The organism is Pseudoalteromonas sp. G5_S1_14_S5 (assembly GCF_054968605.1).
In genome coordinates this window covers 1-115343 of the sequence record NZ_JBQKUM010000002.1, presented here as the reverse complement: position 1 = coordinate 115343, position 115343 = coordinate 1, and the positions used below count along the sequence as shown (strand labels likewise).

92 protein-coding genes and 2 pseudogenes (1 of these 94 running past the window's edge) are annotated in these 115343 nt (G+C 43.2%); 51 read left to right on the top strand and 43 right to left on the bottom strand.

Annotated features, from left to right (window positions below; translation table 11 throughout):
- Positions 1 to 23 carry the final stretch of a hypothetical protein gene (locus ACTRWI_RS01150; RefSeq protein ID WP_499128683.1) on the top strand. The gene continues 181 nt to the left of window position 1, outside the view, so the window shows 23 of its 204 coding nt (coding positions 182-204); its start codon lies off the left edge, out of view; the stop codon is at positions 21 to 23.
- Between the two features lie 73 nt (positions 24 to 96).
- On the opposite strand, the gene ACTRWI_RS01145 is transcribed toward ACTRWI_RS01150, so the two are convergent.
- Positions 97 to 558 (bottom strand): hypothetical protein, encoded by a 462-nt coding sequence (locus ACTRWI_RS01145; RefSeq protein WP_499128680.1) that lies wholly within the window; start codon positions 556 to 558, stop codon positions 97 to 99.
- A 177-nt stretch (positions 559 to 735) separates the two neighbouring features.
- Positions 736 to 1494: a DeoR family transcriptional regulator gene (locus tag ACTRWI_RS01140; RefSeq protein ID WP_499128678.1), complete on the bottom strand. Its 759-nt coding sequence runs from the start codon at positions 1492 to 1494 to the stop codon at positions 736 to 738.
- 279 nt (positions 1495 to 1773) lie between these two features.
- On the opposite strand from ACTRWI_RS01140, the gene ltnD reads away from it, so the two are divergent.
- From ltnD to ACTRWI_RS01100, 8 genes are all read left to right on the top strand, one after another.
- The gene (ltnD, locus tag ACTRWI_RS01135) at positions 1774 to 2682 is read left to right on the top strand and encodes an L-threonate dehydrogenase (protein WP_499128676.1); all 909 of its coding nucleotides are present in this window, start codon (positions 1774 to 1776) and stop codon (positions 2680 to 2682) included.
- A gap of 25 nt (positions 2683 to 2707) precedes the next feature.
- Positions 2708 to 3964, top strand: a complete 1257-nt coding sequence (gene otnK / locus ACTRWI_RS01130; RefSeq protein WP_499128673.1) for a 3-oxo-tetronate kinase — start codon at positions 2708 to 2710, stop codon at positions 3962 to 3964.
- 11 nt (positions 3965 to 3975) lie between these two features.
- Positions 3976 to 4623: a 3-oxo-tetronate 4-phosphate decarboxylase gene (gene otnC, locus ACTRWI_RS01125; RefSeq protein ID WP_499128671.1), complete on the top strand. Its 648-nt coding sequence runs from the start codon at positions 3976 to 3978 to the stop codon at positions 4621 to 4623.
- On the top strand, positions 4623 to 5399 hold the full coding sequence (otnI, locus tag ACTRWI_RS01120) for a 2-oxo-tetronate isomerase (RefSeq protein WP_499128669.1): 777 nt from the start codon (positions 4623 to 4625) through the stop codon (positions 5397 to 5399). Before otnC ends, otnI begins: the two co-directional genes overlap by 1 nt.
- A 146-nt stretch (positions 5400 to 5545) precedes the next feature.
- A complete protein-coding gene (locus ACTRWI_RS01115) occupies positions 5546 to 7000 on the top strand; it encodes a GntP family permease (RefSeq protein WP_499128668.1) in 1455 nt (484 codons plus the stop codon).
- A gap of 80 nt (positions 7001 to 7080) precedes the next feature.
- Positions 7081 to 8250, top strand: a complete 1170-nt coding sequence (locus ACTRWI_RS01110) for a glycerate kinase (RefSeq protein ID WP_499128666.1) — start codon at positions 7081 to 7083, stop codon at positions 8248 to 8250.
- 199 nt (positions 8251 to 8449) lie between these two features.
- Positions 8450 to 9901 carry a catalase KatE2 gene (gene katE2, locus ACTRWI_RS01105; RefSeq protein WP_499128663.1) on the top strand — a complete coding sequence of 484 codons (1452 nt, stop codon included), beginning with the start codon at positions 8450 to 8452 and terminating at the stop codon, positions 9899 to 9901.
- 208 nt (positions 9902 to 10109) lie between these two features.
- Complete coding sequence (locus ACTRWI_RS01100) at positions 10110 to 10982, top strand: patatin-like phospholipase family protein (protein ID WP_499128662.1); 873 nt, start codon at positions 10110 to 10112, stop codon at positions 10980 to 10982.
- A 99-nt stretch (positions 10983 to 11081) separates the two neighbouring features.
- On the opposite strand, the gene ACTRWI_RS01095 is transcribed toward ACTRWI_RS01100, so the two are convergent.
- From ACTRWI_RS01095 to ACTRWI_RS01085, 3 genes are all read right to left on the bottom strand, one after another.
- On the bottom strand, positions 11082 to 12077 hold the full coding sequence (locus ACTRWI_RS01095; RefSeq protein ID WP_499128661.1) for a 2-hydroxyacid dehydrogenase: 996 nt from the start codon (positions 12075 to 12077) through the stop codon (positions 11082 to 11084).
- A gap of 222 nt (positions 12078 to 12299) precedes the next feature.
- Entirely contained in the window at positions 12300 to 12632 is a 333-nt protein-coding gene (locus ACTRWI_RS01090) for a TehB family protein (RefSeq protein ID WP_499128659.1), read from the bottom strand.
- A 67-nt stretch (positions 12633 to 12699) separates the two neighbouring features.
- A complete protein-coding gene (locus ACTRWI_RS01085; RefSeq protein WP_499128657.1) occupies positions 12700 to 13500 on the bottom strand; it encodes a ferredoxin--NADP reductase in 801 nt (266 codons plus the stop codon).
- A gap of 331 nt (positions 13501 to 13831) precedes the next feature.
- On the opposite strand from ACTRWI_RS01085, the gene yihG reads away from it, so the two are divergent.
- Entirely contained in the window at positions 13832 to 14776 is a 945-nt protein-coding gene (gene yihG / locus ACTRWI_RS01080) for a 1-acylglycerol-3-phosphate O-acyltransferase, YihG family (RefSeq protein WP_499128654.1), read from the top strand.
- A 103-nt stretch (positions 14777 to 14879) separates the two neighbouring features.
- On the opposite strand, the gene ACTRWI_RS01075 is transcribed toward yihG, so the two are convergent.
- The 3 genes from ACTRWI_RS01075 to glgX all read right to left on the bottom strand — a co-directional run bounded on the left by ACTRWI_RS01075 (position 14880) and on the right by glgX (position 18638).
- Positions 14880 to 15608 (bottom strand): tRNA (adenine(22)-N(1))-methyltransferase, encoded by a 729-nt coding sequence (locus ACTRWI_RS01075; protein WP_499128651.1) that lies wholly within the window; start codon positions 15606 to 15608, stop codon positions 14880 to 14882.
- Positions 15609 to 15750: 142 nt separating this feature from the next.
- The gene (locus ACTRWI_RS01070; RefSeq protein WP_499128645.1) at positions 15751 to 15918 is read right to left on the bottom strand and encodes a hypothetical protein; all 168 of its coding nucleotides are present in this window, start codon (positions 15916 to 15918) and stop codon (positions 15751 to 15753) included.
- A gap of 740 nt (positions 15919 to 16658) precedes the next feature.
- The gene (gene glgX / locus ACTRWI_RS01065; protein WP_499128640.1) at positions 16659 to 18638 is read right to left on the bottom strand and encodes a glycogen debranching protein GlgX; all 1980 of its coding nucleotides are present in this window, start codon (positions 18636 to 18638) and stop codon (positions 16659 to 16661) included.
- Between the two features lie 433 nt (positions 18639 to 19071).
- On the opposite strand from glgX, the gene ACTRWI_RS01060 reads away from it, so the two are divergent.
- Both ACTRWI_RS01060 and ACTRWI_RS01055 read left to right on the top strand, forming a co-directional pair.
- The gene (locus ACTRWI_RS01060) at positions 19072 to 20418 is read left to right on the top strand and encodes a carbohydrate porin (protein WP_499128638.1); all 1347 of its coding nucleotides are present in this window, start codon (positions 19072 to 19074) and stop codon (positions 20416 to 20418) included.
- 72 nt (positions 20419 to 20490) lie between these two features.
- Complete coding sequence (locus tag ACTRWI_RS01055) at positions 20491 to 21339, top strand: MalM family protein (protein ID WP_499128635.1); 849 nt, start codon at positions 20491 to 20493, stop codon at positions 21337 to 21339.
- Positions 21340 to 21836: 497 nt separating this feature from the next.
- On the opposite strand, the gene pulA is transcribed toward ACTRWI_RS01055, so the two are convergent.
- Together pulA and ACTRWI_RS01045 are read right to left on the bottom strand one after the other, a co-directional pair.
- Positions 21837 to 25535 carry a pullulanase-type alpha-1,6-glucosidase gene (pulA, locus tag ACTRWI_RS01050; protein WP_499128632.1) on the bottom strand — a complete coding sequence of 1233 codons (3699 nt, stop codon included), beginning with the start codon at positions 25533 to 25535 and terminating at the stop codon, positions 21837 to 21839.
- Between the two features lie 346 nt (positions 25536 to 25881).
- A complete protein-coding gene (locus ACTRWI_RS01045; protein ID WP_499128629.1) occupies positions 25882 to 27654 on the bottom strand; it encodes an alpha-amylase family glycosyl hydrolase in 1773 nt (590 codons plus the stop codon).
- A gap of 160 nt (positions 27655 to 27814) precedes the next feature.
- Between ACTRWI_RS01045 and ACTRWI_RS01040 the strand changes: the two genes are divergently transcribed.
- Positions 27815 to 28201 carry a DUF1294 domain-containing protein gene (locus tag ACTRWI_RS01040; RefSeq protein ID WP_499128626.1) on the top strand — a complete coding sequence of 129 codons (387 nt, stop codon included), beginning with the start codon at positions 27815 to 27817 and terminating at the stop codon, positions 28199 to 28201.
- A gap of 55 nt (positions 28202 to 28256) precedes the next feature.
- Here the strand turns inward: ACTRWI_RS01040 and ACTRWI_RS01035 are convergent, their stop codons facing one another.
- Complete coding sequence (locus tag ACTRWI_RS01035) at positions 28257 to 28841, bottom strand: LysE family translocator (protein WP_499128623.1); 585 nt, start codon at positions 28839 to 28841, stop codon at positions 28257 to 28259.
- Positions 28842 to 28982: 141 nt separating this feature from the next.
- On the opposite strand from ACTRWI_RS01035, the gene ACTRWI_RS01030 reads away from it, so the two are divergent.
- The 5 genes from ACTRWI_RS01030 (at position 28983) to ACTRWI_RS01010 (ending at position 32214) form a co-directional block, all read left to right on the top strand.
- Positions 28983 to 29423: an Lrp/AsnC family transcriptional regulator gene (locus ACTRWI_RS01030; RefSeq protein WP_137406201.1), complete on the top strand. Its 441-nt coding sequence runs from the start codon at positions 28983 to 28985 to the stop codon at positions 29421 to 29423.
- Positions 29424 to 29449: 26 nt separating this feature from the next.
- The gene (locus ACTRWI_RS01025) at positions 29450 to 30019 is read left to right on the top strand and encodes a LysR family transcriptional regulator (RefSeq protein WP_499128620.1); all 570 of its coding nucleotides are present in this window, start codon (positions 29450 to 29452) and stop codon (positions 30017 to 30019) included.
- Entirely contained in the window at positions 30001 to 30378 is a 378-nt protein-coding gene (locus ACTRWI_RS01020; protein ID WP_499128618.1) for a LysR substrate-binding domain-containing protein, read from the top strand. Before ACTRWI_RS01025 ends, ACTRWI_RS01020 begins: the two co-directional genes overlap by 19 nt.
- 165 nt (positions 30379 to 30543) lie before the next feature.
- A complete protein-coding gene (locus ACTRWI_RS01015) occupies positions 30544 to 30756 on the top strand; it encodes a hypothetical protein (protein ID WP_499128615.1) in 213 nt (70 codons plus the stop codon).
- 252 nt (positions 30757 to 31008) lie between these two features.
- On the top strand, positions 31009 to 32214 hold the full coding sequence (locus ACTRWI_RS01010; protein WP_499128612.1) for a tetratricopeptide repeat protein: 1206 nt from the start codon (positions 31009 to 31011) through the stop codon (positions 32212 to 32214).
- Positions 32215 to 32356: 142 nt separating this feature from the next.
- Here the strand turns inward: ACTRWI_RS01010 and sstT are convergent, their stop codons facing one another.
- The 6 genes from sstT to malT form a co-directional block, all read right to left on the bottom strand.
- Positions 32357 to 33571, bottom strand: coding sequence for a serine/threonine transporter SstT (gene sstT, locus ACTRWI_RS01005; protein WP_499128609.1), 1215 nt, complete (start codon positions 33569 to 33571; stop codon positions 32357 to 32359).
- 418 nt (positions 33572 to 33989) lie between these two features.
- On the bottom strand, positions 33990 to 34448 hold the full coding sequence (locus ACTRWI_RS01000) for a copper chaperone PCu(A)C (protein ID WP_102423303.1): 459 nt from the start codon (positions 34446 to 34448) through the stop codon (positions 33990 to 33992).
- A 112-nt stretch (positions 34449 to 34560) separates the two neighbouring features.
- Entirely contained in the window at positions 34561 to 35157 is a 597-nt protein-coding gene (locus ACTRWI_RS00995) for an SCO family protein (RefSeq protein WP_499128604.1), read from the bottom strand.
- Positions 35154 to 35594: a hypothetical protein gene (locus tag ACTRWI_RS00990; protein ID WP_499128601.1), complete on the bottom strand. Its 441-nt coding sequence runs from the start codon at positions 35592 to 35594 to the stop codon at positions 35154 to 35156. Before ACTRWI_RS00990 ends, ACTRWI_RS00995 begins: the two co-directional genes overlap by 4 nt.
- A 196-nt stretch (positions 35595 to 35790) precedes the next feature.
- Positions 35791 to 36711: a polyprenyl-phosphate transporter gene (locus tag ACTRWI_RS00985; RefSeq protein WP_499128738.1), complete on the bottom strand. Its 921-nt coding sequence runs from the start codon at positions 36709 to 36711 to the stop codon at positions 35791 to 35793.
- Positions 36712 to 37267: 556 nt separating this feature from the next.
- Positions 37268 to 39976 carry an HTH-type transcriptional regulator MalT gene (gene malT / locus ACTRWI_RS00980; protein WP_499128598.1) on the bottom strand — a complete coding sequence of 903 codons (2709 nt, stop codon included), beginning with the start codon at positions 39974 to 39976 and terminating at the stop codon, positions 37268 to 37270.
- A gap of 567 nt (positions 39977 to 40543) precedes the next feature.
- Here malT and ACTRWI_RS00975 point away from each other — a divergent pair.
- The 3 genes from ACTRWI_RS00975 to glgB all read left to right on the top strand — a co-directional run bounded on the left by ACTRWI_RS00975 (position 40544) and on the right by glgB (position 47712).
- A complete protein-coding gene (locus ACTRWI_RS00975; protein ID WP_499128595.1) occupies positions 40544 to 42997 on the top strand; it encodes a glycogen/starch/alpha-glucan phosphorylase in 2454 nt (817 codons plus the stop codon).
- A 175-nt stretch (positions 42998 to 43172) separates the two neighbouring features.
- Positions 43173 to 45353 carry a 4-alpha-glucanotransferase gene (malQ, locus tag ACTRWI_RS00970; RefSeq protein ID WP_499128591.1) on the top strand — a complete coding sequence of 727 codons (2181 nt, stop codon included), beginning with the start codon at positions 43173 to 43175 and terminating at the stop codon, positions 45351 to 45353.
- Between the two features lie 181 nt (positions 45354 to 45534).
- On the top strand, positions 45535 to 47712 hold the full coding sequence (gene glgB / locus ACTRWI_RS00965) for a 1,4-alpha-glucan branching protein GlgB (protein WP_499128588.1): 2178 nt from the start codon (positions 45535 to 45537) through the stop codon (positions 47710 to 47712).
- A gap of 44 nt (positions 47713 to 47756) precedes the next feature.
- Here glgB and ACTRWI_RS00960 read toward each other — a convergent pair whose 3' ends face one another.
- From ACTRWI_RS00960 to ACTRWI_RS00935, 6 genes are all read right to left on the bottom strand, one after another.
- Positions 47757 to 48260: a hypothetical protein gene (locus tag ACTRWI_RS00960; protein WP_499128585.1), complete on the bottom strand. Its 504-nt coding sequence runs from the start codon at positions 48258 to 48260 to the stop codon at positions 47757 to 47759.
- A gap of 215 nt (positions 48261 to 48475) precedes the next feature.
- Positions 48476 to 49315 (bottom strand): energy-coupling factor transporter transmembrane component T family protein, encoded by an 840-nt coding sequence (locus ACTRWI_RS00955; protein ID WP_499128582.1) that lies wholly within the window; start codon positions 49313 to 49315, stop codon positions 48476 to 48478.
- Complete coding sequence (locus ACTRWI_RS00950; protein ID WP_499128579.1) at positions 49312 to 51006, bottom strand: ABC transporter ATP-binding protein; 1695 nt, start codon at positions 51004 to 51006, stop codon at positions 49312 to 49314. Before ACTRWI_RS00950 ends, ACTRWI_RS00955 begins: the two co-directional genes overlap by 4 nt.
- A gap of 6 nt (positions 51007 to 51012) precedes the next feature.
- Positions 51013 to 51561 (bottom strand): ECF-type riboflavin transporter substrate-binding protein, encoded by a 549-nt coding sequence (locus ACTRWI_RS00945; protein WP_499128576.1) that lies wholly within the window; start codon positions 51559 to 51561, stop codon positions 51013 to 51015.
- Between the two features lie 302 nt (positions 51562 to 51863).
- Positions 51864 to 52994 carry an HlyD family secretion protein gene (locus ACTRWI_RS00940; RefSeq protein WP_499128573.1) on the bottom strand — a complete coding sequence of 377 codons (1131 nt, stop codon included), beginning with the start codon at positions 52992 to 52994 and terminating at the stop codon, positions 51864 to 51866.
- Positions 52994 to 53389, bottom strand: coding sequence for a DUF3302 domain-containing protein (locus ACTRWI_RS00935; protein ID WP_499128570.1), 396 nt, complete (start codon positions 53387 to 53389; stop codon positions 52994 to 52996). The genes ACTRWI_RS00940 and ACTRWI_RS00935 overlap by 1 nt, the downstream gene beginning before the upstream one ends.
- Positions 53390 to 53635: 246 nt before the next feature.
- On the opposite strand from ACTRWI_RS00935, the gene ACTRWI_RS00930 reads away from it, so the two are divergent.
- The gene (locus ACTRWI_RS00930) at positions 53636 to 54538 is read left to right on the top strand and encodes a DMT family transporter (protein ID WP_499128567.1); all 903 of its coding nucleotides are present in this window, start codon (positions 53636 to 53638) and stop codon (positions 54536 to 54538) included.
- A 95-nt stretch (positions 54539 to 54633) separates the two neighbouring features.
- On the opposite strand, the gene ACTRWI_RS00925 is transcribed toward ACTRWI_RS00930, so the two are convergent.
- From ACTRWI_RS00925 to deoD, 6 genes are all read right to left on the bottom strand, one after another.
- The gene (locus tag ACTRWI_RS00925; protein WP_499128564.1) at positions 54634 to 54843 is read right to left on the bottom strand and encodes a diguanylate cyclase domain-containing protein; all 210 of its coding nucleotides are present in this window, start codon (positions 54841 to 54843) and stop codon (positions 54634 to 54636) included.
- Positions 54806 to 55567, bottom strand: coding sequence for a hypothetical protein (locus ACTRWI_RS00920; RefSeq protein WP_499128562.1), 762 nt, complete (start codon positions 55565 to 55567; stop codon positions 54806 to 54808). The genes ACTRWI_RS00925 and ACTRWI_RS00920 overlap by 38 nt, the downstream gene beginning before the upstream one ends.
- Positions 55567 to 56400: a hypothetical protein gene (locus ACTRWI_RS00915; RefSeq protein WP_499128559.1), complete on the bottom strand. Its 834-nt coding sequence runs from the start codon at positions 56398 to 56400 to the stop codon at positions 55567 to 55569. The genes ACTRWI_RS00920 and ACTRWI_RS00915 overlap by 1 nt, the downstream gene beginning before the upstream one ends.
- Positions 56401 to 56442: 42 nt before the next feature.
- A complete protein-coding gene (locus ACTRWI_RS00910) occupies positions 56443 to 56934 on the bottom strand; it encodes a hypothetical protein (RefSeq protein WP_499128557.1) in 492 nt (163 codons plus the stop codon).
- A 185-nt stretch (positions 56935 to 57119) separates the two neighbouring features.
- Complete coding sequence (locus tag ACTRWI_RS00905; protein WP_499128554.1) at positions 57120 to 58589, bottom strand: transposase; 1470 nt, start codon at positions 58587 to 58589, stop codon at positions 57120 to 57122.
- A gap of 82 nt (positions 58590 to 58671) precedes the next feature.
- A complete protein-coding gene (gene deoD, locus ACTRWI_RS00900; protein ID WP_499128551.1) occupies positions 58672 to 59382 on the bottom strand; it encodes a purine-nucleoside phosphorylase in 711 nt (236 codons plus the stop codon).
- Positions 59383 to 59766: 384 nt separating this feature from the next.
- Between deoD and ACTRWI_RS00895 the strand changes: the two genes are divergently transcribed.
- Positions 59767 to 60726: a L,D-transpeptidase family protein gene (locus ACTRWI_RS00895; protein WP_499128548.1), complete on the top strand. Its 960-nt coding sequence runs from the start codon at positions 59767 to 59769 to the stop codon at positions 60724 to 60726.
- Positions 60727 to 60878: 152 nt separating this feature from the next.
- On the opposite strand, the gene ACTRWI_RS00890 is transcribed toward ACTRWI_RS00895, so the two are convergent.
- Positions 60879 to 61145: an Lpp/OprI family alanine-zipper lipoprotein gene (locus ACTRWI_RS00890; RefSeq protein ID WP_499128546.1), complete on the bottom strand. Its 267-nt coding sequence runs from the start codon at positions 61143 to 61145 to the stop codon at positions 60879 to 60881.
- 361 nt (positions 61146 to 61506) lie between these two features.
- On the opposite strand from ACTRWI_RS00890, the gene ACTRWI_RS00885 reads away from it, so the two are divergent.
- From ACTRWI_RS00885 to ACTRWI_RS00875, 3 genes are all read left to right on the top strand, one after another.
- On the top strand, positions 61507 to 62838 hold the full coding sequence (locus ACTRWI_RS00885) for a DEAD/DEAH box helicase (protein WP_004737728.1): 1332 nt from the start codon (positions 61507 to 61509) through the stop codon (positions 62836 to 62838).
- 530 nt (positions 62839 to 63368) lie between these two features.
- Complete coding sequence (locus ACTRWI_RS00880; RefSeq protein WP_499128542.1) at positions 63369 to 64310, top strand: lipase family alpha/beta hydrolase; 942 nt, start codon at positions 63369 to 63371, stop codon at positions 64308 to 64310.
- 38 nt (positions 64311 to 64348) lie between these two features.
- Positions 64349 to 65242, top strand: coding sequence for a lipase secretion chaperone (locus ACTRWI_RS00875; protein WP_499128540.1), 894 nt, complete (start codon positions 64349 to 64351; stop codon positions 65240 to 65242).
- Positions 65243 to 65354: 112 nt separating this feature from the next.
- Here ACTRWI_RS00875 and ACTRWI_RS00870 read toward each other — a convergent pair whose 3' ends face one another.
- A complete protein-coding gene (locus ACTRWI_RS00870) occupies positions 65355 to 66998 on the bottom strand; it encodes a methyl-accepting chemotaxis protein (RefSeq protein ID WP_499128539.1) in 1644 nt (547 codons plus the stop codon).
- A 471-nt stretch (positions 66999 to 67469) separates the two neighbouring features.
- Between ACTRWI_RS00870 and ACTRWI_RS00865 the strand changes: the two genes are divergently transcribed.
- From ACTRWI_RS00865 to ACTRWI_RS00845, 5 genes are all read left to right on the top strand, one after another.
- A complete protein-coding gene (locus ACTRWI_RS00865) occupies positions 67470 to 68291 on the top strand; it encodes a phosphate ABC transporter substrate-binding protein (RefSeq protein WP_499128536.1) in 822 nt (273 codons plus the stop codon).
- A gap of 112 nt (positions 68292 to 68403) precedes the next feature.
- Positions 68404 to 69333 carry a phosphate ABC transporter permease subunit PstC gene (gene pstC, locus ACTRWI_RS00860; protein WP_499128534.1) on the top strand — a complete coding sequence of 310 codons (930 nt, stop codon included), beginning with the start codon at positions 68404 to 68406 and terminating at the stop codon, positions 69331 to 69333.
- Positions 69334 to 69348: 15 nt separating this feature from the next.
- Positions 69349 to 70212, top strand: a complete 864-nt coding sequence (gene pstA / locus ACTRWI_RS00855; RefSeq protein ID WP_032498030.1) for a phosphate ABC transporter permease PstA — start codon at positions 69349 to 69351, stop codon at positions 70210 to 70212.
- Positions 70213 to 70304: 92 nt separating this feature from the next.
- On the top strand, positions 70305 to 71054 hold the full coding sequence (pstB, locus tag ACTRWI_RS00850) for a phosphate ABC transporter ATP-binding protein PstB (protein WP_004737715.1): 750 nt from the start codon (positions 70305 to 70307) through the stop codon (positions 71052 to 71054).
- Between the two features lie 336 nt (positions 71055 to 71390).
- A complete protein-coding gene (locus ACTRWI_RS00845) occupies positions 71391 to 73535 on the top strand; it encodes a sensor domain-containing diguanylate cyclase (RefSeq protein WP_499128526.1) in 2145 nt (714 codons plus the stop codon).
- 69 nt (positions 73536 to 73604) lie between these two features.
- On the opposite strand, the gene ACTRWI_RS00840 is transcribed toward ACTRWI_RS00845, so the two are convergent.
- The 6 genes from ACTRWI_RS00840 to ACTRWI_RS00815 are packed head-to-tail and all read right to left on the bottom strand — an operon-like array spanning position 73605 to position 80535.
- Positions 73605 to 75284, bottom strand: a complete 1680-nt coding sequence (locus tag ACTRWI_RS00840) for a BatD family protein (protein ID WP_499128523.1) — start codon at positions 75282 to 75284, stop codon at positions 73605 to 73607.
- A 2-nt stretch (positions 75285 to 75286) separates the two neighbouring features.
- On the bottom strand, positions 75287 to 77182 hold the full coding sequence (locus ACTRWI_RS00835; RefSeq protein ID WP_499128520.1) for a VWA domain-containing protein: 1896 nt from the start codon (positions 77180 to 77182) through the stop codon (positions 75287 to 75289).
- Positions 77175 to 78167: a vWA domain-containing protein gene (locus tag ACTRWI_RS00830; RefSeq protein ID WP_499128517.1), complete on the bottom strand. Its 993-nt coding sequence runs from the start codon at positions 78165 to 78167 to the stop codon at positions 77175 to 77177. The genes ACTRWI_RS00835 and ACTRWI_RS00830 overlap by 8 nt, the downstream gene beginning before the upstream one ends.
- Complete coding sequence (locus tag ACTRWI_RS00825; RefSeq protein WP_499128515.1) at positions 78160 to 78645, bottom strand: DUF4381 domain-containing protein; 486 nt, start codon at positions 78643 to 78645, stop codon at positions 78160 to 78162. Before ACTRWI_RS00825 ends, ACTRWI_RS00830 begins: the two co-directional genes overlap by 8 nt.
- Entirely contained in the window at positions 78642 to 79568 is a 927-nt protein-coding gene (locus tag ACTRWI_RS00820; protein WP_499128512.1) for a DUF58 domain-containing protein, read from the bottom strand. Before ACTRWI_RS00820 ends, ACTRWI_RS00825 begins: the two co-directional genes overlap by 4 nt.
- A 10-nt stretch (positions 79569 to 79578) precedes the next feature.
- Entirely contained in the window at positions 79579 to 80535 is a 957-nt protein-coding gene (locus ACTRWI_RS00815) for an AAA family ATPase (protein WP_499128509.1), read from the bottom strand.
- 463 nt (positions 80536 to 80998) lie between these two features.
- Here ACTRWI_RS00815 and ACTRWI_RS00810 point away from each other — a divergent pair, with 463 nt between their 5' ends.
- Both ACTRWI_RS00810 and ACTRWI_RS00805 read left to right on the top strand, forming a co-directional pair.
- The gene (locus ACTRWI_RS00810; protein ID WP_499128506.1) at positions 80999 to 82915 is read left to right on the top strand and encodes a methyl-accepting chemotaxis protein; all 1917 of its coding nucleotides are present in this window, start codon (positions 80999 to 81001) and stop codon (positions 82913 to 82915) included.
- Positions 82916 to 83123: 208 nt separating this feature from the next.
- The gene (locus tag ACTRWI_RS00805) at positions 83124 to 83324 is read left to right on the top strand and encodes a hypothetical protein (RefSeq protein ID WP_499128503.1); all 201 of its coding nucleotides are present in this window, start codon (positions 83124 to 83126) and stop codon (positions 83322 to 83324) included.
- 213 nt (positions 83325 to 83537) lie between these two features.
- Here ACTRWI_RS00805 and malK read toward each other — a convergent pair whose 3' ends face one another.
- A complete protein-coding gene (gene malK / locus ACTRWI_RS00800) occupies positions 83538 to 84650 on the bottom strand; it encodes a maltose/maltodextrin ABC transporter ATP-binding protein MalK (protein ID WP_499128500.1) in 1113 nt (370 codons plus the stop codon).
- Between the two features lie 664 nt (positions 84651 to 85314).
- On the opposite strand from malK, the gene malE reads away from it, so the two are divergent.
- The 3 genes from malE to malG all read left to right on the top strand — a co-directional run bounded on the left by malE (position 85315) and on the right by malG (position 89055).
- Entirely contained in the window at positions 85315 to 86499 is a 1185-nt protein-coding gene (gene malE / locus ACTRWI_RS00795) for a maltose/maltodextrin ABC transporter substrate-binding protein MalE (RefSeq protein WP_499128497.1), read from the top strand.
- Between the two features lie 82 nt (positions 86500 to 86581).
- A complete protein-coding gene (gene malF / locus ACTRWI_RS00790; protein ID WP_499128494.1) occupies positions 86582 to 88153 on the top strand; it encodes a maltose ABC transporter permease MalF in 1572 nt (523 codons plus the stop codon).
- 11 nt (positions 88154 to 88164) lie between these two features.
- Positions 88165 to 89055: a maltose ABC transporter permease MalG gene (gene malG, locus ACTRWI_RS00785; protein WP_499128492.1), complete on the top strand. Its 891-nt coding sequence runs from the start codon at positions 88165 to 88167 to the stop codon at positions 89053 to 89055.
- A 586-nt stretch (positions 89056 to 89641) separates the two neighbouring features.
- Here malG and ACTRWI_RS00780 read toward each other — a convergent pair.
- From ACTRWI_RS00780 to ACTRWI_RS00765, 4 genes and pseudogenes are all read right to left on the bottom strand, one after another.
- Entirely contained in the window at positions 89642 to 89887 is a 246-nt protein-coding gene (locus tag ACTRWI_RS00780; RefSeq protein WP_499128489.1) for a hypothetical protein, read from the bottom strand.
- A gap of 283 nt (positions 89888 to 90170) precedes the next feature.
- Positions 90171 to 90674 (bottom strand): acyl-CoA thioesterase, encoded by a 504-nt coding sequence (locus ACTRWI_RS00775; RefSeq protein WP_499128487.1) that lies wholly within the window; start codon positions 90672 to 90674, stop codon positions 90171 to 90173.
- A gap of 493 nt (positions 90675 to 91167) precedes the next feature.
- Positions 91168 to 91773 (bottom strand): annotated as a pseudogene (locus tag ACTRWI_RS00770) (ABC transporter substrate-binding protein).
- A 214-nt stretch (positions 91774 to 91987) separates the two neighbouring features.
- Complete coding sequence (locus tag ACTRWI_RS00765) at positions 91988 to 92881, bottom strand: DMT family transporter (RefSeq protein WP_499128484.1); 894 nt, start codon at positions 92879 to 92881, stop codon at positions 91988 to 91990.
- Positions 92882 to 93046: 165 nt separating this feature from the next.
- Between ACTRWI_RS00765 and ACTRWI_RS00760 the strand changes: the two genes are divergently transcribed.
- Positions 93047 to 93769 (top strand): AraC family transcriptional regulator, encoded by a 723-nt coding sequence (locus tag ACTRWI_RS00760; RefSeq protein ID WP_499128736.1) that lies wholly within the window; start codon positions 93047 to 93049, stop codon positions 93767 to 93769.
- An 812-nt stretch (positions 93770 to 94581) separates the two neighbouring features.
- The gene (locus ACTRWI_RS00755; RefSeq protein WP_499128481.1) at positions 94582 to 95088 is read left to right on the top strand and encodes a TetR/AcrR family transcriptional regulator; all 507 of its coding nucleotides are present in this window, start codon (positions 94582 to 94584) and stop codon (positions 95086 to 95088) included.
- A gap of 72 nt (positions 95089 to 95160) precedes the next feature.
- On the opposite strand, the pseudogene ACTRWI_RS00750 reads toward ACTRWI_RS00755, so the two are convergent.
- A pseudogene (locus ACTRWI_RS00750) lies at positions 95161 to 96066 on the bottom strand (IS5 family transposase).
- A 725-nt stretch (positions 96067 to 96791) separates the two neighbouring features.
- Between ACTRWI_RS00750 and ACTRWI_RS00745 the strand changes: the two are divergent.
- The 13 genes from ACTRWI_RS00745 (at position 96792) to ACTRWI_RS00685 (ending at position 115272) form a co-directional block, all read left to right on the top strand.
- Positions 96792 to 97298 (top strand): TetR/AcrR family transcriptional regulator, encoded by a 507-nt coding sequence (locus tag ACTRWI_RS00745; protein WP_105023832.1) that lies wholly within the window; start codon positions 96792 to 96794, stop codon positions 97296 to 97298.
- 820 nt (positions 97299 to 98118) lie between these two features.
- A complete protein-coding gene (locus ACTRWI_RS00740; protein ID WP_499128478.1) occupies positions 98119 to 98664 on the top strand; it encodes a hypothetical protein in 546 nt (181 codons plus the stop codon).
- 10 nt (positions 98665 to 98674) lie between these two features.
- Positions 98675 to 99163, top strand: a complete 489-nt coding sequence (locus ACTRWI_RS00735; protein WP_499128475.1) for a hypothetical protein — start codon at positions 98675 to 98677, stop codon at positions 99161 to 99163.
- Between the two features lie 12 nt (positions 99164 to 99175).
- Positions 99176 to 101587, top strand: a complete 2412-nt coding sequence (locus ACTRWI_RS00730; protein ID WP_499128474.1) for a TcfC E-set like domain-containing protein — start codon at positions 99176 to 99178, stop codon at positions 101585 to 101587.
- 15 nt (positions 101588 to 101602) lie between these two features.
- Complete coding sequence (locus ACTRWI_RS00725; protein ID WP_499128472.1) at positions 101603 to 102361, top strand: hypothetical protein; 759 nt, start codon at positions 101603 to 101605, stop codon at positions 102359 to 102361.
- Positions 102362 to 102364: 3 nt separating this feature from the next.
- Entirely contained in the window at positions 102365 to 103387 is a 1023-nt protein-coding gene (locus ACTRWI_RS00720) for a hypothetical protein (protein ID WP_499128469.1), read from the top strand.
- A 3-nt stretch (positions 103388 to 103390) separates the two neighbouring features.
- Positions 103391 to 106714: a hypothetical protein gene (locus ACTRWI_RS00715; RefSeq protein WP_499128467.1), complete on the top strand. Its 3324-nt coding sequence runs from the start codon at positions 103391 to 103393 to the stop codon at positions 106712 to 106714.
- A 155-nt stretch (positions 106715 to 106869) separates the two neighbouring features.
- Positions 106870 to 107865 (top strand): OmpA family protein, encoded by a 996-nt coding sequence (locus tag ACTRWI_RS00710; RefSeq protein ID WP_499128464.1) that lies wholly within the window; start codon positions 106870 to 106872, stop codon positions 107863 to 107865.
- A 595-nt stretch (positions 107866 to 108460) separates the two neighbouring features.
- A complete protein-coding gene (locus ACTRWI_RS00705) occupies positions 108461 to 109975 on the top strand; it encodes an EAL domain-containing protein (RefSeq protein ID WP_499128461.1) in 1515 nt (504 codons plus the stop codon).
- A gap of 636 nt (positions 109976 to 110611) precedes the next feature.
- Positions 110612 to 111853, top strand: a complete 1242-nt coding sequence (locus ACTRWI_RS00700) for a hypothetical protein (RefSeq protein ID WP_499128459.1) — start codon at positions 110612 to 110614, stop codon at positions 111851 to 111853.
- Positions 111854 to 112255: 402 nt separating this feature from the next.
- On the top strand, positions 112256 to 112834 hold the full coding sequence (locus tag ACTRWI_RS00695; RefSeq protein WP_499128456.1) for a DUF2913 family protein: 579 nt from the start codon (positions 112256 to 112258) through the stop codon (positions 112832 to 112834).
- Positions 112835 to 112965: 131 nt separating this feature from the next.
- Positions 112966 to 114198, top strand: a complete 1233-nt coding sequence (locus ACTRWI_RS00690; protein ID WP_499128453.1) for a methyl-accepting chemotaxis protein — start codon at positions 112966 to 112968, stop codon at positions 114196 to 114198.
- A gap of 279 nt (positions 114199 to 114477) precedes the next feature.
- Positions 114478 to 115272 carry an endonuclease I family protein gene (locus tag ACTRWI_RS00685; RefSeq protein ID WP_499128450.1) on the top strand — a complete coding sequence of 265 codons (795 nt, stop codon included), beginning with the start codon at positions 114478 to 114480 and terminating at the stop codon, positions 115270 to 115272.
- Positions 115273 to 115343 lie beyond the last annotated feature (71 nt).

Sequence of the window (115343 nt, the reverse complement as noted above, 5' to 3'; positions counted from 1 at the left end):
AAGGGATGTTTCTACTTTACTAGCCTGAAACTCGAGGTGCTTTAAGTTGTTTTTCGGGCTTCTATTATTGGAAGCCCGCTCTTTGCCAACATTGAATTAGGCTCTTGAAATCAGCTTGTTGTTTTTACACTGTTTGAACTCTTTGGCGATCAATGATTTTTCATTCAAGCCATTGTCAATCAAGGCAAATAGGTAACCATCAACCTTGCTTGAAGCGGCTGGGTATTCTTGAAATACGTGCTTAGAGTAACCGGGATACTTAGCCTCATATTCACTGTCCAGTTGCTTGCCCTGCTCTCGCCATTTAACGAATAGCTCTGAAGAAGAGGTTGGGTTCTTGTATTGACCTAGAATCCTTTGGTGATGGACCAATGCTACTTTAGCGCAGTGATTAGTTTGGACGACTTTCTGTATTAACTCAGCTTGTGTTTCGCTCATTGTTTTCGCTAGTGCGTTTTCTGGTTCGATGCGTTCTATTCGCTCACTAAAGGTTTCAGCGTGCGCAGAAAAGACAACAGAAATGGGTAAAACTAATGCCAAAAGGCGCTTGCAGAACATAACCTAACTCATTGAATTGATTCGTGGCTATTATGCCGTTGAGTAACAATATTATTAACGAATAAAGGGACTTAATTGTAAGAATTATTTTTATCGAGTGGATTAATAAATGCTTTGAATGAACGGTATTCAGGCTCTAAATGTTAATTTTTGAGCCTGGATTGATATAGGGAGGCACTAGGAGTTAATAACTTCAATACCTTTATCTTTTAACTCTTCGATTACGCTCGCGGATAGGTTGCTATCGGTAATAATTCCGTTGAGTTCTTCTAGATCGAGTGCGTGAAAGCTTGCTACTCGACCATACTTGGTTGAATCAGATATTAAGTAGTTAGTTTGTGCGGCACGCACGATAGCCTGTTTGACCGAAACTTTATTCTCATTGGGGGTGGATAACCCCTTTAGGTTCCAAGATGATGAAGAGATGAAGGCAACATCGATGTTTACGCCGTTGAGAAACTCTGCGACTTTCCCTCCTACACTGGATTGGTTTTCACGATCGACTTTGCCACCTGTATGGTAGATGTCATTGCGGGTGTGATTCATTAAATAAGCCGCGATTGAAAAATCATTTGTGATGATTAACAGATCGTCTCGACCTGCTAATTGATGAGCGATTTCGAGCGACGTTGTTCCCGCATCCAAGTAAATGGTTGCTTCCGTTGAAATCAAGCTAGCCGCTACCTTACCTATCTGTACTTTCTCAAGCGCTTGTTGCTCAGCTTTTGCATCGTGTGAAAGCTCACTGTGAAGAGCCTGTGCAAGTTGAACACCACCAGACACAGAAATAACTTTTCCTGACGATTCTAGCTTTACTATATCTCGTCGAATTGTCATGTGTGAAACACCAAGGTGCTCTGTTAATTCAGAAATGCTGATCACTTCTTGATGTGATAATAGCGACAAAATAGTGCGCTGGCGTTCTGCTGGAATCATGAATCTTCTTCTATGTCTTTGTTTTCCCAATATCCTATCAATCTTCACTGAATTTGTGAATATCTGTGAACTTGTGTTCTAAATGTGAACATACTTATGTGATTTAGCGTTTTGAGTCTAGATTCTATGCCTGAAAAGGGTTAAATTGGCGTCTGTGTGTTAATTTTTGTTAAAAATGTGACTTGCCACTAAGTGGAAAATACGAACTTCACATATAATCACAAACATAAACAAGAATTAACAGAATCTACTTATATTTTCCAAGAAGGCATTGTTGTTATGAATGAAGTTAAATCTGTCGGTGTTATCGGTTTAGGTTCTATGGGTATGGGCGCGGCGAAATCATGTGTGCGTGCAGGCCTTGATGTATATGGTTTCGACCTTAACCCACAAGCTCTAGAAGATCTGGGTTCATTTGGTGCGAAAGCGGTTTCTACTAATGTAGTCGAGTTTGCAGACAAGCTAGATTCGGTTCTTGTTCTGGTTGTGAACGCAGCTCAAGTTAACACAGTGCTGTTTAAAACAGGTCTTGCTGCGGCGCTTAAGGCAAACACGCCAGTTATGGTTTCGGCAACCATTTCAGCGGAAGATGCAAAACAAATCGAAGCGAAGCTAGCAGAGCACAATCTCGTCATGCTAGATGCACCAGTTTCTGGTGGTGCAGTGAAAGCGGAGGCGGGTGAGATGACCATCATGGCATCTGGCGCGCAAAGTACGTTTGATGCACTTGAGCCGGTACTGAATGCAACCGCCGCTAAGGTTTACAACATTGGTGAAGCGATTGGCCTTGGTGCAACGGTGAAGATTATCCACCAATTGCTAGCGGGTGTTCATATCGCAGCAGGTGCAGAAGCAATGGCATTAGCAGCACGTGCAAATATCCCTCTTGATCTGATGTACGACGTGGTAACGAACGCAGCGGGTAACTCTTGGATGTTCGAGAACCGCATGAAGCATGTGGTAGACGGTGACTACTCACCAAAATCTATGGTCGACATCTTTGTGAAAGATCTAAATCTCGTATCGGACACCGCAAAAGATCTTAAATTCCCACTTCCTCTATCAAGTGCCGCACTCAATATGTTTATAAGTGCAAGCAATGCAGGCTTTGGTCAGGAAGATGATAGCGCTGTTATCAAGATTTTTGATGGCATCGAGCTTCCAGGTGTGGAAAGCAAACAGAAATAAGCGCAGGTAAATCGGAGAAGAAATTATGTTATTAGGCGTTATTGCAGATGACTTTACTGGCGCAACCGACATAGCTGGTTTTCTGGTAGAAAACGGCATGCGCACAGTCCAACTCAACGGCATTCCAAAGGAAGAGATTGATGTAAACGCAGACGCGGTTGTGATCAGTCTTAAATCTCGCTCTTGTCCTGTGGACGAAGCAATCAATGATTCAGTTGCAGCGCTTAAGTGGCTGCAAGCAAAAGGCTGTCAGCAGTTTTACTTCAAGTACTGCTCAACGTTCGACAGCACAGCTGAGGGCAACATTGGTCCTGTAACGGATGCTCTGCTTGCTGAGCTAGGTGAAGAGTTCACTATGGTATGTCCCGCACTGCCGGTGAATGGTCGCACGGTTTACAACGGCCATCTGTTTGTATTTCAAGATCTGTTGAGCGACTCAGGCATGCGTAACCACCCAGTGACGCCAATGACAGATTCAAGTCTTATTCGCATGATGGATGCTCAATCTCAAGGCTCGTCGGATCTCGTTAACTTCCAGGTAATTGAGCAAGGCTCTCAAGCGGTCACTGAGCGCTTCGAAGAGCTAAAAGCACAAGGTAATCGCTACGCAGTAGTTGATGCATTTAATGCAGAGCACCTTGTCACGCTTGGTCAAGCAGCTAAATCTCTAAAACTGGTCACTGGTGGCTCAGGTCTGGCGGCAGGCATTGCCAAGAACTGGGTTGAACACTTAGAAGACCAAAGTGATGCGAAGCAAGCGGGTAATCCTGTAAAAGCGCCGACGGTCGTGTTGTCTGGCTCTTGTTCAGTGATGACGAACCAACAGGTTGCGGTTTACAAAGAAACAGCGCCGCATTACGCGATTGATGTGAAGGCGTGCCTGATGGACGAAGCCTACTCAAACCAAGTGTTTGATTGGGTGATGACAAATATTGAAAGCGAGTTTGCGCCTCTGGTTTATGCAACCGCTGATGCAACGGCACTAAAAGTAATTCAACAAGAATTCGGCGCGCAGGCCTCAAGTCACGCGGTCGAGCAATTCTTTAGTCAGCTAGCCATCAAGCTTCAGCAGCACGGCGTGAAAAACTTCATCGTTGCTGGTGGTGAAACCTCTGGCGTTGTGACTCAAAGCCTAGCTGTGAAAGGCTTCCATATCGGTCCTCAGATTGCACCGGGTGTGCCTTGGGTGAAATCGGTAGAAGGTGAGCTTTCTCTTGCTCTGAAATCTGGCAACTTCGGCGATGAAAATTTCTTTGCCAAAGCGCAGTCGTTCTTTGTATAAGTGAGGCTGTAATGAGTAAAGAAAAAATGACAGAACAACAATTGCGAGAGCAAATGGTTACGATGGCGCGTTCTATGTTTGAGCGTGGCTATGCGACGGGCGGTGCAGGCAACCTTTCTTTGAAACTGCCAAATGGTCACTTTCTAGCAACGCCAACGGGCTCATCGTTTGGCCGTTTGGTTGCTGAAGAGCTTTCGGTAGTGGACATTGATGGCAACCATATCTCTGGCAAGAAGCCATCGAAGGAAGCAGCATTTCACTTAGCGATTTATCGCAATAATCCAGAATGCAATGCAATTGTGCATCTTCATTCGACTTACCTGACAGCGCTTTCTTGCCTAGATGGTTTAGATCGCGAGAACGCGATTAAAGCCTTCACTCCTTACTTTGTGATGCGTATTGGTGAGCTACCAGTGATTCCTTATCTGCGTCCGGGTGACCCGCAAATCGCAGAAGAGCTTGCGCAGCGAGCTGGGGATTACCGTGCCTTCTTGCTAGCTAACCACGGCCCGGTCATTACAGGTACTGATTTTGAAGATGCAGTAGATAATGCCGAAGAGCTAGAAGAAACAGCAAAACTGGCGTTCATTCTTAAAGACAGCAACATTCGCTACCTAACGGATGCGGAAGTTCAAGACCTAAAAGGGAGAGGCAAATAATGGCTAAGTTCGCAGCAAACCTGACCATGTTATTCACAGAAGTTCCATTTCTAGAACGTTTTGAAAAGGCTCACCAAGTAGGTTTCAAAGCGGTGGAATATTTATTCCCATACCCATTTGAAGCGAAAGAGCTGGCAAGCAAGATGGAACAGTTTGGTTTTGAACAAGCGCTGTTCAACATGCCTCCGGGTGATTGGGATGCAGGCGAGCGTGGCTTTGCAGCTATCCCTGGTCGTGAAGAAGAGTTCAAAGGAAGCGTTGAGATTGCACTGATGTATGCCAGCGCGCTGAACTGTAAAAAGGTTCACGCTATGTCTGGTATTGTTGATGCCCGTTTCACACGTGAACAGCACGTTGATACTTTCATCTCGAACATCCGTTACGCAGCTGACAAATTTGCAGAGCAGGGCATCGAGCTAATGATAGAGCCTCTGAACAACCGCGATGTGCCGAACTACTTTGTTGCACATCAACGTGAAGCTGTAGAGCTTATCAAGCAAGTTGATCGTCCAAACGTGAAATTGCAGCTCGATTTATACCACGCACAAATTATGGATGGCGACCTAAGCACATTGATTCGCGATGTCGCGCCTTACACGGGTCATATCCAAATCGCATCAGTACCAGAACGACATGAACCGTCGGAAGGTGAACTGAACTACCCGCACCTATTCAATGTTTTGGGTGACTCAGGTTACCAAGGTTGGATTGGCTGTGAGTACAACCCAAAAAACACAACAGAACAAGGTCTCGGTTGGATCAAGCCGTATCTTTAATTAGGCAACCCAATCAAGAACCGATTAAAAAAATAAATAATTTGACGATTTAACAACGAATAAATCGCTTGCATAGAAAGTACTGTGGGTAGTTCGAACTGCCCACAGTACTTCCCTACAAAATAAGAAACAAAAGGAAATTGAAAATGGACGGAGCATTGATAGGCATTGTGATTGGTATTATTGTCATGATGGGAATGATCATTAAAACGCGTATTCCAGTAGCACTCGCAATGGTTATTTCAAGCATTATCATGGGGCTATTTGCAGGAATGGCACCAACTGAATTGATTGATGCAATTAAAGCAGGCTTTGGCGGCGTGCTTGGCGGTATCGGTCTAATCATCGCGTTTGGCGTGATTATGGGCGCGTGTTTTGAACGCTCTGGTGCGGCGGTTCGTATGGCGAAAACCTTCGTTAAGCTGTGTGGCAAAGGTCGAGAAGATCTAGCGCTTGGCTTTACTGGTGTGCTAGTGGCGATTCCAGTCTTCTGTGATTCGGCGTACGTTATTTTGCATTCTCTTGTTCGCGCAATTTCACGTGACACTGGTAAATCTGCCGTTGGCCTTGGTGTTACATTGGCACTTGGTCTCCTTATCACTCACGCTCTTGTACCACCTACACCAGGTCCGGTGGCTGTTGCAGGAATTCTTGGTGTCGACCTTGGTCAATACATGTTGTGGGGCTTAATGGTTTCAATCCCTATGATGCTATTGTCGATGATCTACATTCGTCGCGTGGGTAACGAGTACTACCGTGTACCAAACGGTGAAGTTTGGATCACTAACCAAGCCGATTGGGCGAATCTAGAAAAAGTAGAAGCGACAGATGGTAAAGAGCTTCCAAGTAACTTCTTATCATTCGGTCCTATTCTTATTCCGATTGCGCTGATTCTTATTAATACTTTGGTAGGCAAAGGCGACACAGCAGTACACACAGTGCTGTCTCTACTAGGTAACCCAGTGGTGGCGGTTGGTATTGGTGTGCTGATGGCACTTTACGGCCTAACGATGAAAATTGAGCGCCAAGACATGGTGGGTTCAATGGACGACGCACTTTCTACAACGGGTCTAATCCTTGTTGTGACTGGTTGTGGTGGTGCTATGGGGGCTGTTCTTAAAGCATCAGGTGCTGGTCCACAGGTTGCTGATGCTATCGCAAGCAGCGGTATTCCACCATTATTGGTACCACTAGCGATTGCTTCTATGCTTCGTCTAATTCAAGGTTCAGCAACGGCATCAATGATGGTAGCAGCAACGATGACACTACCATTGGTTGAAACACTTGGTCTTGACCCAGTATTCGTTGCATTAGCTTGTGCGGTTGGCCCTGTTGGCTTCTCACACCTAAACGACTCTTACTTCCATATCATTAACCGTACTCTTGGCATCACTGAGTTAACCGATCAAATCAAGATCTGGTCAGTTTCATCAACGATAGCTTGGGCAATTGGTGCATCTATCATCATGATTTTGAATTTATTGTTTGGTAAGGGCGGCACGATGATCGACCCACTAGTACCAATTGCTGTTCTTGTTGTGATTATGTTTTGGTTAAAATCTAAAGAGAAGTCACAAGTAAAAGCTGCAGCAGCAAGCTAATACCGCATCTCTGGTTATACTGCCCCTATCGTTTGATTGCCTTATCGATCACTCATAGGGGCTTATTGGATCTACGAATTATGAAAATAGTTATCGCACCAGACTCATTCAAAGAGTCATTAGACGCTGCTTCTGTAGCGAAATGTATTGAAAAAGGTTTTCGTGAAGTTTTCCCCGACGCGAATTATGTGAACTTGCCTCTGGCTGATGGCGGTGAGGGCACGGTGGATGTTTTACTGCAAGGCTTGGCAGGGGAAAAGCGAGTAACTCAGGTTGAAGGGCCTTTGGGTGGACGTGTAAACGCAGAATGGGCGATGCTTGAGCTGTCCGCACGCACCTCGAAAAAAACGGCACTGATCGAGATAGCGGCGGCATCGGGCTTGGATTTACTAATGCCAGAGCAGCGTGATCCGCTGGTGGCTTCTTCATACGGTACCGGTCAGCTCATTTTTGAAGCGATGCAGCAGGGCGCTCAAACGATCATTCTTGGTTTGGGCGGCAGTGCAACCAACGATGGCGGCGCGGGGATTGTTCAAGCGTTAGGGGGTAAGTTGCTCGACGGTACAGGGCAAGAGATCAGCCGAGGGGGCGCCCCGTTATCGGAGTTGGCTTCTGTTGATTTAGCCGACATAGATTCGCACTGTAAGGATATCGAACTGATTGTTGCGTGCGATGTTGATAATCCATTGTGTGGTGATAATGGCGCCAGTTATATTTTCGGCCCACAAAAGGGAGCAACTCCGGAACAAGTTTTGATGCTTGATAAGGCCCTCGCTCATTTTACTAGCGTCGCTGAGTCACAAGGCTGTGTTGAAGGTGAACAATCGATTTACGAACGTACCGGTTATGGTGCGGCTGGTGGTACACCGATGGGACTAAGTTTGCTATTCAACATGCAGATTAAACCGGGCATTGAGATGGTTCTTGATGTATTACAAGCCGATGAGATATTGAAAGGAGCCGACCTTGTGATTACGGGGGAAGGGCAGATGGACAACCAGACTCTACAAGGAAAAACACCTTATGGGATTGCTAAACGAGCGAGTTTACAAGGTATTCCTACGATTGGGATAGCAGGCTCTTTGGGGGCTCAAGTTGAGGCTTTGTATGATGAAATGGCCAGTCTATTCGGAACCGTACGTTCTCCCCAGCCTCTTGAACAAGTGCTGCAAGAAGCAGAATTGAACCTAATCAGAACAGCAAGAAACATTGCATCAACGCTGAAATTAGGTCATGCGATTATTAAATAAAGTCATGCAATACAGGGGCTTAATTAACTCACCTATTCAATAGGTTTTATAGATAGCAACGATAAATATAAACGATTATATTTTCCGGCCACTCAGGTCTATTCTTTTCCCATATTATTTTGGTGGTTTTAAAGTACTGAATCCACTTAAATCTAAGATGTGGTAACGATGCGATATCTTTTATCTTAAGGAATAGACCATGAGTAAAAAACTAACTACAGCTGCGGGTTGCCCTGTTGCTCATAACCAGAATGTTCAAACGGCGGGCAAACGTGGCCCACAGCTTCTACAAGATGTTTGGTTTTTAGAGAAATTGGCTCACTTTGATCGTGAGGTGATTCCAGAGCGTCGTATGCACGCAAAAGGCTCAGGTGCGTACGGTACATTTACCGTGACCCACGATATTACCAAATACACCAAGGCAAAACTGTTCTCTGAAGTTGGCAAGAAAACCGACCTTTTTGCACGTTTTACGACAGTAGCTGGCGAGCGTGGCGCGGCTGACGCAGAGCGTGATATCCGTGGTTTTGCATTGAAATTCTATACTGAAGAAGGTAACTGGGACATGGTGGGTAACAACACACCTGTGTTCTTCTTACGTGATCCTCTTAAATTCCCAGACCTAAACCACGCGGTGAAACGTGACCCACGCACTAACATGCGTAGCGCGAAGAACAATTGGGATTTCTGGACCTCTCTACCAGAAGCACTTCACCAGATCACTATCGTAATGAGTGATCGTGGTATCCCTGCTACTTACCGCCACATGCATGGTTTTGGTAGCCACACATTTAGCTTTATCAACAGTGATAATGAGCGTTTCTGGGTTAAATTCCACTTCAAATCTCAGCAAGGTATTAAGAACTTGTCGGATGCTGAAGCAGCGAAGCTGATCGGAGAAGATCGTGAAAGTCATCAACGTGACCTGCTAGAAAGCATCGATAACCAAGAATTCCCGAAGTGGACACTTAAAGTACAAGTGATGCCAGAAGCGGACGCAGCGAAAGTACCTTACAACCCATTCGATCTTACTAAGATCTGGCCACATGCAGACTACCCATTGATTGAAGTGGGTGAGCTAGAGCTTAACCGCAACCCTGAGAACTTCTTCGCTGAAGTTGAGCAGTCAGCATTCAACCCTGCTAACGTGGTACCAGGTATCAGCTTCTCTCCAGACAAAATGCTACAAGGTCGCTTGTTTGCTTACGGTGATGCGCAGCGCTACCGTTTAGGTGTGAACCATCAGCATATTCCGGTGAATGCACCTCGTTGCCCAGTCCACAGCTACCACCGTGACGGTGCGATGCGTGTCGATGGTAACTTTGGCAGCACACTAGGTTATGAGCCAAATAATGAAGGTCAATGGGCAGAACAACCAAATTTTGCCGAACCAGCATTAAACCTTGATGGTGCGGCAGCACACTGGGACCACCGTGAAGATGAAGATTACTTCTCACAACCAGGTGATCTATTCCGCTTAATGACTGCAGAGCAACAAGCAATCCTGTTCGATAACACAGCACGTAACCTAGGTGGCGTACCTAAAGAGATTCAACTGCGTCACTTAAGACACTGTTACAAAGCAGACCCAGCTTACGGCGAAGGCATTGGTAAGTTGCTTGAAATCGATGTGAGTGAATTTAAGTCGTAATCGATTAGCTTGATTCGTTAAATGGAAGGCCGTTGAGTTAATCACTCAATGGCCTTTTTTAGAACATTGGTCTAGATAAATCATTGAATCTTAGATTATTACCTAACGATAGCTTTTTCCTATCGAAGTAATAAATTATGCCCATTATCTTTATGATTTGGGTGGGGTTATCCTACAGCTATCAGTTTATAAAGTAGTAGAGTTTGAGATGAGTAAAAGTGCATTAATCGTTGAGGGTGGGGCAATGAGAGGCATCTTTGCAGCCGGAGTATTAGACGCCTTTATGCAAGACGATTTTCGTCCTTATGATTTTGCGATTGGTGTATCTGCGGGTTTGTCTAATTTGGTTGGTTACTTATCTCAGGCACCAAAACGTAGCTACAGTGTGATTACCACGATGGCGACCGATAAAACTTTCTTTAACCCAGCCCGCTTTGCTAAAGGTGGCAACTTGGTTGATGTGAAGTGGTTATGGAATGAATCAAACCAACGTTATCCACTGGATTGTGGAGAGCTATTTTCAAGCATTCCACTGATTGCTGCGGTGACTAACGTCGACACAGGCAGTGCAGATTACTATCACATCAAGCCAGAAAATCTCGCGGACGTGGTTGAGGCAACAACGGCTTTACCTATCGCTTATCGTGAAACACCGTGTTTCTCTGGTGGTTGTTATACCGATGGTGGGGTCGCGGACTCAATCCCAGTTCGTGAAGCTTATCGCCGCGGTGCACGTGAGATTACCGTGATTCTTTCCCATCCACTGAGCTACCGAATGAAGCCTCAGAAGTATCAATGGATGTTGAAAAAGCTGTTAAAGAAATTCCCAAACATTGCAGAATCAATGGCGGTACGTGCTGAAAACTATAACCAATCTTTGGAGTTCATTCGTAATCCGCCAAAAGATGCGACCATTAAGGTGATAGCGCCACCTGAGGCGTTCGCGGTTAAGCGACTCACTATGAATAAAGCGGTATTGGATGCAGGTTATGAGATGGGCCTGAAAGCTGGAGAAGAACACTTGGCGATTCGCAAAGGGACCTATGGTTTAGATATCGAGGACTGCCACTTCTGCATCTAGTTCTGTTTACGATACCGGTATAAATCAAAAAGCCACACTATTCTTAAGAACCTGCGTGGCTTTGTATTTGTAGAGCTAGTTTGTTTTTAACTCAGCCCGTTATTGAACAAGTTCGTTGCCGCTGGTGTTGCCTGCAAAGAAAGCATCAACGCTGGTTAGGGTTGTGTTAGCGATATTGAACAAGGCATCTTTGGTTAAGAAAGCTTGGTGACCTGTGAACAGCACGTTGTGACAAGCCGATAGACGGCGAAACACATCATCGACAATCACGTCATTTGATTTGTCTTGGAAGAACAGCTCTTTTTCGTTGTCATACACATCAAGGCCAAGCGCCCCAATCTTACTCTGTTTAAGCGCTTCGATAGCCGCTGTGGAATCCAATAGTTCACCACGGCTGGTGTTGACGATCATCACACCATCTTTCATCTTCTCAAATGCAGTCGCGTCTAATAGATGGTAGTTCTCTTTACTCATCGGGCAGTGCAGAGAAATCACATCAGACTCTTTGTAAAGATCGTCTAGCTCTACATATTTAGCGCCTAGCTCAACGGCTAGTGGGTTTGGGTAAGGGTCGTAACATAGGATGTTCATGCCCAAGCCTTTCAGAATACGCATGGTCGCTAGGCCAATTTTACCTGAACCAATCACACCCACAGTTTTGCCGTAAAAGTTGAAACCAACCAAGCCTTCTAGAGAGAAGTTTGCATCACGAGTGCGTTGGTATGCCTTGTGAAGCTTACGGTTCAAACACATCATCATACCGACAGTGTGCTCTGCTACTGACTCTGGTGAATAAGCAGGAACGCGCACTACTTGTAAATCAAGCTCTTTGGCTGCGTCTAGGTCAACCTTGTCAAAGCCAGCACAGCGCATTGCAATTAGCTTTGTGCCGCCTTGGGCAAGAATCTCTAGTACTTCTCGCGATAGGTCGTCGTTTACAAATGCACAAACCACTTCGTTGCTGTGCGCCATTTTGGCTGTAGTCGGGGTGAGGCGAAAATCATGGAAATGAAACTCAGCGTTGAGTCTGCCTTTCGCAAGGTTGAATGATTTTTCGTCGTATGATTTTGAGCTAAAAAAAGCAATGTTGAGCATGGCTTCCTCTCTTAACTAACAAATGAATACCCCAATTATGTTTATTTGATAAGGGGTAAAAACTAACAACTCCGTTCAGTGTGCTAGAGTTTTTTTGTCTTGTCTATCACCATTAGTCATTGTAACGACTATGGTTATTTGGTCTCTTGTTGTTATTTACTGAACATCAAAAATCACACTACGATGTAGCTTACTTATAAGTTCATCAATGCAGAGTCGATCTTATTTTCGAGTATTGAACATTTTCTTGGTCTCTTTTTCTGACCAGAAGTTAATGTTGAATAGAGCGTCGTCACTCAGTTCTACTCGGTGCCAATATTGAGGGGGACTTGTGGCAAATTGCCCTGCTTCAATAGTGATAACGGTTTCTGGTTCTTTCGCTTCTGCATCGGCAAAGCCATAGAAAGTGACGGTGCCTTCCATTACACAGATCTGACCAAACACGCCTTCAGCCGTATTGTGATGATTGAGCAATGCGGCTGGGATGTTCTCCTTAGTGAAAAACGGTGTTGAACGTTGGATTTTCCAGTGAGAAGGAATACGTAAATGACTCATATAAACCTCTTATTTAACTTTAACTGTGCTTTGAAATAGATACTTCGGTGTCTTAGGTGACTTATCTTTACCAGTAATTTTCACTGCTGAATTGGCCGGGCTTTCGGCGTAGATGCTTTTCGAAACCTAAACTTGTTAGCGCGTCACTTGTGTCACGAACCATTTGCGGATTGCCGCAAAGGTAGAAGAAACTGCGGGTTTGATTGAAAGTGACAGACGCGGCTTGCTCGAGGTCCCCTCCAAGTAACAAACTTGGGATTCGTCCGCGCAAAGTTCCGGTAACTGATTCTCTAGAAATAATTGGCACATATTTAAGTCTCCCTTGAAAGTGATCAACGAGTTGAGTGATACGATCTCGATAAGTCAGGTCTTGCTCTGTTCTTACGGCATGCACCAGAACCACATTTTTGAATGAAGAGGCTTTGTCTGAAGCCAACTCACTCTGCTGTATCTGAATGCTCTCAAGCATTGAGATAAACGGACCTACCGCGGTTCCGGTTGAAAGCATCCATAGATCGTCGGCGATCTCTGGGATCTCATTTAGTGTCATAAAACCACTTGGGTCTTTGCCGACAAAGATGTCATCGCCAGCTTGCAATTCGTGAAGCTGAGGCGAGAGCTGACCGTTCTGATCCTTAATAATCAAAAACTCTAGATGTTGATGGCCTTGCTCATGCTCTGGTGCATTCACCATGGAATAAGCGCGTCTCACAAACTCACCTTTGCTATTGAGTAAACCAAGCTTAGTGAACTGACCTGCCTGATAAGAAGAGACTGGCGCAGTGATTTGGAGTGAGAACAGTTGATCTGTCCATTCTGTCTTGTTTAGAACTTTACCTGTGACTAAACCATGAGGAATATCTGTCATATCATCACCTTTAAGAAGAGAGGTTATATCATTAAGGATACTCAACTATTTACACTTTTGAGTTGCATGTACCATGCCAGTAATGAGAATGCTTATCAATACTGGTTTTGAGGGTGGTTGTTAGATCGAATGCTGTCAAAAAGACAATGCTAATGTCGTGTCTAAATGACTCTCTGGTGTGTTTTGGTTTCTTTTTAATAGGCTTTAGCGAGTTGAATATCGTAGAAATAGGTTGAGTGGTTTGACCCCTAGGATATTCAACCAATTACTGAAGAGAATAATTTATAGATGCGTATAATGGCGGCTTTCGTTCTCAATATAACTGTGTTTTATGCTTGATAATATTCGTATGGCCTTGAACGTATTGTTCGTGACCATTAATACTGCATTCACCGCATTGGCTGTGAGTCTGTTTGCCCTAATCAAACTTATTGTGCCAATATCTGTCGTTCAAAAATCATGCACTCGCTTAGCTAACTTCACATTCTGGTGTTGGGCTTCTCTTAATTTGTGGATGTTGAACGCCAACAACGACATCGAGTGGCAAGTGGAAGGGGGGGAAGATATTTCGACCAAGCAGTGGTATTTGATGATGTCTAACCACCTAAGTTGGGCGGATATTGTGATTTTGTCTTCGATCTTAAAAGACAAAATGCCGATGACGAAGTACTTCTTGAAACACGAATTGCTGTATGTACCATTTGTTGGCTTGGCATGCTGGGGCTTAGATATGCCATTCATGAGACGTCACTCTCGTGAGTTCCTCTTACGCAACCCAGAACGCCGTAATGATGACTTCAATGCAATCAATAAAGCGTGTACTAAGTTCAAATTAGCACCGACAACACTAGTTAACTTTGTTGAAGGGACTCGCGCAAACCACGAGAAGCTTGCGTCAGCGAAAACTCCTTACCGTCACCTACTGAAGCCAAAAACAGGTGGTGTGGCTTTTGCTTTGTCTGCAATGGGGCCAATTTTGGATGGCATCGTGGATGTGACTTTAGCTTATCCTGAAAACCAAACCTCTCCGTTTGAAGATATGCTGAAAGGCAAAATGACTAAGGTCGTTGTGCGTATTAAACTGCATCCAATGGATGAGAACGTGAATGGTAACTACTTTGAAGATAAGGCATTTAAACGTCGCTTCCATAGCTGGTTAAACAACACTTGGAAAGAGAAAGACGCCTATCTTGATATGGTCTATGGGGTTGATCAGCCCTCTAAGGTTGAGACAGTTGATGAGGCTGATAAGCTTTATAAGCAACAAGAGCAGTAAGCTCAAACTGAACAAATAGTGTTAAAAAAGCCGATAGCTCATTGAACTATCGGCTGTTTATTGATTCGGCTTTCTTAATCTTCAACAGTAAAGTTAGTACTTACTATGCTTTAACCGCTTGATAGGCATCAATAATATGCTTCACTTGGCTAGGTTTACCTTGTTTCTCCTTCCCTTGATGGATACGCAAGTAGTGCTGCAGTGTTTTGGCTTTGTACTGCTGAGATACCTTAATCTGCTCATTGTTGTTTGGAGTCCAGATCTTGTCACCGACGTTTGAAATCTCGCTTACTGTCGAAGTATCTACTCTTTCACCTCGGTTATTGCTGACCAATAAAATTTCGTAGTAACGGCGATTCTCTTCAATCAACACCTCGTCAATAAGACCAAACTTGAGTGATTTTAAGTGGCTTCTTAGCTCAAATTGCTGATGAACAGGGCAGAGCAAGAAGTCGATCGTTTTGTCTGGATGTTGACGGTGAATATCGTCTACAAGCTTCTGCGTTAGATCGCCACCGACTCCTGCAATGATGACTAGATGCTTGCCCGTGTGTTTTTCCAATGGGATTGCAGAGACATCTGTACAGTAGACTTGCCATTGGCTAATGACTTTTTGTTGTGCCATCTCGCTCTGGGGAAAGTAACGCACCAATTTGCTTTCTAGCTCGTTTATTAGGGACGGAACAATATCGACAAAGTGAATGTGAGGGGCTTTGTTATCCGCCAGCAGTTGAACACCCAAGAAGCCATGATCACAGCAACAGTCCCAAATGTGTTGGTAGTCATTACTGACAAGGGAGTGGAGAGTTTGCAGTCGGTTACTTAGCTTCATAAGGTTCGTATCGTTGGAAAGGTGAGGTTATCTTGTTGAACGCGCATTGTAATGACTTTCTATAAAAACAAAAGCACCGAGAGTGTGAACCCTAGGTGCTTTGTTTTCATCGGTATCCGAGTAAGGGATTCGTTTTGGCAATTTACGAGGCCTTTGCAATTGCCCTGATGTGGCCTTTAACTCGATTTTTTCCAAGTTGTTGAGCGATAAGCTTTGCTTGCTCCGCAAGTGCTAGGGCTGTATCTGGCTCTCCCTCTATTTGAGAAAAACCGACACTTAAGCCTAAAGAGAGGCTGATGTCTGGCGTCACAATCGCTTTCTCTGCTACGTCAATTCGGCACTGGTCTAGTTGAAGTTTGGCGTTTTTAACTCTCTTAAGCCTTGTGTGGTGTGAGGTAAATCAAACTCAATCCAGATTTCTTCGTTGAGCTTTTCTGCAGTGTGTTTAACCGCGAAAACCCATCGACCATCTGCTTTCTAGTAAACGGAAGAGATGTAGAAATCTTCAACAACACCGTCAATTGAATGCCATTGTATTGTGGCGACGTAATGTTGGGAGTTAGGTTGGTATCAGATGATATCGGAGAAATTTGGTATTCTTTTTAGAATATTATCGCTGAGTTCACGAAACTTTTGGTCGCTAAAGTCGGTAGTGTTGGGTGAGCCTAGACTGGTTTTTCAGAAATTGAGTTTGCCGAATACGGCCTCGATGTTGGAACGAATAGTCGCGCTTGCAATGCGAATGTTTGATGTTGATTGGTTGCTGCGGCCTCTACTTTTTCTAATTGAGCTGCTGCGAGGTAAAGCATTCCTCCGGTTAATAAGATTATGTATGGTTTGAATAGCCGAATAAGTGTTTTAGGTAAAGCCATGATATCCAAAGAGGTGATAGATTCATTTTTATAGTACGGCGACACTAAGCAGTTTTATTAGTCATGTCCATGTAAATGATTCCATATAAAACAATGAGTTTTGTGATATTCAGCTAACAAAAAAGCAAGCCACAAGTATAATCGGCTCTTATGTTTTTTGCTTTTTTATTGAGCGGGATTACCTTTCACTTAACTCAGTTTTGTTTGGTGAGTAATGCAAAATAGCCATCGATGTTGGAGATAACAACAGTTCCCCTTCAGCGTGACCTGGTTTTATATTTCTCAGGTTGGTATCACATATCGTTACCCAGTTTTGTTCACGATCATTGGGTAAGCTGAAACGTGCTGGGGCACTGGTTTGGTTGATGAGATAAATCAGTTCGTCGCCATCTTTACCTATACCAAGGTGTAGTGCCACTGAACTTAAGCGATTCCAATCATCATGCTCCATCAGCGTGCCATCAACACGGCTCCAGAATATACGGTTAGAGTTACGTTTTTCGCCACTGAACGCCTTGATAAAAGGCACCATGTACTGCTGTCGTGCGGCGATCATCTCAGATAGCCAAGTTTTGAAGTAGGTCTTGCGCTCTGAATCTTCCCAGTTCAGCCAACTCGTCTCACTATCTTGGCAGTAAGCGTTGTTGTTGCCTTTTTGAGTGTGGGATAATACGTCTGCCGTCAGAATGTGTGGAATACCGAAAGCAAACAGCAGGCTCGCCATGAAGTTACGCTTCTGCTTTTCACGAGTCGCGATAACCAACAGGTTTTCGGTTTCACCCTCTACACCGTAGTTTTCTGAGCGGTTGTCACCATGCCCATCACGGTTACTTTCACCATTTTCTTCATTGTGCTTGTGCTTGTACGAGACAAGGTCTTGCATGGTGAAGCCATCATGGTAAGTGATGTAGTTAACGGTGAGTTTGTAAGGCCAGTGCGCGGCACTGTAGATATCACGAGAGCCCATTAGGCGCGTTGCAAACTCTTTAAGGTAGCCTTGATCGCCGCGCCAGAAGCTACGTGTAATGTCTCTCAGTTTGTCGTTACATTCGTTCCAACCAAACGGGAAGTTACCTACTTGGTAGCCATTAGGGCCGATATCCCATGGTTCTGCGATTAATTTGGTCTCTTTTAGCACTGGATCTTGAGCCACGGCTTTGAAGAAAGCGGCCTCAGGGTTGTAGTTGTCTCCTTCGCGTCCCAATGTGGCTGCCAAGTCAAAACGGAAGCCATCGACTTGGAATTCGCTTACCCAATAACGAAGCGTGTCCATAACTAGGTTGAGTGCTGGCTGGTGGGTGAGGTCGACTGTATTCCCACAACCGGTGAAGTTTGCGTAATGACAGCCGTGCTTAATATACGTACGGCTATCTAATGCTTTTAGGTTGAAGGTTGTTCCGCCTTCGCCGCCTTCTGCTGTGTGGTTGTACACCACATCTAAGATCACCTCGATACCATTGCGGTGCAGCTCACGAATAGCTGTTTTGAGCTCTGTGATGGCGTCTTTTTCTGCATAGCGAGGGTCTGGCACCATGAACAAATAAGGGTTGTAGCCCCAATAGTTCACTTTATCCATATCAAGCAGGTGTGGTTCGTGCATGCAGGCCGCAATGGGTAAAAGCTGTAGAGAGTTGATGTTTTGTTGCTTATAAAATGCAAGCATCTCTGGGCTCACTAACCCCAGATAACGGCCTTTGGTATTACTGGCTACTTCAGGGTGAAGTTGAGATAAGCCTTTAACATGCGTTTCAAATAGAACGGTCTCTTCACGGTTAATTCGTGGTTTTTCGACGTCTTGCCAATCGAAGGCATCATCAACAACGACACACTTTGCCATCGTAAAGCTTTTCTCATTACTATAAGGCGTGGTGTAGTGTAGCGGCTCGCTTATTGCTTTCGCATAAGGGTCAGAAAGTAATATTGGACCATTATCTGTTTCTGCAATAAAACCGTATTTTTGCCCCGCCTTAATACCTTCGATAAATACATATCGAATATCAGCGTATTCATTGTCCAATTTATAAGTTGTGAATTCATCGTTCTCATCAAAAAGAGCGAGTGAGAGAGATTTACAGTCAGGAGAATAAATAGAGAAGTTGCAGCCAGTGTTACCTAGCGTTGCGCCTAGCGGATAAGGGCGAGCGAGCGTTCTAGTCATTGCTTGATTTCTTGTTCGTTTATCAACATCAGTGAACTATTAGTAAAAGGCTTTGTCACAGTAAGGTCAAGCATCTTCACAGATTAATTACGGTTAAAAAAATAATTGATCGATGAAGTTCAAATTATATATTTGAAGTAGATCTCATTTATGCTGAATAATTAGATCTTCGTGCTGTCTACTCCTCCTAGATTAAGTGATCCACCTCTTTAAAACACCATTCTGTATATTTTCTACTCCCCTCTACTCCCCCTTAATTTAGTTGGGGGTGGAGGAAGTCAAATTTGTCATCCCCTCTTAATATTGACCCCGTTGAAACGAATCAGGGGAAACCCTAAACCTCTCTATCTTACGACTACCATAACTGCCTTTGGTTGCCGCAAGAGAGCAAAATATAAAAACCTAAAATAAGTCGTCCTTAATGGAGATAAGAATGAAAAAAGTAAGTTTGATTGCCGCTGCAGTGGCTTCGACATTGATGGCTGGTTCAGCTTTCGCTGCCGAAGTTGATTTTCATGGATATATGCGCGCAGGCTTCGGCATGAATGCTGATGGTGGTTCGCAATATTGTTATGGTAATGGTGGCCCTACTACATTTGGGCATGCAGTTGGTCGTTTAGGCGATGAGTGTGATAACTATGCAGAACTTTCTCTTGGCGTAAACAAGATTTGGGAGAGTTCAGATGGCGATGCATTCAATATTCATACTCTAATGGCATTTGGCTCGTATGAGAATGCTGGCTTAGATGGGCGTGGTAATTCGTTCCAAAGTATCGGTACAGATCCTGATGACCCATGGTCTGGTGAGAGAGCTTCTTTCCGTGAAGCTTGGGCTGACTACACTATGGCAAACGGCATGAGCATTTGGGCTGGTGAACGTTATTACGGACGTAAAGATGTTCATATTATGGATATGTACTACGTAAATAACTCTGGTGCTGGCGCCGGTGTTGAAAACATTGATTTGGGTTTTGCGAAGCTTCATGCTGCAGTTGTTCAGCATAAATGGAAGGCTCCATTACTAACTGCAGATGATCCATCGACACCTGAAGATGAAAGACAGCCACTTGAGGGTACACAAGTTTACTCAACAGCTAATTCAATCGACCTTCGTTTGACAGGTATTGAAACAAATGACAAGGGTAGTATGGAGTTCATTTTAATGGCTGCAGACCCTTCTCATACAGATGTACAAAGTGATGCAATTGACGGCGGTATTGGTAATTCAGGTGATTATGGTCTAGATAAAGCAGGCTTTTTCCTTACAGCTGAACACACTCAAGGCCATAGCATGGGCTTTAACAAAGCTGTCATTCAGTATGCAACTGAAGGTTATGCTTGGGCTGGTTTCGTAGGTAATCATGCAGGTGATTCATACAACATGGAGTTAGGGCAGGAAGGACGAGAGTCTTTACGTCTAATCGATTGGGGTGTAATCGAAGCTGAAAAATGGAATTTTGGTTACTCGTTCGTTTATGCTCAGTTGTTGGATGACGGCAATGGCAACAGCGATGGCAAAGCTATGAGTGTTGTTGTTCGTCCTGGCTACAAATGGTCTGAAACAATGAGCACTATTCTAGAGCTTGGCTACCACCAAGATGAATACCCTTGGGCTGATAAAGAAGACTTAACGAAAGTTACAATTGCTCAACAATGGCAAGCAGGTTCAAATTTCTGGGCTCGACCTGCAATTCGAGTTTTTGCATCTAGTTATAGTGGTGATAAAGCTATTGATAACAATGACTTAATGTTCGGTGCGCAAGTTGAAGCTTGGTGGTAATCTAGAATTTAGTCATGAATAAAAACAGTAGCTAGCTTACAAGCTGGCTACTGTATTACAAGGGATAAGTGAATGAAAAAAATAGTATCGATTCTAATTGGGGCGACCGTTTTATTTGGTTGTGCGAGCCACCAAGATTTTTCTTCTTCGAGCTCGGGCCAAGCAAGTATCTCTACGGTGGAGCAAATTAGTTGGAATCAAGTTGGCGTCCCATCAAGCTTTTCTATTCACTTTTCTGAAGATTCTCAGATTTTAAATAGCATAGACATAATGGGACCAGTGGCTGGTTTTTCTTTTGATGTTTCTGAGCCTCAGGTCATAATAGAACTGTCGGGTATAGTTAAACGCTTAGAGGTATTTTCTCCAAATTTAGCCATTTATGATCAAAATTTTAAATTATTGCGAAATTACGACTCATCCTTTTTTGATTATGATAAAAATGACTTTATAAAGGGTGATGTTCTTTTTGGTGAAGTTGAATTGAATCTACCGATGAGTACCACTCGTATTTATGGTGTTATTTACACTACTAAACAAGATTTAACACAAACTACCCAACTATTGCATCCAGCCAAAGCAATGGCTATTGCCAAGCGAAATGTTGTTCCTGCTATTGATGATCCTAAAGCGAAGCATGTTGATATTGGTGAAGTTAGAGTTGCAATAAAACGTGAGGGTTTCTTTAGTGGGTTAACTAAACCTTCAAAATCTGCATCAGCTCCTGAAGTTCCTGTTATTGAAAGCAAGAAGCTAACAATAGAAAAAATTCAACCAGAGACACAAACTTACTACCACAATGCGATCAAAGCCGCTGTCGAAGCAGACAATATTCCAAAAGCTTTGGGCCTATTAGATGAAGCGAAAGCACTAGGCATTGGAGGTGCACAAGAAGTCTTTGTGAAAGCAGTCAATAAAAAGTAACTGATAAAATTACAAAGTCTGGTTTAAGAGAAGGGACCCCAATAGGGTCCTTTTTTATTGCCAGCTACAAATGTAATAGTCACATTGGTTGAAATCAATCAGCTCGAAACAAGCGAGTTTATAAATACTGTTGAATCTCATGCGCCGTTGATTTTATTAAATACGGTCCTTAGTGACGTTATACTCTCTGGCCCCATCGCCATGTGTAAATAGCTTTGTTCTCTATAAGCTCTCTCTTCTCTATTTTATATATTTGATTCAAATACAGCGACTTACGGTTATTCGGGCTGAAATTTTCAGTACAGATGAAGAGGTGTTCTATCTAGAACGTAAGAGGTGAGTCGATCATTAAAAGTTGAATGTGACTCACGGGTAGTAGAGAAGGCATTTTTAGGTTGGTGTTTGTTGGGGGCATAGAAAGGGAGACTGACGCCTCCCAAAGGCTAGCTTTCGCTGGTTTTTTTATTTTCTGTTACTTAGCTTCGATCCTTTCATATTTACTGCTTAGTGACCGAAACAACTGGACCATCTACGTCGTCATCTAGCTCGTGAATCGCATTCAAGGTGAATGTGTAGGTTCCAGCTTCTGTTACGCTTAGTTGGCAGTTACCATCAGTCCCTAGGTTGATTGATCCATCAGCAAGTTCTATAGAGTCGCAACCAAAGTTAGGTGTTTTCCAATCAGCATCTGCAAACTTGAAGCCATAGTTACCCGCTTCCAAATTGCCTGTTACAGAATAAACCCCATTAGCAACAAAGCTCATCGCCCAATCATCAACAGGGTGCCAACCATTCATGTCACCACGCACGTAGACGATTGTTTGACCGTACGGAGGAATGCTAGATACATCCTTACCTGAGTTATCAACCGGCAAACCAGCGCCTTGAGCACCGTTTTGTACTTGTACAAACACAGCAGTTGTTAGTGCTGGAACTGTAAATGATTCATTGGCAAAGCTTGCGCCTTTCACTATGTCATCCGCCGAGTTTTGTTGAATGTCATGAAGAGTAAAACCTATTGCTCCTGTGATTTTGAACGATTGAGATTCATTGGTTGAGTTGACAACTGCGACAATCGCATCGTTCGCTGGATCGAGGTCTGTACCTGCAGACACACCATCATCGATAGACATCACGATTAGGCCTTCGACTTGGTCTTCGCCAACGTTACGGAAATCGACTCGCTTCATGACTTCGTCAGCTGTATCTAAGCGGAACAGTTCACTTGAGCTTCGGATCTTTAATAGTTCTAGGAATTGCTGCTTAGTTAATTCGATGTCGTCTGCGTCTGGTTTTGCCGTTGGGTCAGCAATGATGGTTTTGATCAGATCCCAGTTTGCTCCGTCTTTGTCCTCACGAGGCAAGCCGACATTCCAGTTGCTGTCAGACCCATCGAAGAAAACACGGTTGTACCAGTCACCAGAATCGTAAGAGTCACGCTGCATCGACTTCGAGCGCAGCAGTTCCGAACCCATATGGATGAACGGTATGCCTTGGCCCAACATCACGGTAGAAAGCGATACCGACTGCATGCGAGCGCGATCTGCAGAGCTAGTACCAGTTGCGATTTTGTAAGCGTTGTTGTCCCAAAGTGTTTGGTTGTCGTGTTTTGAAACGTAAGAGATGTTCTCTGAAGGCATCTTAGTGTAACCTGCAGGTGAGCCATTGTAGTCGATGTTTTTACCCAGTTTGGTATCACCTTTGTGATCAATTAGCACATAATCTGCAAGGTTACCTGCCATCCCTAAGCGAACAAGGTCTTGGTTGTGTAAACGACCGTTGATGGAGTCTTGATCTGTCTTTGTTTCTTCATTGGCGATAGCTGCGTTACCGAAGCCTTGATTAAAGCGAAGCGGGTGATTCCCTTCTGAGTCAACACCGCCATCGAACGGGCTACCGCCACGAACTGCATCACGCAAACGGTCAGAGAATGTACCGATTTCTGTACCTGCCATGTTGATTTGGTTTGCTTGGTCGAAGCGAGCGTTGTTGGCGACTTCACCAAAGTCCCAGCCTTCCCCGTAGAACAGGGTATTCGGGTCAATTTTACGTACTTCTTCCAGCGCTTCGACCATCACATCTTTTGGCTGATGGCCCATTAAGTCAAAACGGAAACCGTCCACCTTATAGTCGTCAGCCCATACCTTGAGCGAGTCGACCATTAACTTACCCATCATTAGGTTTTCTGTCGCAGTGTTGTCACAACAGGTTGAGTTTTCCACGCCGCCAGTATTCACATTAAGTCGGTGGTAGTACCCAGGTACGATCTTATCCAGTACGGATTTATCATTCACACCAGATGCGTTGGTGTGGTTATATACTACGTCCATGATCAGCTTGAGATCCATGTCGTGCGTGGCCTTAACCATCTGACGGAACTCTAGAATACGCTTAGATCCGTTTGGATCCGTTGCGTAGCTTCCCTCAGGCACGGTGTAATGGAATGGGTCGTAACCCCAGTTGAAGCTATCGAGCATTCGTAAGTCGTTCATTAACGCTTGTGCATCGCCTGTTGAAGGGTCATAGCCGTCGAGTATATCCTCAATCGTTCGGTTTTCATTTTCACTACCACATAAGGCAGCGGCAGGTTTTACATCACACAGTTTGCCAACGGTATCGGAAATATCGACGCGGCTTGCTTCATCTTCATCAACGGTAGCGATATCGAAAGCCGGTAAGATATGCAGAGTGGTTAAACCGGCGTCTTTCAGATCTTGAAGGTGTTTGACTGATTCACGATCCGCTTCCGTAAGTGCAAGGTATTTTCCGTTCAGGCTTGCAGTGCCTAACTTGTCGCTGAAACTAAAGTCACGCAGGTGTGATTCGTAGAGAACGTGGTCCTCGTCTTTCTCGACGGTAGGACGGACGTAGCCAGTCCAGCCATCAGGCATCAAGGCTGCATCATTAAGGTCAACGACTTGAGAGTATGCGGAGTTCTTCGACAAGCTGAGAGAGTAAGGGTCTGTCACAAGGCGATTTTCTATTTTTCCGGTGGTTGGGTGGTAAACCTTCACCTGGTAACGGTAGTATTGGTTGACAGCGTTAGAGACTGCCTCTGTTGCCCAAATACCTGTTTCTGTGTTTTCCGTCATCGATATGACTTGTGAGCTTTGTAGGTCTTCGCTGTATAGAACGAGTTCAACATCTTTTGCAGTAGGAGCCCAAAGTTTAAAGGTTGCAGAATCACCATCTACTATCGCCCCCAATGGTTCACTGATGGCATTACCTGCATCTTCGCTAGCAAATACCGCATCAAGCACGCCAGGTTTTTGAACCTCAGTTGAAGAGATAACATCGCCATCGGCATTGTAAGCAACGACAACGATCTGAGATTTTAAAATGGTGCGTAGCGTGCGGTTATCCACGTCAATCGCTACCGCAGGTAAACTGGCTAAGTGACGGAAACGTTCTTTGAGTTCTGAGGGGAGTTCGCCATCTTTTACTAGCTCAATCGCAGTACCACCAATGATCTCTTTGTCATCATTCATGGAGATGCTGTTATCCAATGCATAGAAGAGTTTTAAAGAGTCTGCATTGCTGGCCGCTTCCCAACCTATGGTCGTTGCATCAAGCCAATGTGCTTTTTGACCATCAATATTTACTGGTCGTTCTGAGATAGGCTCGTAGTACAATTCGCTGCTGCCATGGAAACCAAACACCCCTTGAGATTCACCGAGTTTATGTAGCTCAACTTTTGAATTCGCGCTACCAAAGGCTTTTTCATCACCATTATGTAAGATGAAGTTCATACACTTATGTGGGTCAGCGGCATCAGGATCCACTTTTAATACATAGTAGGCACCGTAAGTATCACTAATGCCGTCGTATTCGTAAGGGCTGTTCCAATCGGTCCCAGCCTCACTCACCCCCATGCCGACTAAATCGGTACTGGTACAGCCTTCGCCATTCCACAGATGCAGTCCCCAGCCGTCATAAGTCGATCCAGAAGTGCTTGCAGCTGCAACATCACGTTTGTAGTAGATAACCACTTCGTTTTCTGCTGCAGGATATAGACCACTGCTGCCAGTGTCGGTACCGCTGTCGCTGTTATTATCACTGCCGCATCCTGCAATTAAAGTGGCGGTGAAAAGGGGTAAAATCGCTTTGGTTAAGGTCGACTTCTTGAAGCTTCTTTTTTTTGTATTGTTAAAGGTATTTCGTAGAGTTAAACACTGATTAATATTTATATTGTTCACTTTTCGATATCCATATTTCACTTTTTATGAAGATGAATATCCTAGTCTTAACGGTAGTCAGCTATTTGTGATGTCTATATGTAAAGTTATTTTTAATAAGTAAAAATAAGAAACCTAGTGTCGATATCACGATTTGTACTTGGTTTATGTGGATTTACTTGGATCAAGAGCTCATATTTTTAATATCAATAGGATAGGGCGTAGCGGCCAGGCGTAGAGAATAAGGATGAGAGCTCATCCTTATAAATGTGAGGAAGATATCGAAATGTTCGGCTGTTAATTTAAAGTGGGAATTAAGTTAATTGTCAATTAGCCTTTATTTTTCTATATAACATCGACAAGGGTGTTAATTATGTAATGGCAACACCCAAACCAACGATGCCAGCGGCTTTAATTCAATATTGAAACCTCCAACTCCTTCCTTCACGTGTAATTCTTGTTGCGGAATAGATTCGATATGTTCATTAAGCAAGTAACTGCCGTCCGCAATTTTGATTGCTTGGATTACATCACGTGGAATAACCAAGCAAACACGTTCTGTCGTGTACTGGCTGAAATTCACAGCAACTATTATTAGCTCTTGGTCATCATAGCGTAGAAATGCGTAAACCGAATCACTCAAATTATTGCTTTGGTGTAAATCTCGGTAATGCCCTGTCATTGAAGAGTGCTCAAGAGAGAAGTTCATCACCTTCTGATAAAAGTGACGCAGCTGCTTTTCGCTATCGTTTAATAGCCCGCCATCGAATGCGCCGTGGTTCATCCATTTTTGATGCTGTGGGACGCCTATGTAGTCAAAGATGGATGTACGAGAGGGTTGTCCAAAGCCTGCGTTCTCCGCGCCTGGTTCACCGACTTCTTGTCCGAAGTAAATCATCGTTGGTGAACTGCTCAATAAGGTGCTAACGAGCATTGCAGGCTTAGCAATATTTGGATTGCCAACAAACTCTGGAGACGCTATGCGCTGTTCGTCATGGTTATCCAAGAAGTGCAGCATGTGGTGTTCTATGTCCATCATCTGATGCTGAATCTCGGGAATGATGGCTGTTGAAGCTTTGCCCTGCATAACGGCTTTGAGCCCATCGTATAGGTCCACTTTGTCGTATAGATAGTCCATTTTGCCTAAGTGGATGTAGTCGCGGTATAAGTCTGGCTGATACACCTCTGCCATAAGAAAGGCATCGGATTTTTGCATTTTTATGGATGAGTTGAGATAGCTCCAAAACTCGACCGGTACCATTTCAGCCATATCGTAACGAAACCCATCGACGCCTTTATCTAACCAGAACAAGGCGATATCTCGGAACTTAACCCAAGAGCTAGGCAAATCGATTGATTTCCAGAAGTCGAAATGATCCCGGTAATTACGTTGAGCATAGTCACTCGGTAACTCTGAGAAGTCCGTTGAACCATCAGGGCGCATACCATAATTGATCTTCACGGTTTCATACCAATCGTCGAAGTTAGGCTTCGCTAGGCGTGAGCCATTACCTGTCCATTTAGCGGGCATTTCGATAAACGGAGAGTGTAGGGCTAGGTGTTGTTCACTACCAAGCGGAGTAAAATCGGGCTCGATATTTGGCAGTTTAAAGGTGCTGTTGGGGATGTAGTAGAAGTTATTGTCTCTGTGGTATTCGAGGGTTGTGTCATCGTGAGCACCAAAGTCACTGACGCCCTCGGGATTGTTCAACCCTTTGTAATGACGTGCAACATGGTTAGGGACGATATCAATGATTACCTTTAAGCCGTGGTCGTGGCTTCTTTTAATTAGCGCCTCAAATTCCTCTAGTCGCTGATCGGGGTTATCCGCGAGATCAGGGTTAACTGAGTAGTAATCTTTGACAGCGTAAGGAGAGCCTGCACGGCCTTTTACCACGCTTGGGTGATCGTCTGAAATACCAATGTGTTTGTAGTCATTGATTAAAGCGTGGTGAGGAACTCCGGTATACCAAATGTGAGTCATTCCAAGCTTGCGAATTTCAGATAGCGCTTTGTCGGTAAAATCACTGAATTTGCCCACACCATTTTGTTCAATGGTGCCCCATGGGACATGTTGGGTGTTTTTATTGCCAAATAAACGCGTAAAAACTTGGTAGATGGCGTACTTTTGGTTGTACATATTTATAATTCCTTTAACTTCCATCATGTAATGTAGGGGCGAAAGGGCTTGTTTATTTTTTGCAGACTAACCGAATTACAATACGCCTTACTCATCCTTATCAAAATCTACAGGGCGTAATTGCCACAGTATGTGAGCTGTTACCCAAAAGGAGTTGATGTTGTCTTCATCTGTTCAAATCACTATCACTTATTTGGTTCTGGTGGCGGTGTCTGCGTTGTTTGCGGAAAGCTCAAAAACGCTATTGGCGTGGTATTTAGTTATCGGTGTCGTGACGTTTTTTGTGTACGCAAAAGACAAGCGAGCCGCGATTAATGGTAATTGGCGCGTGCCAGAGAAAACCCTGCACATCTTTTCGGTAGCTGGTGGCTGGTTAGGGGCTTTGATCGCACAAGATAAGCTGCGTCATAAAACACAAAAACAGCCGTTCAGAGCGATTTATTGGCTAACAGTAGTAATTAATGTAACGGCGTTTGCCTGGACGTTAACGCCGAGCGGGCAGGCAATGTTTGGTCGCTGGCTTGGTGAGCTTGTGGGTTACTTTTAACGAGAATAACGGTTAGCAGCAGAGTACTAACCGTTAAAATATAGAAGTTATTCGATTAGAGCATTGGAATTGTTGATGCTAATAGCAAGCCCGCCATACCATAGTTGAAGCTTTTGATGCGGACTGGCGTTGTTAACCAGTGTTGTAACTGCTTACCAGCTGCCGTCCAGAAGGTGACCGATGGCAGGTTAGCTAGCGTAAAAATAGCTGCGATGATTGCAAGCTCCCACCATGAACTGCCGCTGCTATAAACAGATATGGCTGTTAGTGCCATTGACCAACCTTTCGGGTTAACCCATTGAAAACTTGCCGCGCCGATGAAGGTCATCGGTTTATAAGCTTCAGTGCTTTTCGCTTTTCCACTCTTGGCTATTTTAATTGCGAGGTAAACCAAGTACGCAAGGCTCAGGTATTTCAATACTTGGTGAGTCACAGGATAGGCGTTGAAAACTCCCGTTAAACCAAAGCCAACCAATAGCAACATAGCTGCAAACCCCAGAGCAATGCCAAGCATGTGCGGAATGGTACGGGCAAAGCCAACATTGGCACCTGATGTCATAAGCATAATGTTATTTGGACCTGGCGTGAAGGTCGAGACAAACGCAAACAAGGCAAGTGCGCTAAGTTGTTCTAAAGGCATAATGGTTCTCCAGCAATAAAATGAACGAAGTGACTGACCGGTCATGACTTTCACGTGTTGAGAAACATAGTAGGTGGAAAGTGAGGCAATTATGTGCTTTTATTTTCTCTATTATCACCAAATGCACAATAATAAGTACTTATGGATAGATTTGACGAAAGGATATTGCAAGAACTTAAGTTGGACGGCAGAATCTCCAACATTGAGCTATCAGAGCGGATTGGTTTGTCGGCTTCAGCGACGTTAAGGCGTGTACAAGATCTTGAGCGTAAAGGCATCATTCAAGGTTACCGTGCGGTTTTAGATAACGGCTTAATGGGCGTGGGTTTTATCGCCTACGTTTCGATCGGTTTATCAAGCCACAAAAAATCTGCTCAATTGGAGTTTGAAGAGCACGTCGCTATGGAGAAAGAGGTGGTCGAGTGTCACAATATCACCGGTGCCAATGAGTACTTGTTGCGAGTCGAGACTAAAGACTTGCCGAGCTACAAGAAGTTTCATGCCGATGTGCTGGGGGAGTGTGCTCAGGTTCAATCCATTACAACCATGGTGGTGATGGATACCCCTAAAGATGAACGTTAATCGAGCTTAATATTAGGAGCGGCACAGTGCCCAATACCAATCAGTTGCTATTGTTCTTAGATGTGGTTCAACAAGGATCGTTTACCAAAGCGGCAACCTTGCACAACATGGACAATTCCTCTCTCTCAAAACAGATCAAAAAGCTTGAGCAAGGCTTGGGTGTTCAGCTGCTCAACCGCTCTACTCGCTCGTTTTCTTTGACGTCGGCAGGGGAAGATATTCTCGCGCAAACCTATGTGCTGAAAGACACCATCAATCAGATTCAAGGTATTGCTGATTCGTATCAGTCTGAACTTAAAGGGGTGCTGCGTATTACGTCGCCCATCTATTTTGGTCAGCAATATCTGCAACCTATCATCACGCAGTTCATGAGAAAGTACCCAGATGTTCAGATCGTACTTTCACTAGATGACAAGATCGCTAATATCATCGCAGGGCAGTTTGATATCGCCTTTCGCTTCAGTAAGTTGGTGGAATCGAATCTAATTGCGAAGAAGATAGCTGACAGTAACTTCATGCTGGTCGCCTCGAATGACTTTGTGAAGCAGCATGGGAGCCGAAAACGCCACAAGATCTGTTGTCTCTGCCTGCGGTGATTTATACCAATGGTGATATGACGGTGGATCATCTGCGTATTAGTGAAGAGCCACATGGCAACACTTTCCAGAGCCTGACGATTCGCGGGAACTCCAAGGTGAGTGATGTTCGTACTATGGTGTCTTGTGTGATAGATGGCTTAGGTTATGGTTTTCTTGATAAATCAAACCTGTACGCCTCGATGAAAGAGTTGGGATTAGTGACACTGCTTCCTGATTACACCATTTCAACAGCAGATACTGCCATTTATGCTGTCTACCCGCACCGTAAGCAGACCAAGCTAGTGAAAGAGTTCATCACCTCTGTGCAAGGTTATATTGGGTCGCCGACGATTTGGGAGAAGATGCAGCAAGACTAACAGTTTCCTGCCATATCAAATCAAAAAAGAAGCCAGAACATCACACGAACTGGCTGCTTTTTACTTTTCTAGCACTCACTAATTTACAATGTAAAGTTCAGTTATAGCATGCCTGAGCGCTTTTATTTCTCACAAAGAGTGCTTCTTTAATCGAATTTAGTGAACGTGAATCACCTCTTTACCAATTGGGTGATCTTTTGTAGTGAGCATGCGGCCATCAATTTCTACTTCCAGAACGACGATCAGGGCCGCTTCCTAGATCTTAATATTTCACGTGAGCGTGACGTTGTCACGATTGGTGGAGTGCATGCATCATCGCTGCTTTCAAGTACAGGTCTTGAACCATCGGTTTTTGGTGAGCGGTTGAGCCTAACTTGATGAAATGTAAATTGGAGAGAACAATCCTTATTGAAGCAAGATCACACGATTTATGGGTTGCGTACGGGTTAGTCTTTGCAGACTTCTTATTGTTATGTATTCCTGAGATACTGAATCAAGTTTAAGCTGGCGCGTTTAGAGACTGCGCCTCTTGTCACCATCAGGGTTAATAGACCCAGAAATTAACTACTCAATACAGGCTACTTGTGGCCGATACAGGGTAGAACGAAACCGAATTAGGTTAAACATTTTATGAGTACAATGGGAATCGCAATTGGTGCGACTGCTCTTTCGTTAATACTTATTGCCGTGTGGCTGATTTCTTTATCACTGAGAAAACAGCGCTTGGAACAAGAGCGTAAAGCGCGTGCTGTTGCTTACCGAAAGGCGATTGAAAAAGCACGTATCCAAGAGCAAAAAGAGCGCCACTTTAAAGCAGAAACTGGGCATGTCCCGTCGATTCTTTTTTTAGCGAAAGAAGCGGAGCGTAACAATATCAAGGAAGCGATATATTGGTACGATAAAGCGGCACATTTGGATAACGTCAACGGTATGTACGGCATTGTTCGCATAAGTATGAAGCGCAAAGAAGACTTGATCTTAAGAGAACAAGCTAACTTTTGGCAGCTTGCGATCGCAGCCTTAGACAACGACATATCGGCGAAATTTGAGATGGGTAAAGCGCTGGTTCATGGGCGCGGGACCTTAAAGAACATTCCCAAGGGTTACACCTACATTGAGGAATCTGCTGCTGGTGGTAATACCGAAGCGATGTTGTTCATGGGTGACTGGTGCTTAGACAAAGAAAACCCAGACTACTCTGCAGAAAGCTCTGTTGATTGGTATCGCAAAGCGGCAGAGAAAAACAACCTAGGCGGTAAGATCAAACTCGGTATGAGTTACTTAAAAGGCGTTGGCGTAGAACCTAACCATCGTGAGGCTGTGTACTGGTTTGAAACTGCAGCCGAAAAGAACAGTGCAGAGGCGATGTTTAGAGCGGGTGAAGCATGGATAGACCATGGTGAAAACGGTAATGCGATTGCTTATATCTGGCTATTCCTATCTGCTCACTTTGGTTACTCAGAAGCTAAGTCGCAGAGAGATAAAGTAGGTGGTGAGCTGGGTGTCGATGCGGTTGTAGGCTTACAAGCGCTGACTAAACCGATCATGACGAAACTTACCCAACAAGCGATCACCAAGCATTCAATAATCAAAGCGCTCAATAAGCTCTACAAACGCAATATACCGATTCCAAAGAAAGTGAAAGAAGCGTCTGATGAAGAGGGTGAGTCATTAAATGTAGAGACTAGCCATATAGAAACGTCGCTATCGAATGTACAAGAAGCGAATGCCGATTACAGCCAGCAATCGAATACAGAACAAGTACCAACAGATAAGCAAGCTAACCAGACTAGTGACCCTCTAGATTTTAGTCAGTCTAATTGGAGCAGAAGCTAGTGAGCGGTGTTCACTGAATTATCCATCGTGATAAGTTGAATACAGCTTGAATGGTTATAATGAAATTTGGATAACAAAAAGGGAAGCAGATGCTTCCCTTTTTCTTTATATAGCTTTTGGCTTGAGAGCCAATAAAGGCATATTAAGCTTTGTTCTGCTCAGATTTACATACTGCAGCTGTGAACACTACGTCTGTCGAGCTGTTAAGCGCTGTTTCAGCAGAGTCTTGAATCACACCGATGATGAAACCTACCGCTACTACCTGCATTGCAACATCGTTTGAGATACCAAATAGGCCACATGCAAGAGGGATAAGTAGCAGTGAGCCACCGGCAACACCAGATGCACCACATGCAGATACCGCAGCAACAAGGCTTAGTAGGATTGCAGTGAAGATATCAATCTCAATCCCCATAGTGTGTACAGCAGCCAGCGTTAACACAGTGATGGTGATTGCAGCGCCAGCCATGTTGATGGTTGCACCTAGTGGGATAGATACAGAGTAAGTGTCTTCGTCTAGGTTTAGTTTCTTACAAAGGTTCATGTTTACTGGGATGTTTGCAGCACTTGAACGAGTGAAGAATGCCGTTACACCTGATTCACGAATACATTGAAAAACTAGAGGGTATGGGTTCTGCTTTGTTTTAACGAAAACAAGCAGTGGGTTAACCACTAGAGCAATGATTAGCATTGAACCTAGTAGTACTGCTAGAAGTTGACCATAGCTTGCTAGCGCCTCAAAACCAGTGGTTGCGAAAGTCGCTGAAACTAGACCGAAGATACCGAATGGCGCTAAGCGAATGATGAAGCGAACAATGTGTGAAACACTGTGGCTTAAATCTTCGAAAACCGCTTTTGTTGTCGCAGATGCGTGGTGCAGAGCAAGACCAAGACCGATAGCCCAAGCAAGAATACCGATGTAGTTTGCGTTCATTAGCGCGCTTACTGGGTTGTCTACAAGTTTAAATAGAAGCGTGTGAAGAACTTCACCGATACCTTGAGGAGGAGTAGCACCTTCTGCGCCAGCAACCAGTGTCAAAGTGGTTGGGAACATGAAGCTAAGTACTACTGCTGTGAGTGCAGCTGAGAAGGTACCAATCAAGTAAAGTACGATGATTGGACGCATATGAGTATGCTGACCTTTCTTTTGGTTTGCGATAGAAGCTGCAACAAGAATGAATACTAAAATTGGGGCTACAGCTTTCAGAGCGCCAACAAACAGACTACCTAAAAGGCCTGCATCTTGAGCTGCTGAAGGAGAAACCATGGCGAGAACGACACCGAAAACAATACCAGCAAGGATCTGGAGGACAAGATTCCCACGAGCGATGCGGGCGAGCATGTTGTGATTTTGCATAAAATACCTGCAATTGTTAATTTATTATAGTGATGTATCTTTTATAAAGTTGTACCGAATCCAACTATACACTAGTGGAATGGGCGGTCATATTAGCGGGATCGTAGCGGGTGTCTAGGAATAGTTTACTTTTAGTGTGATTGTTTGCACTACGTGGTGTTTTTAGAGGTAAATGTTAAATAAATGTATTTTTATTGGATTGTAAATCTGCAAATCCATATTTTATGGATCTAATATACTGTAAATTTGAAGATGTAAACGGCGATTGGTAAGAACATTGTGTGCGTAAAAAGTCGCTTTCTTATTTAATTGAAACAAAAAGCCACGATGGCGAGAAGTCATCGTGGCTTATTTTGTCTAATTTTTACCGATGTGTGTTGCGACTCTTAATAAGACTCGTGAGCATCAGTTTCTCGAATTAGTGATGATCGTGATTCATCTTTTTCATGCCACTCATCACTTTCTTAACGGGTGCTTCGAAAGTTTGTGTTTCGCCATTCGCGAAAGTCAGTGTCATTTCGATCTGCTCACCCTCTTTTAGACCATTTTTTAGGTCAAACAACATAATGTGCAGGCTGCCAGGCTTAAGTACGGCTTCACCATTTGCTGGGATTGTGATCTGTTGAACCTGACGCATTTTCATCACATCACCTTCAACGATAACATCATGAAGCTCTACCTTACCTGCTGCAGGTGTCGTCGCAGAAACGATAGCGCGATCTTTGTCACTATGGTTCATCAGGGTCGTAAATACTGCGCTGTTTACTGCGGTTGGCGGTGTCGCACGAGCGTACGCGTCATGAACCATGATGTCGCTTTTTGCGTGAGCAAGAGGAGTGAGCAATAAGCCTGCTAGAGCAAGTGCTTTTAACTTCATGTTGTTGTCCTTATTGTTTTATGTGTTGGTCTGGGACCTGACTTTACGTTTCGAACTCTATTGGTTGAGTTCTTTATTTTTGTACACGCTGTTTCTAGAGTTTCTTAGCACTCTAACGCGTCAATGTGTTGATCGCTTCAACAATTGGCGCAGGCGTCAACGTGTGCGGTACTTTAGTAATCAAGGTACCATTGGGCTTTAAAAAGTAGAAATATGAGCTGTGGTCAAGTGTGTATCCTAGCTCTGAATCTTCAAGCTGTGTCTTTCTGAAAATAACACCGTATTTATGCGCCAGATTTGTGGTTATATCCAATGGACCACTCATACCTTCAATCATTGGGTTGAAGTACTGCGCGTATTCATATGATGCTTCCGCGGCATCGCGCTCTGGATCAAGAGAAACAAACATCGGGCGAATCTTAGCCTTCGATTCATCAGAGATTTGGTTGAGAGCTCCAGCTAGCATCGCTAGTGACGTTGGGCAAACGTCAGGACAGCGCGTGAAGCCAAAATAAACGATACGAATTCTGTCATCGGTTTCGTCAAAGAGTTTTATGGGTTGGTTGTCATTTCCAAAAAGCGTCGTTTCGGAGAATTGTAGTTCTTCAGCGTGTTGCTCTTGAGCCTCTGTTTGATCATCGAGATAGCTTTTAACTCCAAAGCCAAGTACAAACGCTACAACCAACGCTAGCGACCAATTCTTACTCATCTTGTCATCCTTATTGCAGGTTTTACGGTTTCAACTCCATCGGTAAGCTCACCAAGCCAAGTCATGTGATCCATGGTACACACGGGTAAAATGACATTACCTTCATAGATGTTGTTACCAGTATTTTTTAATTGGAAACGTGCTGAGCCCATTTCCATCTCTAAACCCTCCAGCGATAGCATCAAGCTATCAGAGGCTGCGCCTTCCCAAACCACTTTAATTTTTGTTGGGACTAGAGGTTGAGCTTTTTCGTGTTCAAGGGTCATAGTAACGCTGTCTTGCTCACACGATGTTGTTGAAAGCATGCAGTAGTCATCTAAGTTGACGTCAGGAGAGTGGCTCTCTACTACCGATTTAAATTGCTCGACTGCCTGTGGTCCATAAAAGCCAGCGACCAGCGCAATACAGAGCGCAGCAACCTTTAATGCTGGGTGCATGTCGTGTTCTCAATTGATTTTTTAAGAACGGCGATGGTATCACACCACTCAATACGTGCTTGTATCAAAAAGCAATTTTGTGCGTATGGTAGATATAAAAAAGCGAAGCCAGTAGCTTCGCTTTGATTCAATTTACTGACACGTCGCTATTTAAGGAAAGCACCCTACATGCGAAATGCCGCTCGATTGTTAGAGGTTAGTCAGCATTGCGCTCAGCGAACTTTTCTAAGCCAAGAACTAATGCGATGGCAACCAGCATCATGATCACAGCCAAGGTCAGTTGAGAAGGTTGAGAGGTGACGGCTTCGAAGTTAAACGGCGATAAGTTCTCTTGGATGAGAGGCACTTGCTCACCTTTAGAATTGATGCGCCAGCTGATGGTCTCTTTCCAAGGCCAGATCTTAGGTAGCGTACCAATCATCAAACCGGTTAAGAACACAAGCGTGAAGTCGCGGAATGAACGTAATAGCCAAGACAGTACATGTGAGAAAGTCAGCAGACCGATCACACAGCCCGCAAGAAATAGGGCAAGCACGTCAATTTGGAATTCCTTCACGGCGCTAAGTACGGGGCCGTACATACCAATTAACAGCAAAATGAAGCTGCCTGATATGCCAGGTAAGATCATCGCACAGATCGCGATCGCACCTGCAATTAGGATGTTGATGCTGGTTGGCTCCATTTGCAGTGGTTTAAGCACTGTAATGCTATAAGCAAAGGCAACACCAAGCAGTAAAAACACGAATCGAATGATATCGCGCTTTTCTACTTGTTTAAGAATATGGAAAACCGACACCAAAATCAGGCCAAAGAAGAACGACCATAGAGGTACTGGGTGAGTGACTAATAACCAAGAAATCAGTTTTGCTAATGTCGCAATGCTGGTAAATACGCCTGCGAACAAAGAAATTAAGAAAAAGCCATTGATATGGCTAAACGCAGCTTTGAAGCCTTCGCGTTTCCATAAACCAAGTACGCTAGGGTTAATTCTACGAATGCTTTCTAATAGCGTATCGTAGATACCTGTGATGAATGCGATGGTGCCGCCTGAAACGCCTGGGACAACGTCAGCTGCGCCCATGGCCATGCCTTTGAAAAAAGTACTTAAGTAGTTCATTGCTTCATAGAGTTGAGGGTGATTTAGTGCAGTATACAAACTTTGCTGTCAAAAAAGTATGAATATGCTACTGAGAAGGTGCTTTTCTTGCTCTCTTAATTGTAAGGCAATACGTTGGTTTGAATATCTGCCTAACATATAAAATACAATCACTTAGTAATTTATCATTAACGCTAGGGTTGAAACTGGTCTCTTATCAATGTTGCACTTTGATTGCATTATGCAAGTGCACTTTGCAATTCACATGTGAAATTAACCGTTTTTATGCGATACAGGACTTATAAAATGCCTAATTAAAGTTGGCACGTTAACTGCTAAGTATCAAATGACCCTTCTTAAGCCGAGGGTCACCTAGCCAACTGACGTTGTTAGTGAACCTATGATTTGTTCACAAATATATAGAGCCAATCGCGATTATTGCGGTTGGCTATTTTTTTCCTGTCATTTGGTGTTCTCCTTTTTCTAATCCCGCTCCGATACTTTTAGGCTCTGAATTTCAGATGAAAAAAAAGCCAGCCACCATCGGTGACCAGCTTATGTTTTTTCTCGAATCTGTTTAGTAACCCATCAACTGCAACAAATTCTCTGCTGTGCTGATCGCTTCTTTACGGTTAGCGATGTTGAGCTTCTGATAAAGGTTTCGAATGTGAGTTTTGATCGTTGTCCCTGCCACATCCAGCTCTTGAGCGATTTGCTCGTTACTGAAGCCAGAGTAGATCAAGCCTAGTACTTGCCATTCACGTTGAGTAAGTGGGCTAGTGCGCACGAGCTCAGGAATATTCGGGTGGTTAACCAAGTTTTCAACAAAGTCTTCATCAAAGTGAACGGATCGGCTGCGCTGCGTGGTCGAGATATCCTTCATGATTTGCTGTGCTCGGTGGCGTTCTAAATCACCCAAGCCAGGTTTGTTGCTCAACTTATCTAGAATATGCCCGATAGTGCCACCATCGACCAAGAAGTTACCGACCATGCCTGTTTGGTTGGTCATGTGTAGGGCTTCTTCAAGCAATACACGCGCGCTGTCTTCATCATTGATTTGTGTACGTAGCACCGCCTCAACAATCAAGTTACGGTTGGTGTCAGTGACCAATTGTGAACACTGTGCTTCGCTCTTCAAGAATGCTAGCGCCTCTTCTGCTTCTTCATATTGATCAAGGATGATGTGAGCACGCACGATGTTACGCCACTGAAGCTGACAGAAATGGTTGCTCGCAGATTCCGGTCTTACCGCAACGCTTAACCAGTCGCGGATAGCATCTTTATCGCCTTTCACTTGCCAGAACAAGATCAGAGACAGTGAAGCGTTTGCCGTCCAATCAACGTGGTAGGTTGATTGGCGGAGTAAGTGTTGGATCTGGTCGATAAACTTCGATGCTTTGTCGATCTCACCGCGGCTCAGTGAAATACGAGCCAGCATTGAGTAACTATGAAGGTGTTTGCTTGGAGAGTGGTGACCAAGGATATTTAAGCCTTTGTAGCAACACTCTTCTGCTTCATCTAAACGGTTCCAACACCAGAAGATCTGTGCTCGTACGCGTAGCAAGAATTCATGCAGAGGTACATATTGCAGTTGGTGCTCTTCAATCAATTTGAACGCGCTGTCTTGCAATTCAAATGCAGCTTGAACGTAGCCTTGAGCTATCAAGATTTCACTCTGCTGAAGAATCGCCCACAGTGCCTGATGGTAAACCTGATACTGGCGAGCCAACTTCTCAGTTTGCTGCATCATTGGTAGAGCACGGCTTAGGTTACCCATTACGTGATTCACTTCGCCAACAACCGAGGTTGCCACAATGCGGCTGCGGTAAACCGTGGTATTAAGCTGGCTTAGAGAAAGCTCTGCGAGTTCGAGCGCTTTTTCAGGTTCATTACTGTTGATAGCAACTTGTGCACGTAGTGCGTTGTATTGGCCTTGCTGCTGAGTATCGAGTTCAATGTTTCGTGCTTGATACTGAGTTTCTGCCTCTTCTAACAAGGTACCCACTTGATCATAACGATGCTGACTTTGCGCCAACCATGCGCGTAGCATCGACAGCTTTGGTTCGCTGTAGAGCTGATCGGTCGTGAGCTGCTTAATTGCCATCTCTAGTGATGACAACTCACCTTGGTTGAACATCTGCCAGCCGTGTTCGCTGAGGATTTGAATAATCAAATCAGGATCATCGGCGCGCTGTGCATGACGTAGTGCTTGATGCGGTGTTTTCTGTTTGATCCACGCTTTTGCCGCACTGCGGTGCAGTTCAGCTTCTTGTTGTGGAATGCGAGCTTGGCGTTCATGGGCAAGGAACTCACCAAACAGATTATGGAAGCGATACCAGTTTTTCTCACCCTCAAGAGGGTAGATGAACAGACCAAATCGGTTGAGAGACTCGATCATTCCAAGCGCATCTTCGCGCTGAGTTAGCGCACATACCAGTCCATCATTAAAGTGATCAAGTACAGAACATTGCATCAAGAACTGGCGGGTTTCTTTGTCTAGCAGGTCGAAGACTTCTTCAACCAAGTAATCCCACAAATGAGCATGATTGAAGTGAGAGAATGACTCAGCAGACTGCGCCAGTGTGCGTTTTTGGTGCTGTGCTTGAAGCGCGATAAGTTGCAGTGCAGAAGGCCAACCTTCGACATAACTACAAATACTATCGGCGGTTGTGTCATCAATACCATCGGCAACACGTTGATTAAAGAAGCGTGTGGTCTCTTCGGTATCGAATGCCAAAGAGTCATTGCCTAATTCAATCATTAAGTCACGAACGCGAAGGTTTGCTGTACCCAGTGGCGGTGTGCCGCGGCTGGTCACAACAAGCGTTAGGTTGTCGGGCATGTGCTTTAGGAAAAAGCGCATGGCTTCGTGGATGTCGTCATTGTTAACCAAGTGATAGTCATCCAATACAAGGAAACATTCCTGATGGAATTCAGACATCTCGGCGAACACTTCGCTTAATAGAGAATGCAGCGATGAAAATTGTCTTTTCTCTGCCAGCTTTTGCGCATTAGGGCAGGCGTTTTGCGTCGCTTTATTGAGTGATTGAAGTAGGTAGTTGATAAAACGGAAGGCATCGTTGTCACTGTCATCGATGCTATACCAACCTACGTTGGGTTTATCTACCAACCACTGGGCAGCCATGGTGGTCTTGCCGTATCCAGCTGGAGAGCGGAACAGTACGAGTTTATAGCAATCTGCATTCTGAAGCAGATCGAGAACCCTAGGACGCAGAATTGCATTGTGTAAGCGGCCGGGACGAGTCAGTTTCGAAGGGATCCACATGTCGAAGTATTACACCTATTCCGTGGCTATGGTCTGGAATCTATCAAGCACGAATAAAGTGCAGTCCAATGACACTAGCCTAATTACTTAAGTTTTTACTCATGTTACGTGAAGCAAAACGACACCGACTATGATCCTCCGCAGAAACCTTGCACTCCTGCATGTTTTTGAGTCTCTACGCCCTTTATTTGTGATTTTTATCACAAAGAGTGGTGCTTCGATAATGTGACTTTGTTTCTGTTTGCACTGTATTTAATGCAAAAGATGATACCCGGAAAATATTTTCGTGATCTGAAACTCAGATTTGACAATGACTGTAATTAGGTCAAATAAAAATCACATCAACCGAAGTTAAGTTATCAAACGGGAGCTTGTGATCTTAGTCACTCCAAGTTTTTGTTCGAAGTCAGAACATGAGAGTCAGATCACTAACCCTATGTCGGTACGCCCCCTACGCCCTCCCATCTACTCCTTGTTTGGTGCGTTAGCGGGAGGATGTTTAGTTTCTGGTGACCATGCACGATATGTCACAGATGAATTAGAACTATTAAAAGCGAGATTTCTGAAATGAAACCAACTCAGCAAAAAAATTTCGATAAGGTGTCGTTCCAAGAAAGCGTTAAGAAACATCTATCTGCAACCTACGCAACTACAATAGAAAACGCAGATAGCCGCGCATGGTACCTAGCTATGGGTCGCGCGCTAGCCGAACTGACAACATTTGACCTGTTAGAAACTGAAAATGACGAGAAAATCAAAAATGCTAAGAGCGTGAACTACCTTTCGCTTGAATTCTTGATTGGTCGTCTAACAGGTAACAACCTAATCAGCATGGGGCTGTACGAGCAGATCACGCATGCAATGGAAGAGTTAGGTCAAAACCTGACTGACCTTTTAGAAGAAGAACGTGACCCATCACTAGGTAATGGTGGTCTTGGTCGTCTAGCGGCTTGTTTCATGGATTCTTGTGCCGCTCAAGAATACCCAACGGTAGGCTACGGTCTTCACTACGAATACGGCCTATTCAAGCAATCTTTTCAAGACGGTCGTCAACAAGAAGCGCCAGACGCATGGCGAGGTGTTGAAGGTTACCCATGGGAAGTGGCTCGTCCTGAACTTGCGCAACACATTGGTTTTTACGGTCATGTTGAAGTTGAATACATTGACGGTAAAGAAGTGCGTACTTGGGTTCCAGGTATGGAAGTAAAAGCAATGCCTTGGGATCTGCCAATCGTAGGTTACGAGTCAAATACGGTTTACCCACTACGTCTTTGGGAATGTCAGGCTATCGCACCATTCTCACTAGCAAGCTTCAACAACGGTGACTACTTCGAAGCACAACATGCGTTAATCGATGCGGGTAACATTACTAAGGTTCTATACCCGAACGACAACCATGAAAAAGGTAAAACGCTTCGTCTAATGCAGCAGTACTTCCACTCTGCAGCGTCTGTTCGCGATATCCTACGTCGTCACGAAGCAGCAGGTTTTGCTCTAGCTGACCTACCTAAGCAAGAAACTATCCAGCTTAACGATACGCATCCAACAATCGCGATTCCTGAACTAATGCGCATCCTAATCGATGAGAAAGGTCTAGATTGGGATACGGCATGGGACATCAGTGCAAACACGTTCGCTTACACAAACCACACACTACTTCCTGAAGCACTTGAGACTTGGTCTGAGTCGCTAATCCAGCGTCTACTTCCACGTCACATGGAAATCATTTTTGAAATCAACCACCGCTTCCTACAAGAAGTTCGCAAGATGTGGCCTGGTGACGGTGAGAAGCAAGCGAAGCTTTCTATCATCCAAGAAGGTTTCCACCGCATGGTTCGCATGGCAAACCTATGTGTGATTGGCTCTTACAAAGTAAACGGTGTAGCGGCACTTCACTCTCAATTGGTTAAGAAAGATCTGTTCCCAGAGTTTAACGAAATCTTCCCAGGCAAACTGACTAACGTAACAAACGGTATCACGCCTCGTCGTTGGTTGAAGTTCTGTAATCCAGGTCTATCTAAGCTAATCACTGACAAGATTGGTACAGAGTGGCCTGCAAAACTTGAGCAGCTAGAAGGTATTGCTAAGTACGCGACAGACGCGAAATTCCAAAAAGAATTCATGGCGGTTAAGAAAGAAAACAAACAGCGCCTTGCTGATTGGGTTCAAGAGAACATGGGTATCGAGCTAGATATTAACGCTATCTTCGATGTGCAAATCAAGCGTCTGCACGAATACAAGCGTCAGCACCTAGACCTGCTACACATTCTATCTCTGTACCACCGTATCCTGAACGAGCCTGGTTTTGAGTGTGAGCCACGTGTTTGCTTCTTCGCAGCGAAAGCAGCACCGGGCTACCACCTAGCGAAAGAAATCATCTTCGCGGTTAACAAGATTGCAGAGAAGATCAACAACGATCCTCGCATTGGCAACAAGCTTAAAGTGGTATTCATCCCTGACTACCGTGTAAGCATGGCGGAGATCATCATTCCGGCAGCTGACGTTTCTCAACAAATCTCGCTAGCGGGTAAAGAAGCATCAGGTACGGGTAACATGAAGATGGCTCTAAACGGTGCTCTGACTATCGGTACGATGGATGGTGCGAACGTTGAGATACGTGAAGAAGTGGGTGATGAGAACATCTACATCTTCGGTCTAGAAGTTGATGGCGTACAAGCACTGAAAGCTCAGGGTTACAACCCATACGACTACTACAACGCAGACCCACTTCTGAAAGCGTCACTTGATCTACTAACGGGTGAAGAGTTCACACCAGGTCAACCAGGCCTTCTACGTGCAACGTTTGATAGCCTGCTAGACGGCGGTGACCCATACCTATGTCTTGCTGACTTTGCTTCTTACGTGAAGGCGCATGAAGACATGGGCATGCAATACAAAGACCAAGCGGGTTGGGCTAAGAAAGCGATTCTTAACACAGCACTCGTTGGTAAGTTCACATCTGATCGCTCTATCCGCGATTACGTGAACAACATTTGGAAACTTGAAGCGGTTAACCGTTAATCGATTAAATGTAGCCAAGGCAGTTTCTGCCTTGGCTCAACTAGCTTGTGTTCAAACAGATGGTTTTTACCGATAACAATGCTCACAAACTGATTGCCACAAGCTAATTGATTAGTAACAGATTAAATAACAACCCTACAAAATTGAAAGCGTCAGAACGTTTTCGGAGAGAGCGATGAAAGAACAGACCGTATTAAAACAAGTCGCAGAAATGGCAAACATTGCCGACAGTTACGTTAGTGCATGGGGCGATGAAGCACAGGTATCAGATGAGACAATTACATCTCTACTGGCTTCGTTGGGCTACGATACAAGCAGCGATGATGCACTGCTTAAGTCAGCAGAAAGAAAACACAAAAAAGATGTACTAGCCCCAGTTCTTGTCTTGCGTGATGGTGAGCCAGTAGAAGTGGCGCTGAATCTCGGTGTGAGCGCTCGTGAGAGTGAGTTCAGCTGGCGTTTAGAGACCGAGCAAGGAGAGGTACTTGAAGGCTATCTTCAATCTCAAGTCGTTCGTGATGAGCGTGCAGAGGGTGGCCCTTTAGTGTTTGCATTGCCAAATGATCTGGCATGGGGTTATCACAAGTTAATTGTGAGCCGTAAGCGCCGTAAAAAGCCTTACAAAATGACGCTAATCATTACGCCAAAAGTGTGCTTTAAGCAGTCGCCAATCGAAGAAGGCAAAAAGCTTTGGGGGCCAAGTGTTCAGCTTTACACGCTAAGAACTCAGCATAACTGGGGTATTGGTGATTTCGGTGACCTGAAACAGTTGGTGGCTGATATCGCGTCTCGCGGCGGTGACTTCGTTGGTCTAAACCCGATTCACTCTCTGTTCCCTGCGAACCCTGAAGGTGCGAGTCCATACAGCCCTTCTTCACGTCGTTGGTTGAACATCCTATACATTGATGTGAGCTCAGTACCTGAGTTTGCATTGAGCGCTGAAGCGCAACAAACAGTAGGCAGTGCAGAGTTCCAACAGCGCCTTCAGAAAGCGCGTGATGCACACTGGGTGAACTACACCGAAGTGTCTGAGCTGAAGATGAGCATCTTGCCTCTGCTATTCACAGAATTCAAAACTCGTCACCTCGACAAAAACAGCGATCGCGCACAAGCATTCTTAGCGTTTGTTGAAGAAGGCGGTGATAGCCTGATGCACCAAGCAGCATTTGATGCTCTGCACGATGAATTGCATGCTGAAGATTCTGGTATGTGGGGATGGCCGGTATTCCCTGAGAAATACCGCACATTTGAAAGCCCAGCGACTCAAAAATACATCAAAGACAACCTAGATAAAGTACATCTTTACATGTACCTACAATGGCTAGCTGACTGCCAAATCAACGATGCTCAGTCATTGGCTGAAGAAAAAGGCATGGCGGTTGGCCTGTACCGAGACCTAGCGGTAGGCGTTGCGGATTCTGGCAGTGAAACTTGGGCTGACGAAGGCAACCTAGTGATGGATGCAAGCATCGGTGCTCCACCAGATATTCTTGGTCCACTCGGTCAAAACTGGGGGCTTCCACCGCTAAACCCAGAAGTACTTCAGGCGACGGGTTACGATGCTTACATCAAGCTACTACGCGCAAACATGAAGCACTGTGGCGCATTACGTATCGACCACGTATTGGGCCTACTACGTTTGTGGTGGATTCCAAAAGGTGAAGATGCAACACAGGGTGCTTACATCTACTACCCAGTTCAAGACATGCTAGCGATCTTAGCGCTTGAATCACACCGCTACCAATGTTCTGTAATCGGTGAAGACTTGGGTACTGTACCTGATGAAATCATCGATATCCTAGCGGATGCTGGCGTTCACTCATACAAGGTATTCTTCTTCGAAACATCTGAGGATGACGGTGGCTTCATTTCACCAAAACACTACGCATCACAATCAATGGCGGCGCTGTGTACACACGATATGCCGACGCTACGTGGCTTCTGGCACTGTGATGATCTGAAGATGGGTCAAGAGATTGGCCTGTACCCAAATCAAGAACAGCTAAATGGTCTGTTTGATGATCGTCTTGAGTGTAAGCAGGGCATTCTAGATTCTGTTGCATGGCATGGTTTCCTACCGGATGGTGTAGGTCGTGATGCGAGCCAAGTGCCAATGGACTCTTACCTAGCTGAAGCGCTACAACTTCACGTTGCAGCAGGTTCTTCAACGCTTCTAAGTGTTCAATTGGAAGACTGGCTAGAAATGGATCAGCCAGTAAACATTCCAGGTACGGTAGACGAATACCCGAACTGGCGTCGTAAGCTATCGATGAACCTTGATGAGATTTTTGCTCACGATGGTGTTAACCGTATTGCTTCTCGTTTGACCGAAGTTCGTGAAAAAGCGGGTAACTAATATGCTTGAGTGGCCTGATAATACTGAGGTTTTTGCTTGTTGCATAAGAAACTATAATCTTGGTCACTCAAACGTTTGCGTACGTCAGGTACAATAGATCGTCGTTATATTGCCCGCATCCATAGCGGGCATTTTTATTTTATATTTTTTGGATGTTTGGTTAGGGAGAAAGGTTTTGGAAATGAGTTCAATTTCAAAGCAAGAACAAATATATACCCAACTATCACAGGCTTCGTTTGCTGACCCATTCTCATGTTTAGGTCCGTATCTGTCTTCTGATGAAGGTGCATTGCGCGTATGGATCCCGGGCGCAGACAAAGTTGAGTTGATTGTTGGAAAGGAACCTCGTATTGCGTTAGAGCGAGAGAATGAAAGTGGATTCATTCTTAAGCAAAAAAGAGACTTGCGTTTTACTCACTACAAGCTCGCAGTTGATTGGGCGGGAGTAGAGCAGATCATAGATGATCCATACCAGTATCATGAGTTGTACGCGAGCTATGAAGACCTTCACACACCTAAAGATATGTACCATCACATGGGGGCTCAGTTTGTTACGCTAGAGCGTGATGGTCAGACAATTTCTGGTACTCGCTTCTTGGTTTATGCACCGCATGCAACAGCGGCTAGCTTAGTCGGTAACTTCAACTCGTGGGATGGTCGTCGCCACCCAATGCAACGTTTAGACTACGGTATTTGGGGCTTATTCATTCCAGACTTGGAAGAGGGCGCTCAATATAAGTTCGAATTAAAAGGACCAAATGGTGAAGGCTTACCTCATAAGGCTGACCCATGGGGTTTCTACTCTGAGCAGTACCCTTCTTTCTCTTCTGTGACTTACGATCACGCTCGTTATGAGTGGCAAGATACCAAATGGCAAAATCGCCCAGTGACAGAGAAACGTAAAGAAGCACTGTCGTTCTATGAATTACATGCTGGTTCTTGGAAGCGCAATGCTGAAGGTGATTTTCTAAACTACCGCGAGTTAGCAGCAGAGCTGATCCCTTACCTCACCGAGCTTGGTTACACTCACGTCGAGTTGATGCCAGTTTCAGAGCACCCGTTCTATGGTTCATGGGGCTACCAGCCTGTTGGTCTTTTCGCACCAACGAGCCGCTTTGGTTCTCCGGATGATTTCAAATACTTTGTCGACCAATGTCATCAAGCTGGTCTTGGTGTTGTACTTGACTGGGTTCCAGCACACTTCCCAAGTGATGACCACGGCTTAGCTAACTTCGATGGCACACCGTTGTTCCACGACCCAGATCCACGTCGTGGTTGGCATCAGGATTGGAACTCGTACATCTATGACTTAGGTCGCGAACACGTACGTCGTTTCCTAGTGGCAAACGCGCTGTACTGGTTCGAGCAATTCCATATTGATGGTATTCGTGTGGATGCCGTAGCTTCAATGCTGTACCTCGATTACTCGCGTAGCCACGATCAATGGATTCCGAATGTTGATGGCGGCAATGAGAACTACGACGCCATCGCGACATTGAAATGGATGAACGAAGAGGTCTACAAACACTTCCCGAATGCGATGACCATTGCGGAAGAATCGACGGCTTTCCCTGGTGTTTCTGCACCGACTTTTATGGGGGGCTTAGGCTTCGGCTTTAAGTGGAACATGGGTTGGATGCACGATAGCTTGTCTTATATTCAAGAAGATCCAATTAACCGCAAATACCACCACGATACGATTACTTTCCCACTGGTTTACGCACACAGCGAAAATTACGTGTTGTCACTGTCTCACGATGAGGTGGTTTATGGTAAAGGTTCTATCCATAACAAAATGCCAGGTGATGAGTGGCAGCAAACGGCTAACCTACGCGCATACATGGGTTACATGTACGCACAACCGGGTAAGAAGCTTAACTTCATGGGGGCTGAGTTTGGCCAGACAGCAGAGTGGAACCATGATGACCAACTGCAGTGGTTTTTATTAGACTACGAACGTCACCAAGGTGTCCAAAAGCTAACGAAAGATCTGAACCATCTTTACCGTAATGAAGCTGCGATGCATGATTTGGACTTCGACCCACGAGGTTTTGAATGGCGTCTTCAAGACTCAGCAGAGGCGAGTATCCTGGCTCATGAGCGTATCAGTGAATCAGGTGAACGCGTGCTAGTGGTTTCGAACTTTACGCCAGTACCACATGAGCATTTCCGCCTAGGTGCTCCGGAAAAAGGTAAGTACAGCCTATTGCTCAATACTGATGATGTTAAATATAACGGCAGTGGTTATGGCGTGAAAGAAGTTGTCGAGATCGAAGCCGTTCAGAGTGAAGGGCTGGGTACCTCGATTGAGCTGCGCCTACCGCCATTGTCGACTATTTTTTACAAGCTGAACCCGTAATGTAATCCGACACAATGTGAGCTTAGATAGCACAAAAGGGAACCTTATGGTTCCCTTTTTCTATTTGAGTGTCTCGTTGAGTGCTGCTTGAAGTTCGTAAGGTAGAGCATAGAACGTCCTACTACGGTTTCAATAATTCTAATGGAGTCAGTTCCAAAGCTCTCAAGCATTTTATCTCGGAATACACCATCAGAGCTGATATTGAATTCTTCAGGGCTTTTGACCTGAGACGCGTGAAAGAACATCAACTTGATCACGTATCGGAATTGTTCATCATCGAGAGCGTTTTGCCATGATTGAACAAACGCTTCCTCAGATGAGAAGTCTAGACTCTCTATAACAATCGATAGCATGTGTTGGTGTAACACGGAGCGGATAGCACGAGTTGATGGGTAGTAGCCCTGAAGCGCCGTTAAACTAATGCCAATTTCTTGAGCAATCCTTGCATAAGTTAGTGCTTCATGTCCTTCAGCTAGAAAAAGGCTTAGTACGATCTTATCGTAGTGCTTTTGGTTTTCTAGTTTCTGTACTTGGGTAATTCGAGCCATTACAAATCCCTATCGAGTGCAGCATTCTGTAAACGTGTATGTTAAGAGCTTCTAGACTAGAATTTAAACCAAAGATGTGAGGCAATGGTCAGTTTATCGTCAAAATCCGATGGTTGTGGTTTGTGCGGTTAAGTTTTGCTGAAAAATGGATGGGTAAAACACAAACACCGCCCTATTGAGCGGTGTGTCATTTTAACTGGTTGTTTAGCTTGATACTAAAATGGATACCAAAACAATGCTGGTTCAAGAATGCGTTTTGCGATAGCCAATATCACGATTAAACCGATGATAAATAAACAAATAAAATCGATGCATTTTAATGTTGCGTAGCTATACCAAGTGCGAGACTTGTGTCTGCCAAAGCCACGCAGCGTCATAGCATTCGATATTTCATCTGCTCTATCTAGGCTTGAGAAAATCAATGGTCCTAACACTTTAGCAACATTTTTAATGCGTACTAGAAGTGGTGCTCTCTTGGAAAGTTCAACACCACGAGCTTGTTGGGCATGCATGATGTTGACGAAATCCTTCTTAACTTCTGGCAAGTAACGTAGCGTTAAGCTCACCGCGTAGGCAATCTTGTAAGGAACCCCAATGCGGTTGAGACTAGCAGCAAACTCAGTCGGGTGCGTTGTGAATACAAAGATCAGCGCAATCGGAAACATACTCATGTACTTAAGAGTTACGGTCACCAAGTAAAACAATGTCTCTTGGCTCAACGAGTAGTTACCTGGTAATGTTAATAATAAAGTTTCGCTGCCGATGAGCTCAGTACCTTGCTGTGGTGCCAACAGATACATGAACAAAGCGTTTAGGCTTAGCACACTAGCCGTACCCAGCAACAGAGGCTTATACACCCTAACAGGCACTCTGGTTAGCTTGAGTAGATAAAGCCCCGTCAGGATGAGTAATGTGATTAACCGTAGGTCGAATGTCGTTAAGACAACAGTCACCCAAGCTAAGAAAAGAGCAAATTTAGTGATACCGTTTAACGCATGCAGCGGTGATTTGGTATCAATGTAGTTGATGCCGAATTTTACTTTTGATGCATTCATAGCGAGTTTCTCTCGTAGTCGATGAAGTACTGCATAAATGCATTGGTGTCGTCGATTTTCATCATGGTCGCGAGTTCATAAATACTGGTGGTACAGAGGTTTGCCCGCTCTAGAAGCGATGGTTGGCTGAACACCTCAGTCATGTCTGCGTTAGCAATCAGCTTGCTGTCAGCAATTACGATTGAGCGTGTGGTGTACTCTAGAACCAGGTGCATGTCGTGTGAAATGATCACGACGGTGATACCTAACTCGCGGTTAAGCTTTTGGATAAACGCCAGCATTGAGGTGTAATTACGGTAATCTTGACCCGCAGTTGGTTCATCCAAGATCAGAAGTTCAGGTTCCAATACTAAGATAGAAGCAATCGTGACGCGTTTTTTCTGACCGTAACTCAGCGCTTCGATTGGCCAATGGCGGAACTTACTCAAGCCACACAGCTCAAGAACGTTCTCAACTTTCTCTTTGATTTCCTGCTCTGCAACCCCACGATTACGCAGACCGAATGCAACTTCATCAAAGATCATATGATGAGAGATCATATGATTTGGGTTCTGCATCACAACGCCGACTTTCTGGCTTCTTTCGAAGATAGAAAGCTCTGACAGATCTTCACCGTTGAGGTACGAAGAGCCAGAATCTGCGTCAATCACACCCATGATAATCTTTGTGATAGTCGATTTACCTGAGCCATTTTTGCCTAAGATTGAAACGAACTCACCTTTGCCGATCTTAAAGCTAACATCTTCTAGAGCGTTCTTCTCACCATCGTAGGAGTAAGTCAGACCGTGGACCTCAAGCAAAGGTTGGTACTGTTTCTCGGCAACTGGAGTTGGGCGTTCTGCAAACCAAGTTTGAACTGCAGGACGGAACCTCTTGTAATCGAGAGCTTTCAGGTTTGATAGCTTATCTTCACTGGTCAAAGATGCTTTCGCTGCCTTCAGAGCAGATAAATAAAGTGGTTCACGAATACCATGTGTTTCAAGCAGTTCAGAAGCTAAGATTTCATCGGGTGTCATGTCCGCGACAATTTCACCGCGCTCCATCAAGATCACCCGGTCTATATCGCGGTGAAGAACATCCTCAAGGCGATGCTCGATGATTACGATGGTCTTGTTAGTTTCTTTATGAAGCTGGTCGATGATTTCGATAGTCGCTTTACCCGTTTTCGGGTCAAGGCTAGCCAAAGGTTCATCAAACAACAGGATGTCAACGTCATCAACTAAGATGCCCGCTAATGACACGCGTTGTTTCTGACCGCCAGATAAATCATGTGGCGAGCGATCAAGCATATCTGCTAAGTCGACCATTCTTGCTGTCGACTTAACCAGAGGGTACATATCAATGTTCGACACTAACTGATTTTCCAGCGCGAATGCGATGTCTTCGCCAATACTCAAACCGACAAATTGGCTATCAGTATCTTGTAATACTGTGCCGACTTGCTCGGTATAGTCGTGCATAGAAAAATTAGAGATGTTCTTGCCGTTGATCTCTAGAGACCCAGTCACCTCACCTTTGATAGCATGAGGAATCAGACCGTTAAGGCATTGACCTAGGGTAGATTTACCACTACCACTTGGTCCAATAATGACGATTTTCTCTCCTTTCTCTATCCTTAGATTGATATTTTTTAGCGTCGGTTTATCCAGCGACTCATATCTAAAAGAGAAGTTCGAAAATGCTATAGTCATTATCGCTTATGCCTCAGTCAGGTTACGGCTTTGTTTGTTGCGTTTAGCGACTGATTTTAGGATCAGCAAGCCAACAACAGCGATCAGAACAGTGTTACCCGCTGCAATGATAGACAGTTGAGTGAAGACTTTAGTAAACGGTTCTGCATAAAGGATGGTATCTAGGAATGCTGAACAGCCGTAACCGACCACATTACCGGCAAGGGCAAGTACCACAAACAGCGCGAAGTCTTTCACAGGCAAGTCACCTTCCTGAAGGCGGTTTTTGGTCAACATCGGGAATAAACCGATGATCATACCCACAATACCTGAGCCTAATACCCAAGTTAACCATACACCCCAGCCTGCGAATAGGTCTGTTACCCAGTGGCCAATGAAGCCTACTAAGAAACCTACAATTGGGCCGAACAAAACAGAAAACAGTGCTAACACCGCCATTGCTGGTTTTAATGTTGTATTAGCGAACACTGGGACACCAAACATAGGTAAACCACCAATGCCATACAGTGCTGCGCCAATGGCAATGACAACCACTGTTTTCGCTGAAAAGTTCATAGGTAACCTCAAATACTGAAAGATAAAAATAACAAAGAACGTATATTCGCCGTTTTTAATAGGTATCTCATCGAGATCGTTTTTTAGGCAAATATAAAAAATAAGGCGCGCATTATACAGTAGAACCCTTCCATAAGGGAAGGTAAGTGTCTAGATGTCTAAAATTCCATCCAGATACGTTTATATGATGTAAAAAGCGGTGGTTTGTGGTTAATCAAGCAACAAAAAAACCAGAGCAGGTCTGGCTTTTTCATTCAGATTAACAGTGTGTTAAGTCAATTCTTGAACAACCTATATCTGGCTTAGTGATCTAGGTATAGGTAGTTCTGCCAACTCTTCATGCGGATAAGTACTTTCCGCATGATAGATACATGAGTGAAGCTATCTGAATAAACTGCAACTTCTACTGCTGTACCCATAGGCAAGTGGAAATCAGATAGGTCATCAGTAATGGTCAATTTAACGAACACACGGCCATTAGTGCGTAATGCCTCAGTACCCAGTAGCGCACCTCTCGCTTGGAATTGGCTCTCACCGATGGCTGGAATCACTTCTTCGATGCGTCCTTTGAATACTTTGCCTGGTAATGCTCTAAACAGGAACTCCGCCTCGTAGCCTGGTTGTAAGCGCTGCAAAGAGTTTTGTCTAAAGGCTGCAGTGTAGAACTGCTCTTCTGTGTGAACAAAGGTCATCACCGGAGCCAGTGGAAGTGGTACGGCCATAACACCTGGACGCAGAGCTAATTGAGTAACGTAGCCATCTGTAGGCGCTCTAACCACAGTCTGTTCTAAGTTAAATTGAGCTCTACGCAATTCTGCTAATAGGCTTAATACTGCTGTGTTTTCGCCACCGATCTCAGAATCCAAAGTAACTCTTGCTCTTTCTAAGGTCGCATCTGCCACTTTAACCGCAGCTTCTGATGCTTTATAAGCTTGTCTGCGAGTATCCAGTTGTTGCTCAGTAAAGGCGCCACTGTCGTAACCGCGTTTATAACGAGAGAACTCACGCTGGGCTTTGTCTCTCTCAGCAATGGCTTTGATTCTTGCTGCTTCTGCTTCAGCAACATCAGATTCCATTCCAAGCGCACCTTGGCTCGCTTCTTTTACTTTAGCCTCTAACCTTGCGACTTCAGCCTCGAACGGAATAGGATCGATTTTAAAGAGGATATCGCCCTTTTTCAGAGGCTTATTTGCCTCTACTGCTACTTCTATTACTTTACCTCTAACACCGGAAACGACAGGAGTTGTTGAGTAGACTTGGTTACCAATCTGAGTGAAAGGGTGGTTGTAGTTCATCAGTAAGATTAAGGTACCGATGATGATCACACCGCCAAGAACGGCAGTAGGGACAGTCCATTTATTTAGCGGAATGTTGAACACCTTAAAAATGGTGATACACATTGCCGCATAGGTCATTATCAGCAGTAAATCCATTACTTAACCTCCTGATCTTGAGCTTTATTTTGGTCGTTATCTTGCTTGCTTTGCTCTGGCTTTGCTTTCTTGAGCTGTGATATTTCTTCCCGAAGAGTGCTCACTTGGTCGATTAAAGTATCAACGCGGTGGTGAATATCGTGCTGTTCTTCTTCGAGTTTGGCAAAGCCCCACCCACGATCTTTACGCCATAACGTCGCCCAGATCCAAAGAAACGGCCAGATAGTGTGTAGAGTGAAAAGACTAACCCAGCCAGAGACATGAATTGCATCTTGATGAGGATGATTGCGTCCTTTCGCAATTTCATAGGGAATATCGTGAATGACTATGATGCCGTAGAAGATGACTAAGGCTACGAAAATCAGCAGACCGAGCGCAAAGTAGTCTAAAAACATAACAGATCCTTGTGATGTTAGATATTAGTTATAAATATAGTAGGCTATCATCCAAGTAATTGTTATCAATGTGATTTAACGAGTTATAAATAATGTTTTTGCTTCTAATGTGAGCGATGTCATTATTGGAACCTATAAAATCACTCTCTAATGTATTGAGTTATTTCTGTTATCTTATTTGTCATACAGACTTAATAGTGATCGTTAAAATATGCATGATGCACATAACCACAAGGATAAATACAAATGTATATTGGTGAAATAGCGGCGATCGGTGCTGCTATCGTGTGGGCGTGTGCGACTTGGATTTATGGGCAATTTGGGCATCGTTTCTCAGCAATGCAGCTCAATATCGTCAAGGGCTTGGTTGCTTCAGTCATGATGCTGCTTGTGATGCCGCTATTCCCAATGCCCGATTTTGAACTGAGTGCTAATCACTTTTGGATATTGGCGATTTCAGGCTTTATTGGAATCGCAATTGGTGACAGCGCGTACTTTGCTGCTTTGAAAAGAATCGGTGCCAACAAGACACTGCTGCTTGAGTCTTTAGCCCCGCCTCTTTCTGGCGTACTGGCGTTGATGTTCTTGGGTGCTGCGTTGACATTTCAAAGTTGGCTCGGTGTCGTCATCACAACGTTAGCGGTGACCTTTGTGGTGTTTCAGCCATCTAATTCGGTGAGTGACGATTCAACTAACCAAACGCAATGGAGCGGCATTGGATACGGGCTAGTAGCAAGTGTGTGCCAAGCTTCAGGTGTAGTCATTTCTCACTACGCTTTGGTTAGCGGTGATATCCCACCATTGTTGGGGGCTTTGATTCGCCTGATAATCGGGGTATTTGCGGTGATGATGATTATTCCTTTTGTCGAGCGTAAACCTTATTCATCAATCAAAAGGGATTTATGGGATATGACTAAACTCGACAAGCTATGGTTACTCAGTGCCATTTTTGTTGGGACATTTCTCGCGCTTTGGTTACAACAAATTGCTTTAAAAAATGCCAATCCCGCGATAGCTCAAACATTGATAGCGACCAGTCCTGTCTTTATTCTGGTGATCTATGCGTTGAAGGGGGAAAAGGTCTCGAAGCAGAGTCTGATGGGCACGCTTGCCGCAATAGGGGGAATATCTTTGTTCTTCTATCAATAACGTCTTTTTATGAATAGACAAAGCTCGAAGCAAGTTTTATGTTGCTATTGGATAGTGCCGAGCATGAGTGGTTCGGCATTACTTTAACTACCTCATTATTCGGTGTAGACTTGGTTTCGACCGTTTGCTTTTGCACGATACAAGGCTTTGTCTGCTCGATAGAAGGTTCGCTGTGTATTCTCTCCTTCACGATGCATCGTGATACCACTACTGACTGTTAAGCCACGCTCACCGAGTATTTTGTGCCAACTAAATTGGAAAATGCGTTCACGGTAATTCTCTGAGTGCATTTCTGCTTTTGCCATATCGGTATTCTCTAGAATGACTAGGAACTCTTCCCCACCGAATCTGACACAGGCAACGTAGGGCTTCGTGATACTTCTTCTTTACACGGAACACTTTTGCTTGGTATAGCAATATTTGCGCAGTCAGTCGTTTGTTGCTGACCAGAATGCTGAGCTCTTCACACTCATTGAGCAGGTCACTTGCTGCAGTAATCCTATTCAGTAGTACTAGGCTCGCCACCATATGAAGCTTGAACTTAAGACGAAGTGAGCGACTACTTATCGCATGGTCAATGCTGTTTATTTTCTGGTAATAGCGGAGAGCTCGGCTGTGGTCGCCATAAGCGTCACACAGGTTACCCATGCCTAGAATTGCCATTACGTATTCATCGATATAGCCATGTTCAACGGCGATGGATGACGAGCTAACGAATTCATTAAGTGCTGAAGCGAAATCCCCAACTTCTACCAAGCGATCACTTAGGCTGGTTTTGACGGTCAGTATATCTTCTATATCTGTTGGTGAATTTAATAGATTGAGCGCCAGTCTAAGCTCTTCAATTCTGGTTTGGGTTTGTTGCAGTTCAGCGCGATATTCCGAACTAATAATATAGCAGTGCGCTTGCTCGGTTTTGGTTGTCGAAACATGCTGGCGAATATGATTCCAGAATGTGATTGCTTCTTCACCTGAAACGGAAGAGGGATCTAGACCGGCATCGGTGATTTTACTAAGTAGCGTTTCCATCAAACTCTTACCTCGGCATCTTCTTCAAGTTGTTCAAGAGTGAATGGGAACGTCAAAATGTCATTGAGGCTGACGGTTGGTTTTGAACCTTTTAATCCTCTTTTATGCCATGGATAAATATCAAGCATGGTGCTTAGAGTTTGGAAGGTTCGCTCTGCGGCTTCGCCTTTTTCAGAGAACATGAACGCAACACGCTCGGAACTGAGCCGTGCAATGAAGTCATCTTGATTACATAAGGTGTGAGCAATTTCGGTACAGACATCTAAGTAATCGGGATCGACATGTTGAAACATGATAATGCTGTGGTTTGAACGCTTAAGCTCTGTTTTGAAGAGAACCAGCTGCTCCCACCAAAAGGTTTCAGACACAACATAAGAGGGATGTTTTTCAAGGGCATACCCGTGTTGGCCTCGAATACGGTTGATGAGTTTTCTCGCTCTCTGTTCGAGCTGGCGTTTTGAACTGGGCGCTTTATCTAAACCCACACGGGTGGTTTGTTCTCGAAGCATACCGATAGAATATTGACGGTACTTCTTAAAGGCGATCAAAGCGGCTTTAAAATCTTGATTTTCTTCTGCGACCAAAGATTGCTGATAATAGATTTGGCTGAGCAGTTCACCATTATCAAATTCGTTTGCTGACTCTTCCGAAAGCCTAAGTAACTCCGCAGCTTGCTCTGGTCTTTTTCTGAGTAACTCTAAGCGCTCAAGCCCAAGTAGTGCAAGGCCTCTGAAGTCCCACACCTCAGCGTGCCAAGTGTTGTCTTTGTGTCCTTTTAACGCATCTTCCGTACCATCTAACACCGACAGCATTTCAACATAGTTGTTGAGCAAGTAGTAATCCCACGCGAGCAGGATTCTTGCTTTGCCTTCAAGTCAACCAATACGGCTGTTGTTTGCCACTTTTACCGCGAGTTGGTGTGTTGAATGAGCCAGCTTATATTCGTGAGTCACTCTCCAGATGTTGCCCAGACCAATGAGGCATTCGATCTGGATTTGAACTTCATCTCCTAGTGCAGATTGCTCTAATGCATTGATCCAGAACTGTTGTGCAGAGTAGTATTTGGCTTGTCCCCAATATTGGAGCGCATGTAAGTGAAGGATTTCAGGAAGAAAAAGGTCGGTGTCTAATCGACTTTGGCGCTTGTAGGCTTCTTTGACGTACTTTAAACCTTTTTGGTAATCCATCAGGTTCCAGCAACACCTTGCCATCAATATAAGCGATTGGATTGCTCCTTCTTCAAACAAAACTTGCTCAGATCTGACGAGGCATTGCTGAGCAATCTCAAGGATCACCAGTGGTTCAGAGTCGACACGAGTTTTGAGTTGTTCTAGTTCTGTTTCAAGAAGGTACTGATTTTCGTCCAATGCTTAGATCCGTCATTATCGAACATATTGATAACACAATCATTATAAGAGTGTGATTTAGGATAAGCACCAATTATCTTTCTTAGAGTACTAAAGAAACACGTATCTTTTCTAATTATGGGTGTTACCTCATGTTGTTACCTAAAAATCAATGAGTTCCCAAATAATCATCTAGAGGTACGTTTCTATGAAAGTAGCTGTTTTAGGGTCAATGGCTGTTCCGCTACACCTAAGCGCTGCGCAGCAGTAAGCCCTTGCTTATCTTGGTAGCACAGATTGTGCCAAGCTCTAAATATGTCGAGTAATGGAAGAATGCCACCAGGACGAAGCTTACGTCTAGGTTCATTAATAAAGCTATCAAATAGCATCTGAAAACGCTCTTGATAAAACTGAGTTTGTTGAATTGAAGCGGTATTAAACCACTGTTTTGGCTCTGGATTGTTGCCCGTTAGATAGCAGATACCTTTCTGCTTATCACCTTGATTAGCAATAGCCCAACGATCGCGCCACCAACTCATATGAACGATGTCGATCTTTTCAAAAATGTGATCGTCTTGCCAGCCGGTATCTTCTTCTACGTACATAAGGTCAATATTTTGACTCTGTATGCGCGGCAAACACACGCTTAGAGCAGCAGATCTTAGTAATGGATCTTGTGGCATATAGATCGCTACGTGCTTAGTTTCATCACACATGTCTAATACATGCAGGAAGTGAGCATAAGACGTATAAGGCGGTCGAATTAGCGCCCCTTTTGACGGGTAACTAAATACAGTGAGGTTACCCATTGGGTCCTCAACGTTGCCTCGCGCCAAAATAACTTGGTATTGTTGCTCGATACGCCCTTTAAGCTTGTCAGAGCGTTGCGGTAGCTCAAGGTTTGCCTCAGAAGAGTGCTCTTTGGATACAAAGCGTGCCACATCATCATAAGGGTTGTGGTCAACGTTACCTGAAGGCTCTTCATTTTGTGAGTAATTCACATGTTGGCAAAGGATGTATCCAGAGTGTGCTTCACCAGTGGCGATCCAAACCACGCCGTTGTTACTTTGCGGTTGCAAACACTGATAGTGAGAGGCGAACTGGTAATCTTTGGCATGGTTAACCCATCGAGCATCAATCATCGCGAGTTTGCGACGACAACGGCTAGCGATATGGTCAACATGATCATAGAAAGTCTTTGGATTGATCTCTAATTTTCTGCAGATTTCACGAACAGAATATCCCATGAACAATAAGCCCATGAGGTTCTCTTGGAACTGGAGTTTTTTATTGGAGCCAGACCACTTATCAACGAAGGTAGATTGGCAGTCTTTGCATCGATAACGTTGCCTGTCGCCACTGTAGCCAAAGGCATGGTAAAGGTGTTTGTGAGTATGAACCGATAAGCCGAAGTTATCGCAATCATCATTTCGACAGGCGGGGAGCCCATCGCTGTGAAGTTGTCTCAGGCGATGAAGTTCGCTTAACACTCCACGGTTGTTAAGTAAGGGGGGGAAAGCTCCACATTCACGACAAACCATCGCTGGACGCTTAGGGTTAGCATGTTGCAAAACATAACGTTTTGCATCGCTCAAGCCAAAGTTGTCACACGCCAATGTTTTACAAAAGTTGAGTTGCAAACCATCTGCATCTTTTGGCAGCTTGTCGTTAGACACGATCTCCCCCTCGGGATTATTTGAGCAGCCAAGTGAACTTGGCTGCGGGGTGACGCCTTTCAATGGATCTTTTATCAAATTGTTAGATGTTGATTGCAGTCTCTAGAGCGACTTTCATCATCTCATTGAACGATTTTTGACGCTCTTCTGAGCTTAGTTTTTCACCACGAATGATGTGGTCAGATACTGTTAGGATAGCAAGTGCTTTCGCACCTAGATCTGCTGCAACGCCATATATACCTGCTGCTTCCATATCAACGCCAAGGACGCCTAGCTTTTCCATTTTTTCGAAAATGTCAGCTTCTGGAGTGTAGAAAAGGTCGGAAGTGAATACGTTACCAACTTTAACGGGAACTTCCTGTACACGCGCTTGTTTTACCGCTTCTTCTAAAAGACCGAAATCAGCTATTGCCGCGAAGTCGTGATTATTGAAACGAATACGGTTCACTTTTGAGTCTGTTGACGCACCCATACCAATGACAACGTCCATTAGTTTAACGTCGTCACGCACAGCACCACAGCTACCTATACGGATTATGTTTTTTACACCGTACTCCGCGATCAGCTCATGTGTGTAGATGCAAGCTGATGGGATACCCATGCCGTGGCCCATTACAGAAATTCTCTTACCTTTGTAAGTACCAGTATAGCCAAACATGTTACGAACGTCACAAACTTGCTTTGCATCATCAAGGAAGGTTTCTGCGATTAATTTTGCGCGAAGTGGGTCACCCGGCATCAGTACGGTTTCAGCAAAATCACCAGCTTGAGCGTTAATATGTGGTGTAGCCATGATCGTTCTCCAAAGTTTAAGCGGTAATTATAGGAATTGTGTTTAATTAATTACCGATTCTGTTGAATTGAATTCTTTTTGTTGGAGCAATACTAGCGAGTTAAGTAGAGCCTCCATGAGATGTCAGTCACAAAATGGGTCTGCTGCTATCATTTCGTTAATATTAATAACTAAATCTGTTGAAAGTGTAAAGGCAATCGATTTTGTATCGATAAATTAAAGGTCAGATAAAGGCAGCGCTTATACGAAAGAGCAATTGCATATGGTGTTTGAGGTAACAATACATTGTAGAGATGTTTGATCAGCGATAATCTAAACTTTGATAAAAACGTCAACCCAAGGAATGGTATGTTATATTGCCCTAACTCGACGCTTATGTACTCCATGAAAACATATATAGGTAAGATCGCTTTGCTCGCACAGCGAACGACTAAGTGTAGTGTGAAAGGGGCTTTGATTGCAGCAGGAATTGCGTCGTCGTGGGCCTCTGCGGCAACTTTTGAGCTTCCTCCGAAAGACAGCCGTATTGTTGGTCGGATACAACAGCATGACGTTGCTGCAGGTGAAACATTAGCCATCATTGCCAAGCAATACGATATCGGTTTTCTTTCTTTAATGGCGGCAAATAAAGGCGTTGATCCTTTTCTTCCTCCTGAAGGTTACGTGTTAAGTATTCCTAGCAGCCTCATTCTTCCTGATATCCCAAGAAAAGGGATAGTGATCAACTTGGCTGAGCTTAGGTTGTACTACTTTGATCCAGAGAAAAATCAGGTTCATGTATTCCCTGTCGGTATTGGCCGGATTGGACGTGATACTCCTGAGATGATTACTAAAATCAGCCAAAAGAGACCAAACCCGACCTGGACGCCGCCTAAGTCAATCCGTGAAGAGTATCTAGAGAAAGGCATTGAGTTGCCGAAAGTTGTTCCTGCAGGGCCAAACAACCCTCTAGGTGAGTACGCGCTGCGACTTGCGTATGGAGCGGGGGATTACCTGATACATGGTACTAATAAGGACTTTGGGATTGGCCTGCGGGTTAGCTCTGGTTGTATCCGTATGGAACCTAAAGATATCGAGTGGCTTTTTGAGCAGGTGATCCTCGGTGAGCAAGTGACGATTATTAATGAGCCGATCAAGGTGTCACTGGAACCAGATCGAAGCGTGTTTGTTGAAGCGCATGAGCCATTAACTCGAAGTGACGGTTCTAAGAAATCACTACAAATTCCTGTTGAGCTGAAGTGGTGGCTGGAAGATGCAGATTTGCCTAATTCAAAAGCCAAAGCGGTTATCTTTGCGCAAAATGGTGTACCTGTTGAAATCGCTCCGCCTGTGATTGAGTTCTAAGGTATTTCCTCAGACATGAGGCAGTTCGCTCTACTAGACTCGCCAATTCTCCCAAAAAAACAAAAGCACCACATTTATGAATAGGTGGTGCTATCAATTTACTGCTTTTGCGACTTATTTAACTGATAGCTTAATCGCGCTTAAATATCAAACTACTTAGTGTAAGACTCAGCGATGTTGTCGATACGGTCGTTAGCACGATCCGCTTCTTCTTTTGCTGCCATAGCGGCTTCAGAAGCTTCTTGAGCTTTCATTTCTGCTGCTGCTTTATCACTCTTAAGTGCTTCAATTTCACTTGTAAGCTGAGCGACTTGATTCGTTAGTTGATCCATTTTTGACACTGCAGCTTCTTCTGGCTCTGAAGAACAACCAGCTAGAATGAAAACTGAGGCTGCAGCGCCGATTAACGTCTTATTCATGAGAACTCCTTGCTTATTTTACATCAAAAGATGCGCTATACATTCTTTACCATATAGTCGCTTCATTAATGATTGTAGCGACTAATTTTTTAAGCGCAAAAACAATAACTAAAGAAATTGCTAAATTTTTGAGGTAATTAGCTGAGCATCACGTTCTGTCTCACTTATGAGATAGCTTATTTTGAAGAACTTTGCCTCTGGTTTAATAGAGGCAGCCCTTTGGTGTCAACGCATACAATGCTCTAAATAACTTTGTTAGTAAGGATAAATTTACTGTGATCTCTATCCTTATAAAGCATTTTCGCGGTATCATGTCGCGTTAAAATAAACTTATTCAATACCATCATGACTGGAGAGTCCTTTGCACTTTAAAGATTTAGGCTTAGATAACCGCTTACTGAAGAACTTAAAACATTACGACTTTAAGAAAGCGACAGAGATCCAATCGAAAGCGATCCCTGTTGCTATTGCCGGTAAGGATCTATTGGCTTCATCAAAAACGGGTTCAGGTAAAACATTGGCGTTTGTTTTGCCAATGATTCACAAAGCATTAAAAACCAAAGCGTTTTCTGCTCGTGATCCTCGTGGTGTAATCTTGGCTCCTACTCGTGAGTTGGCTAAGCAGGTATATGGCGAATTGCGTAGCATGCTGGGTGGTCTGTCTTACGAAGCGACTCTTATCCTAGGTGGCGAGAACTTTAATGATCAAGTTAAAGCACTGCGTAAATACCCTCGTTTTATCGTAGCGACTCCTGGCCGTTTAGCCGATCACCTAGAGCACCGTTCGCTGTTTCTAGATGGTGTTGAAACACTGATCCTTGATGAAGCTGACCGAATGCTTGATCTAGGCTTTGCGCCTGAACTGCGCCGTATTGCTAATGCTGCGAAGCACCGTCGCCGTCAAACCTTGATGTTCTCAGCAACGCTTGATCACGCAGAAGTGAACGATATTGCTAATGAGATGCTAGACGCTCCTAAGCGTATTTCTGTGGGTGTATCGAATGAGCAGCACCTTGATATCACGCAGAAATTCTACCTGTGTGACCACTTGGATCATAAAGAAGCGATTCTAGACCGAGTACTGGAAGAGGCTGAGTACCGCCAGGTTATGATCTTCACGGCAACTCGTGCTGATACTGATCGTCTAACCGATAAGCTTAATGAGAAGAAGCTAAAAGCGGTTGCACTGAGTGGTAACCTAAACCAAACGCAACGTAATGCCATCATGAGCCAGTTCGAGCGCGCGGTTTACAAGATTCTAGTAACAACAGATGTTGCGTCACGTGGTATTGATATTCCAAACGTGAGCCATGTTATCAACTTTGATATGCCTAAGCACACTGAAGAGTACGTTCACCGTGTTGGTCGTACCGGTCGTGCTGGTAATAAAGGTGATGCAATCTCTTTGGTCGGTCCAAAAGACTGGGACAGCTTCAAGCGCGTTGAGCTTTACCTGCAGCAAGATCTTAACTTCTCAGTCCTTGAAGGCCTTAAAGGTAAGTTCAAAGGCATCAAGCCTCGTAAGCCAGCCTTCAAGAAGGGCGGTCCAGCTAAGAAAGCGGGCAAACCTCAAGCGAAGAAGACAGCGAAGAAGCCAGTTAAACGCGATAAGAGTTTTCACCAAAATGTGGCTGTGGGTGATAGCGTGTTTATTCCTAAGAAGAAAGTCGCGCCAAAAGTGGACGACGAGTAATTACTGGCCAGTTTAAAAGCTTTATTGATAAAGTTTAGATAAATAAAAACCGCCTAAATAGGCGGTTTTTTTGTATCTGCAGTTTATGTAAACCACTGATACTTAGTTTTTCATTTGGTATTTGAAGATATAGAGCTGTCGCTAATTCACTAGAAATTAAATGTAGAGAGCGAATAGGCCAAGATATGGTTGGCAATATATTTATGAGTAGCGGTAGTAGGGTGTGTTAAGCCCCAAAATACATAGTTATCTGAGCCATAGGTCGCACAGTCATTGGTTAAGCTATGGCTTCGTAAGTAGTCAGCAGCGGAGATTAAGAGTCACAATTACCCCGTCATCTTGGTTAAATATTAATTTAATCAGTATTTTATTGTTATTTTTGTTGATTGTTATTCGCCTACTAAATGTTCATTCCTTTTATTTATTTCCTGTTCAACATCACAAATATCGAGCCACCCTTTTTAGTTTTATAAAATTATCACCTAAGTTTTGATGCTCAACAGAGGTCTAACTTGTTTAAGGAGAGAGCATTGAAAAAGATATTAATTTGGACAATCGCCTGCCTATCTAGCATGGGGGTCTATGCAGGAACAAGCGCATCGGCGTTAGAAGTCAGTGGATACACTGAAACCAAATATCCCATTGTGTTGGTGCACGGCTTATTTGGGTTCGATACGTTAGCGGGTGTGGATTACTTCTACGGAGTACCTGAATCCTTAACCAAAGATGGTGCGAGCGTATACGTTACACAGGTATCAGCGACGAATAGCTCAGAGGTTAGGGGAGAGCAGTTATTGGATCAAGTTGAGACACTTCTAGCAGCAACCGGAGCAAAAAAAGTCAACCTTGTCGGGCATAGTCATGGTGGCCCCACTGCACGGTATGTGGCCTCAGTGAGACCAGACCTTGTCGCATCGGTAACGAGTATAGGCGGCGTTCATAAAGGCTCAAAAGTAGCGGATTTAGTCCGTGGAACGGTACCTGAGGGTTCAGTTTCAGAAGGGATTGCAGTTAAGTTGGCTGGTGGTTTGACGACACTCATCAACCTACTGTCCGGCGGTTCTGAGCTAGAACAAGATGGCTTGGCATCATTAGAAGCGCTGACCACAGAAGGCTCTCTTGTTTTCAATCAGTTTTACCCTGAAGGGGTTCCAACCTCTGCGTGCGGTGATGGTGAGTGGCAAGCCAGCAACGGTGTTTATTACTACTCATGGACAGGGTCTTCCACTTTTACCAACCTTCTGGACCCGACCGATGCGGCGATGACAGTGCTAGGTTTAGCGTTTAACGAACCAAATGATGGGCTTGTTGGAGCCTGCAGTTCTCACCTAGGTAAAGTGATTGGTGATGATTACAAAATGAACCATCTGGATGAGATCAATGGTTTGCTAGGCATCCATCATTTGTTTGAGACTGATCCGGTGACGTTGTATCGCCAGCACGCTAACCGATTGAAGTTGGCAGGCTTGTAGACTGTTTTGAAGATTCATTAATACCATAAGGAAATATAATGATTAAGGCCGCCATTTTTTCGACAACCACGATAGCCCTGATGAGTGCAGCGGCGGTCTTTCTTTTATATCCAGTGGAAGAGGGCTTAAACCCAAGCAATAGCAAACAACAAAGTATCTCCTCGTTGAAAGTGAGCTCTCAACAAGACACCGATATTGATAATGCATCGGCTAAAGACACAATGGATTACTTTGTCTCTGGACAAACAGAGCTTACCCTTGAAGATATTCGTAGCAACGTTGCTCAACATTATGCTCAATCACAAGGTGCGATTGTCGACGAGGCCTTGTTTGCCAAATACCTTGATTACAAATCGGCATTGACGTCATTGGACGTTCAGTTCGACCCCTCCTCGATCTCTGTCGATGATCTACAACGCTTAAACCTAGCCTTACTCGAGCTTCAGGCTCAGTTTTTTAGCCCTAGTGAGATAAGTATTTTATTTACTCACGATAACCAAATGAGGGAAATTGCCCTAGAAAAGCTTCGATTGAAGCAAGAAGGGTTGAATGAGTTGGAGTACCAACAACGGTTAGACTCTTTAATCTCTGAGCAAGCCGATTATGTTCAAACGAGTCACAAGAATCAGGTGCTGCTTCAACAATTATCCAACTCTGAAGGGCTTGATCAGCAAGAGAAATATTTGAAGCGACATGAGCTGGTGGGTGATGAAGCAGCGCAAAGGCTTGAAATACTTGACCAGCAAAGAGCGGATTTTGAAGGTGCTTTGGAGATTTACTTAGCAGAACGAAAAGATATTTTAGACGACACAGGACTATCACAAGCCGAACGACAAGAGACAATTGCGGAGCTCAGAGTTGCCCACTTTTCTTTAAAGCAGATCCGAAGAGTCGAAGCGATAGAACGAATGTGGGATGCAGAGCTTGAGTAACGAAGTTTGTTCAACGAAAGAGTTTATTAGTGAAAAGCCAGTCACGAGTGACTGGCTTTTTGTTATTAGGTGGGGTGCTTTGACTATAAGATCGAATATTAAACCTTAAACTTTACACCTTGAAGAAACCCAACTGTTGCTTCTGTTGCTCTGCAAGGTTAGACAACTCATGGCTGGCAGCAGCAGCTTGGGTAATGCCGGTTACGTTCTGGCTTACTAAGCTGTAGATGTTTGAGATATTACGGTTGATGTCTGACGTCACTTGGCTTTGCTCTTCGGCTGCAGAGGCTACTTGAGTGTTGACCTCCGTCATGTCCGTTACCGAGTTAGCGATACCAGAAAGGGCGATGCTCACTTCACTAGCAAGCGCTTGGTTTTGCTCTAGCATCGCCAGTGAGTTGCTCATACTTTCATTGGCGTTGCCAGATTGGATTTGCAAACCTTCGATAATGGTTTGGATCTCTTTGGTTGAGTCTTGAGTACGTGCCGCTAGCATTCGAACTTCATCGGCAACTACCGCAAAACCACGACCGCTTTCTCCCGCACGCGCCGCTTCAATGGCCGCGTTAAGCGCAAGTAGATTAGTTTGTTCAGAGATGCTTTGAATCACTTCAATTACTTTACCAATCTGTTCTGAGTGCTCTTTCAGTGTTCCTACCACATTCGCTGCTTCACTAAGCTGAATAGCCATTTGCTCATTGGCTTTGTTGCTTTCGTTAAACAAACTCATGCTGTGCGTTGCCATCTCGTCAGCTTGCTTAGACGCCGAATCTGCTTGAACTGCATTCTCGTTAACGTGAGAAGCTGTGCTCTCCAATTGATTCACTGCTGAAGCAACTTGTTCAACTTCTTGCTTCTCTTGATCTGAGTTCACGCTTGATTGCGTCATTACTGCTGCTAGCTCTGTGGAAGCAGAAGCGACTTCAATACTGATTCGAGAAAGTGAACTTACGGTGTCACGCAGTTGGTCTACCGATTGGTTAACGTCTTTTGCTAGGCGAGAGATTTCGTTATCGCCGTATTCTTCTGCTTTAACTAACAAGTTACCTTTAGCAACTTCACGCATGGTTGCTTGAATATTGCTTATTGGTTTAACAATGATGCTTGCGAGTATCCAGCTGATGCCCAGTGCGACTGAAAGGATAACCAACAGAGCTACCGTTGCCGTATCAAGTGTGTTGGTGTGTTGCTGACCATTGATGTCCACTTCTTGCGTTGCAAGTAAGTTAAGCTTTTTAGATAGGCTATTGATGGCTTGTACCATCTCGTTGCCTGCATGACGGTATTGGTCAATGGCCACTTGGTAACGTGCATTGAAGTCAGAAGACAGAGCTGAATTACCATGTTTTACCTTTAATAAAGGAAGCATTGTTGTACGAGAAAAGTCGACATAATGATTCATCGCCTTACTCATCGCTGCTACTTCGTCTTGCATCCCCGGCACAGTATTTAATGAGTTCAACAGACGAGTATTCAGGTCACGCTTCTCATTAAGAGTTTGAACCAAGGTTTTCACATCATCTGCATTGAACAAGCTGTAGATCGCTTTGATGCGCATCCCGTAGCTGTTGTCGACGATTTCGCTGAGCTCCTCTTTATGTAGGATCAGTTGGTCTGTTGCGATAGATACCTCTTTAAAGGCATTTTCTAGTTTGTCACCACCGATAATAACCCCCGCCAAAAGCAATACGACGGAAAAGAGTACAGGTATTAGTATTTGTATTTTTATAGATAAGCCACTGAGAAGTTGGCGCATGTAATGTCCCTCTTTGAATAAATTAATGAGCAGAAGCCATTGTTATTATTGTTATTAGCGGGTCATTCTAACTTCTGAGAATGACAATTCAATCAGTAATGGATTTGATTTGGATATGTGTGATGGCTATTTGATATGTTTTTGGTTATTAATTATTCCAATTGAGCTTATTTACCTTTATAAAAATAAGGACAATAAGGGGGGGGAGTTGTCCATGTCCTATCTAAATATGAGCAGTGATGGTTAATTGAGCAGGTTGTTTTCATTTGGTTGGAGTGAATACTTAGTGCTTATAGAACAAGGCAGCGTATTACTTTGAAGGCATCTAATAAGGAGAAACGAGAAAATACATTGCAGCTGTCATATAGGCTTCAATTTAGTGAAACACAACTGTCACATTTGGATTCTAAAGTGGGCACCGTTCAAGCAAACACAACATTACGGCAATAACGCCACTAAAGGAAATTTGTGATGAAAAAGACAGTTATCGGTGCAATCGCACTTCTAGGTGCTCTAACAGTGAATACAGCTTCAGCTAAAGAAACTATCTCTGTAGTTGGCTCTAACAGTGCTTCTCCACTGGTTGAAGTTTTTGCAGAAACCTACATGAATAAAGGCGAACCAGTGTTCATCGAAATTCAAGCTCCAGGTTCTTCTGCTGGCATCAAAGCAGCAAAAAATGGAAGTGCTGACCTAGGTATCTCTTCTCGTGACCTTAAAGAAGAAGAGAAATCTGCTGACCTGAAAGAGCTAGTTATCGCTCGTGACGGTATCGCAGTCGTTGTAAACCCAAATAACGAAGTATCTGCTCTTACTTCTGAGCAAATCACTTCAATCTACAAAGGCAACATCACTAACTGGAAAGATGTTGGTGGTGCAGACAAGCCAATCGTTGCAATCACTCGTGATACTGCATCTGGTACACGTGGTGCATTCGAAGACATCATGAAGCTTAAGAAGAAGATCGGCGATAAGAAAGTATCGGCTATCTCTCAACGTGCACAAGTTGCAAACGGTAACGGCGCACTTAAAGTTTCTGTAGCAAGCAACCCATACGCAATCGGCTTTATCTCTCTAGGTACAGTTGACGAATCTGTTCAAGCTCTAACTATCGACGGCGCTGAAGCGACTGTAGATAACGTTAAGAATGGTTCTTATAAAGTTGCTCGTCCTTTCCTAGTCCTTTACAAGTCTGGCGCTCCAACAGCTGAAACTCAACATTTCCTAGACTGGATGGTTGCAGACGAAGCTCAAGCTATCGCTGGTAAGAAAGGCTACATCACAGTTAACTAATCTTAACTGAATCACTTTAAATTATTGCTCAGCCTGACTTTAGGCTGAGCCTTTTCTTTCAACTTTGGTTATTTCGAGCTCTTTTTGAGCCACAAAGTTTGAGATTTTATATATGACCATCGCACATAGTGAAAAGCTTATGAATACTGAAGCGACTCAAATCAATAAGCCGAGTCTGCGTACTAAAAAGCGCATTGATTGGAGAGAAAGAATCTTCCACGGCTTGTTCTTATCGAGTGCTGTAATCGGCATCGTATCACTAGCCGTTATCGCTTACTTTATCGTTGCAGAGAGTATCCCTGCATTCCAAGAAGCCGGTGTTTCTGGCATTGTTTTGGGTGTTGACTGGTTACCACCAGCTCTATTCGGTGTTGCAACCATGATTGTTGCATCGATTGTGTCGACACTAGGCGCTGTAGTTGTTGGTGTACCAGTAGGTGTATTAACCGCTATTTTTATTGCTGAGATTGCTCCAAAGCGTCTTGCTGATATTATTCGTCCTGCAGTTGAACTTCTAGCGGGTATACCGTCGGTAGTATACGGCTTCTTTGGTCTAGTAATTATCGTTCCAATGATTCAGAACATTTTCTCTGTACCAGCGGGTAACACCATTCTGGCAGGTATCATCGTTCTGGGTATTATGATTCTTCCTACCGTTATTACGGTTTCTGAAACTTCGATTCGTGCAGTACCACGCACTTATAAAGAAGGTTCGCTTGCACTGGGTGCTTCTAAAATCTATACGATTTTTAAGCTACTCGTTCCTGCTGCTCGCTCTGGCATTATGACAGGTGTGATTCTAGGTATCGGTCGTGCACTTGGTGAAACCATGGCAATCATCATGGTGATGGGTAACGCTCCAGCAATGCCAGAAGGTATTTTGGACTCGGCTCGTACATTAACAGCAAACATTGCGATTGAGATGTCTTACGCAAGTGGCGTTCATGCAAATGCACTCTACGCAACCGGTGTTGTACTTCTAGTGTTCATCATGATTTTAAATGGTGCTCTACTTTATCTTAACCGTGAAAAATCGAAGTAAGCGGGGATGAGTAATATGGATCTCGTAAAACTAAAACAAGCCCGTCAAACTAAAGATAACATTCTAAAAGGTTTTATCTGGGCGGCAGCAGCAGTCACTGTTGGTTTCTTATTCTGGATTATTTGGTACATCCTATCGAACGGTCTGCAATACGTAGATTGGAACTTCATCACTGACGATTACACTCGTACTGGTGAAGAACGTGGTATTTTCCCAATGATCATCGCCACGATCTACATGGTAATTGCATCGATCGCCGTTGCAGCACCACTGGGCATCATGACAGCAATCTACCTAACCGAATATGCGAAAGTTGGTAGCCGACTGGTTAAAGCGATTCGATTCTGTACTGAGTCTCTAGCGGGTATTCCGTCGATTATCTTCGGTCTATTCGGTATGACCTTCTTTGTTTCGATTCTTGGTCTTGGCTTCTCGATTTTATCGGGCGCACTAACGCTAAGTATTCTGATTCTTCCTGTAATCATTCGTACTACAGAAGAAGCATTGATGGCAGTACCACAAACTTACCGTGAAGGTTCATACGGCCTTGGCGCTTCAAAAATCTACACTATCTGGCGTTTGATCTTACCAAGCGCAATGCCAGGTATCTTAACTTCGGTCATTCTCAGTATTGGTCGTGTCATTGGTGAATCAGCACCTGTGTTCTTAACAGCAGGTATGGTGGCACGAGTTCCTGAGTCGGTATTCGATTCTGGCCGTACACTAACGGTTCACTTATATAAGCTGACAACAGAGCTATTTACTATCGATGAGTGGAACCAAGCCTACGGCACGGCGACAGTCCTAATTGTATTGGTTCTCTTGATCAACATGGTTACAAAACTGATTGCGAGACGCTTCAACACGGCAACTTACTAAGCTCACTAGCTACTGGCTCAACAATAAAGAGAGCCCCGTGATAAAGAAAGCATCAAGTTAGACACGAATTTAAGAATTTAGAGATTACGAACATGAACAAATTTGATATTGAGAACCTAGATCTGTTTTACGGCGACAACCAAGCGCTTAAATCTATCAACCTGCCGATTCCAACTCGTCAGGTGACTGCTCTGATTGGCCCGTCTGGCTGTGGTAAGTCAACACTATTGCGTTGTTTGAACCGCATGAATGACCTAATTGAAGGCGTTACTATTAAAGGTAAGCTGGATATGGATGGCACTGACATCTACGGCAATATCGATGTAGCTGACCTACGTATCCGTGTAGGCATGGTATTCCAAAAGCCAAACCCGTTCCCAATGAGTATCTACGAGAACGTGGCATACGGACTCCGTGCTCAAGGTATCAAAGATAAAAAGCACATCGATGAGGTGGTTGAGCGCTCGCTACGTAGTGCAGCACTGTGGGATGAAGTAAAAGATCGTCTTAAAGCTCACGCATTTGGTTTGTCTGGTGGTCAGCAACAGCGTCTATGTATCGCTCGTACCATTGCAATGGAACCCGATGTAATCCTGATGGATGAACCAACATCGGCTCTAGACCCAATCGCGACACACAAGATTGAAGAATTGATGGAAGATCTGAAGAAAGACTTCACTATTGTTATCGTAACGCACTCAATGCAGCAAGCGCGTCGTATCTCAGACCGTACTGCTTTCTTCCTAATGGGAGAGCTTGTAGAGCATAACGAAACCAGTGTTATCTTCAGTGAGCCAAAAGATGATCGAACTAAAGGTTACGTTAATGGTGACTTTGGTTAATCGACCATTTACGTGCGGTATTTAAACGATTAGATACCTTTACACACTAACTGAAACGCAGGTTAGATAATCGAATAGAACAACAGAATTATCACTATAACTACAAGCGATGGAAGTTTTGCCCCACTTTAGGTGGGGCTTTTTTATGTGTCTAAAAAAGACCCAATATCGATGTAATTTTGGGCAGAGAATCCCATTTTTGTCGTCCTTCTCATGCTTGTGATAATGTTAAGGGTGAAACTGCGACCCGCTTAACATCTCATTTTTAGTTATATTGATTGCATATCAAGGCTTCTGTATTTTTGCTTTATTCTTAATCACCAATGGAAGGAAGCTGTGCCTGTTAAAGCCTTTGCAAAACAAATATCTGCGACCCGCGACCATCGTCTGTTGGCTGAATCTCTTTTTGACTATCTGGTTAACGTGTTAGCCCCCAAAGGGATAGGAATATTTGCTGAGCCGACGCAAGAGAGCGATGCATTACCGCTATTCTCTCACGGCGAACTTTCTCCATTGGCGAACTATCCTGCTACATTTTGGCCTTGGGTTGCCCAGTTTGATACCGCGGACGGGGTTTTGCCTATGGCTATCAACACCTGTAAGTGGGAACACATGAAGGTACTTGGTGGCGAGTCATTCATCATGATGCTCGACAATGCGCCTGCCTCAAGAACTTATTTAATTGTTCAAAATTGTTGTACAGAGCAGATAAACCAGACTTTTGATCAAGACCTTGATGTACTTCAGTTAGCCGCAGCCCGTTGGCAGTGCATTCGGGCAGAGAAGAACGCTGCGCTAGAAATCAAACATAGAGACACACGTGAAGCTCAATACTTAGATGAGATAAAGCTACGTGAACTGTTTGTTGAGAACATGAAGTTGGTTCATCAGGTCGCGCTTGAGCTTTCCAATCCCGAATCATTAGATGCTTTGTATAAAGCCTCGGTTGAGGCTGTTCGAGATAGGCTAGGATTTGATCGAGCGATCTTTATGTTGCTTGATATGAAAAAGCGTTGTTTCAGTGGGACTTATGGCACCGACGAAGCGGGTAAAACCAACAGTGAACACCACACTCAATACGATTTGCATCAACTTGAAGCGGAATACATTGAAGCGTTATCTGATAACCATACTAATCTAGTCATCATCGACAATGTGCCTCTGTATACAAAAGGTAACGTGGTCGGGCAGGGGTGGAATGGCATGCTTATCTTGCGTGAAGGGGACAAACCTGTTGGCTGGATCGCCATGGATAACAACATTCATCGTTCTCCGATTACTAACTATCAAAAGCAGATGCTTGAGTCTTTTGGCTCCTTGCTCTCTCAGATCTATATTCGCAAGCGCCAAGAGCAGAACATACGTATGTTGCACTCGAGTATGGTTGAGCTGTCTCGATGCGATAGCGTCAGTGAAGTATGTAAGTCCGCTGTTAGTTTTGCGATTCAACATCTAGGTATCGATCGACTTGCTGTTTTCCTAACAGACAAAAAATGCAGTTACATGCAGGGTACTTGGGGCACTGACATCAAAGGTGATATTGTTGATGAGTCTTATTATCGCTCTGAGCTAGTGGAACGTGACATTGTCGCGGCAGCACGTGCTTGTCCGAATCAAGTCGCGTTCGAAGAGTCGGTCCCTATTTACCACGATTTCAATATTGTTGGCGTTGGTTGGACGGCCATGACTATGCTCACCACAAATACGGGTGAGCCTATTGCGTTTATCGCTGCCGATAACTTGTTGACTCGCAGCCCTTTAACCTCACAGCTTAGTGAGGTAATACGTATCTTTGCTTCAAGCCTTGCTGAGGTGCTGCAAAGAACTATGGCTCAAGAAGAACTTAAAAAGCTCAATGAAACACTGGAGCAAGAAGTCAGTAAACGTACTCAAGAGCTAGAGTTGGCGAATGAGCAACTAGACATCATCTCCAAGCTGGATCCTCTGACACGTCTTGGAAATCGCCGTATGCTGTCGCAGGTTTTAGAGGACTTGAACTGCAATGATCAAGGTCCGTTTGCCTCACAGCATGAAATCACATTTGGGTTGATTCTCGTCGACCTTGATCATTTTGGTTTGTACAACAGTGTCTATGGCCATACTGAAGGGGATGTGGCTCTGAGGACGGTAGGCGAGATATTGAATGCTCATGTTCACAATGACAAAGAAACCTTCTGTCGTATTGGCGGAGAGGAGTTTATGTTGTTGATGATTGGCACGAATCACTCAGAGACAAAGCAACGTGCAGAATCGATTCGAAAATGCATTGAAGAGGCAAAAATCCGGCATTGTGAAAGTAGCACTAGCCCCTATTTAACGGCATCCGTTGGCTATGCCTCGATAACTTCTGACCAGCACCAATTCGATTTTGATCTGCTATATGGCAAGGCAGATAAAGCCTTATATCAAGCTAAAGGCTCAGGACGAAATCGAATTGTTTCTGCATTAAAACGTAAAAAAGTCACAGCCTCTCATTCATAAAATAAAGGCCGTTGATCTCCATATGATCAACGACCTTTGTGCTTTACTGTTTTCGGTGAGAAGTGTCGACTAAAGCTTTTCTAGCGAGCTATTATTTTTTTTACTAGAGACTCTCTTGGGCTTCTTCACCGTTTTGATTGTCAGCTCAGGACTCCATGTTTGGGCTGATGAACCGGCTTCACTGTAAAGGCTTTGGTTTAGCTTGGTCAGTTCGGTTTCAACGGTTTGCAACGCCTCGTTACTTAGATCAGCATTTTCAGATTTCCATCGCTCAAACAAACTTCTGATCATCACACCATCGTGCGCCTTTAGAGCGGTGACTAGCGCCACTTCGGTATTGGAAGCCCCTTGTTCTGGACGCTTCGATTGTGTGATTTTTCCATGGCGTGACCAGAAGTAGAATGCCATCGCTGAGCTGACTAGCCACAAAGCAGCAAATAGGGCGGTGAGATAAGGCCAGAAACTAGGATTATCGACATTAATCACTGTTGGCGCTGTTTGTTGGAGCGGCGCGCTAGCAACTGGAGGTGCGCTTGATACAACACGATCACTTGCTGTTACTGCTAGCTCTAAGCCCAGAGCTTTACTGGTTTGTTCTGATTGAGCATCAGTGTTGAACCAAGCTTGGGAAATGACAGGAAGCGAGATGTTTCCTGTTTCTTTTGGGATTAGAACCTGTTTGTATACTACAACTGCATCGCCGGACTTTGTGGTACCAAATTGCGGCTTTTCTTCATAAACACGAACCGATTTAGGGTAGGTGATATTCAGTTTCGGTAGTTGGTGCTGCGTTAAGTTACTCGCCGTCATGGTAATAGTACGAGTTAAAGAATCCCCCGCTTCCATTTCGATAGCTTGCTTGTTGCCTTCTAATCCATTGGTACTGGTGAATTCGTTACCTTGGCTATCCGACCATTGCTGAATCAATTTGAAGTTCGATGTTGGTAACCACTCACCCTTGTAACCTTGTGGCACATCCTTTACGGTGACATCTAAGGTTTCAATGGGTGTGTCTAGTTGGAACAAACGTGTTGCACGGGAGTTGTTGGTTGAGTAGACGACTGCTCCTGTTAGCTTCGGCCCGTTCAGCTTAAATTGACCAGCCTTTTGTGACGAGATACGGAATGACTGTTGGACTACCGTCACCTCCTTTCCATTGAGAACATCTTGAAACTGCTTCGATTCCCCAATCGGTTCTACGTCTAAGCCAGAAGAGCTTGGTGGCGCGATTTTCGGATCTTGCAGCCTTCTTGGATCGGCTTTAATGATCAGCTTTACATCAAGCTCTGCGGTCTCTTGTGGATATAGTGAGCTCTTACTTAGATTAAGTTGAAACTCAGCCATATCATGTTGAGTTGGCGCCGATTTATTAACGGCCACTTTGATGGTGATAGGCTTGGTTTTAGCCCCTTCAATATCAAAGCTTGGGATCTGTATTTGGCCTAAGCGCAGTGGAGCAAGGGTGATATTCCATTCACTAGACACCGAACGGCTACCATTAATGATTCGCATTGATGATCCAAAGCTTGGTGTACCGACATAGAAGTCTCGCTGAAGCGCAGTGAGATCCAGAGCATTAGAAGAGACCTTCTCGTCGGTGGTCACTTTAAGTAGGAATACCTCATCTTTGGTGACACTGTTCTGTGAAACGCTAGCCACGGCATTAGCCGCCAATGATGAAAATGACGAGAAAGCGCCCAACAGCAGCGTTAGGGCTATAGATAAAAATGGCTTATTTAGAAATTGCATGGTTACCACTTTTTGTTCTGGTTGTTAGGAGCACTTTTTTGTTGTGCTTGTAAAATCATTTGTGCTTTAAGCAGCTGGCTTGGGTCTCGGACGCTCTCTACTTGCTCAAGCTTTCGCATATCTGGGTCACTTGATAGCGGCTTCTCTGAGGCTTGTGCTAAAGCTTGTGGACCATCTTTATCATCTTTCTCGTTTGAAGTTTGCTGTGCACTTACACCTTGAGGTTGCGACTTATTCTGCTCTTTTTCTTCAGACTGGTTTGCTGTGCTTGGCTGCTTAGATTGCTCGTGCTCTTGGTCGCCTGCGTTCGCACTCGATTGGTCTTTGGCTTGCTCTTGGTTTGTGTTTTGAGATTGGCTATCGGCTTTGCTCAGCGAATTTTCAGCGTCTGCAGAGTTTTGCTGTTGATCCTTTGAGCTTTGCGAAGAATCATTTTGCTGACCTTGCTGACCTTGCTGACCTTGCTGACCTTGCTGACCTTGCTGACCTTGCTGACCTTGCTGATTCTGTTGATCTTGGTCCTGGTCTTTGGATTCAGAATCATCTTGCTGTTGCTGTTGCTGTTGCTTCAGGGCTTGCTTGACGACTTCTAGGTTGTTTTTCGCATACTGATGGTCTGGGTTGCTTTCGAGGATCCGTTGATACTCTTCGATCGCTTGATCGTACTTACCTTGTTGTGCTTGAGCATTCGCAAGGTTGTAACGAGCATTTTCGTCAGTCAAACCTTTTAGTGTTTGCTCAGCCTCTTCGAAGTTACCCGCTTTGTATTGTGAGATGCCTTTCCACTCTTGCTGTTTGAATTGTTCCGCAGCTTGCTGGAAATCTTCATCTTGATAAAACTGATAACCTACTTGGTCGTCGGTTTTCCATGGGCTTGCAAACGCAGCATTCGGTTGGCTAAATGATAAAGCCACAGCTAGTCCGCACCAAATAACGCCTTTTCTGAAAAGCCCAAGTGCAGGTAGCAAGAGGAATGGCAGTAGCCAAAAGCCATTGTTGACTCTGGTGTTGAGTGAGTTATTGGTTTTGGTTACTTCCGTCGTTGTTGCTATGTGGTCGAGGTAGCTCGCAATGTGTTCAACATCTGAATTATCAAATTGAACCTCAGTAAAGGTGCCACCATAGCTGCGTGTAAGATCGCGCATGTTCTTTAAATTGGTTCTTGCTACCACCGTCTGCCCTGAGTCGGTTTGCATCATCGAGCCAGTTGGCAGCGAGATTGGTGCGCCACTTTCACTGCCCACCGCCAAGATAGATAGCGTCCAATCGCCACTAGATAGTAGCGAGTCGATCTCTTTCTTCTCTTGGTCATCGATGTCATCGGCAATGAGTACCAAATCACCTTGGTAGATCTTCGCGCGAGTCATCATTTCAATCGCAAGCTTAACTGCTGCGGGGGCGTTACTACCTTGGAAAGGCATGATATCTGGAGATAAGTTCGGTACTTGGCTCTTAATAGTATTGATGTCTGATGTTAACGGGCTAATGGTATAAGCATCGCCAGCGTAAGCCACCATTCCGGTTAAGCCCTCTTTCCACAATGAGAGCAGATCGAGCGCTTTATATCGCACTTGTGTCAAACGGTTTGGTTTTATGTCGGTAGCGTAGAGCGACATCGACATATCCATTATCACAACTCGTGCCTGCGCTTTTTCAAAGCTAGGCTGCTTATTGTTTTGAAAGCTTGGTCCGGCTAGCGCAATAACACCAACCAACCACCAGATACCAAAGTAAGTGCTGCGGTTTTTAGAGGGTTTGCTTGATTCTGGAGCTAAATATCGCGCGATATGAGACGCTAGTAGCCCTTGTTTTGATTGTCTCTTGCTGAGCCACCAAATAGCGGGCAGGGCAGCAAGTGCTAACAACCAATATGGGTAGATAAAAGTAAAGTTAGACATTGTTTCTCCTAATGGCTAACAGCAAAAATGCGAAGAACATGGCAGCCGATAAAGGCCATACAAACCACTCTTGTTGTGGTCGCCATATTTTGGTGGCATTTGTCACGGGTTCTAACTGGTTGATAGTGTCGTAAATCGTTGCCAGCTCTTTGCTGTCACGCGCTCGGAAGTATTGACCACCTGTGCGTTTGGCAATTTCCATTAGTGTGCGTTCATCTAAATCTTGAGCGGTGTTTACTTTACGAGTCATGAAGAACTCTTTAACCATCATTTCACCTGCGCCAACACCGACGGTGTAGATAGTTGCTTTGTACTTCTTGGCAATATCTGCAGCCTCTAATGGGTCTAATACCCCAGCGGTATTGCTGCCGTCGCTGAGTAGTACCATCACACGTTGAGGTGCATCACTATCAACAAAGGTCTTGGTCGCTAGGCCAATGCCGTCACCAATCGCGGTTTGATTACCGATCAGTCTTAGGACCGCTTGATTGAGTTGTTGTGACAGCGTATCTCTATCCAACGTCAAAGGTGTTTGTAGGTAGGCATGATCGGCAAAGAGTACCAAACCAACCCGGTCGCCTTTGCGACGTTCAATGAAGTCACTCAATACATGTTTTACGGCTGATAAGCGGTCGATGTACTCGCCATTGAACTGCATGTCCTCTTGGCTCATTGAATAAGAGAGGTCAACTACCAACATCAAATCGCGGTGCTTCGGCTGAAGCTCAACTGGTTCGCCATACCAGACTGGACGAGCGCTCGCCGTTGCTAGCAGCAGCCAAATAATCACTGAAAACGCCTTTGGTAAGCGAGAACTTGGTGTTTTGGTATTACTGTCTTCAGGCAGAAAGGGAAGCTTAAGAGCGCTGCTTGATTCTGCTTTAGGCGAGAATAAGTAAATGAGAAACGGCAGTGGTGCGAGGAAAAACATCCACCACCAAACGAACTCAATGTTTAACCAGTTAGTACTTAGAAGATTAGTCATGACTACCTCGCTTTGGGGGCAGGGCTTTACGAAGCCACGTTTCGCAGTCGTCAACCAATTGCTGTTGGCTTTGACTCTGTTCGTCAGTCATCGAAGTTGTATCTTGATAGAGTGTCTGTTGCCACTGAGTTTGTTTCTCTACAAACAACGGCTTTTTCAGTTGCGCATCTAAGAACTTCAACCAATCATCACCAGCTAGGCCGGCCACTTTTTCACGTGGGAAGTAGCTTAATGCGGCTTGACGAAGAATGCGTTGTGCTTCACTCGGGGACAAGCGATCTGAAGACTGACTAGTAGTGAAGTAAGACAGCGCTTCTTGCTTTGGCTGTTGGTTGTTTTTTCTTCGCTTAGTAATATAAACCATCAAGGCAATCAGGATGATTGATGTGACAATTACTGCCCACCAACCCCACGCCAGAGGCCACCATGTTGGCGCATCTGGTGTAATCACAGGACTTAAATCTAAGGGCTGCTTCATGACTGAGCTCCTGATATCTGGCTCATCAATGGCTGTGCACTCGACAACGAGCTATAGGGAATCGCGAGAGATAAACCCAACTGTTGTAGCTGCTGCTTTTTTTGTGAGAACGCGTGGTTGAGTTTTTGCTTCTCTTTATTGGAGGAGAAGTTAAACCACTGCGTTTTACTGCCATCGGTGATTTGTTTTGAGCCTTTATAGGCCGTTTGACCTTGCTCTAGCGGGTCATAAAAATGTACCAGACGTACTCTGTTGTGTCGGCGAATTTGACTGATAAGTGAGTAATCACTTTCTTGATAACGTACAAAGTCACTGAGGAGGATAATATCGCTTCCTTTTGGGCAAAGTTGATGAAGAGACTTCAATCCATGCTCTAAGGTAGTATCGCAACGATTATCGTCGTTGGTTAGCGCTGCGTTATTGATTTCTATGACTTTTTGCAAAATACGAAAAGGAGCATGGTTACTGCCACTTGGTTTGATTTCTATGATCTCTTTACCGGTATCGATGACTGCACCAATTCGGTCTTTTTGAGCGACAGTTAGCCAGCACAACTGACTAGCAAAGTGCGCCAGTTGAACCGATTTCAGCAATAAGGTTGAGCCAAAAATCATGCTGCTTGATAGATCCAAGTACAAGATGACAGGCTGCTCTCTCTCTTCAGAGAACAGCTTAGTGTGCGCTTTGCCTGTTCTTGCCGTTACTCGCCAGTCAATGCTGCGTATGTCATCGCCCGCTTGGTACTGGCGAACTTCTGAGAAATTCATCCCGCGACCTTTGCGGTTGCTTTCGTGTTGACCATTAAGCTGTGACCAGAGGCTTTTCGCTGGAGGCAACCATCGAACAGACTGCGCTTTGTACTGCAGCAGTTCGTCCAGGTTCAGCATCACGCCGTCACTATGGTTAGGTAATAAATTTTTCATGCGCGTGTCCCTATGCGCTACCAACCAACGAAATAAGGTGTGCAATCACTTGGTTTGCTGTGACACCTTCAGCTTGTGCGTGGTAGCTACGAAGCAGGCGGTGACGCAAGACCGGAAATGCCATCGTTTGAACATCTTGTGGTGTGACATAGTCGCGACCTGCAAGCCAAGCATGTGCACGAGCGCAGCGGTCGAGAGCGATAGTCGCACGCGGACTCACGCCCATATCTAACCACTGATCAAGTTGGTCGCTGTACTGCTTGGGTTGGCGAGTCGCCATTACCAGCCTAATTATGTACTGCTCAATGGTGTCTGCCATGTGGATATTGAGTACTTCTTGGCGCGCTTCAAAGATAGTCTGTTGAGAGAGCTCTTGTGGCTGCACCGATTCGTTACCTTGAGCTTCACCGCGGTTGAGTCGCAGGATCTCAAGCTCGCTTTCCATGTCTGGGTATTCAACTTCTAGGTGCAGCAGGAAACGGTCTAATTGAGCTTCTGGAAGTGGGTATGTGCCTTCTTGCTCAATCGGGTTTTGTGTCGCCATCACCAAAAACAGGTCTGGTAGGGCGTAGGTTTTTCGGCCAGCAGTGACTTGCTTCTCCGCCATCGCTTCTAGCATCGCTGCTTGCACTTTTGCAGGAGCACGGTTGATCTCATCCGCTAGGATAAGTGAGTTAAAGATCGGCCCAGATTGGAACGTAAATTCCCCTGTTTCTGGTCGGAAGATATCAGTGCCCGTTAAGTCGGCAGGCAGTAAGTCTGGGGTAAATTGAATGCGGTGGAAATCCCCTTCAACACAATCAGCCAGTGATTTGACTGCACGGGTCTTTGCTAACCCCGGAGGACCTTCAACCAGAATATGACCGTCAGCAAGTAATGCGATCATCAGTTGTTTGACGAGCTCTTGCTGACCAATGATTTGAGACTCTAAATAGTTTTGAAGGACTTCGAAATTCGTTTTGTGCATTTTGGACTCTCTGGGTAGCCATTTGATTTTATATTGTGAGTATTGGTCACTTCTTGAAAGCAAAAAGTTCCGGTACATCCACGTAATTTATCTTTGCAAATTTGGAATGAATTACAAGCGCTTAGCGAGCAACCCGTTTATCAGGCGATTTTTATCACATTGGCCGATATTTATATAATAAAGCCGTAGTGATTCTCATATTTTTGTTCAACACATCTTAATTTTACGTGTTGAATTTTATGATTAATAAAAATATTTGCTAGATTTTTTCTGTTTCATTTGATGTCTATGTTGAATGATTTGTCTTGTTGCATTGCGTTTGCGTTTTTTTGTGAGAAAAGTCTCTAGTTTTATCAACCCCTGCCGATACATAACTCAGATTGTGCATTCCAGCCTAAGAATGCACGAAAAAGCCCTGTTTTGGGGATATAAATTAAGAGCGATTCTTTTTAAAGGTCCAAATATGTTTAAAGCTAACTCTCTGAGTATTAAGCAAAAGGTAGTACTGGGTATTACTTTTGCGGTTCTTGCCTCTACGGTTATTGTTGGCGCGATGGCGCAGCAACAAGCACGAGATGTACTGAGTCATCGACTGGTCGATATTGAACTTCCTGGAATGCTAGAGCGAATCAATGGTGAGATTGACCGTGAAGTTTCTCAGCTATTGCTAGCCGCTGAGCAAATTGCTTCAAATGAATTCATTTCCGATGTAATCGAGTCTACAGAGCGCGATCCAGCGTTAGAGAGTAAGTTGGTTAAACAACTGAATAATGTGCGTAACCAATACAACTTAAATGATGCTTCAGTAGCGAACCGTCAAACGGCGTATTACTGGAACCAAAATGGCTTCCTACGCCAGCTTAACCAACAACAAGATGGTTGGTTCTTTGGCTTTACTCAATCTGGGCAGCCAACCATGGTAAGCATGTTCCAAGAAGCGAACGGTGAAGTGAAGATGTTCGCTAACTACCAACAGCCTTCTGGTTTGGCGATGTCTGGTCTCTCAAAATCGATGGATGACATGGTGAGCTTGCTTAATGGCTTCAAAATTGAGAATACTGGTTTTGTATTCTTGACTGATAGCCAAGGTGATGTGCAGATTCACCGTGAGCGTTCTCGTAGTGACTCTTCTCTTCAACAACTTTACGGTCCTCAAGCTAGCCAACTTTTGAATAAATCAAGCTTTAACCTGATCACAACGGAAAGCCAAGGCCAAGAACTGTTTGTTGCAAGTTTGTATGTGTCTTCAATGGACTGGTTTGTTGTTGGCGTGGTACCAACGGGTGAAGTGTTTGCTGAGCTCGATGAGACAGCACAAAAGATGCTTATCATGACTGCGGTTGTAGCATTAGTATTTATCCTCATGGGTGTAGTGCTAGCAAACAGCATTACTCAGCCAATTAAGCTACTTGCTAAGCGTTTCAGTGACCTTGGTGAAGGTGACGGTGACCTCGCACAGCGTATCGAAGTGAAAGGCAATGATGAAATCGCCCAGCTTTCAAAAGGCTTCAACGGCTTCATTGAGAAGATTCACGAGTCGATGAAAGAAGTATGCTCTACAAGCCAAGCGCTTCAAGTGGCGGCAGAGAGTGTTTCTAACAAAGCACACATCACCCATGACAACAGCCAAGAGCAACGTGACCAGACCCTTCAAGTAGTGGCTGCAATCAACCAGATGGGTATGACCATCAGCGAGATTGCATCGAACGCGGCAACCGCTGCTGAAACGGCAACACAGGCTTCAGGCAATACAGAAGTTGGCCGTTCTGTTGTGAATAAAGCAAAAGATGCGATTAGCCGTTTGGCACAAGACATCGAAAGTACAGGCCAAGTAGTTGAGCAACTGGCTTCTACTACTCAAGATATTGGCTCTATTCTGGGTGTTATCCGTGATATTTCAGAGCAAACCAACTTACTTGCATTGAACGCTGCGATTGAAGCTGCGCGTGCTGGTGAGCAAGGTCGTGGTTTTGCGGTAGTAGCGGATGAAGTTCGCAATCTAGCAAGTCGTACTGCGGATTCAACGGAAGAGATTCAGAAGATGATCAACCAACTGCAAAGCGATGCAAAAGATGCGGTAACGGCGATGAGTGCGGGCAAAGTGATTACGCTTGAAGGTGTATCAGCATCAGATGAAGCGGTCGATGTATTGGGCGGTATTTCTGACCGTATCGTTGATATCTCTGACCGTAACACGCAAGTCGCGACAGCAACTGAAGAGCAATCAACGGTGGTTCACACCATTAACCAAAACATCGAAGAGATCAACGCAATCAACGAAGTCACAACAGGCACAGCTGAGCAACTTGCTGAAGCGAGCCAAGAGCTTCGTGACTTGTCTTCTCGCTTAGATAAAATGGTTGGCTCATTTAAGCTTTAATCCTTTCAAGCTGTAATATGGTTTAGAAAGTGATATAGACGAAGAGCTGGATTCATTTCATCGTGAATCCAGCTCTTTTTATTGGTGGGCTCATTTGTTTCTAACTGCATTTAGCTTGATCTGGTTTCGGGCTTTGCTTTCAATCAACCTAGCATCATAGAGCGGAAATGAGTAAAATCTGATTAGGTTTAATATTTAGGTAAGTATCATGAGCGATTTTGAAAAAGAACTAGAGCAGATGACTCAAGAGATCGGCGATGAGCCTGAGGTAAAACTGCCATCACTTGAAGAGCAAAAAGCGATCGTTGCTGAATTTAAGCGACTAGAAGCGGAAGGCAAACTGACACCTGAAGTATTAGAAGCGCACTTTGGTCAGTACAACAAAAAGAATGATACGCCAATCCACTAAGCTTAAAATCAACCTACTTTTAGGTGAAACTGTTAAGTGATTGGTTGGGCTAAGGCTCAAACAGAACAGATAAAGGTCTAGCACTCGCTAGGCCTTTTTTATTGTTTACTGATCTTTATTGTTTACTGAAATAGGTCGAATCTAAAGAAAACATCCCCCTTACAGCGTAAGAGGGATTTGAATTGGGCAAGTTATATCTTAAAAGCTTAGCGCTTATTCAGTGCCGTACTCTTTGTACAGGCGACGACATGCTTTGCCATCGCTGTGGAACAGGTGACAACGGTGCGCTGGGATACCGATAGCAAGCTTGTCGCCAGGCTCAACTGTTAGAGTATCTGGTTGACGGTAGATAACGTCTGCATCAGCACTTTCAAGGTTTAGGTAAACCTGAGTTTCGTTACCTAGTTTCTCAACGATCATCACTTCGCCTTCGATCGTTGCGTCGCCTTGGTCAGCAGACATCAAGTGCTCAGGACGAACACCCAGAGACATACGGTCACCAACGTTAACGGTTGTGCCATCAACTGGAATCCAGAAAGTCGTGCCGTTTGAAAGTTGAACCAGTACACGCTCTGTTTCAGCTTGCTCGATATGAATTGACATAAAGTTCATCTTAGGTGAGCCAATGAAGCCTGCAACAAAACGATTTTGAGGGTAGTGGTAAAGGTCCAGTGGCTTACCAACTTGAGATACGTAACCGCCATCAAGAACAACGATTTTGTCAGCCATTGTCATCGCTTCCACTTGGTCGTGGGTAACGTAGATCATGGTGCAGCCAAGCTGACGCTGTAGTTTCGTGATTTGTGAACGCATTTGAACACGAAGTGCTGCATCTAGGTTAGATAGCGGCTCATCAAGTAGGAATACGTTTGGTTGAGAAACCAGTGTACGACCAATCGCAACACGCTGACGTTGACCACCAGAAAGCGCTTTAGGTTGACGCTCTAGTAGGTGACCAAGCTGTAGGATTTCAGCTGCATGTTCAACACGCTTATCAATCTCAACTTTATCCGCTTTCGCTAGCTTAAGGCCAAAAGACATGTTGTCGTAAAGATTTAGGTGAGGGTATAGCGCGTATGATTGGAATACCATACCTACGCCACGCTTCGATGGCTCAACGTCGTTCATACGCTCGTCGCCAATGTATAAATCACCTGAAGTGATGTCTTCTAGACCTGCGATACAACGTAACAGCGTCGATTTACCACAGCCTGATGGTCCAACGAATACGACGAATTCACCTTCGTTGATCTCTAAGTTTACGTCCTTAGAAATCTGTACATCGCCATATGATTTATAAACGTTTTTTAAAGTGACACTCGCCATCTAGCTTGTCCTCGATCGATCAAATTTTAAGTCTTACTGCTTATCATTATAAGAAACTTTTGGGTCAGCAGTAACTGTAGGAATTGGTAAGTACTGAGTGAGTAAGAAAAAAGTGGGTGGGACTTGGATTCTTTACCCAAGCCCACCCGTCATTGCCAAACTGCTGCCTATTTCCCCCGCAACAAGCTAAACCTCCCCCCGTGATTCCATCACAGATTTAGCTTGATGCTTAATAAAGACAACAGAGGGCAGTTAAGCCAACTTAATGGATCATGCGATACACATAATACTCGCTGGTAAAGGGTTCTTACTATCCACTCTTGGATGAATGCAGTTTCGGTGAATTAGCGTAAGCGTACATCCTCCTAATGGAAAATTAACTAGGGGGAGTAGAAGGGGAGGAGTAGATAAATGGGCCCAATAATAATTAGCGATCCAGTTCAAATAAATCCACCGCGTAACGGTGATGCCGATCACGATGAGTGTGTGTTTTGTGATTTTAGTCTCTAATCTGACCGGATGGTGATCACGAATTTAAGCCATAATAGCTAGGGCGTAGTGGCTAGGATGATGAGCTGTACGTTGTTTTCTCAGATCATAACCGTCGAGAACTGGCTCGTCTTGGTTGATGTGCCCTACGTATAAATATAAAAAGGATATTCACATGAAAAACGCTCTAAGCGCTGTAGCTCTAGGTACATTAGTTGCTCTGGGTTCTTTTGGTGCAAACGCTGGTATCGAAGAAGGACAACTAACAATCTGGGTAGGTGGTGACAAAGCTTACGAAGGCATGGCTGAAGTAGGTAAACGCTTTGAAGAAGACACTGGCGTTAAAGTAACAATAGCTTTCCCTGACAAACTAGAAGAGAAGTTCTCTCAAGTTGCAGCAGCTGGTGACGGCCCAGACATGATTTTCTACGCACACGACCGTTTTGGTGGTTTTGCAGAAGCGGGTCTTCTTGTTGATATCAAACCCTCTAAAGAAACCAAAGAAGGTATCGTAGACTTCGCATGGGACGCAGTTTCTTACAAAGGTAAAACAATCGCTTACCCAGTAGCTGTTGAGTCAGTTTCTCTAATCTATAACAAAGCACTTGTTTCTAACCCACCTAAGTCTTGGGAAGAAATCCCAGCACTTAACGCTGAACTTCAAAAAGAAGGCAAGAAAGCGATCATGTGGCCTCTACGTGGTGGCGCATACTTCACATGGCCTCTACTAGCAGCTGACGACGGTTACGCATTCAAACAGGTTGCTGAAGGTTACGACATTAAAGATGCAGGCGTAGCGACTGAAGGTGTTCAGAAGTCACTAGGTTTCATCGAGAAGATGGTACAAGACAAAGTTATCTCTGCAGACATGGACTACTCAGTAGCGGAGTCTGAGTTCGTTGCAGGTAACGTTGCAATGACAATCAACGGTCCTTGGGGCTGGGCAAACATCGAGAAAGCTGGCGTAGACTATGGCGTAGCAACGCTACCTAAGTTCAACGGTAAAGCATCTAAACCTTTCGTTGGCGTATGGGCTGGTGGTATCAGCACAGCTTCTCCAAACCGTGACCTAGCGGTTGAGTTCATGGAAAACTACCTACTAACTGATGAAGGTATGAAGAGCCTGAACGACGACAAACCACTTGGCGCTGTTGCTCTAAACTCTTTCCAACGTCAACTAGACAGTGATACTCGTATCGCAGCAACAATGGACAACGCGATGAACGGCGAAATCATGCCTAACATCCCTCAGTTCACAACGTTCTGGTACAGCATGGAAGAAGCGATCGGCAACGTAGTTGATGGTCGTCAAACAGTAGACCAAGCGCTGAAAGGTGCTGAAGCTCGCATGACTAAGTAATAACTAAGCACTACCTTTTAAGGAGAGGGGAAACCTCTCCTTACTTTTCTATTTTTTATCTATATCGCTAGCAGGTTCCTCTATGCAGTCAGTTCAAGGTACAGATGCTATCCCAGTACCATCAAGCCTTCCAGGCAGTAAAAGCGTCTTCATTAAATGGGGGTTGCTTGGCAGCGTTGGCTTAATTAACGGCTACGCTACAATTCTAATGTATTCTCGCGGTGAGCTCGCTTTTGCGCTGCTTACAGTGACCTTAACGGCTTTAGCTCTATACATTTTTGGTAGTAAGAAAACTTACGCCCACCGTTATATTTACCCGGGTATTGCCGGAATGATCTTGTTCATTCTTTTCCCATTGGCATACACCGTTGGGCTAGCGTTTACTAACTACAGCGCAAAAAACCAACTTTCTCTAGAACGTACTCAAACCGTTCTTTTAGACCGCTCTTTCCAAAGCGGCGAAAGCTACCCATTCACTTTGTACAAAACAGATAACGGCCACCAAATCGTGGTTAAAGATGGCGAGCAGCTGTTAGCGACTGAAGTATTTTCGCTAGAAGGTATGACAGCGACAGATATGGACCTTTCGGTTATCGAGTCGACTCAAGGGGAAAAAGAGAAGATCAAAGCGATCATTCAAAACCGAGCAGCGATCAGTGGCGTAGATTTCCATCTGCCAAACGGCGATGACATCCGCATGAGCGGTTTGCGTAAGTTTGCCTCTGTTGCTCCACTTTACACACTACAAGAAGATGGTGAAACACTGTTTAACAATGAAACCGGTGATGTATTAAAGCCAAACATGGAAGTCGGTTTCTACCAACCTGTTGATGCAAACGGTGAGTTTACTGGTGACACTATCTCTCCGGGCTTCGTTGTTGGTATCGGTACGCACAACTTCGAACGTGTATGGAAAGATGACGGTATTAAAGAACCTTTCATCAGTATCTTCATCTGGACGGTTATTTTCTCTGTATGTACGGTGGCGTTCACACTGATTATCGGTCTTGTACTTGCAAACATCGTACAGTGGGAAGAGCTGAAAGGTCGTTCTATTTACCGAGTTCTGCTTATTTTGCCTTACGCGGTACCAGCGTTCATCTCGATTCTTATCTTTAAAGGTCTATTCAACCAGAGCTTTGGTGAGATCAACATGGTACTTGAGAGTATCTTCGGCCTAAGCCCGAACTGGTTCTCTGACCCGATTCTTGCGAAAACCATGGTGTTGATTGTAAACACATGGCTAGGTTTCCCTTACATGATGATTCTATGTATGGGGCTGCTTAAAGCGATTCCTGATGACCTATACGAAGCGTCAGCAATTGATGGCGCGAACTTCCTTGATAACTTCAAGCGAATTACTTTCCCTTTGATGATTAAGCCGCTAACACCGCTATTGATTGCAGCGTTCGCCTTTAACTTCAATAACTTCGTAATGATTCAACTATTAACGAACGGTGGCCCGAACATGATTGGTACTTCTGAGCCAGCGGGTTACACAGACTTGCTTGTAAGCTACACCTACCGAATCGCATTCGAAGGCGGCGGCGGTCAAGACTTTGGTCTAGCAAGTGCTATCGCGACGCTTATTTTCCTATTAGTTGGTGCACTAGCGTTACTCAACCTTCGTTTCACTAAACTGTCTCAAGATTAAGGAGCACGACAATGGCTATGGTACAAGGTAAAGGCCTTAAATACCGAGTGTGGGCAACACATGCACTGTTGTGCTGCTTCCTGGCAATGATTATCTTCCCACTACTGATGATCATAGCGATCTCGTTCCGTGAAGGTAACTTCGCAACGGGTAGCTTGATTCCAGATAATCCATCGCTGGAGCACTGGAAACTTGCACTAGGTATCTCAGTAACAAACGCGGATGGTTCGGTAACAACACCACCATTCCCAGTTCTGACTTGGTTGTGGAACTCAGTGAAAGTGGCGGGTATTACATCGATTCTGATTGTGGCACTGTCTACGACATCAGCTTACGCGTTTGCTCGTATGCGCTTTAAAGGTAAAAATACAATCCTGAAAGCGATGATGATTTTCCAAATGTTCCCTGCGGTATTGGCTCTTGTAGCGATTTACGCGCTGTTCGACAAACTTGGACAATACGTACCGTTCTTAGGCTTGAATACGCATGGTGGTTTGATCTTCTCTTACTTAGGCGGTATTGCATTGCACGTATGGACGATTAAAGGCTACTTTGAGACGATTGATAACTCTCTAGAAGAAGCGGCAGCACTAGACGGTGCTACGCCATGGCAAGCATTCAGACTGGTTCTACTGCCGCTGTCTGTGCCAATTCTAGCGGTAGTGTTTATCCTATCTTTCATTGCGACAGTTGGTGAGGTTCCAGTAGCGTCTATCCTACTTACTGATGTGAACTCTTACACGCTAGCAGTAGGTATGCAGCAATACCTATACCCTCAGAACTACTTATGGGGTGACTTTGCGGCAGCGGCTGTGCTTTCAGCGCTTCCTATCACTATTGTGTTCTTACTTGCGCAACGTTGGTTAGTTGGTGGTTTGACTGCAGGTGGTGTAAAAGGATAAGCTGTATCCTATAAGAAAGAAAAAGAGCGACCATTAGGTCGCTCTATATTGGCATTTTTATTACACCATTTGGTTTGGCCGCCGATCAGTAATAAAAATAACCCTCAGGTTACGCATAGCTGGCTACTAATCAGGTTCCTTACGCTATTAATGATTAGTGGTTTTTGTAACTCTAACCCAGGTATTTACTTGGGTTTTTTTATGCCTGCTGTTTTTTAATCTTACCTTTGTGTCAGCTTTACTCGTTAACAGTCTAACCAGCGCGGTTGTTATGTTTACAACGGCTTAAGTATTCAAAGTTTCGAGTCACTTCTCTCCTAAACATTGATTGCATCATCTCGGTTACTTGAGGAAAGAACTAGTCTAACAAATCAGACACTCAGTATATGGGGCGATTAGTCTATTGATATATTGCAAATATTCCATTGCGTGAAACTTCAATGATTTGTATGCAACAACTATAGATATTGCATAAAAAAAGGACATAGACACAACTGTGCCTTTTAGATTTTTTGCTCGTTATTTTATGCGCTTATATAAGGTGCTTTGGGTATTGGTTTTGTGAGGTGTTTGGTTGAGTATTGAGTTAGAACTCTTTACTTGAAGGAGCACATCCAAGGTGTTGCAGCAATACATAGATACTTGCTTGATCCAAGGCCACGCGACGAAACAGGTCCGCAAACGTCGAGTCACCGCCGAAACAGGTTTGGATGTAGTGGTTGATCTCATTACTGTCGTAGCCTTCGACGTACAAAGTTCTAACCCATTGGTACTCAACAGTCTTCAAATTGTTCAGTGTAGCTTCGCTAAGAGTGGGGCGTGTGACGCTCAAGTATGGCTCCGGGAAATTTAATACATCCATTATGATTGGCGGTATTTAACCAGAGCAAAATGACGACTTTATTACAGTCAAAATAAATCATTGAGCTTAGGGCAATTCATTCCTAAGTGTTGGCTGATAATCACGTTCTATGAGCGAAACAGAGTGCTTTTGGGGCTTATTAGATAGGAAGGTAGGGTTAGATAAACGAATGCCAAGCGAGTGCTTGGCATTGAAACAGTTTGAGGGCTGAAAGGCTAGTTATTAAAGGATGCTGTAGCCCTAATGATCGACCTTATTTCAGGTACTTCACATGCGCTTCCATCTCTTCACCAATCTGCTTTCGCATGTTCATGAGGCGAATAGCTGAATTTCTTAGTTCGATGTCTTCTGGTGTTTCTGGAATCCATTCTGGGACTTTAGTTGGGTTACCATTTTCATCCACCGCAACCATAATAACAATACAGTGAGTGGTTAGTCGGTTATTCAATTCTTTAGGGTCGCTGGCTTGTACATCGATAGCAATATGCATAGAAGAGGAACCGGTATAGATGACTTTAGCACTTACTTCTACCAAGTTACCTACATGGATTGGGGCAACAAATCGAATACCACCAGCGTAGGCTGTAATGCAATATTTACCACTCCATCCTGCAGAGCAAGCATAGGCCGCTAAATCGATCCATTTCATTGCTGCGCCACCATGAACCTTACCACCAAAGTTCACATCCCCGGGTTCAGCTAAAAAACGCAGAGTAACGTCTCGTTTACCATCTTGTCGGCTATTGTTACTGCTCATGTGTCTTCCTTCATTATTATTTTATTGCATAACATACGTGTTACTTGCTAATAACAATATACTTAAGACGACATAATTTAAAGCGGATATTCACAAGGTTACGAGTATTTTTTCAAACGGATGACAAGCAGATGAAGATTGTTGTTTGTTGTGCTTATGAGGCACTGGAATAGGGAGCATGGAGTTCAATACTGAAAAAACACCTAGCGTAATGCTAGGTGTTTTAAGCCGCTAGGTACTCATCGCGGTACCTTTATAATATTAGCCAACTAACCGTTGTTGTATCTGGTTCGTTAAAGTGATTCTATATTTATTACCACTAAAGTGGTAGTTAAATGTCTTTGTTGTTGAGCTCACTTTTACTTTTGTATGAAGTATAGATCCTTGGCGTAGATATTTCCCTTCGGATTGTTGTTTGGGAAGCCTTTGAGGGTATTTCGCACTAATCGGGTGTGATTGTAGTGATAAAGAGGCATAACTCCTGCAGGTTCGTTTAATATCGGCTCAGCATGCTGTTATAAAGCAAAGCGATTAGCCTGATCTTCCGTTTTGCTTGCTGTAAAAGCTCATCGTATTCTGGATTACAGAAACCACTTTCGTTTGCTGTATGAACGCAAGTTAATGCTTCTAGAAGAGCAGAGGGTTCAGGGTAATCGCCAAATGCCCATGAACGAGCAAGTTGATAGTCTCCAGTTCCTTTCGCTGCGACGTATCCTTTCCATTCCATGTTTTGTAATTCAACGTTTACCCCAAGAGGCTTCCACATTGAGGCAATTGCGATGGAAATTTTTTGGGTTCTCGCTGGTGTTATAGGTGAGTGTGAATTTCAGAGGATTTGCTTTGTTGTATCCAGCTTCTTCAAGTAGCTATGCGCTTTGGCTTGGCGTTCGACACTATTTAATGCTTCAAATAAGGATGTCGGGGCCGTGTAGTTAGGAATATTATTCGGTGTCATGCGGTAGGCTTCGGGTTCACCTTGTCCTGTTACCTTATCTACTAATATCTCACGGTCGACGGCCATGCTTAGTGCTTGACGTACTCTGACATCATCAAATGGTGCCTGACGCGTGTTGAATGAGTAGACATAAGAACCCAGCAAAGCTTGCGCTTTAATTTGCTCAGGGCTCTCTTTGACAAATTTTGGTAGTACTCAAACTGTACGCGATTGGTCATATCAATCTCACCAGACTGATAACGAATAAGCTCAGCGTTTTGAGATGATAAACCTAGGTAGAAATGCCTGCGGGATTGCGCAGGCATTCTTAAGTAGAACTTGTTCTTGTGTAGATAGCTCAAAGCATGGGAAGTTAGCCCTAACTTTCTTGAGGTAGTGGCGCTTCCAGCCTTGGCTTTCTTTTTACTTGAGCAAGGATAACACCAGAAACGACCATGATACCGCCAATGATATGGAACTGGTTGATCTCTTCGCCTAACCATGTCGATGCCAATACAATCGCGACTACAGGCATTAAGTTCATGAACATCGCGCTTGAATCAGCACCAATCGTATCAATTGCTTTAACCCACATCCAAGGGGCCAAAATAGAAGCCGCTACAGCTGCATAAGCAATCAAAGGAATGGCTTGTTGTGAAGGCACTAGCTGCTCGCTCGTTAGCCAAAGTGGTGCCAGCATCGCGACCGCGAATATCCCTTGCATGTAGATAACTACCCAATTACTTATAGGCATTTTCCAACGTTTTAGCAACACGCAGTAAGAAGCATACACGCAAGCTGCGATTAACATGTAGCCATCACCCTGCGTTAACTCCTGGTGGATGAAGAATAGAGGATCGCCTTTGCCAAGCATTAATGCTAGGCCTGAAAGAGACAACACACCGCCTACAATACTCAAACTTGAAATCGACTTGTTAAGCAGTGGAACGCTAAGGAATACGCTGATCAATGGCACTAATGATGTAATCAAAGCCATGTTCGAAGCGGAAGTCGTTAAGCCTGCGTAGTAACCTAAAGATTGGTTCAACACCATGCCTAGAAAGCCAAGGAAAGCTAGCTTTGATAAGTTAGCTTTAATGATTGGCCACTGTTTAATAACCGAGCGAATGCAGAAAGGAGTCAGAATTAACATCGCAATAAACCAACGGTAAAAACTCATCGCGCTTGGTTCGATAGTGCTTGCTGCGAGCTTGTTGACTATCGCATTGGCACCCCAGATACAGACTGTGAAAAAAGGTAAAAGATAATGCATGTGAATTCCATCGCAAAATGAGTTGATGCGGCTAGTTTGACAGGTCGTTATACTTACAGATATCTTTAAAAAGACATAAGGCGCGATAGGAAGACAAGTTTGAAAAAACACCGAAGAAACCTTCATCCATCCTTATCAATTGATAAGGCACCATCCAACGTATTTATGAATTTTGAAGCGTTCTTATCGAATACTGAAACGCGTGTCCACAGTCACCCTTGGGGACAGGTTCAGTTGATCAGTGGTGGGATTCTTGAAATGGAGGCAGAGGGAACTCGCTTCTTGGCGCCGCCGCATCTCGCAATTTGGGTGCCAGCAGGGGTTAGGCACTGCAGTTATAACCGTAAACCTCTTGATTACTGCTCACTGAATATCGCCCCTGAGCTAACTCAGCATCTGCCAGAAAAGACCAGCCTAATTAAGATTACGCCGATAGTCTCTTCGATCATTGATGACTTTCGTCAGCGTGATATTAACGTGGCACAAACCGAACCAGATAAGAGACTGGTTCAGGTCTTATTGGATCAACTCGCAGAGCGTCAAGTTGAACACCACTTCTTACCTTCAACCGACAACAAATACCTTGCGCCTATTTTAGCGGCGATAGAAGAAAACCCAACGGATGCAGTTTCGTTGAAAGATTGGGCGGAGAAAGTCCATACTACCGAGCGCACTTTGTCACGCCATTGCCAAAGTGAACTGGGCATGAGTTTTACTGAATGGCGACTGCGTGTTCGTTATTTATACTCAATGGAGCTGCTAAGAAATGGACAATCGGTTAAAGAAGTTGCGCTTACGCTAGGCTATAATCAAGCCAGCCCTTTTATCAGTATGTTCAAGAAGTATTCAGGTCAAACTCCTGAGCAGTATAAAAACCGTTTGTTGTGATTAACTACGGGCATTGCAAAATATTAAGAATAAGCAATTATAGTAAATATTATCCCAGTGCTACCTTATATAAGTAAAATACAGAACTATGACACTTAAAGTATTTTCTTTAAAGGGGAAAGGAGAGACTTAATCAAAATGACTAAAGGATGAAAAGAGGCTTTCCTCCAGAAGCTAAAAACGATCATATTGAGATATATTAATATAAAGCGGCATAAGTTGGTTGTTTGATATGCAACTAAGACATAGCTAGTTAGGCCAGGCCGAGAATAGGCGTTGAAGTTGTTATGGACTTTCTGTAAATATTTATGATTGTATTTTGATATTGTTATCAGTAACTTGTGGCTTTTTTTATATATTTTTATATATTTTTAGGTTTTTGTTATATTTTAATTAGTTTTTTTTGTTTGATTTAGAGGTTAATGCGCTCCGTTTTTAACTAACAAAGTACCTAATGGAGAGCTTATCATTTAAGCGTTCTAAAACTGGTCTGATCATTAAGGTGGATAGACAGTACATCAGTATTACTCTTAGTTTTTATTGCAGTGGTTATTGGTTTAACCAATAGCCTTGATGACGAAAGTAATGCAGTGTAGGGCGATGGTTTGATAAGCAATTCGGTGTGCGATGGTAAAGACTCTTAATTGTAATGCTTTTATCTACAGCAATATAATTTAAAGTGTTTAGTTAAGTGAACATGGCGTTAATTATGTATTTTCTATGTGAATAGTTAGGGTGGGTTTACATAAATCTAGCTTTTCATTGAAAATCATAGTTGATTTAAATAAGTCAATATTGAATCGTACAAAAACATGAACTCAAGTGAAGCGGTAAAAAGAAAAAAAATACTTCAAAGTGCAATAGCCCATTTTTCAAAAACTAGTTATAGAAATGTAAAAGTAAACGCAATCGCAAACTCGGCAGGTGTTTCGCCATCCTTGATTTATTATTATTATGAAAATAAAGAGCACTTATTTGTAGAGTCTTACGCTCATATTATAAATCAAAGAGTAAAGTCGGTTAGTAAGCTTACTTTTAAGAAGTTAGTGTTATTGTATACATCAGTTTTCCTAGAAAACTATAAGTTCTCTGCATCAATTAGTGAGGTTGCTTCTTCTAATCGCGATGCTAAGCATGATATACATGAAGTTGTATATTCTTGCTTTAAGTTATGTAGTGATATTAAATTGACAGATTACGATACGTATTTAGCGGTTCTAATGGGCTTGATATCTAGTCAGGAAATAATGTCATGTCCCAAGGAAGCTAAATTTAAGATGCAAAATTTGATTGAAGCCTATAATAAGTTGCTTAAGTAGTACTCGCTAGTTTATGGTGGCGTTGTTGATCGAATCAGCTTGAAGATCAACGACACCATATATAGCTAGCCGTTAGCTTCTAACGGGCATACCTAGTCCTATGACTTTGTTAATCGCTTTGACATTCGCCATGATTTCACCCACTTGAGCGTTGTAACATCTCAAGCTCAATTACCGCTTGTTAGTCCTTTATATCGGGACATAACAGTTTCAGATATTGAACGATAGTGATAACCAGACTGTGTTCTCCATTCCGATATTGTTCCATCTCTCAGAGCCATGACCGCTTTGTTTCTGGGATGACCGTCTTCCCAAAGAGCTACATTATTTCGAGGCGGTATTAACGGAGTACAGTCTTTATTTTTCAGAGTCTCGAGGCAATTTTTGTGTCATATGCTCCATCGGCGGATACGGCAGCGACCTTTCTACGTAGGGGGTTGAGTAACGTCGTTAACACTCCACTATCGCCTACATTTACAAGACCGACTTCCGCACTCATCGTTTCGTGAGTATCCACATCTACAGCTAAGTGCAGTTTGCGCCATGTCCTACATTTTTCTGCACCATGCTTTTTCACTTTCACTCACCCTCACCAAAGACTTTGAGGCCAGTAGAATCATGGGCTATATGGCGAATAGCTCCTCTCGATTTATTGCGATATTTGACCTGAACTGTCTTCGAGCGTTTACTGATACAGCTGTAGTCAGGGGACGTTAGTGGAACATCTAATAGCTCAAAGTTAGAGTCGATAAAGCATTGAAGAGCACGTAAAGGAAGAGAGAAGATGCCCTTAATCATCAAGGCGGTTTCAATCGCAGTATCAGAGTACTGAAAGCCTCTCTCACGCTTACCATGATGAGTTTTACATCGCCAGGCATCTACGGCTGAATCCTCTATCCAGAATGTAACCGAACCACGTTTACAAAGAGCCTTGTTGTACTCCGACCAGTTAGTTATCTTCTTGTTCGATTTACCCATATCACCACCATTCCAATCGTTTCAAATGATCAGATCGCAGGACTTGGAAAAGGTTCAACTATTTTAGACAACAACGCCTTCTTCATCTATTCATACATACGATTAAACAATATTTGATCTCAGTTCCAAAAATGACTGTAAATGGAATCATAGATTAAATATCTAATTAGAATGCTTACATTTCCTTATACTTGATTAAGGAAAATTCAAGTGTATATATGACATCAAGGATTTAGAGGTCATGTTCACCCCTCTCTAAATAAATTTGATAGTTAGCAAATTAAAAGCCCTATACAAGAATATAGATTGAATAAAAAGGCCTTTATTTGGTAGATGAACCAGATTTCTGACGTAGTAAATGATTCTCATTATCTTTTTTACACTAAGTCAATTTAAGTCAGAAAAAAAATATTGAATTTATCGCCTTTATTTTCAACTTTAAAGTTTACTTTGAACTATAGTTTCCTGTTTTGCCTCGCAAAAAAGATCACAAAATTACCTTTAAAAATTAATTTTTTATGATTCCTACTGAAAATCCACTACCAAAAGTGTCGCTTTCTCAGGTTTTAACTTTTAATTAACAACTGGTCGAATGAGTTTTTTGTCAATTTTATAATTTGACATTTTTATGTGACTGTTAATAATTGACCTATGTTTTTAGTGGTTAAATTGAAAGTCTTATTCTATAAATTGACCAGATTTATTTTTTGAAATAGAGAGCTTTAATGAAATCAAAGGAACTTTTAAAAAGAAATAAAATAATGGAAAGTGCTTTTTTACACTTTTCCTCATTAAGTTATAGTGATGTTAAAATCGCAGAGATTGCTAAATCTGCAAATGTATCGTCGTCACTATTATATTATTACTATGAAAACAAAGAACAATTGTTTATTGAATCATACGCCTACATACTTGAACAACGAATTAGATTAATTGATAAGTTGACCTTCAAAGAGTTGGTCCTTATTTTTACATCTATTTTTGTGGAGAACTACAGATATTCAGTTTCAATAAACAAGTTGATTCTATTAAAGTCCGACATTAAGGAAGAGTTTTTTGATATCATTTACTCTTATCTAAAACTTTGTACAGATGTAGAATCAACCGATTATGAAAGTTACTTAGTTGTATTAGTCAGTTTAAACGCATACCCTGGTGTTATGTTATCTTCAGAAAATATGAGTTTTACTGTAGATAATATTATCGAAATTTATAAGAAACTTTTAAAATAGACTGCTAAATCTTTCTTGGCTGTATATTATATTTTATAAACCGATTACTGTTGCAAATCCCATCTCATAATCAGTAGAGGAACCCTGCTTTACCAATATGATTAATATTGCACCTAGCGTAATTGAATGTTCACGTTGGTTGGGTTCTCAATGTCCAAAATATCGGATGTTTCATTTCTCAAACCGATAATCCGTAAACCTATTCTGATAGTATAAGATTATAATTATTCTTCATGGTAGTTTTTAGATTATTTTAAATATTGAGTGTCTATACAAGATAGCCCGAGAGCATTTGGTGTCATAATTTTCAGTAATGACAGCAGTCAGATGTTGAGACTATTATTGACTATCTTAATATGGATATGCGCCTACCCTTCAGATTGATAAAATTCATTCATACAGAGATTTTCTACCAGGTTGTTCAGCAGTGAAGTTTGGATTTCCTGATAATAGTATTAGTAAATCTCTGTAAATAATAAAGTTTTAGATTTTCTATCAATTTTTTCTGAATAACGGCTGTGATTATTCAATTTCATCTTATTATACACGTTATAATAATGTGTTTATGTGATGATTAAATTACAAGGGAATGCATAGTATCTATTAAAATATGATGTTGCTTGTTATCGATTTGCTTATTTTTTTTGATGAGAAATAAGTTTTTAGAGTTAATTGACTAATATATTTAACTGGTATTACCTGTTGTTTTGTTAAATTCCATGTTGACTTGTTAGTTTTTGTTTGTGAATATTTAATTATTGATTAGATGTTTGTTTGATCAATTAGTTGTTAATTAATGTTGTAATTAATAGAGGTCAGTATGGTAAGAAATTATAAAAAAAACATTGCACTTGTCGCATTAGCTGTTTCAATTTCGTTCCCAGCATTAGCAGCCGTTGATGCTTCTCGTACATTCGTTTGGCAGGGCACGGTTCCACCTGCTCCAACAGGACAAAGCTACGCAATTGCAAGTCCAACAGGTACTGAACCAGAGGCGGGGAAGTTAGATTTTACTGTGGATAGAAGTAATAAAGTTACTTTAAAAAATGCCAGTGTAATTGATTTTAATGTATTTAAAATGAATGGTAATACAATAGACATTAATCAAGAAGCTTTCTATAAGTACACCCTAACTTCTATAAGAATATCTAATAGCAGTAACATGCTCAGAGAGCAAGCGGTAGACGGTTACTTCGAAATTACTGCAAACGGTTCTACATTGACGAAAAAAGTAGAGTCACCAGAAACAAAAGGCGTCACAAGGTTATCAGTAAAAGCACATACGTCCAATACGGCTGATATTCCTGCTGCGGGAGATTATGTCTCACTGTATGCAGCGGTGGTTGTTAGTGATTCAAGATTATAGGCGGTAAATAATGTCTAGGCTATTAATGTTTTCTTTTATAATATTCAGTTTTTCTGGTTCAGTAGCAGCTTTCGTTGGAAAGGTTAATTTATCTGTTGATATATATTCAGAAAGAAAGATTAATGGTCTAGATATTGTTACTCCTCAGTCTGATTTTACTCTGGAATATCAGAGTGGGAAGAATAAATTTAAGGTTCTTAAGATCCCATTTACAGTAAAGTCGACGATTTCTAAGTCCGCCCTTGATAATTATTCCTTAACATTGTTAAATGCTGAAACATATTGCAAAACGGAATCAAAAAGTGAAACTTTACCGAAGCCGAAGGTTATGTTTAAGGTTGATGATACGGAATTTTCAGTTTCAAAAGCGTTGAAATTTAAAAATAATGATAATGAATCAAACCATACACTGAGTGTTGATGTTTATGATGTTAATCAAGTAAACCAATTTCAAGTGTGTCAAGGTCGTCTTTCAATAATGGCAAGAGCAAGAATTTAAGGAATAGGTAGTATGCGAATTGCTGTTGTTTTTTGTTTGTTAACTATTACATTTCCAAGTGTAACACTAGCTTTACAATACCCTGAAGGGTTTGATGACTTATTTTCTGAAAAAAAAAGAAATATTAAAATCCAAATTTTTGGAGAGAGGGAAAGCATTATAGTTAATGCTCTTGTTACCTATGATGATTTTCGGATAACTATTGGCGATGAATCAAAGGTTCAGGGGTTTTTAGGCTCGATGAATTTGAAGGATGAGGTTGTTAATAGTATTGTTTCTGACCTCTTAAAAGGTGTTTCAACCGACATTACCTGTAAAGGGAGTATTGTTGATTGTATACCTAATAACACTTTGCACTCGGTTAAATATACATTTGATTACGACAATAGTTTGTTGAAAGTATTTCTTGGTTCTAATGTTTTTTCAGTGTCTGGCAGAAATAATTCTTATTATACGGCATTGCGCCAGCAAAATGCTTTGATTAATCAAATGCGTATTTACACTCAAGCTGGTTCAGGTTTGAACAACTCTTTGAGTACAGAGAATGATACGACGATAGGCTTGCCATTTGGTTTTATTCAAGTTGAGTCACAACTAAATTCTCACTCAAAAGGCGATATTTATAGAGCAGGCTATGATTATGAATTTGACGCATATCGGGTGTTTGCAGGTTACACCAGTACTAACGAACCCTTTAATACCAGTGACTTTCTTAATCAAACGGCAAACTATGCATCAACGGGGATCAGTTATGGTACCAGTGGGAATTTAGTTCGGGGTGGTCAAGCCAATCAATTAAAATTGTACTTTATGGCTTTACGAGCAGGTCAGTTAGATGTTTATCAAGATGATCGTTTGTTGATTTCTCGTGCTGTTTCGTCAGGCCAACAATTCATTAATTACAGTGAGTTACCTAATGGCAGTTACGATGTCAGATTAGTGTTGAAGTCTGGTGATCAGGTTTTAGTCGACGAAACAAGACGAGTTGTGAACACTCCTGACCTGTACCTGCCTATTAGGGGCGTTGACTATGTCTTGAGTGTCGGTCAGCTTGATGTCACGAGTGATAATTTCAACGAAATGTCTTCATTGAACTTTGGTCAGTTTCGTTCAACATATAAATGGAATGAAAACCTTCTTTTGGCAAGTGGATTAACTTTCCACGACAAAGATGATATTTATACCAATGTCGGGGCGAAATATTTTTTCCAGGAATCTACTTCTCTTGACTATGTCGCGGGCTATTTTTCAACCGGGGATACATATCAGTCAGCCACATTGGATTTTAACTTTGGTCTGTCTTTGTCTGTCGAGTCCTTAGAAAAAAACACTCGTTCATTAGCCCTTGACCTAGCATCACAACTATACAGTCCAAGTTCTTTTTTACGTTATGATATTGGTACAACAGCAGAGATTTTTCATGGTACTGGTTACTTAAGTTATAGACACTCAGAGAATAAAGGAGCAATGGAGGGAAACTCTGACTTTAATAGTAGCTATACCAGTAATAATTTAAGTGCAGGTTGGTCGAAGGCGACATCATGGGGCAATATTGGTCTCAGTCTCAACTATAATATGATGGATAACTCAACGCCGGATAATTTTTCAACGAATATCTATCTATCTTATAACTTTAGTCGTGATTTGACGGCACAATTCTCGACTAACTTTGAAAAAAACGGTAATGAACGAACAGAGACGGCGCTTACTTACTCTCACTCTAGTGATAGCTTAGATTATTCAGGTACTGTTACTGGCTCCGTGGGAACGAACGAGCCAGAGACTTCTCTTTCTGCGCAATTGTTTAAGAAAGAGGGGTACGGCCATTTTAATGCTTATGGTTATACCGGAACCAATGATATTAAAATGTTTAGTGGTTCATTTACGGGTACTCAAATTATTACTGAAGATAGCGTTAACTTCACCGATGAAACTGGCGAATCATTCGCAATTTTGTCTCCTGAAATCCAGGGTTTAGAGAGCATGACTGTCGATTACGATGTCATTTCCGATAATGGAAGTAAATCTATGGGGGAGTTTGATGCAATATCCGAGCATATTGTGAGCTTACAGCCTTACAATGAAGTGACAATCCAACTCAATGCTGAATATCAAAACCTAGATATTAGTGACCCTTCGCGTACTCAGATAATGTACCCTAGCACAGTATTAATAGTCGATAGCCAAATTAATCAATACAATAGTCGAATATATGTTGTTAGTGATAATCAAGGCAAACCAGTGACAAACTTACAATGTATTGGTGATGATTGTCGAGGGGTAGAAGCCCTATCTAATGATGGTGTTTTTAGAGTTAAGTTTATTAACAAAGGAACTTACCAATTATCTTCATCTGAAGGTCCGTGTGTCTTTTCTCAATCGAGAATAAATAGTTATTTTATATCTGCTCGCTGTTCTAGTTAGTAAAAGGTTATGTCAATGATGTCTAATTTAAAAAATACACTAATAAGTGCTTCGGTGCTTGCGATTATTCTACTTAGCGCCCGAGTTTATGCTATTTCAATTGATACGATGGTAAGTTTTGCAGATTCCAAGGGTAAGGCAGAGCTAGTCGTAACCAATTCTGATAGCAAACGTCAGTTTATCAATGTCACAATTAATAAAGTGAATTTGGAAAATGGAGACTTTACCTTTGAACCTTATACTCGAAATAATATAGAAAAATGGGAAGTTGAAGCAACGCCTGCGCGTACAATCATTGATCCTGGATTTCATAAAAAAATTCTTGTGAGGAATATCTTACCAATGAGCGAATGGTCTGATCACGAAGACCGGATTTACCAGCTAAATATTATTCCAACACCTTATATAAGTGAGGCTAATGAGGGGATAGAGAATCCAGTTCTTGTGACTTTTGGTTTTGCCCCTTTTGTCGTTTTACCTGCCAAACAAACCCCACCTATTGAATATGAGTTTACATATCTCGGCGATAAAGTGGAGATTTTTAACTACGGTAAGGGGTATTTCAGCGCATCAGTCAACAGTTGTGATGATAATACAGAAGAGATGGAAAAAAGTGAGTGTACTGTTTCAGTTGTTGTACTGTCTGGCCGAAGGTTAGTCCTTGAATTGCCTGAGAAGATGAAGAATCAAAACAAATTTGAGGTATCTCTGATTTCTCATGCCAATAAATTCAGGGTTGAAAAGACCTATCATTTTAATAACCCCAGAGGTTAAGGAATGTGGAATCTATTTTTAACGGTAGCGATATTATTATTTATTGCTCCCGCCCAAGCTGTCTCTTTAACTGTAGATATTCGAGGCGATAACGTTCGTTGGAATCAAAGTGAAAGCGTCGTAAATGGCTTTGTTCCTAGTAATTGGTTTCTAAGTTATGGTCTTCCTAGTGCTAAGGCTTTTACTCAAGCGCGGATTAGTGCTAGCCAAAGTATTACTTTGAGGGGAAAAGGAAAAACAGTCTCTATTCCGCTCCAAATAATCGGCTTTGAGTACATGAGCCCAAAAGTGCTCAACCTCATCTCTTATAAGGGTTCAGGTTCTACTCAGCTGATTCGTGATGGTGCTCGCATCATTGCTAATGGCGTTAAGCAAGGGCAGAGCCTAATCAATCTAACGACTGATGCAACCCCATTCACTCATTTTCGGCCAATATTCAAGGCTGTGGATAAAAGTACACTACTAAAATCATTCACCGACATTAAAGCTACTTCAGGTGTTTATACTGGTCAGTCAACAATTACGGTCGAGTACGATTATGTCGTGCCAATGTCTGGGGTTCGTGCTCGGCATACTTTATCTTTGCCATTGACGCTATCTGTTAATTATAAACCGGCTGTGCTTAACACAGTAAGATCACCATGTCTTACATCAAATCAATCGATGACGACAAGATACCACCGTAGGGATAATGTTTCTGGCAATATTTTATGCACATTCAGAGCTGAAGGAGTTTTCCCTTTGGGCTTAAAACTATCTTTGTATAGTGAAGATGCCGGGAATTATCATTTAATTGGACCTGAGAATAAAACCATACCTTTTAGTGTCGAATGTTTGCGTTGTAAAGACAAAATACTATTACGTGATAATAACGTAAAGGTCCAGAGCACATATATCGATAATGCCGGAAACTTAAACGTTTTGCCCTTTAATTTGAGAATATTTTTTGACAATAAGAAATTGAATGAACTTAAAACAGGCAAGTATAGAGGTATATTTCGCTTTCTCATCGAGCCGAGGATTTAATATATGACAAAGACTTTTAGTGACATACGAAATCTATTCCAACTCAAGCATTGGCTCATTATCACTTTTATCACTTTGGTGAGTGCTTGTAATCAAAGTGATGATGAACAGAAGAGTGCGTCAGCAGCAGACACGACTCACTCAGGTACTGTTAGACAAGGCTTTACAGTGAGCGATGGCTTTGAAGTTATCGCACCGGGTCGGACTCAATATGTTGAGTTGTCAAAGTATTCATCCAAAACCTCTTCTATTCAGGTGAACTCGGTGACAACCGAGGATCCTGATTGCCAGGATGCGACGGTGAAAGACCATGGTTTTGAGGTGAGTGTACGAAGTAACCCGTCGTTATGCCGTTACACGTATAGTGCTTCTTCACTTGATGCATCTGCCTCGGCTGAAGTGATTGTATTTGCAAGTAATGCACTTCAACCTACGTTACCTCCGATATCGCGCGCGTTACAAGTTGATGGCAGTGCGGTTGATATCAATCTTCAACAGCTACTAGCGACCGACTTTCCCGCAGGCTATCAATTGCTAGATCAAGCTGCGTTAAATGTTCAAGGCGATAATAAGGGGGCCGTTGTATATAAATCAGGCACTACCTTCAGCTATAAACCGCCTACAATGTCGGGCTGGAATCGGATTGTTTATACCTTGAGTCATCCTAGCAAAACAGATCAGGATAAAGTTGGTGCTGTCTATGTCACTATTTCTGATAAAGTGAATTTACCGCCACAAATAGGCAAACCAAATCTTGACTATAAAACAGAGGTGGATGCCGGTGTCAGCCTGACGATTGATTTAAAGACTTCGGGTGCGACCATAACTAAGCCTGATGGCCAAGCTTATCAACTTTTGGCAGTACAAAGCATGACGGGGGTTGTTCAACCAACTGATAAAGACTCAGTCACTAACACTAAATTTACTTTCAAAGCTCAAAAAGCTGGCGAGCATATCGTTAGCTACATCGTCGCAGACCATTACGGTGGCTATAGTATGGGCCAAATGAAAATTACAGTGAATGCGGACTTAAGGCCACGAACTTGGGAGCATATAGCGATTGGTCTCGAGTTTTTTACGGCACCAGAACGGTATATACAAAGCGTGTTTGACGTTTTTCATGTTGCCCCTGAGTGGGATACAGGCGTTAAGAATACACTCTCTGCATTTAACGATCAGTCTGGGCAGCAGTATTGTGCATCCAGAGGGCGACTGCCAACCGTGAGTGAAATGCAATCACTGTACGTTGAGGAAGATAAGCTAGTCAAAGAGAAAAAATGGCCAAAAGATAAACACTATCTGACTCAAACCAACAACAACGGAAACATTGTTTTTGGTAGTTATGATCTTAAAGCCAATACTGTGTCTAATAATAGCGGCCCATACTATGTCACTTGTGTACAGAACAGCTCATTCGGATTGAGGATGCGTACTAATATCGCTGTTGCCGACGGCAAAGACCATTGGGTTGCGACTTTAACCAAAAAAGATATCAGCCAATCTCCGACGTTAACGGTAGAACGCGAGACTTTGGATGATACGGAAGTGACCTTGTCTTCTAAGAGCGATCCAAATGACTCCCTGAAAATCAGAATCTTTGTTCGTGGTACCAAAGCGGGATCGTTTTATATCGATGCTTCGGATTCATCAGACTCGGTAAAAAGCCCGTTAGTGACGCTGATAGGCGATGCGTCAAATGTGAATTCATTAGAAATAAAGCCAGGAGCCGTCTCTTCGGCAATCGCTAATGGCACAGATAAGATAAAGGCGACTTATATTCTTACCGATAAAAATAATAACACTATCTCTGGTCATGCCGTGACTTTTACTTGGTCAGGGAATGCGTTAGACGGCATTACGACATCTCAGCCGATAGTTCGTCAGCTAACAGGGGGAACAGTCAGCATGACTGGTACCACTAACCAAAATGGGGAAGTGGTTATCGAGGCCAGTGCTAATGCCGCGAATGACAACCTTGTTATTATTGCTTCAGTATCTAAGGCAAGGTCAAATGTGTGGCAACCTCGATTTATACAAAAAGGGGTTATAAAAGTTGCTGCCCTCGATAGTGATTATATTGCCGCGCTGAGTTCTGATGGTACCGCTGATATAATCTGGAGTTCGGTTGGTATAGCCAGCAACGTTCCTGCTGGAACACCTGTAGTACCACCAAATTTGTTAGAAGTGCGGAAATATCAAAACATAACAAACCTTGTGCTACCCGATTCCACTTGGTTTGCGCCTGGCTTTGGTATCATAACTAACAATAATATTACGAATACGGCCTATACATTTTCTACAAACGCTTCTCATCAAAATATTAAAGGTGTTCAAGGCGTCGATGAATTAGTTGGAACCGATAATGGCTGGCTTGCTATTAAGTCTGACCGTTCTATAGAAGTTTGGGGTACATCCTGGGGGAAGACAATGTCTTGTGGAATCGATACGAGCAAGATCAGAGTAAAAAAGGCTAAAGCCGTGAGCAATGGTTTCTTGATCTTGCTCGAAAACGGTGATGTGTTTGTTTGCGGATCAGTTTGGAGAGCATTTAGTCCTTCCATTCACCCAATTGCGCAAAACATTGAAGATATTATTGGTTACCCTATACAAGTTGTACTGATTGATAAGCTGGGGAACACTTCCACCCATGGTAGGGCGTATGAGAGATTACGTACGACCCCGACGCCTACAAAACTCGATATAAAAAATATTGATAAGGTAGTAACTACACAGCATGCCTTTGCCGTGTTAAAGCATGATGGAACGGTGATTAATTGGGGTGCAAAGAAGCGTGGTGGGGACACAACAGAGGCCAGTCAATTAAAGGGTATTGATAAAATAGTATCGAACGCCTACGCATTTGCGGCACTCGATCGTGATACCCATACCCTGACTATATGGGGGAGTCGGATTAATGACAATGGCTCAAGAGTTGATGTTCCAGCTGAGAGGTTTTCAGAAGTAAAAGATATCGTTAGTTTTGATCGATTTCTACCTTACAGTACTTCAAATTTTTTAATTCGTAAAACGGATGGCTCTAATATTATTTGGGGCGATTATAGTCAGGATTATTTTCATTCCGACATGTTAAAAGATGTTAAAAAAATCTTCAAAACAGGTTGCCATCATACTAGTGCTCTGGCGGCATTGAAATTTGATGGAACCGTAGAAGTTTGGGGTGAAGATCGGTGTGGAGGAAGAAACAATACCGGTGTTGATCTTACAGACGTGAAAGATATTTACTCATCTGGTAGCGCTTTTCATGCAATAAAAAATGACGGGCGCGTGGTGTCTTGGGGGCAGGGCTCTAAACCAAGGCCTAGGTAGTCTGTTATTTTCTTTCCTCCTCATCTCGCTGTCGTGATGGGGAGGTCGGATATTTTCGGTCGCTTCAGTTGTTATGCTATAGATATAAAATAAGACCATTAAATATAGTCAACCGACTCTGAAAGCCTCTATTTACATCGATAAAGATTATTCCTATGAAAAAATCTATTCAAAACACGATCGTCATTTTTTTTCTGTCCGTATTTTCACATCTCACTTATTCAGGCAGCGATGAGAGCAATGACGCGTCTTTTTTAGGGGGAAAAGTTGGGTACGGTTACGCCAATAACCAAGATTCCCTTTCTACTATTTCTAATGGTGCTATTGTGGGGCTCTATGGGGGGCTATATATCACTGAAAATATAAGCATTGATTTAGGTTACCAATATCATATTGTTCCCAGTAGTAGTGATGGAACAAATGTAAACGTATCCTTCATTGAAAGTGGAGTAAGGTATGATTTTTATCAAAAGGACGATCTGTATTTTTATGGACGAGTTGGTGTGGGTCAATGGGGAATGAGTACTGAATACCAACAGAAGTCGATAAACGAAACAGGTTTTTCGCCAATAGTGGAAGTGGGCAGTGTTTATAAACTTTCAAACAACGTAGAAGTCAATATTGGCTATCAGTACATCAATCACATTGGTTCAAGTACAACCGGCACTTACAATAGCCATGGTTTCATCTCCGGTCTAAGGTTTCACTTAGGTAAGGGAAATGACACAACGGTTGTCGTTAACCCTACTGATGTCATCAAAAAAGAGAAGCTTCCCTTACAAGATCGCCAAACGTCCCTTCATACGCCAATAAAACATCATTACCCTGCACTTTACTTTGCTTTTGATAGTGATGTGGTCAACGGAGACGATGCTCATGCAAAGTACCATAAGTTGCTAGAAAGGTTGAAAAAAGATAAAAGTTTAAGAGTTAAAGTTATTGGGTATACAGATTCAAAAGGCACTGATCAATATAACCTTATACTCTCGAAGAGAAGAGCTATATCATTGGCTAATTGGTTAGAAGCTAATGGAATCAATAAAGAACAAGTATCCGTTGAAGGTCGTGGTGGATCAAATTTTTTAGCGACAAATTTAACACCAGAGGGCAGGGCGTTAAATCGACGGGTAGAGTTAATCATGGTAAATTAGTTTATTAATAATTAAACTGACCTTGTTGCGTGTTCTGGCCCCAATGAAAGGCACAACAGAGCATTTCCCTCCCTTTTTCCTGTTGAAGCAGCCATACGGTTCGAGCGGGTATTGGAGGAGGTAGCTGCCTTGCTATGCCCTTACCATAAGTAGTCACCAAACGTAAGCTTACAGAGAGCGGTAACGGAAGCAACGTTTGAGTTGAAAGGGAATGAGTTCAGCTTTGTTCTTATTGGAGTGGTGCTGGTTAAATTATTGATTTTCAACATTATTTTTATGGTTTTAAAGCTATCAGATATTTGACTTTAAATTTACGGCCTAGGAATTCAAAAAAAACTTTTTATCCAATGTAAGATTACCTTTCAGGTTTTGTATGTGGTTTTCTATTACAAAATTGGTTGGTAGTAAGTTGTCAAAAATAATTTACACTATAGCATAAGTGGTTCTCGATTTCTGAAGAAACGAGTTATCATAATTTTGTTTGAACGATACTTAACCTAGGCCGTGGCTGTGAGTCAAGCGCTGCGGGTGTTTGCAATTACATTGTTAGTCGTAGTACTAGTAGCTTACTATATGAGCTTTTAAAGGCGGAAGTGTGGTACAAAATATTCTTTTCGATAGAAAACGTCTTTTTTATATTAAGCGGATTCTATTTTCAATTGTTTTTCTGGTTGTACTAACATTAGCTAGCTTTACTTATCAATCAAAAAATATTTATGAGACGATAAATCTCTCTTTAAATAAAAAAGTCGTCGAACTAAACAATATTGTGAGAGCGGGTGAAGTCGCTGCTATTCGGGCAGGAACAATAAGTAAACATTTTATTAATGGTTGCTATACCTATCAAAAATATTTGGATGACTTAGTTTTGACCACACGATATATCAATGGAGTGGTGTTGATCAACGATGAAGGAGAGTGTTATTCCTCAAATATTTCAAGTCTTAGCCTCTCGCTACCAGAATGGAAAGGTGACTTTTTTAAGCTCAAGGTAGGCCAAGCTTTGAATCCTATCGATTCTATCTTAATGGTTAGCGACTCTAAACGCATCGGTTCATATTCCACATTGGATATTTATACCCTGTTGAATGTTATTGATCAATTTTACGATTTTGGTACCGTTTATATTAACATTAACGATGCTTATATCGGGTCCAACCACTTTGTTGAACATTTTTCTGGTCAAACCATCACTGTTGAATCAAGCCAATATCCTTATTCACTGGTATTTAACTATCATTATTATGATTTGGCTTACTACTTATTTAGTAGCAGTTTCTTTTTGTATTTATTATTTTTCTCACCCCTTGTTGTCTATTTTTTTATTAACTTTGGTTGTGACGATGATGCACTTTTGCTTAAAGAGATTAAAAATTCTATAAAATTGCATCATTTTTTTCCTTATATACAGCCAATAGTCAGCAATGATGGAACAATTAAACATGCAGAAGTATTGGTTCGATGGGTTCACCCCAAATTTGGCCTAATCCCACCCGATGATTTTATATTGCTTGCTGAAGAAAGTGGATTAATTATTCCAATTACAGAGCAGATCATGGAGGTTGTGGCTAAGAGACTTTGTGACATTGAGCATCAGTTATCACCTGAGTTCTCGATTAGTTTTAATGTGTCGGCTTCTCATCTTGGATGCCCTTCAATAGTAAGTAGTTGCGAAAACTTCCTCAGGCATTTTTCAAGAGGCTCAGTATTATGCCTTGAACTCACGGAACGAGAGCTTCTCGCTAATACAGACTTGACGTTGAGTTTATTGGCATCCATTAGAGCGATGGGTGTCAAGTTGGCACTTGACGATTTTGGCACTGGCTTTGCAACTTTAGAGTCTTTAATGAATTATGAGTTTCAAATTATCAAAATTGATAAAAGTTTTGTTGATCGAGTCGGTGATAAGTCGGCGTCTGCACACATTGTAGACAGCTTGATCGAATTATCCCAGAAGATGGAACAAACATGCATTGTTGAAGGTGTTGAGACTGAAGACCAAGTTCACTATTTCCTCTCTAGAGGCGTGGACGCTATTCAAGGCTACTTTTATTCTAAGCCACTCACTTTGGAAGAATTTATTCGTTATATCAGTCAAAAAGGTATTTAATGCAACGCGGTTTGTTTTTAGTCTTGTTTAGTGCTTTGTTACTCGCGCAACTTGGGTGTGAAAGTGAAGACAATTCTGGTGCCCCCGTCAACTAATCTTCTTTCCCAATTGCTGCCAATGATAGTTTTCATGTCATTCCACCGAACATAGATTCGTCTATCGATCTTGCTTCTCATATTGATATGTTTCGAGAGTTGAATTCAAAAATAAATGCTCTTTATGGCATCATACCAAATTGAGTAGGGCATGAGTGTGACGGAATAGTGATTGCGAGTTTGATACTTATATTCAATAGTTCTACAAAAAAGTTGGCTGTCTATCAAATAAGTTGCAATATCAGGCTACAATCAGGCCAGTCTTTTCATCAGTATGTTCAAGAATTATTCGGGTCAAACTCCCGAATAGTATAAGAACCGTTTGTTGTAATAGGTTTAGTCAAATACTTAGATTGACATTGTGAAGGTTACTGATTTTCATATCTAAGTTGCTGCTTTAGTTGGCTAAATTCAATTATTTTGAGCTTAGCTCTAATCCTGATTCTTTAATGGTTTTAATTTGGTTATATAAGTGTTTAGTTTTCTTTCGGTAATTCGGTGATGATTTATTTACCACTTGCTTAACCTGTCGAGGAAAACCTTGAAGTTCCGAATCTCAATATTATCAGTGTTAGTTGCCACACTTTCTGCATGCGGAGGTGGCGGCGGTGATTCAGAGCCACAGGCTCAAAAGAAACAAACAGTAGTGCCACAAATGTCGGTCACTCCAGCAAAAGGTAGTGTGGCTGATCCAAAAGATGATGCAGTAAAGAAGTTCTCTAGCAGCCCTGCCATGTATTCGGCAAATACCATTGGCAGCACTGATATCAAAGAGTGCATCAAATCTTTAAACTTATTTAATATTTACAGTATTGGCTGGGATGATAAATTTAATGAAGAGTTATCACTTAAGCAGCAAAAAGACCTCAAAGGCTTTTACGGCGTTTATGGCGCAAATGGGATCGTAGACTATGCTGAGAACAGCAAAGAAATGATTGAAGCAAAAGATTGGATCAGCTACTTCTACTATGATGCAAACTATCAAGATTGCGAAGCTCGTCGCTACAAGTCCTATGCTAAAGTAAATAAGGTGGGTGAAGACATTACAGAGCTTAGGCACCAATACAGTGTTGATGCCGCTAAAAACACACCTCAACAAAATTGGAAAAACTATACTGCTTGGCAAATTGATTCTCAGGAAAACACAGTGATTGGTTTAGTGACCACTAGCATTACTGGAGCTATTCAGAACAAGCAGCAATTGAAGAGTTTCAGCTCAGGTAGCGAGCGTATAGTTGATACTGTTAGTTTCAGTGATATGTTTAGAAACAGCTACTTTTTAGAGTCTTATGACAATGGGGACGTTGAGTATCAAGTGGTTGGCGGTAAGGTGCTTGACATCTATGCAAAACAAAATCTGTCAGACCCTGATTTATATTATGCCGTTAACTTAATTTCGGCGTATTTCCCAGATGTAGGTACCCGAATCAATTGGTGTGTTCGAGGTAGCCAATTCGCATCAAATAAAGAGGCACCAATCACCAAAGCCCAATATAACAACATTATTGAAAGTGGTGATTTAGACATAGCCTACTGTGATCCATTTGATAAGAATATCGGCAAAGTTCGTTATTATGATACGAAAGGAAACGGAGTATCAGCCAGCTCTGCGATCGCCGACGAGCTAAATAACAAGTTAGTACAAGGTACTGTTGTTAAAGATAAGTTGGATCAACGCGTTAAAAACAAGAAGCTGTACTTAGGAAAAACGCACAGTGAGTATTTCCAAGATACGTCTCTGGCGAATCAAGTTGATCAGATTAAGGCTGATTTGACGCAATAGCTTTCATTTAACCTTATACAGTGAGCCATCACTAAGCTTGTCAGCTAGCGCATATGTGTTGTTTGCGCTAGCTGCTGTAATAGTACTTGTTCATAAAGTACATCATATGCCCCTGTACGACTCTCTGGTATTTATTTGGCACTACCGACCAATATTTGATCATAAACTTAAGTTTGTTTAATAAATGTGCTGTCACATTAAAGGCTTGTGCACGACAATATTGTTATGGGAACGAAGCATTCGTTAATAAGTAAACCCATGCAGTGTGGCTTAGTGCCTTATCCATATATTAATTATCAACCGGATTGTTATTCACCGTCTGGGCGGTTTTGATACAGATGGGCAAGGTAATTAACCTCGTTGATTTTACAGAACGTAGCAGTTCGAGAATAAAGAGTGACAATGTCGAGTTACAAATACGAGCGTTTACTCTCAACCACGATAGACAACGCTTTATTGCACCTTTGGATTTCGGTTGCCAACTCAAGAAACCATGTTTCTAGAGATGTTCGAAACCAGATATTGGTGCGATGGTTTAAGCCAAAAATAAATAAGATCAAATATAAAACGATCAAGAAAGAGATAAAGTCGATCATACAGGCTGGCAAGTATGGTACTGCCTTACTTGAAGAGCGTTTATGTGAGCTTAGAGAGCTATCCCAAAGCTACAGGGATAGGTTGAATGACATGCATAAACTTCACTATCTACTGGAATATTTGAGAGAAGATCATGGAATAACGGCAGACCTTAATGAAGGTGTGTCCGAATATCTTCCCAGTACTTTATATGTCTCTCAGGCACATCTAGAGCAATGCTTCTCAGATGAGCAACAACAAATTAAGCCATTAATGGTCAGTTTATCCAATATTAACGTGGACAACTTTATTGATATTGTCCAACTGTTTGGCTTTCATAAAGTCGAATTCAACACACATCCTACTAATAGTTTGCCAATCGCAGAACTTTCTGTCGTTAACTAAATTGGCACGATTGGAATTGAGTCCTATTTGACTCAGGGTATAAAACATTAAATTAATTATTACTTTTTAAGGTGGACAGTATCATTTTTTTTAAAAAGAAGGAAAAAAGCACAGATCAATCTGATCACAATATGGATATTGTCGATTCACTGAATCGCTCTTTAGCAATGGTGTCTTTTGATACCCGCGGGCATGTGTTGGATGCGAGTGAGCCATTCTTAACATTGATGGGCTATTCACTGGATGAAATAAAAGGTAAACATCACTCACTATTTTGTTCTGACGAGATAGTGAATACCTCGCACTATACGCAGTTTTGGCGAGACCTTGCAGCAGGTTCAAAGAAAAGCGGCGTTTTTCCTCGTTATGCGAAAGGAAAGCGACAAGTCCATATCGAGGCTAGTTATTGTCCGATTATTTCAAATGGGGAAGTGCAGAAGGTGATTAAAGTTGCTGCTGATGTTACCGAGTCTCATTTAAAGCAGACACTAGATAGCGAGCTATTAGAAGCACTCAACCAAACCTTTGCGACTATTTCGTTTACGCCTGATGGTAATATTTTGGATGCAAATGACAACTTCCTGAAAACCTTGGGTTACTCAAAAGAACAGGTTATTTCGCAGAATCATCGGATGTTCTGTTTTGACGAATTTTACAAAGAAAACCCTAACTTTTGGCAAGAGCTGCAATCGGGTCGAGCATTTACTGGTCGCTTCTTAAGAAAAGATCGACATGGTGGCAAAGTTTGGATTCAAGCCTCTTACAGCCCAATAAAGAACGAGCGAGGCGATGTCTATAAAGTCGTAAAGTTTGCTTCCGATATTACCAATGAAGTGTTGCAAGAAGAGGCGACGTCGGATGCGACTTCTATTGCTTACAGTACCGCAGTAGAGACTGCGCAAGTGGCAAGTGATGGGCAATCTTCTCTCGCATTGACCCGTGAGCTGTCTAAAAATGTAGTTGAAGATATCGAGCAGTCTGAAAAGCTAATTCGTCGCCTGACTGAATTATCGGGCAGTATCGAAAACATTGTGCAGGTCATTGGCAATATTGCTGATCAAACGAATTTATTGGCGCTTAATGCAGCCATTGAGGCGGCCAGGGCTGGAGAATACGGGCGTGGTTTTGCCGTGGTTGCTGATGAGGTCAGGGTTTTAGCTTCGAGAACATCTGACTCAACAGAAGAAATCAGTCGAGTAGTTGCAGAGAACTTATCTCTAACCAACGACATTACTCAATCTATGGAAGTGATCAGTCAATCGTCTATCGAAACAAACGATAGGCTAGAAAGCGTATCTGTTGTGATCGAAGAGATACAAAAAGGCGCGGAAGACGTGGCTAGATCTGTCTCGAACTTAACTTAACCGAAGATAGCAGGGCGCAAGTGACTCACTTTTGCCCTGCATTACGAACAACAAGCGGCTTATTCGCGTTCGGAAGTAAGCATACCAACCCCAAAGTACCCACTTCGCAGCATGGATCATTGCAAGTTTATATACAGCTATACCTTACGGCTTAAATATTAAGGCTGTAGCTCAAGTAAGATTTATAAACAAACCAATTGCATATGAGTTGTGTTTTGTGGAGTATGAGGGCACTCATCAATGATGGGTGAAACACAACAAAAACAAGGATAATAAAAAATGAAAATGCGTTTAAATTTAAGCTTCTTGCTGATTTCGACGGCTCTTAGTCCAGTTGCGCTTGCTAATACTAGCTACCCTGATGGTTACTACCTTGAAGCTGAAGGGCTAAGCGGGAGTGCCTTAAAAGACGTGCTTGGTGTGATTGCTGCTCGCGGGCAAAATCAACTCACTTATACCCAGGTGTGGTCTGCTTTGAAAGACACCAACGAAGATCCGAATAACCCGAGCAATGTGATTTTGTATTATAGTGGTCGTTCACAATCTAAAGACTTTACGTCATCAGGCAACAACGACAAGAATGCTTGGAACCGTGAGCACCTTTGGCCAAAATCTTTTGGTTTTAAGCGTAAAGATCAGTGGGGTTATACCGACATTCACCATCTTCAACCAACCGATGCTGAGATTAACTCAATCCGTTCAAACAAAGACTTTGATTTTGGTGGAGCGCCATTGACAAAATCACCGTTTAATAAAACGGATTACGACAGCTTTGAACCTCGCGATGCAGTGAAAGGGGATACCGCTCGTTCGCTTTTCTACATGGCCGTACGCTATGCAGGAAATGACGCGAAAATGCCTAATTTATACTTAGTCGATGATATGTCGAGCACATCAGGGCAACCTAAGGTTGGAAAACTGTGCACATTACTACAATGGCATAACGCCGATCCTGTCGATGATTGGGAACGTAACCGCCATGAAAAAGCCGTTAAATGGCAAGGTAACCGCAACCCGTTTATTGATAACCCAAGCTGGGTAAATGACATATATGACAGCAGCTGTAATGGTTGAACGAGTCGCTTAAGTAAGAGTAAATAGTCGATAGATAATTGAAGCCAATAGAGAAAAGCCACCCTAGTGGT

Coding starts and splice junctions, on each gene's coding strand:
- ACTRWI_RS00935 (WP_499128570.1), bottom strand. CDS start 53,389: ATGTTTTTAGACTACTTTGCGCTCGGTCTGCTGATTTTCGTAGCCTTA.
- ACTRWI_RS00725 (WP_499128472.1), top strand. CDS start 101,603: ATGATGTCTAATTTAAAAAATACACTAATAAGTGCTTCGGTGCTTGCG.
- pstC (WP_499128534.1), top strand. CDS start 68,404: ATGACCATCGCACATAGTGAAAAGCTTATGAATACTGAAGCGACTCAA.
- ACTRWI_RS01055 (WP_499128635.1), top strand. CDS start 20,491: ATGAAAAAAATAGTATCGATTCTAATTGGGGCGACCGTTTTATTTGGT.
- ACTRWI_RS01140 (WP_499128678.1), bottom strand. CDS start 1,494: ATGATTCCAGCAGAACGCCAGCGCACTATTTTGTCGCTATTATCACAT.
- ACTRWI_RS00690 (WP_499128453.1), top strand. CDS start 112,966: ATGGATATTGTCGATTCACTGAATCGCTCTTTAGCAATGGTGTCTTTT.
- malK (WP_499128500.1), bottom strand. CDS start 84,650: ATGGCGAGTGTCACTTTAAAAAACGTTTATAAATCATATGGCGATGTA.
- ACTRWI_RS00975 (WP_499128595.1), top strand. CDS start 40,544: ATGAAACCAACTCAGCAAAAAAATTTCGATAAGGTGTCGTTCCAAGAA.
- glgX (WP_499128640.1), bottom strand. CDS start 18,638: ATGACTAGAACGCTCGCTCGCCCTTATCCGCTAGGCGCAACGCTAGGT.
- ACTRWI_RS00990 (WP_499128601.1), bottom strand. CDS start 35,594: ATGCACCCAGCATTAAAGGTTGCTGCGCTCTGTATTGCGCTGGTCGCT.
- katE2 (WP_499128663.1), top strand. CDS start 8,450: ATGAGTAAAAAACTAACTACAGCTGCGGGTTGCCCTGTTGCTCATAAC.
- otnI (WP_499128669.1), top strand. CDS start 4,623: ATGGCTAAGTTCGCAGCAAACCTGACCATGTTATTCACAGAAGTTCCA.
- deoD (WP_499128551.1), bottom strand. CDS start 59,382: ATGGCTACACCACATATTAACGCTCAAGCTGGTGATTTTGCTGAAACC.
- ACTRWI_RS00945 (WP_499128576.1), bottom strand. CDS start 51,561: ATGAACTTTTCAGCGAAAACAGTGGTTGTCATTGCCATTGGCGCAGCA.
- ACTRWI_RS01035 (WP_499128623.1), bottom strand. CDS start 28,841: ATGCCTTTAGAACAACTTAGCGCACTTGCCTTGTTTGCGTTTGTCTCG.
- ACTRWI_RS00890 (WP_499128546.1), bottom strand. CDS start 61,145: ATGAATAAGACGTTAATCGGCGCTGCAGCCTCAGTTTTCATTCTAGCT.
- ACTRWI_RS01115 (WP_499128668.1), top strand. CDS start 5,546: ATGGACGGAGCATTGATAGGCATTGTGATTGGTATTATTGTCATGATG.
- ACTRWI_RS00925 (WP_499128564.1), bottom strand. CDS start 54,843: ATGGCAAAAGCAGAAATGCACTCAGAGAATTACCGTGAACGCATTTTC.
- ACTRWI_RS01110 (WP_499128666.1), top strand. CDS start 7,081: ATGAAAATAGTTATCGCACCAGACTCATTCAAAGAGTCATTAGACGCT.
- ACTRWI_RS00760 (WP_499128736.1), top strand. CDS start 93,047: ATGAATTTTGAAGCGTTCTTATCGAATACTGAAACGCGTGTCCACAGT.
- ACTRWI_RS00685 (WP_499128450.1), top strand. CDS start 114,478: ATGAAAATGCGTTTAAATTTAAGCTTCTTGCTGATTTCGACGGCTCTT.
- sstT (WP_499128609.1), bottom strand. CDS start 33,571: ATGCAAAATCACAACATGCTCGCCCGCATCGCTCGTGGGAATCTTGTC.
- ACTRWI_RS00835 (WP_499128520.1), bottom strand. CDS start 77,182: ATGTCTAACTTTACTTTTATCTACCCATATTGGTTGTTAGCACTTGCT.
- ACTRWI_RS01000 (WP_102423303.1), bottom strand. CDS start 34,448: ATGAAGTTAAAAGCACTTGCTCTAGCAGGCTTATTGCTCACTCCTCTT.
- malF (WP_499128494.1), top strand. CDS start 86,582: ATGCAGTCAGTTCAAGGTACAGATGCTATCCCAGTACCATCAAGCCTT.
- ACTRWI_RS00960 (WP_499128585.1), bottom strand. CDS start 48,260: ATGGCTCGAATTACCCAAGTACAGAAACTAGAAAACCAAAAGCACTAC.
- ACTRWI_RS00830 (WP_499128517.1), bottom strand. CDS start 78,167: ATGACTAATCTTCTAAGTACTAACTGGTTAAACATTGAGTTCGTTTGG.
- ACTRWI_RS00740 (WP_499128478.1), top strand. CDS start 98,119: ATGGTAAGAAATTATAAAAAAAACATTGCACTTGTCGCATTAGCTGTT.
- ACTRWI_RS00955 (WP_499128582.1), bottom strand. CDS start 49,315: ATGAATGCATCAAAAGTAAAATTCGGCATCAACTACATTGATACCAAA.
- otnC (WP_499128671.1), top strand. CDS start 3,976: ATGAGTAAAGAAAAAATGACAGAACAACAATTGCGAGAGCAAATGGTT.
- ACTRWI_RS00735 (WP_499128475.1), top strand. CDS start 98,675: ATGTCTAGGCTATTAATGTTTTCTTTTATAATATTCAGTTTTTCTGGT.
- malG (WP_499128492.1), top strand. CDS start 88,165: ATGGCTATGGTACAAGGTAAAGGCCTTAAATACCGAGTGTGGGCAACA.
- ACTRWI_RS00895 (WP_499128548.1), top strand. CDS start 59,767: ATGAAAACATATATAGGTAAGATCGCTTTGCTCGCACAGCGAACGACT.
- ACTRWI_RS00720 (WP_499128469.1), top strand. CDS start 102,365: ATGTGGAATCTATTTTTAACGGTAGCGATATTATTATTTATTGCTCCC.
- ACTRWI_RS00695 (WP_499128456.1), top strand. CDS start 112,256: ATGTCGAGTTACAAATACGAGCGTTTACTCTCAACCACGATAGACAAC.
- ACTRWI_RS00875 (WP_499128540.1), top strand. CDS start 64,349: ATGATTAAGGCCGCCATTTTTTCGACAACCACGATAGCCCTGATGAGT.
- pstB (WP_004737715.1), top strand. CDS start 70,305: ATGAACAAATTTGATATTGAGAACCTAGATCTGTTTTACGGCGACAAC.
- ACTRWI_RS00950 (WP_499128579.1), bottom strand. CDS start 51,006: ATGACTATAGCATTTTCGAACTTCTCTTTTAGATATGAGTCGCTGGAT.
- ACTRWI_RS00985 (WP_499128738.1), bottom strand. CDS start 36,711: ATGAACTACTTAAGTACTTTTTTCAAAGGCATGGCCATGGGCGCAGCT.
- ACTRWI_RS00870 (WP_499128539.1), bottom strand. CDS start 66,998: ATGCGCCAACTTCTCAGTGGCTTATCTATAAAAATACAAATACTAATA.
- ACTRWI_RS00710 (WP_499128464.1), top strand. CDS start 106,870: ATGAAAAAATCTATTCAAAACACGATCGTCATTTTTTTTCTGTCCGTA.
- ACTRWI_RS01045 (WP_499128629.1), bottom strand. CDS start 27,654: ATGTACAACCAAAAGTACGCCATCTACCAAGTTTTTACGCGTTTATTT.
- malE (WP_499128497.1), top strand. CDS start 85,315: ATGAAAAACGCTCTAAGCGCTGTAGCTCTAGGTACATTAGTTGCTCTG.
- ACTRWI_RS00940 (WP_499128573.1), bottom strand. CDS start 52,994: ATGGATTTACTGCTGATAATGACCTATGCGGCAATGTGTATCACCATT.
- ACTRWI_RS00865 (WP_499128536.1), top strand. CDS start 67,470: ATGAAAAAGACAGTTATCGGTGCAATCGCACTTCTAGGTGCTCTAACA.
- ACTRWI_RS01145 (WP_499128680.1), bottom strand. CDS start 558: ATGTTCTGCAAGCGCCTTTTGGCATTAGTTTTACCCATTTCTGTTGTC.
- ACTRWI_RS00765 (WP_499128484.1), bottom strand. CDS start 92,881: ATGCATTATCTTTTACCTTTTTTCACAGTCTGTATCTGGGGTGCCAAT.
- ACTRWI_RS00820 (WP_499128512.1), bottom strand. CDS start 79,568: ATGAAAAATTTATTACCTAACCATAGTGACGGCGTGATGCTGAACCTG.
- ACTRWI_RS00930 (WP_499128567.1), top strand. CDS start 53,636: ATGTATATTGGTGAAATAGCGGCGATCGGTGCTGCTATCGTGTGGGCG.
- otnK (WP_499128673.1), top strand. CDS start 2,708: ATGTTATTAGGCGTTATTGCAGATGACTTTACTGGCGCAACCGACATA.
- ACTRWI_RS00755 (WP_499128481.1), top strand. CDS start 94,582: ATGAACTCAAGTGAAGCGGTAAAAAGAAAAAAAATACTTCAAAGTGCA.
- ACTRWI_RS00825 (WP_499128515.1), bottom strand. CDS start 78,645: ATGAAGCAGCCCTTAGATTTAAGTCCTGTGATTACACCAGATGCGCCA.
- ACTRWI_RS00745 (WP_105023832.1), top strand. CDS start 96,792: ATGAAATCAAAGGAACTTTTAAAAAGAAATAAAATAATGGAAAGTGCT.
- ACTRWI_RS01085 (WP_499128657.1), bottom strand. CDS start 13,500: ATGACAGATATTCCTCATGGTTTAGTCACAGGTAAAGTTCTAAACAAG.
- pstA (WP_032498030.1), top strand. CDS start 69,349: ATGGATCTCGTAAAACTAAAACAAGCCCGTCAAACTAAAGATAACATT.
- ACTRWI_RS00920 (WP_499128562.1), bottom strand. CDS start 55,567: ATGGAAACGCTACTTAGTAAAATCACCGATGCCGGTCTAGATCCCTCT.
- ACTRWI_RS01030 (WP_137406201.1), top strand. CDS start 28,983: ATGGATAGATTTGACGAAAGGATATTGCAAGAACTTAAGTTGGACGGC.
- ACTRWI_RS01100 (WP_499128662.1), top strand. CDS start 10,110: ATGAGTAAAAGTGCATTAATCGTTGAGGGTGGGGCAATGAGAGGCATC.
- ACTRWI_RS01075 (WP_499128651.1), bottom strand. CDS start 15,608: ATGAAGCTAAGTAACCGACTGCAAACTCTCCACTCCCTTGTCAGTAAT.
- yihG (WP_499128654.1), top strand. CDS start 13,832: ATGCTTGATAATATTCGTATGGCCTTGAACGTATTGTTCGTGACCATT.
- ACTRWI_RS00730 (WP_499128474.1), top strand. CDS start 99,176: ATGCGAATTGCTGTTGTTTTTTGTTTGTTAACTATTACATTTCCAAGT.
- ACTRWI_RS00840 (WP_499128523.1), bottom strand. CDS start 75,284: ATGCAATTTCTAAATAAGCCATTTTTATCTATAGCCCTAACGCTGCTG.
- ACTRWI_RS00810 (WP_499128506.1), top strand. CDS start 80,999: ATGTTTAAAGCTAACTCTCTGAGTATTAAGCAAAAGGTAGTACTGGGT.
- ACTRWI_RS00775 (WP_499128487.1), bottom strand. CDS start 90,674: ATGAGCAGTAACAATAGCCGACAAGATGGTAAACGAGACGTTACTCTG.
- ACTRWI_RS00815 (WP_499128509.1), bottom strand. CDS start 80,535: ATGCACAAAACGAATTTCGAAGTCCTTCAAAACTATTTAGAGTCTCAA.
- ACTRWI_RS01095 (WP_499128661.1), bottom strand. CDS start 12,077: ATGCTCAACATTGCTTTTTTTAGCTCAAAATCATACGACGAAAAATCA.
- ltnD (WP_499128676.1), top strand. CDS start 1,774: ATGAATGAAGTTAAATCTGTCGGTGTTATCGGTTTAGGTTCTATGGGT.
- ACTRWI_RS00715 (WP_499128467.1), top strand. CDS start 103,391: ATGACAAAGACTTTTAGTGACATACGAAATCTATTCCAACTCAAGCAT.
- malT (WP_499128598.1), bottom strand. CDS start 39,976: ATGTGGATCCCTTCGAAACTGACTCGTCCCGGCCGCTTACACAATGCA.
- ACTRWI_RS01010 (WP_499128612.1), top strand. CDS start 31,009: ATGAGTACAATGGGAATCGCAATTGGTGCGACTGCTCTTTCGTTAATA.
- ACTRWI_RS01090 (WP_499128659.1), bottom strand. CDS start 12,632: ATGAGTCATTTACGTATTCCTTCTCACTGGAAAATCCAACGTTCAACA.
- malQ (WP_499128591.1), top strand. CDS start 43,173: ATGAAAGAACAGACCGTATTAAAACAAGTCGCAGAAATGGCAAACATT.
- ACTRWI_RS00805 (WP_499128503.1), top strand. CDS start 83,124: ATGAGCGATTTTGAAAAAGAACTAGAGCAGATGACTCAAGAGATCGGC.
- ACTRWI_RS00995 (WP_499128604.1), bottom strand. CDS start 35,157: ATGAGTAAGAATTGGTCGCTAGCGTTGGTTGTAGCGTTTGTACTTGGC.
- ACTRWI_RS01060 (WP_499128638.1), top strand. CDS start 19,072: ATGAAAAAAGTAAGTTTGATTGCCGCTGCAGTGGCTTCGACATTGATG.
- glgB (WP_499128588.1), top strand. CDS start 45,535: ATGAGTTCAATTTCAAAGCAAGAACAAATATATACCCAACTATCACAG.